88 protein-coding genes, 3 tRNA genes and 3 pseudogenes (1 of these 94 only partly in view) are annotated in these 101414 nt (G+C 68.3%); 44 read left to right on the forward strand and 50 right to left on the reverse strand.

What is annotated here, in order from left to right:
- The 25 genes from H7I57_RS14905 to H7I57_RS15025 all read right to left on the reverse strand — a co-directional run.
- On the reverse strand, window positions 1-687 hold the 5' portion of the coding sequence (locus H7I57_RS14905) for a nitroreductase family protein (protein ID WP_264024330.1). The gene continues 366 nt to the left of window position 1, outside the view; 687 of the gene's 1053 nt are visible here — the first part of the coding sequence; its start codon is at window positions 685-687; the stop codon falls past the left edge of the window.
- Between the two features lie 49 nt (window positions 688-736).
- A complete protein-coding gene (locus H7I57_RS14910) occupies window positions 737-1471 on the reverse strand; it encodes a glycoside hydrolase family 16 protein (RefSeq protein ID WP_264024331.1) in 735 nt (244 codons plus the stop codon).
- A gap of 2 nt (window positions 1472-1473) precedes the next feature.
- The gene (locus H7I57_RS14915) at window positions 1474-2340 is read right to left on the reverse strand and encodes a glycoside hydrolase family 16 protein (RefSeq protein WP_264024332.1); all 867 of its coding nucleotides are present in this window, start codon (window positions 2338-2340) and stop codon (window positions 1474-1476) included.
- Window positions 2334-3113, reverse strand: a complete 780-nt coding sequence (locus H7I57_RS14920; protein WP_264024333.1) for an alpha/beta hydrolase — start codon at window positions 3111-3113, stop codon at window positions 2334-2336. The genes H7I57_RS14915 and H7I57_RS14920 overlap by 7 nt, the downstream gene beginning before the upstream one ends.
- Window positions 3098-4258, reverse strand: a complete 1161-nt coding sequence (locus H7I57_RS14925; protein WP_264024334.1) for a glycosyltransferase family 4 protein — start codon at window positions 4256-4258, stop codon at window positions 3098-3100. Before H7I57_RS14925 ends, H7I57_RS14920 begins: the two co-directional genes overlap by 16 nt.
- Entirely contained in the window at window positions 4258-5484 is a 1227-nt protein-coding gene (locus H7I57_RS14930) for a hypothetical protein (RefSeq protein ID WP_264024335.1), read from the reverse strand. Before H7I57_RS14930 ends, H7I57_RS14925 begins: the two co-directional genes overlap by 1 nt.
- Entirely contained in the window at window positions 5477-6367 is an 891-nt protein-coding gene (locus tag H7I57_RS14935) for a glycosyltransferase family 2 protein (protein ID WP_264024336.1), read from the reverse strand. The genes H7I57_RS14930 and H7I57_RS14935 overlap by 8 nt, the downstream gene beginning before the upstream one ends.
- Window positions 6368-6384: 17 nt before the next feature.
- Window positions 6385-8097: a hypothetical protein gene (locus H7I57_RS14940; protein ID WP_264024337.1), complete on the reverse strand. Its 1713-nt coding sequence runs from the start codon at window positions 8095-8097 to the stop codon at window positions 6385-6387.
- Window positions 8094-8483 carry a hypothetical protein gene (locus tag H7I57_RS14945; RefSeq protein WP_264024338.1) on the reverse strand — a complete coding sequence of 130 codons (390 nt, stop codon included), beginning with the start codon at window positions 8481-8483 and terminating at the stop codon, window positions 8094-8096. Before H7I57_RS14945 ends, H7I57_RS14940 begins: the two co-directional genes overlap by 4 nt.
- Entirely contained in the window at window positions 8480-9763 is a 1284-nt protein-coding gene (locus H7I57_RS14950; RefSeq protein ID WP_264024339.1) for a glycosyltransferase family 2 protein, read from the reverse strand. Before H7I57_RS14950 ends, H7I57_RS14945 begins: the two co-directional genes overlap by 4 nt.
- Window positions 9753-11066, reverse strand: a complete 1314-nt coding sequence (locus tag H7I57_RS14955) for a lipopolysaccharide biosynthesis protein (RefSeq protein WP_264024340.1) — start codon at window positions 11064-11066, stop codon at window positions 9753-9755. The genes H7I57_RS14950 and H7I57_RS14955 overlap by 11 nt, the downstream gene beginning before the upstream one ends.
- A 2-nt stretch (window positions 11067-11068) precedes the next feature.
- A complete protein-coding gene (locus tag H7I57_RS14960; RefSeq protein ID WP_264024341.1) occupies window positions 11069-12103 on the reverse strand; it encodes a glycosyltransferase family 2 protein in 1035 nt (344 codons plus the stop codon).
- On the reverse strand, window positions 12096-13415 hold the full coding sequence (locus H7I57_RS14965; RefSeq protein WP_264024342.1) for a UDP-glucose dehydrogenase family protein: 1320 nt from the start codon (window positions 13413-13415) through the stop codon (window positions 12096-12098). Before H7I57_RS14965 ends, H7I57_RS14960 begins: the two co-directional genes overlap by 8 nt.
- A 19-nt stretch (window positions 13416-13434) precedes the next feature.
- Entirely contained in the window at window positions 13435-14280 is an 846-nt protein-coding gene (locus H7I57_RS14970) for a glycosyltransferase family 2 protein (RefSeq protein ID WP_264024343.1), read from the reverse strand.
- Between the two features lie 1641 nt (window positions 14281-15921).
- Entirely contained in the window at window positions 15922-16629 is a 708-nt protein-coding gene (rplA, locus tag H7I57_RS14975) for a 50S ribosomal protein L1 (protein ID WP_264024345.1), read from the reverse strand.
- Window positions 16630-16692: 63 nt separating this feature from the next.
- Window positions 16693-17121: a 50S ribosomal protein L11 gene (gene rplK / locus H7I57_RS14980; protein WP_159233620.1), complete on the reverse strand. Its 429-nt coding sequence runs from the start codon at window positions 17119-17121 to the stop codon at window positions 16693-16695.
- Between the two features lie 41 nt (window positions 17122-17162).
- The gene (nusG, locus tag H7I57_RS14985) at window positions 17163-17912 is read right to left on the reverse strand and encodes a transcription termination/antitermination protein NusG (RefSeq protein ID WP_264024346.1); all 750 of its coding nucleotides are present in this window, start codon (window positions 17910-17912) and stop codon (window positions 17163-17165) included.
- 50 nt (window positions 17913-17962) lie between these two features.
- Entirely contained in the window at window positions 17963-18412 is a 450-nt protein-coding gene (gene secE / locus H7I57_RS14990) for a preprotein translocase subunit SecE (protein WP_264024348.1), read from the reverse strand.
- Between the two features lie 74 nt (window positions 18413-18486).
- Window positions 18487-18559: transfer RNA gene (locus H7I57_RS14995), tRNA-Trp, on the reverse strand.
- 148 nt (window positions 18560-18707) lie between these two features.
- Window positions 18708-19217: a (3R)-hydroxyacyl-ACP dehydratase subunit HadC gene (gene hadC / locus H7I57_RS15000; RefSeq protein WP_264024349.1), complete on the reverse strand. Its 510-nt coding sequence runs from the start codon at window positions 19215-19217 to the stop codon at window positions 18708-18710.
- A gap of 12 nt (window positions 19218-19229) precedes the next feature.
- Window positions 19230-19658 (reverse strand): (3R)-hydroxyacyl-ACP dehydratase subunit HadB, encoded by a 429-nt coding sequence (gene hadB / locus H7I57_RS15005; RefSeq protein WP_264024424.1) that lies wholly within the window; start codon window positions 19656-19658, stop codon window positions 19230-19232.
- Complete coding sequence (gene hadA, locus H7I57_RS15010; protein ID WP_264024350.1) at window positions 19645-20124, reverse strand: (3R)-hydroxyacyl-ACP dehydratase subunit HadA; 480 nt, start codon at window positions 20122-20124, stop codon at window positions 19645-19647. Before hadA ends, hadB begins: the two co-directional genes overlap by 14 nt.
- A gap of 70 nt (window positions 20125-20194) precedes the next feature.
- On the reverse strand, window positions 20195-20362 hold the full coding sequence (rpmG, locus tag H7I57_RS15015) for a 50S ribosomal protein L33 (protein ID WP_003929651.1): 168 nt from the start codon (window positions 20360-20362) through the stop codon (window positions 20195-20197).
- A 44-nt stretch (window positions 20363-20406) separates the two neighbouring features.
- Window positions 20407-20480: transfer RNA gene (locus H7I57_RS15020), tRNA-Met, on the reverse strand.
- A 64-nt stretch (window positions 20481-20544) separates the two neighbouring features.
- A tRNA-Thr gene (locus H7I57_RS15025) sits at window positions 20545-20617 on the reverse strand.
- 207 nt (window positions 20618-20824) lie between these two features.
- Between H7I57_RS15025 and H7I57_RS15030 the strand changes: the two genes are divergently transcribed.
- From H7I57_RS15030 to H7I57_RS15045, 4 genes are all read left to right on the forward strand, one after another.
- Window positions 20825-21541: an MBL fold metallo-hydrolase gene (locus H7I57_RS15030; protein ID WP_264024351.1), complete on the forward strand. Its 717-nt coding sequence runs from the start codon at window positions 20825-20827 to the stop codon at window positions 21539-21541.
- A 177-nt stretch (window positions 21542-21718) separates the two neighbouring features.
- A complete protein-coding gene (locus tag H7I57_RS15035) occupies window positions 21719-22753 on the forward strand; it encodes a phospholipase effector Tle1 domain-containing protein (protein WP_264024352.1) in 1035 nt (344 codons plus the stop codon).
- 95 nt (window positions 22754-22848) lie between these two features.
- On the forward strand, window positions 22849-23550 hold the full coding sequence (locus tag H7I57_RS15040; protein WP_264024354.1) for a crotonase/enoyl-CoA hydratase family protein: 702 nt from the start codon (window positions 22849-22851) through the stop codon (window positions 23548-23550).
- A gap of 100 nt (window positions 23551-23650) precedes the next feature.
- The gene (locus H7I57_RS15045) at window positions 23651-24655 is read left to right on the forward strand and encodes a magnesium transporter CorA family protein (RefSeq protein WP_264024355.1); all 1005 of its coding nucleotides are present in this window, start codon (window positions 23651-23653) and stop codon (window positions 24653-24655) included.
- Here the strand turns inward: H7I57_RS15045 and H7I57_RS15050 are convergent.
- Window positions 24633-25736, reverse strand: a complete 1104-nt coding sequence (locus H7I57_RS15050; protein WP_264024356.1) for an NAD(P)/FAD-dependent oxidoreductase — start codon at window positions 25734-25736, stop codon at window positions 24633-24635. The genes H7I57_RS15045 and H7I57_RS15050 overlap by 23 nt on opposite strands.
- Window positions 25737-25860: 124 nt before the next feature.
- Between H7I57_RS15050 and H7I57_RS15055 the strand changes: the two genes are divergently transcribed.
- The 13 genes from H7I57_RS15055 to H7I57_RS15110 all read left to right on the forward strand — a co-directional run bounded on the left by H7I57_RS15055 (window position 25861) and on the right by H7I57_RS15110 (window position 43404).
- Entirely contained in the window at window positions 25861-26601 is a 741-nt protein-coding gene (locus H7I57_RS15055; protein ID WP_264024358.1) for a DUF3060 domain-containing protein, read from the forward strand.
- A 10-nt stretch (window positions 26602-26611) separates the two neighbouring features.
- Window positions 26612-27529, forward strand: coding sequence for an NADP-dependent oxidoreductase (locus H7I57_RS15060; protein ID WP_264024360.1), 918 nt, complete (start codon window positions 26612-26614; stop codon window positions 27527-27529).
- A gap of 204 nt (window positions 27530-27733) precedes the next feature.
- Entirely contained in the window at window positions 27734-31090 is a 3357-nt protein-coding gene (gene recC / locus H7I57_RS15065) for an exodeoxyribonuclease V subunit gamma (protein WP_264024361.1), read from the forward strand.
- 8 nt (window positions 31091-31098) lie between these two features.
- On the forward strand, window positions 31099-34395 hold the full coding sequence (gene recB, locus H7I57_RS15070; RefSeq protein ID WP_264024425.1) for an exodeoxyribonuclease V subunit beta: 3297 nt from the start codon (window positions 31099-31101) through the stop codon (window positions 34393-34395).
- Window positions 34392-36125, forward strand: coding sequence for an exodeoxyribonuclease V subunit alpha (gene recD, locus H7I57_RS15075; RefSeq protein ID WP_264024362.1), 1734 nt, complete (start codon window positions 34392-34394; stop codon window positions 36123-36125). Before recB ends, recD begins: the two co-directional genes overlap by 4 nt.
- 306 nt (window positions 36126-36431) lie before the next feature.
- Window positions 36432-36626, forward strand: coding sequence for a hypothetical protein (locus tag H7I57_RS33500; protein ID WP_308204362.1), 195 nt, complete (start codon window positions 36432-36434; stop codon window positions 36624-36626).
- A gap of 152 nt (window positions 36627-36778) precedes the next feature.
- A complete protein-coding gene (locus H7I57_RS15085) occupies window positions 36779-37078 on the forward strand; it encodes a hypothetical protein (RefSeq protein WP_264024363.1) in 300 nt (99 codons plus the stop codon).
- Window positions 37079-37226: 148 nt separating this feature from the next.
- Entirely contained in the window at window positions 37227-39614 is a 2388-nt protein-coding gene (locus H7I57_RS15090) for a lysylphosphatidylglycerol synthase transmembrane domain-containing protein (protein ID WP_264024364.1), read from the forward strand.
- Window positions 39615-39654: 40 nt separating this feature from the next.
- The gene (locus tag H7I57_RS15095) at window positions 39655-40005 is read left to right on the forward strand and encodes a EutQ-related cupin domain-containing protein (protein ID WP_308204363.1); all 351 of its coding nucleotides are present in this window, start codon (window positions 39655-39657) and stop codon (window positions 40003-40005) included.
- Between the two features lie 29 nt (window positions 40006-40034).
- The gene (locus H7I57_RS15100; RefSeq protein WP_275081276.1) at window positions 40035-40463 is read left to right on the forward strand and encodes a hypothetical protein; all 429 of its coding nucleotides are present in this window, start codon (window positions 40035-40037) and stop codon (window positions 40461-40463) included.
- Window positions 40367-40708, forward strand: a complete 342-nt coding sequence (locus H7I57_RS33235; RefSeq protein WP_308204364.1) for a DUF1989 domain-containing protein — start codon at window positions 40367-40369, stop codon at window positions 40706-40708. The genes H7I57_RS15100 and H7I57_RS33235 overlap by 97 nt, the downstream gene beginning before the upstream one ends.
- Window positions 40709-40750: 42 nt before the next feature.
- Entirely contained in the window at window positions 40751-42355 is a 1605-nt protein-coding gene (locus tag H7I57_RS15105) for an SLC13 family permease (protein ID WP_264024365.1), read from the forward strand.
- Window positions 42352-43404: a tartrate dehydrogenase gene (locus H7I57_RS15110; RefSeq protein ID WP_264024368.1), complete on the forward strand. Its 1053-nt coding sequence runs from the start codon at window positions 42352-42354 to the stop codon at window positions 43402-43404. Before H7I57_RS15105 ends, H7I57_RS15110 begins: the two co-directional genes overlap by 4 nt.
- A 29-nt stretch (window positions 43405-43433) precedes the next feature.
- Here the strand turns inward: H7I57_RS15110 and H7I57_RS15115 are convergent, their stop codons facing one another.
- Window positions 43434-43655, reverse strand: coding sequence for a hypothetical protein (locus tag H7I57_RS15115; RefSeq protein WP_264024370.1), 222 nt, complete (start codon window positions 43653-43655; stop codon window positions 43434-43436).
- Window positions 43656-43829: 174 nt separating this feature from the next.
- Here H7I57_RS15115 and H7I57_RS15120 point away from each other — a divergent pair, with 174 nt between their 5' ends.
- The 5 genes from H7I57_RS15120 (at window position 43830) to H7I57_RS15140 (ending at window position 49561) form a co-directional block, all read left to right on the forward strand.
- Window positions 43830-44585, forward strand: coding sequence for a M15 family metallopeptidase (locus H7I57_RS15120; RefSeq protein ID WP_264024371.1), 756 nt, complete (start codon window positions 43830-43832; stop codon window positions 44583-44585).
- A 110-nt stretch (window positions 44586-44695) separates the two neighbouring features.
- Complete coding sequence (locus H7I57_RS15125; RefSeq protein ID WP_264024427.1) at window positions 44696-46954, forward strand: MMPL family transporter; 2259 nt, start codon at window positions 44696-44698, stop codon at window positions 46952-46954.
- A complete protein-coding gene (locus H7I57_RS15130) occupies window positions 46951-48036 on the forward strand; it encodes a type III polyketide synthase (RefSeq protein WP_264024372.1) in 1086 nt (361 codons plus the stop codon). Before H7I57_RS15125 ends, H7I57_RS15130 begins: the two co-directional genes overlap by 4 nt.
- 2 nt (window positions 48037-48038) lie before the next feature.
- Entirely contained in the window at window positions 48039-48542 is a 504-nt protein-coding gene (locus H7I57_RS15135; RefSeq protein ID WP_264024429.1) for an isoprenylcysteine carboxyl methyltransferase family protein, read from the forward strand.
- Window positions 48539-49561: an NAD(P)/FAD-dependent oxidoreductase gene (locus H7I57_RS15140; protein WP_264024373.1), complete on the forward strand. Its 1023-nt coding sequence runs from the start codon at window positions 48539-48541 to the stop codon at window positions 49559-49561. The genes H7I57_RS15135 and H7I57_RS15140 overlap by 4 nt, the downstream gene beginning before the upstream one ends.
- Here the strand turns inward: H7I57_RS15140 and H7I57_RS15145 are convergent.
- Entirely contained in the window at window positions 49490-51391 is a 1902-nt protein-coding gene (locus tag H7I57_RS15145; protein ID WP_264024374.1) for a sensor domain-containing diguanylate cyclase, read from the reverse strand. The two genes, H7I57_RS15140 and H7I57_RS15145, sit on opposite strands and share 72 nt — an antisense overlap.
- A gap of 160 nt (window positions 51392-51551) precedes the next feature.
- Between H7I57_RS15145 and H7I57_RS15150 the strand changes: the two genes are divergently transcribed.
- A complete protein-coding gene (locus H7I57_RS15150; protein WP_372510228.1) occupies window positions 51552-54077 on the forward strand; it encodes a glycogen/starch/alpha-glucan phosphorylase in 2526 nt (841 codons plus the stop codon).
- A gap of 239 nt (window positions 54078-54316) precedes the next feature.
- On the forward strand, window positions 54317-55357 hold the full coding sequence (locus H7I57_RS15155) for an esterase family protein (RefSeq protein ID WP_372510229.1): 1041 nt from the start codon (window positions 54317-54319) through the stop codon (window positions 55355-55357).
- A gap of 3 nt (window positions 55358-55360) precedes the next feature.
- On the opposite strand, the gene H7I57_RS15160 is transcribed toward H7I57_RS15155, so the two are convergent.
- The 4 genes from H7I57_RS15160 to H7I57_RS15175 form a co-directional block, all read right to left on the reverse strand.
- Entirely contained in the window at window positions 55361-56221 is an 861-nt protein-coding gene (locus H7I57_RS15160) for a DUF4344 domain-containing metallopeptidase (protein WP_264024375.1), read from the reverse strand.
- A 52-nt stretch (window positions 56222-56273) separates the two neighbouring features.
- Window positions 56274-56690, reverse strand: coding sequence for a pyridoxamine 5'-phosphate oxidase family protein (locus H7I57_RS15165; RefSeq protein WP_264024376.1), 417 nt, complete (start codon window positions 56688-56690; stop codon window positions 56274-56276).
- Between the two features lie 38 nt (window positions 56691-56728).
- Complete coding sequence (locus H7I57_RS15170) at window positions 56729-57163, reverse strand: nitroreductase/quinone reductase family protein (protein WP_264024377.1); 435 nt, start codon at window positions 57161-57163, stop codon at window positions 56729-56731.
- A gap of 93 nt (window positions 57164-57256) precedes the next feature.
- Window positions 57257-58093, reverse strand: a complete 837-nt coding sequence (locus H7I57_RS15175; RefSeq protein ID WP_264024378.1) for a sulfurtransferase — start codon at window positions 58091-58093, stop codon at window positions 57257-57259.
- A 133-nt stretch (window positions 58094-58226) separates the two neighbouring features.
- Between H7I57_RS15175 and H7I57_RS15180 the strand changes: the two are divergent.
- A pseudogene (locus H7I57_RS15180) lies at window positions 58227-58740 on the forward strand (amidohydrolase); the annotation flags it as partial.
- 71 nt (window positions 58741-58811) lie between these two features.
- Here H7I57_RS15180 and H7I57_RS33760 read toward each other — a convergent pair.
- The 3 genes and pseudogenes from H7I57_RS33760 to H7I57_RS15190 all read right to left on the reverse strand — a co-directional run bounded on the left by H7I57_RS33760 (window position 58812) and on the right by H7I57_RS15190 (window position 63123).
- Window positions 58812-59213 carry a DUF732 domain-containing protein gene (locus H7I57_RS33760; protein WP_372510230.1) on the reverse strand — a complete coding sequence of 134 codons (402 nt, stop codon included), beginning with the start codon at window positions 59211-59213 and terminating at the stop codon, window positions 58812-58814.
- Between the two features lie 166 nt (window positions 59214-59379).
- Window positions 59380-62500 (reverse strand): annotated as a pseudogene (locus tag H7I57_RS15185) (helicase HerA domain-containing protein).
- A complete protein-coding gene (locus H7I57_RS15190) occupies window positions 62500-63123 on the reverse strand; it encodes a hypothetical protein (protein WP_264024379.1) in 624 nt (207 codons plus the stop codon). Before H7I57_RS15190 ends, H7I57_RS15185 begins: the two are co-directional and overlap by 1 nt.
- A gap of 39 nt (window positions 63124-63162) precedes the next feature.
- On the opposite strand from H7I57_RS15190, the gene H7I57_RS15195 reads away from it, so the two are divergent.
- From H7I57_RS15195 to H7I57_RS15210, 4 genes are all read left to right on the forward strand, one after another.
- The gene (locus H7I57_RS15195) at window positions 63163-63852 is read left to right on the forward strand and encodes a TVP38/TMEM64 family protein (RefSeq protein ID WP_264024380.1); all 690 of its coding nucleotides are present in this window, start codon (window positions 63163-63165) and stop codon (window positions 63850-63852) included.
- A 108-nt stretch (window positions 63853-63960) separates the two neighbouring features.
- Complete coding sequence (locus H7I57_RS15200; RefSeq protein WP_264024381.1) at window positions 63961-66336, forward strand: AAA family ATPase; 2376 nt, start codon at window positions 63961-63963, stop codon at window positions 66334-66336.
- A gap of 65 nt (window positions 66337-66401) precedes the next feature.
- Window positions 66402-67436, forward strand: a complete 1035-nt coding sequence (locus H7I57_RS15205) for a threonine aldolase family protein (protein WP_264024382.1) — start codon at window positions 66402-66404, stop codon at window positions 67434-67436.
- Window positions 67437-67584: 148 nt separating this feature from the next.
- The gene (locus H7I57_RS15210; RefSeq protein ID WP_264024383.1) at window positions 67585-68709 is read left to right on the forward strand and encodes a baeRF11 domain-containing protein; all 1125 of its coding nucleotides are present in this window, start codon (window positions 67585-67587) and stop codon (window positions 68707-68709) included.
- Window positions 68710-68725: 16 nt separating this feature from the next.
- Here H7I57_RS15210 and H7I57_RS15215 read toward each other — a convergent pair whose 3' ends face one another.
- On the reverse strand, window positions 68726-69103 hold the full coding sequence (locus H7I57_RS15215; protein ID WP_264024385.1) for a VOC family protein: 378 nt from the start codon (window positions 69101-69103) through the stop codon (window positions 68726-68728).
- A 149-nt stretch (window positions 69104-69252) separates the two neighbouring features.
- Between H7I57_RS15215 and H7I57_RS15220 the strand changes: the two genes are divergently transcribed.
- Both H7I57_RS15220 and H7I57_RS15225 read left to right on the forward strand, forming a co-directional pair.
- Window positions 69253-69918 (forward strand): TetR/AcrR family transcriptional regulator C-terminal domain-containing protein, encoded by a 666-nt coding sequence (locus tag H7I57_RS15220; protein ID WP_264024387.1) that lies wholly within the window; start codon window positions 69253-69255, stop codon window positions 69916-69918.
- 22 nt (window positions 69919-69940) lie between these two features.
- A complete protein-coding gene (locus H7I57_RS15225) occupies window positions 69941-70474 on the forward strand; it encodes a serine hydrolase (RefSeq protein WP_264024388.1) in 534 nt (177 codons plus the stop codon).
- Between the two features lie 100 nt (window positions 70475-70574).
- Here H7I57_RS15225 and H7I57_RS15230 read toward each other — a convergent pair whose 3' ends face one another.
- From H7I57_RS15230 to H7I57_RS15255, 6 genes and pseudogenes are all read right to left on the reverse strand, one after another.
- The gene (locus tag H7I57_RS15230; RefSeq protein WP_264024389.1) at window positions 70575-71021 is read right to left on the reverse strand and encodes an SRPBCC family protein; all 447 of its coding nucleotides are present in this window, start codon (window positions 71019-71021) and stop codon (window positions 70575-70577) included.
- 74 nt (window positions 71022-71095) lie between these two features.
- Window positions 71096-71323 (reverse strand): annotated as a pseudogene (locus tag H7I57_RS15235) (ATP-binding cassette domain-containing protein); the annotation flags it as partial.
- Window positions 71324-71364: 41 nt separating this feature from the next.
- Window positions 71365-71910, reverse strand: a complete 546-nt coding sequence (locus H7I57_RS15240) for a YceI family protein (protein ID WP_264024391.1) — start codon at window positions 71908-71910, stop codon at window positions 71365-71367.
- Window positions 71911-71953: 43 nt separating this feature from the next.
- Window positions 71954-74137, reverse strand: a complete 2184-nt coding sequence (locus tag H7I57_RS15245; protein ID WP_264024392.1) for a molybdopterin-containing oxidoreductase family protein — start codon at window positions 74135-74137, stop codon at window positions 71954-71956.
- 192 nt (window positions 74138-74329) lie between these two features.
- Entirely contained in the window at window positions 74330-74725 is a 396-nt protein-coding gene (locus H7I57_RS15250) for a Zn-ribbon domain-containing OB-fold protein (protein WP_264024393.1), read from the reverse strand.
- Window positions 74726-74744: 19 nt separating this feature from the next.
- Complete coding sequence (locus H7I57_RS15255) at window positions 74745-75911, reverse strand: thiolase family protein (RefSeq protein WP_264024395.1); 1167 nt, start codon at window positions 75909-75911, stop codon at window positions 74745-74747.
- 166 nt (window positions 75912-76077) lie between these two features.
- Between H7I57_RS15255 and H7I57_RS15260 the strand changes: the two genes are divergently transcribed.
- From H7I57_RS15260 to H7I57_RS15290, 7 genes are all read left to right on the forward strand, one after another.
- Window positions 76078-77172 (forward strand): acyl-CoA dehydrogenase family protein, encoded by a 1095-nt coding sequence (locus H7I57_RS15260; RefSeq protein WP_264024396.1) that lies wholly within the window; start codon window positions 76078-76080, stop codon window positions 77170-77172.
- 1 nt (window position 77173) lies between these two features.
- Window positions 77174-78370 (forward strand): acyl-CoA dehydrogenase family protein, encoded by a 1197-nt coding sequence (locus tag H7I57_RS15265; protein WP_264024397.1) that lies wholly within the window; start codon window positions 77174-77176, stop codon window positions 78368-78370.
- Window positions 78370-80781 carry a CaiB/BaiF CoA-transferase family protein gene (locus H7I57_RS15270; protein WP_264024399.1) on the forward strand — a complete coding sequence of 804 codons (2412 nt, stop codon included), beginning with the start codon at window positions 78370-78372 and terminating at the stop codon, window positions 80779-80781. Before H7I57_RS15265 ends, H7I57_RS15270 begins: the two co-directional genes overlap by 1 nt.
- Window positions 80782-80851: 70 nt before the next feature.
- Entirely contained in the window at window positions 80852-81811 is a 960-nt protein-coding gene (locus H7I57_RS15275; RefSeq protein ID WP_264024401.1) for a LysR family transcriptional regulator, read from the forward strand.
- Between the two features lie 124 nt (window positions 81812-81935).
- Window positions 81936-83396, forward strand: coding sequence for a DUF3375 domain-containing protein (locus tag H7I57_RS15280; protein ID WP_264024403.1), 1461 nt, complete (start codon window positions 81936-81938; stop codon window positions 83394-83396).
- Window positions 83393-84082 carry a DUF4194 domain-containing protein gene (locus H7I57_RS15285; RefSeq protein WP_264024404.1) on the forward strand — a complete coding sequence of 230 codons (690 nt, stop codon included), beginning with the start codon at window positions 83393-83395 and terminating at the stop codon, window positions 84080-84082. Before H7I57_RS15280 ends, H7I57_RS15285 begins: the two co-directional genes overlap by 4 nt.
- A complete protein-coding gene (locus H7I57_RS15290; RefSeq protein ID WP_264024405.1) occupies window positions 84075-87527 on the forward strand; it encodes an ATP-binding protein in 3453 nt (1150 codons plus the stop codon). Before H7I57_RS15285 ends, H7I57_RS15290 begins: the two co-directional genes overlap by 8 nt.
- Before the next feature lie 13 nt (window positions 87528-87540).
- On the opposite strand, the gene H7I57_RS15295 is transcribed toward H7I57_RS15290, so the two are convergent.
- From H7I57_RS15295 to H7I57_RS15320, 7 genes are all read right to left on the reverse strand, one after another.
- Window positions 87541-89889: an esterase-like activity of phytase family protein gene (locus H7I57_RS15295; protein WP_264024406.1), complete on the reverse strand. Its 2349-nt coding sequence runs from the start codon at window positions 89887-89889 to the stop codon at window positions 87541-87543.
- Between the two features lie 130 nt (window positions 89890-90019).
- Window positions 90020-90181, reverse strand: a complete 162-nt coding sequence (locus H7I57_RS15300; protein ID WP_264024407.1) for a hypothetical protein — start codon at window positions 90179-90181, stop codon at window positions 90020-90022.
- A 73-nt stretch (window positions 90182-90254) separates the two neighbouring features.
- Complete coding sequence (locus H7I57_RS15305) at window positions 90255-90830, reverse strand: HD domain-containing protein (RefSeq protein WP_308204367.1); 576 nt, start codon at window positions 90828-90830, stop codon at window positions 90255-90257.
- Window positions 90790-90930, reverse strand: coding sequence for a hypothetical protein (locus H7I57_RS33505; RefSeq protein WP_308204365.1), 141 nt, complete (start codon window positions 90928-90930; stop codon window positions 90790-90792). The genes H7I57_RS15305 and H7I57_RS33505 overlap by 41 nt, the downstream gene beginning before the upstream one ends.
- Window positions 90931-91003: 73 nt before the next feature.
- Window positions 91004-91987 carry a GlxA family transcriptional regulator gene (locus H7I57_RS15310; protein ID WP_264024408.1) on the reverse strand — a complete coding sequence of 328 codons (984 nt, stop codon included), beginning with the start codon at window positions 91985-91987 and terminating at the stop codon, window positions 91004-91006.
- 69 nt (window positions 91988-92056) lie between these two features.
- Entirely contained in the window at window positions 92057-93574 is a 1518-nt protein-coding gene (locus H7I57_RS15315; protein ID WP_264024409.1) for a serine/threonine-protein kinase, read from the reverse strand.
- A 99-nt stretch (window positions 93575-93673) separates the two neighbouring features.
- Window positions 93674-95062: a WS/DGAT/MGAT family O-acyltransferase gene (locus H7I57_RS15320; RefSeq protein WP_264024410.1), complete on the reverse strand. Its 1389-nt coding sequence runs from the start codon at window positions 95060-95062 to the stop codon at window positions 93674-93676.
- A 121-nt stretch (window positions 95063-95183) separates the two neighbouring features.
- Here H7I57_RS15320 and H7I57_RS15325 point away from each other — a divergent pair, with 121 nt between their 5' ends.
- The 3 genes from H7I57_RS15325 to H7I57_RS15335 all read left to right on the forward strand — a co-directional run bounded on the left by H7I57_RS15325 (window position 95184) and on the right by H7I57_RS15335 (window position 97366).
- Entirely contained in the window at window positions 95184-95705 is a 522-nt protein-coding gene (locus H7I57_RS15325) for a TetR family transcriptional regulator (RefSeq protein ID WP_264024433.1), read from the forward strand.
- Between the two features lie 142 nt (window positions 95706-95847).
- On the forward strand, window positions 95848-96135 hold the full coding sequence (locus H7I57_RS15330; protein WP_264024411.1) for a hypothetical protein: 288 nt from the start codon (window positions 95848-95850) through the stop codon (window positions 96133-96135).
- 241 nt (window positions 96136-96376) lie between these two features.
- Window positions 96377-97366, forward strand: a complete 990-nt coding sequence (locus H7I57_RS15335) for a hypothetical protein (protein WP_264024412.1) — start codon at window positions 96377-96379, stop codon at window positions 97364-97366.
- Window positions 97367-97433: 67 nt separating this feature from the next.
- Here the strand turns inward: H7I57_RS15335 and H7I57_RS15340 are convergent, their stop codons facing one another.
- A complete protein-coding gene (locus H7I57_RS15340) occupies window positions 97434-99089 on the reverse strand; it encodes a nuclease-related domain-containing DEAD/DEAH box helicase (RefSeq protein WP_264024413.1) in 1656 nt (551 codons plus the stop codon).
- A 306-nt stretch (window positions 99090-99395) separates the two neighbouring features.
- Between H7I57_RS15340 and H7I57_RS15345 the strand changes: the two genes are divergently transcribed.
- From H7I57_RS15345 to H7I57_RS15355, 3 genes are read left to right on the forward strand one after another with little or no spacing between them, the layout of a single operon-like run.
- Window positions 99396-100400 (forward strand): WXG100 family type VII secretion target, encoded by a 1005-nt coding sequence (locus H7I57_RS15345; RefSeq protein WP_264024414.1) that lies wholly within the window; start codon window positions 99396-99398, stop codon window positions 100398-100400.
- A complete protein-coding gene (locus tag H7I57_RS15350; protein ID WP_264024415.1) occupies window positions 100337-100765 on the forward strand; it encodes a hypothetical protein in 429 nt (142 codons plus the stop codon). Before H7I57_RS15345 ends, H7I57_RS15350 begins: the two co-directional genes overlap by 64 nt.
- Window positions 100756-101325: a hypothetical protein gene (locus H7I57_RS15355; protein ID WP_264024417.1), complete on the forward strand. Its 570-nt coding sequence runs from the start codon at window positions 100756-100758 to the stop codon at window positions 101323-101325. The genes H7I57_RS15350 and H7I57_RS15355 overlap by 10 nt, the downstream gene beginning before the upstream one ends.
- The last annotated feature ends 89 nt before the right edge of the window (window positions 101326-101414 follow it).

The following is a 101414-nucleotide window of genomic DNA, read 5'->3' on the forward strand; positions in this document are numbered from 1 at the left end:
GCTGGCGGGGTCGTCGAAGATCTCGAATCGGTACGGCTGGCGGTTGCACGCCGTCGGTGACTCGGCGGCGATCCGCACTGCTCGGTCGACGAGATCGCGGGCCACCGGCTCGGACGTGAACCAGCGCACCGACCGCCGGCCGGTGGCAAGCAACTCCAGATCGTCGATCTTCACCGTGGCCATCGGCACTTCCGCCATGTGCGGCCCGCTCTCGGGTTCTGCGGTGTCGACGAACGTGACCGCTTCACGGAACTTGTTGCGTGCCTGCATGATCAACTGGTGCTCTGACGACGCAGTGACACTGAAGTAGTTCACCAGGACTGAGTACATCCAGCTGAATTCGGGTTGGTGCGGCTGCAGAACTCGCTGAGTCACTCCGCCGTGGAAGGCGTCGATCGTTTCAGCGATGTAGTCGGTCGCGAATTGGCTTCGAGTCGGGCGCATGGTCAGACCCTTCTCGATGCGGTGCACATTGCGTCGCAGGAGATAGAAGTCGGTTCCCGAGGCGACGGAACGCTCGTAGGCACGGATCCCGCGTCGCACATGACGACGTTCGCGCCCCAGTGCGGTGCCCGTCAACTTGTATCGCTGCCGCCGGAGCACGCGGCGTGCCCGCGCGATCAGGTCCCGGAATCCGTTGTCTCTCAGTGTTTCCATGTCGACGTGTCCGACTCCGTAGACTCTCATCGCAGGCACCCTTGCGGTTTCGGCAACCTACAGTCGAAACGGCGCGCTGTCATGTCAGCGGATACCGACGCACCCAGTCCACCGTCTGTCGTCCGCCCGAGGAGGTGTCGCCGCCGAAGTTGTCGAGCTGGATGCACAAGTGCATCGGGCGCGGCGGGAAGGTCATCGGATCGGTGGAGGTCCACCATGGGTTGCCGTCGACGTAGGCGGTGATGTGTTCGGGAGTCCACTCGACCGCCCAGCTGTGCCACGCTGTGGCGTCGATCGGGATCTCGGCGTGCTCCCACCAGTTGTCGGGACCGTAGTGCAGGTTGTACTCGACCACCTGCCGCGCGGGATCCCAGATCTCCATGAAGTCGATCTCGCCGCCCACGGGCCAGTCTTCGGCGTCGGGCCACAGCAGCAGCACGGAGTGATACGCCGTTGCTGCGGGCGCTGATTGGATGCAGACCTCCCACCGTCCGTACAGCTGACCTGGATTCCATGCCATCCCTCCTGAATTTCCCCACGGATCTGCCATGATCGAGAGTTGCCCGTCAGCGACCGACACCGCGGCCGGGGTCCGGCGGCCGTTGCCGGCGTGGCCCTTGCTGTCATAGACGCGCCAGCCGGGCAGCGCCGGGTCGTCGAACTCATCAGCGCGGTCGGGTGGTCCCCACCCGTATCGGGCCGCGGCGGTCGTCGCGCACCGACCGTCGTCGGCCCTTGCGGTGGGCGTGATTGCGATCGACGCGAGCGCCACCGCCACAGCGATCGCGTTTGTGAGAACACTTTTCGTGCGCATCGCTATACCCAGTACCTGACCCAGTCGACTCGCATCGTGGCCGGGAACTGCGTCTTCGGGCCGACGGGCCCTGGCCACTGGCCGCCCACGGCGACATTGAGGACGACGTACATCGGTGCGTCGAACACCCAGTCCGCGCCGGCGGGCGCCGAGCTCCTGCTGTAGGAGCCGACGACGTGACCGTCCAGACCGATCTTGACGGTGCCCGGCTCCCGATACACCTGGAACACATGGTAGTCGTCGGAGAGGTTGACGCCCGCATTCCCGTCGGCCGATTGTTTCCACGCCTTGTCGCTGTCGCTCGACATCGGACCATGAATGGCGTTGTGGTAGTTGACGCTCGAGTTCACGATCTCGATGATGTCGATCTCTCCGCTCTCGGGCCAGCCGACTTTCCACACGTCGACGCCGAGCAACCAGAACGCAGAGTGGATGCCCTGCCCCTCGGGCATCCGGATCCGGGCTTCCAGCAACCCGTATCGGACCTCGACGCGCTTGCGGGAAACCAGTCGCGCCGAGGTGAAGCCGTCACCGTCCCGACGGGCCTGGATCAACAGCCGGCCGGCACCGTCCAGGCGAACGTTGTCGCGGCTCTTTGTGTATGCCTGTTCCTCGTCGTTACCCCAGCCGCCGGCGCCGGTGTCGTAAACCCAGTACCGCGGGTCGGGCGCGGACCCCTCCGGACCATCGAACTCATCGGCGCCCGCCAACGTCATTCCGGTCGAACTGAGTTCGGTGTCGGAGGTGTACCGCATCGCGGGTCGGTCCGCGAGTCCGGCGCCGGCGACCGCGGCGAGGACGAGCAGGACCGTCAGCGACGGAGTCCACGTCCACCACTGGCGTCTGCGCCGATCTGGTCGTCTCACCATCGTCGGTTGAACCACTTCGCGATGTCCTCGGGTTGCATGCACGACGGGTCCAGGTGTCCGCCTGTGCACGACACGACGGAGATGTCGGCGACGCTCTGGAAGCGGTTGCGGAAGGCATCAGCGTTGCGGGCCGTCGACACCAGCGAGTCGCCGTCACTGGCGTAGAACCTCATCCGCTTGCCCGCCAGCGCTTCCGGCGGGAGGTCGACCGGGTTGGACTGCGCCATCGTGTTCTCCGGGTACGCCGCCGCTAGCGCGAACTCGTACTGCTGCGGAGCGCTGGTCAGATCCAGCGCCGGACTGATCGCGACCAGTCCCTGCACCGCGGGGTCATGGTTCTCGGCCAGGATGTTGACCGCCGCCACGGCGCCCATCGACTCGGCCAGCAAGTGCACCGTGTAGACGTTGTACTGAGCTCGTGCCACGCGTGCGAGTTCGAGGTAGTCCCTGCGTGATTCGGGATTTCCGAACGAGTTCCCCCTGGCATTGCTCGCCACCACGGCGTATCCCGAGTTGATCAGCATGTCGGTCAGGGGCCTGTGCTGGTCGTCGAGCAGCACCAGTTCGTTGGCGTCGAGGCCGTGGAAGAACACCACCAGGGCCCGCGGTTTCTCTCCTCGCTTGGCGATGCCCAAGGTGCCCTGCCCGTCGATATACACCCTGGTGTAGTCGTACTGACTGGGGGCCTCGCGCGCGCAACCGGCCAAGGTCGCCACCACCGACGCGATGACCAAGACGAGCGAGACCGTCCGCGCCGTCAGGCCGTTGGACATCCGAGCACCTCCCGGTACGTCTTCGCGAAGTGCTCGGCGCGCACCTGCGCGGTGTACTCGTTCTCGACCCGTTCGCGCGCCGTCGCGACGATTCGCTCACGCAGCGCCGGATCGTTGATCAGCTCCTCGACGGCGCTCGCCGCAGCGTGCGGGTCCCCGGGCCGCACCAACATGCCGGTGCTGTGGTCGGTGATGAAGTCCAGGGGTCCGCCGGAGGCGCTCACCACCACGGGGACCCCGCATGCCTGCGCCTCCAGGATGATCAGACCGAACGGCTCCTCCACCGAGGGGCACGCGAGCACGTCAACGGCCCGCAACACCGCCGCGACGTCCTCGACCGGCGGAAGAATGCGAAAGGCTCCCGGTATCAGTTCGTCTGCCAGAGCGAGCAGCTCCTCGAGATAGCTGCCGTCGTCCTTGCTCGGGGCGCCCACCAGAGCCAGGTGCGCGTCGGTTCCCCGTCTGCGTAGTTCGGCGAGGGCGCCGACGAGTGTGTGCAGTCCCTTTTCGGGATCGATGCGCCCGACCGCGGCCACCAGCACGCCCTGGGGAGCGGCGGTGAGATGGTTGCGCCAGAACGTGGGAGCACCAACGGGACTGAACTTCTCCACGTCGATGCCCTGCGCGATGACGACCGCGCGGCGCCTCGCCCACGTAGGCAGTTGATCGCGCACCGCGGTGCTGGTCGCGACCGCCCGCGACGCGAGCGCGACCGCTATCCCGAGCAGCAACCGGCCGACCCCGGGAGCGACGATGTCGTGCAGCTCGACCAGCGCCTTCCTGCGGGTCAGCCAGCCGGCGAGCGCGCAGTCGAAGTGAGTGAGGATGCTGTTCGAGTGGATCACCTCGGCATCGACACGCTTGGCAGCCGCCGCCACCCGGATCGCGGCGAGGACGGTCAGGAACGGTAGCCGCACCAGCTCGGCCAGGGAGTTGAGTTTGGACCCGTTGCTGGTCCGGACGCCGCCACGTTCCGGCAGTTCGACTCCGACGAAGTCGAAACCCAGGGTGCGCCAGCGCTTCTCGAGCTCCCCGCCGGGGCGGGCGGCGAGCACGACGGTGAAACCTCGCGCGGAGAGCTCCGGCGCCAGGTTGAGCAGGCTGTGCTCGGTACCCATGACGTCGCGGGAGTGTGACACCGCCATCACCCGGACCATGGTGTGACCGCCTGATGCGAGACGTGTCCGTGGACCTGGCGGCCGAACGTGGTGAGTGCCTCCTGGACAGCGTCCGCGGACACCACGTTGTCGTGGAACGACGCGGAGACGACTGATGCGCGCGATGTTTCGGAGACGAGGAAAGTCAAGCCGTGGGGACCGTCGGGTTCGACGCCACCCGCGTAGATCGGCGGCTCGCCGGGAAGGAACGGCAATGCGTCGATCTGGGGAGGCTGACCGACCGAGCTGAAGGTCACGCGAACCGGCCTCGTGGGGTCCGACGACGCCGGCGCCGCCCGGTAGGGCCGCACCGACGCCATCGTCGCGAGGGCCTGGGTGGCGACCGGCCGGGCCGACCGCAGCGTCGCCCTCATCATGGCGGTGATCGCCTCGGGGCGGTGCCGGTGGTCGACGTTGAACGGTACGCCGGTGACGAAGTTGCCGTCCAGCGAATCGTCCGACAGATAGCGCCTGAGGTCCACGACGACCGAGACATCCTGTGCCACGGGCACTCCGGCAGAGTCGAGTGCGCGGAGAAGCAGGCTCATGTGCACCGCGATCCACGAGGCCCCTGGCGCTGCGTGCATGGCGGCGCGTTTGGCGTCAGCGGGCACCACCGCCACCAGCGTGCGACGCGCAGGGGTCCACGCGGCGGGCGTTCCGGGTGGGAGGGTGGGCCGGTGGGGCCGGTCGGCCAGCGTGGCGCGCAGCAGAGCGGGATCGCGGCCGAACGTGCGCGCCACGGCGGATCCGAGCGGGAAGCGCACGGCCGGACCGATCTGCCAGGGATAGGGCTTGTCCGTCAACGCCGTCTGCAACACCGACGCGAACACTTCGTTGAACGTGCGCCCGTCACCGATCGCGTGCGACATCCTCAGGCCGAGATATCTGTCGAACCGGACGAGCGCCAAGGGGGTGCGTAGGGACGTATCGCGATCGATGCGGTCGAGCGTCTCGCCGATGGTGAGCGCAGAGACGAGACCATCACCGTCGACGACGACGGCCTCGCTGGCGCTGTCGCGTTGCGCCGGTGTCCAACGCCGCCGCGCGTCGTCCCACCCCCAGCCGATGCGGCAATGCGGGTAGCGCTCGGTGAGCAACTGGACGGCCCGCAACAGCGCCTCGCGGGAGGGCATGTCGAAGGGACCGCACAGCGCCGCCACCGAGGCGGTGGTCCACGGCAGGTCCCGGCGGGCGATCCGATGGCTACGCATCGACGGGCTCGATCAGACGCGGTGGGGTGAACTCGCTGCGCAAGCGCTTCGCGCGCCAATAGCCCAGCAGGTACACCGAATTGATCATCACGCTGGCAGCGTTCTCCGAGGGTGTGCTCGCCAGCATGCGTTTCACGCGCTCGCTGAGCATCCCGGACAGCGAATCCCACTTGCCGAGAATCGGCGACTCCTCGGCCGCGTACAGCCACTCCAGGTATGCGGCGCTCTCGCCGTAGCGATACCACTGCCCGGCCAGATCGCGAAGCGAGCTCCTCGGCTCCCACTCCATCAACACCCGTTGGTCGGCGGCGAGGCCGCCCAGAGAACTCTCCTGGATTCTCCAGCAGATGTCGGCGTCCGCTCCGCTGCGCATCGCGCGGAAGCCTCCGACCTCCCGGAAGACCGACGCGTTGATACCGAGGTTGGCGGTCGGGTAGTAGTCCATCCGTCCGCGGACGCCGATATAGCTGTCCAGGCTGAACGGCTGCTGCCCCCCCGCGACCCTCGCGGCCAGCGTGGGTCCGGTCCTGGTCCGGGTTGCCGTGCAGGACAGCGCGATGCCCTCATCTGCGTGCATGGCCCGGTGGCTGTCCATCAACCCCGGCAGTGGTCGGCATCGCCCGTCGACAAACAGCAGGATGTCCGCCGTGGACGCTCTCGCGGCGAGTTCCCGAGCGTGATAGGGGCCAGCACTGGACTTCACGGACTGCACACGTGCGCCGAGTGCGCGGGCCGTCTCGGCGGTGCGGTCGGTTGACGCGTCGTCGACGACGGTCACCACGTCGACACCGCTGCACTGGGCGAGCAACGGGGACACGCACAGGTGTAGTTGATCCGCCATGTTGCGGATCGGGATGATGATTTCGATCGACTTGCCTGTCAACAGCTTCTCCTGTGCGCCTATTGTCTTTCGACCTTGTGGAGGAAGATCGTCACGCCGTTGTCGTCGTGGACCATCTCCCAGCGGGGGTCTTGGCGGATGCGGCTCTTGAGGTTCGGCAGCGCGTCGAGGGGCAGGATCCCGAAATACCAGGCGTAGAGCCGCATTTGTTCGGTGAAGACGAGGTAGGTCGATGCGTCGTAGCGGCTGCCCATCGACTCGGTGAACTTCTGATAGTCCTTGTCGCTGTCGAAGTGTGATCCCACCAGATTCGCCGCGAAGATCATCGGGTCGTCGAAGTGGTCGTTGAAGCGGGCGTATTCGACGTACTTCCACGTACTTCGCTGCGGCCATACCGGGGCCGCCACGGTGAGATAGGCGGGGAAATCCGCTTCCGCCAGCACGCTCTGTGAGGCGTCGACCTGTCCTCCCGGCATCACGTTGGCGAACCACGCGCCGAAGTACCCCTGGGCCGAAAGTGTCGTGGCGACGACGAGCAGTGCGGAGGTGAGTGCGGACCTGAGTCGGCTGGACTGCAGCATCCCGGTCAGCACCGGCGCCAGCACGATCGAACATCCGACCAGCGAATACAGAAAGACCCGGAAGATCGCTTCCCCGCCGTAGCTCTGGCCGCCGAGGATCAGCATCGGGCTCAGTGCCAATACGCCGAGCCCGAAGAACGGCTGCCGTTTTCGCAGCCGCGCCAACAGCACCACCGCCGTCGACAACCAGACCGCACCGGAGAGCACCCGCACCCCCGCACTGGTGACCCGTTGGCCGATGGAACCGACCGTCGGCACGTTCGACTTGGCGTTGTCGACGATGTTGCCCGAGAACAACGTGTACTCGTCGACCTGGTCGAAGTTGTAGAGCAGGAAGCTGATCGAGATCGCGGCCAGGATAGGCAGAATCCACCAGGGTCTCATCCGCTTGGACACGACCAGCAGTCCGATCGCCAGCAGTAGCCAGAAGGGCGTCAATTGGTGACTGATGGTGGTGGCGGCATACAGCACCACGATCACCGGGACGCCGACAGGCTTCGTTCGCGACAGCCCGATCAGACACACAATGCCGGCGGTGAGCACCATCACCGTGGATTGAGGCGAATAGTAGTCCTGCGCTACCCAGTTCAGCGCCGCGGCGAGAAAGGACGCGGTCAGCGCCTGGAGCCGATCGAGATCCCACGCTCGAGCGGCTACAAAGACGAGGCTGACGAACACCACGTGGAACAGCGGGGTGAATCCGTGTGCGAGTGTCACGGGCGCCACGCCACTGAGGTCGGAAAGCCACGCCGTGAAGCCGAACAGTCCCGGCCAGCTGTGGTAGACGTCGATGCCGCGCGCCAGAGCGTGCTCGTGCTGGATGTAGTCGACCACTCCGAGATGCTTGTACGTCCAGGAATACATGGGGCTGTCGGTGGCGATCACCGCTGGAAGTCGTTGTACGGCGATCATCAATGCCGTGGCGACGACGGCCGCCCTGAACTCGCGGCGTCGCACCGCGGCGGCGAAAGCCAGGGCGGTCAGCACGATCGATGCGATCAACAGCGGTGACGCGGTGGCCAGCAGCCCGTACTCCGAGATGCGGGAGTTTCGCAAAGTCGTTGCCGCGTATGCGAAAGCCGCTGCCGCAGCGAGCATCAGCACCCAGGGCAGGGTGAAGCGGCGCGATTCGGCGCTGGGTTCCGCGTCGACCGCCTGGCGAGGTTCGGTCTCGATGTTCAGCGCCGTCACAACGTTGGCCGTTCGCGTGCTCTGACCTGCAGCCCACGAATCAGGCCGCCGCCGACGGTGACGGCCGCCATGCCGAGCAGGATGGGCAGCGGCGCATAGACCCCGCACAGCAGCAGGCCGGACACGACGAGTATGCACAGCGCCAGACCGGCCACCGGCACCAGGCCGACCGCGACGGTGGTGGGCAACCCGCTGAACCACGACATCAGCAGGCTGCCCGGTCCGACGAGGACGAATGCACCGATGGCGAGCAGCAGCACGGCACTGGGCAGCACACCGATCGCGCCGACGAAGCCCGCCACTCCCCCACCGACCGCCAGCGTGCTCATCCGCACCGCAGGATCACCCGCCCAGAACCGGCCGACGGTGACCCGATGACGGCTCATGCAGCTCCGCTCGTCGCTGCCAATGGCGCGGTCCGAAGCGGGGTGGCCGCACGTCCGTCGATCCGGGAGCGGAGCAATGCACGCGGCCCCGCGAGTACGCCGCGACGTTCGAGCCTACTGAGCCCCTTCAGGTCGGTGGGCGCAACGGTGGGGTCGTCGACCACCGTGATGCTGCGCAGGTGAACGATCCCAGCGCCGCCACGCCGCACGACCATGCCCAGCGTGCGCGGTCTAAGGAGCAGCTTGGTGATCCAAGCGCCGAGCCCGAGGCCGTAGTTGTAGATCTGGGTCTCGAGTTCTTCCAGACTCTTTCGATGCCGATGCCATATCAGCGCGCCAGGTTCGTAGACCAGAGTGCGCCGCGCCAGCAGCACCCTGACGAACATGTCGATGTCCTCACCCCCGCCGGTCGGCGATCCGACCCCCATGCCTTCGTCGAAGCCGCCGAGCCAACGCACCACCGACCGCCGGAACGCGATGTTGGCCCCGGTTCCGAAGCGCGCCACACGCAGCGGGAACAACGGGTCGTCCGCTGGCGGCGACGCAAGGTCGTAGACCACCGGCTGGCACTGCGACGCCCAACCGACCCGGCGGTCGAAATACGACTGGGCCGGGGTGAGCACCTCCGCGGTCGGCACCATCCCGGTCACACACACGACGTCAGCGGCACGTGAGAACCCACGTGCCAGATTCTTCAACCAGCGCCTGTCCACCAGCACGTCATCGTCGGTGAAGGCGATGAATTCGTTACGGGCGCTCTCGATTCCGACGTTGCGCGCCACTGCTAGCCCTTTGCGGGCAGCCGGAACCATCCGCACGTTCTGATCCGCGAACTCGGCCACCACGGGCGGTGTGAGGCCGCTCTCCGGCCCGTTGTCGACCACCACGATCTCGAATGCCGGATAGTCCAGCCGCACCAAGCTGTGCAACGTGTCTCGGAGCTGGTCGGGCCGGTCCTTGGTGCACAGGAGGACCGAGAACGGCGGGTACGCCACCGGCGGACCGGACGCGACAGGCGGCAGTTGCGCTGCGGCGGCGGCGAGCTCGGCGCCATCCACCAGGCCGTCCCGCACCGCGACCTGTACGAACCCCCTCGGCGCGTCGGCAGTCCAGATGAGAAAACGGGCGGTGCCGAAACGCTCGCCTCCCGACAGACGCAGCGGGCCTGCGGGTATCTCGCGATCGTCGAGTTGTCCCACCCAGACGGCGCCGGTCCAGGACAGGGCGTCATCGTCGACCTGGGTGATCGGTTCGGCCATCGCGGCCTGCTCAGTGGGCATGGAAATGTCCTTTCACTCGCGCGCGGGTGTAGACGAAATGCGCTGTCGCGCCGACGCTGAGGACCGTCTGAGCCAGCAGCAGGGCCAGTGCGGCCCCGAACGCTCCCTGCCTGTCGGTGAGCGTCGGCAGGGTGGCGAGCAGTGTGACCGATGCGCAGAGGTTCAGCAGCAACAGCGCCCGCATGGTGCGGCGGGATCGCTGCAGCGCCGCCCACACCATGTAGACGGTGCGTATGACGGAGCCCACACAGAGCACCGCGATGACACCGGTGGCACCCAGCTCGCCGTACTGCGGGTTGAGCATCCGGAGGACGGTGGGCGCAGCACAGACGATGACCACAGATCCGGCGAGAGCCAACCAGAATGCCTTGACGAGAATTGATTTCGCCATGGCCTCCGCTGAGTCGGGGTCGCTGGACGCGTGCACTACGAGCGACACACCGAGCGCGGTCCCGACGAAGTCGAGCGCCTGCACGATCGACAGAGACAACGCGAACAGCGCGCCCTCACGCGGACCGCCGAACACGGTGACCAGGAACGGGGTGGCCGCCAGCATGCCCAGACTCAACGCAACGGCGAGGAACGTCCGCACGACGAAACGGTCGAATTCCCTTGTGGGTTCGCCTGTGACGACAGCCCCGTCGGCGGGCAGCCCATCGTTGGTCGCGATGATCCGGCTGATTACGGGACGCAGGATCAGCAGCACGAGCGCCGCGGAGAGCACGAAGGCCAGCTCGACACTGTGCCAAGCCACGCTGGTCGCGAACGCGACGAGCATGCCGATCCGCAGAATGCCGACGCCGCTGTTGACGGGGAGCATCCAGCCGGCGCGCCCGATGGCGACCAGTGTGTTGTTCTGCAGCGTGAAACCGGTCAGGAGAATCGTCCCGACTGCTACCAGCACAGCGACCACAAGCGACCCGTGCACGTCGCTGACCAGCGACACGGTCGCGACAGCGGCGACGATGCCCGCCAGTGTCGAGGCGGCCAGGTAGACGCGCTGGCCCCGGCGATACAGCGCCGGCCGCGCCGATCCCGCCGCGGGCATCATCGCCGTGTAGGCGTCACCGATGCCCGCCGCCAGGACGAGCGCGGGCGCGGTGATCGCGGCCAGTACGGCCGTCATGACACCGAGCCGCTCCGGCGGCACCATTCGCGCCGCGACGACCCAGAACAGCATGCCGAAGGTCGCGTTGACGACGTACGACGAGGCCAGCGACGCTGCGTCGCGGTAGAGCCGCGTGACACCGAAGCGCGCACCCGACGGCTGCATGGTGGCCCGCGGCGCGGACCCGGCGGTCACCTTCACGCCGCGCCGTCCGCCGCCGCTCGGGGTGTCCCGGACGCGGCTTCACGCTCGATGGGGAGATGGGTGACGGCGTCCGCCGTCATCGCGGCCGAACGCATCCGCGCCAACCGCGCCCTGTACGAGCACACGGTGTATCCGAGGCCAGCGCACATGAATCCGAGGATCATGACCAATCCCTGCAGCATCGGGCGGGGACGCGCCGACGTCAGCCTCCGGAGGGCGGTCAGCCCGGTGCGAAGTGCGTAGGAACGCTCGGCGGAGAGCACAGCCTTGTCGTCGAAGTTGCTCTGCATCAACGCCTTTCCGGCACCCTCCGTGTAGCATCGGGTGACGAAGAACCTCAGCGATGACCTGGATTGCGGCACCTCATGGTCGATGACCGCGGAGGGGACGTACATCCACCGGTCTCCGCGATCAGCCATCCGCAGGCACAGGTCGGTGTCCTCCGGCTGCGATACCGCGCCGCGCTTGCCGAAGTCGGTGCGAAACCCTCCGACGGTCCGGAACGCCGCGGTACGCACCGCCATGTTCCCCGACCACACATTGCGGACCTGGCTGGTGACGGTCGGCATCCCGGCGTAAGCGCCACCGACCGCCCAGGCGAATTCGGGAGGGAACCAGGGCGGGCGCCCGTGCGACCACACGTCCCGGTAGCGTCCGCCGGTTCCGATGACGCCGGGCTCTGCGAACGGCCGGGTGAGCTCGAACAGCCAATCGCGGTGGGCGATCTCGTCGTCGTCCAGGAAAGCCGTGAGCGGCGTCTTGACGACGTCGACCGCTCGGTTGCGCGTCGTGGACGCGCCGCGCGGACCCTCGTTGAGCACGACGGTCAGGTCCGGAAACTGCGCCGCCAGACGCGCGGCGAGCGACCAGTTGTTGTCGACGCCGACGACGACATCACCGGGCCGTAGCGTTTGGTCACGTAGCGAGTCCAGCGCAGCGCCGATCCTGTCCCACCGCTCCTCGGTGTAGCAGGCGATCACCACGGCGACCTGCAATTCGGGTTCAGAGTTGTCGCCGTTGTCAGTCATCGAAGCGTCCTCTGCCCAGCGCACGGACCGTCCAGCCGGCGCTCACCCAGTAGGACCGGTCCAACGCGTTGCGGGCGTCGAGCAGCCGAGGTGCCCGGACCAGCCGACCCAAGGCGGCCGGATCGAGTTGGCGATACTCGTCCCATTCGGTGGCCAGGACGATCAAATCGGCGTTGTCACACGCTTCCTCGGCCGAATCGCTGTAGGTCAGCGTCGGGAACCGGCGCCTGGCATTGCCGATCGCCTTCGGGTCGTGGACGCGAACCATCGAGCCCTTGAGGTGCATCGCGGCCGCGACGTTCAGCGCGGGCGAGTCCCGGACGTCGTCGCTGTTGGGTTTGAACGCCGCTCCGAGCACGGCGACGTTGGTGCCCAGGAAGTCACCGCCGAGCATGCGGGCAGCCAGCAAGACCACCTTGTCGCGCCTGCGCATGTTGATCTTGTCGATCTCGCGCAGGAAGCTCAGCGCGTCGGCGGCGCCCAGCTCGCCGGCGCGTGCACTGAACGCACGGATGTCCTTGGGCAGGCAGCCGCCTCCGAACCCCAGCCCGGCGTTGAGGAATTTCCGTCCGATCCGCTCGTCGTAGCCCAACGCCCGGCTAAGGGTCACCACGTCGGCGTCGACGACCTCGCATATCTCCGCCATCGCGTTGATGAACGAGATCTTCGTTGCCAAAAACGAGTTCGCGGCCACCTTCACCATCTCAGCGGTCGCGAGATCCGTGGTGATATACGGCGTTCCGCCGTCGATGAGCCGCGCGTAGACCTCCATCAGTGCCTTCTCGGCATGCTCGGAGGTCACGCCGAACACCAGGCGGTCGGGGTCGAGGGTGTCGGCGACAGCCATGCCCTCGCGCAGGAATTCGGGATTCCACCCCACCTCGAGCCGGTGCGGACGGCGGTCACCTATGAGTTCGGCGAGACGTCGCGCGGTCCCGACCGGTACGGTCGACTTGCCGACGATCAGGCTGTCGCGGTCGGCATGTTCTGCCACCGTGGCGACCGCGGCATCGACGTACCGCATGTCGGCGGCCTCTGATCCGGATTGCTGCGGGGTGCCGACACAGATGAAGTGCACCGCTGCCCCCGGGACGGCGGCTTTCGGGTCGGACGTGAAGGTGAGCCGACCTGAGGCGATCGCGCGGGCCAGCAGATCCTCGAAGCCCGGCTCGAAGAACGGTGACCGACCTGCGGTGAGTGCTTCGATTTTGGCTGTGTCCGTGTCGAATCCGACGACGTCATGACCTAGCTCGGCCATGCACGCTGCATGCACGGCACCAAGGTAGCCGGTGCCGACCACGTTGATCTTCATGTCCGCAACCTCGATTCCGTCACGCCGTCTTCGAGATGGCGCCGTCGCCCGGCGTGGCGGCCGCCAACGAGTGGACGCGGAACCAACTGCGCCGATCACCCAGCCGCCCCTGCGCCTCATGTGCGCTGCGGTACTCGCGACGGATGGTGCGCAGGACTCTCATGCCGTCGCGGACGGCATTGAGGTTGCTGACACCGTGAATTCGGCTCTTCTCAAAACTCGACACCTCGGAGATGTTCAGACCGCGGGCGGCGACGCGAACGTTGATCAGCGTTTCGATCTCGAACCCATCACCCCACTGCGGCGTCCGGGTAGCGGTGTCGGGCAGTTGCATGACGTCGAGGCAGTGACGCCAAAAAGCGTTGTAGCCGTAGCACAAATCGGTGTACTTCGTCGAGAACAGGACGTTCACCAGACCGTTGAGCCCCATGTTGCCGAAGCGGCGCAACGTGGTGATGTCCGCGCTGCCTCCGCCCTGGATGAAACGCGAACCTTTGGCGAAGTCCGCCCCCGCGACGAGAACCCCGACATAGCTTGGGATTTCACCGGGGTCTGTGCTGCCGTCGGCGTCGAGCATCACGATGATGTCTCCCGTCGCCGCCTCGAAACCACAGGCCAACGCATTGCCCTTGCCCTTGCGGGTCTGGTTGAGGTGGATGCCGTCCGGCCACAACCGACGCGCTACCTCGGCGGTGTCGTCCACCGAGTTTCCGTCGACGAACACCACCTCGTCGACGTCCGCCGGCATGCGGGCGGCGACGTGAGGCAAGTTCCTCGCCTCGTTCAGGGCCGGTATGACTACCGTGACCTTGGGCCGCGTTGTGTTGTGCGGCAACCCATCCCAGATGCTTATCAATTTCGCCACGACGGCTCATCTCTTGTGATGCGAAAACGATTGGAATCAGCGATACATGCGGTCGGCTCTCAACCTTGAGGGTCGACGATCTGGACGGCATCGGCGCCGCACACTGGCAGAATCCAGCCGACCTCGATCGGCCGATCGAACCTCGCTCGACTGGGCTGCCGCGAAGAGTCTTTCGTGCTGCAATGCGCATTCACGTTTGGGTAAATGCGTGTCGACGTGGCCCAGATTCGCATACGGCCGACAGGCCCGCAAGGCGAGCCGCCCCGACTGTGATCCGGCCAACATATTCGCCAGTCATAATTTACTTAACCGCAACTATATCGCTGAAAAGAGGGCGTGAGCAGTCATTCCACGCCCGGATGCACGTTATCGTCCCGGCGTGAGTCGCCGTCGCTGACTACGACAGAGTTCCCGTAAATAGCAGGTGAGTGGCCTCTCTTGGCGAGTCTTCGCAGTAGCGGGTACGCAGCCTTTCCGCTACGGCGCGTACCCATTCGCACTGCGCACTGTTCGACATGCGCTGGTGACCCAGGTCAGCAAAACAGCCGCAAATTTGCAATTCGCAACTTTCTCACAAACGATTGAATTACTTCGTAGCATTCGAATTCGGCCGTGCAGTAATTGCAATATCGCTGCACAACAATGGCGTCGCCGTGAAGGTTTATGCGCCGTCTCCGCGGCCTTATATGCGTGCGCCGGATACACGCCCGCAGCGTAGTCCAGGGGTCGCCAACAGTGCAGTAGAGCGGCAGAAACCGAGGCACTTGCCTCTCGTCGCACAAGGATCCCGGGAAAGCCGACCCGCCTACTGCATCCATGGTGCGACAGTCGATATTCAGAGCCGCGTAACCTCGGCGTCGACTAAAGCGCTGCTCGTCGTATCCTCGGCTTCCGTTGTGAGCCTTGTATTTTGATATCTCTGATGGGGAAAGACTGTGCCGTCGGTATCGGGCCCACCCTGAGTGACGGCGCTGTATCCGACCTCAGGTCCACAGCGGATTGCCGATCCCTCGCGTCGAGCGCCGCATGCGCACTTGGGCGACTCACCATGCCGAGAGGATGCCTCGTTTCCACGATCTCGATTGGTTTCGTTTGCGTGCTCATCCATCACGCATTGTGCCGCGCCCGCGTCGCGAACCTGCTCGAGAACCACACCGACAATGACTGGCATCGAAGCGCGGAATGGTCGCCAGCGCACTCACGCTGGGCCTGCTCCGAGCCCATTCGACATGCTCATCGGTGGCTCTCATTCGTCGTCACGCACGAACGACGGGCGCCGTCGGCAACATTCCGTACGCGTGTACCAGTTTGCGGACGGATGCCGTCGCGGTTCTCAGCGGCGATGAAGGCCCCGGGGCGCGACAGTCGGGCGCCGGATCGGTCATCGTGAAGCCGTTCCGGCAGCTACTCGCCCACGGGCACCGGGTGGCGGCCGAACAGGCCGGTGCTGGAAGCGAATTCACCCTATCCGAGCAACCGGTCCATTCCGCCGGTCATCGGCATCGACCACATTCTCACCAGGAACGCGACGGCCGGGTCGACGGAGACCATCGAGGTGCCGCAACCGACCACCGAGCACTGCTGTCGACGGTCATGGTGTCGAAGACCTGACTCAATGGTCGGATGCGACCTGCTGGTCGCCTACGCCTCGGTGAAGTTCCGGGTCACCGACGGGTCCACCGGAATGCCGGGGCCGGTCGTCGTCGAGACGACGACCTTCTTCAGGTAGCGACCCTTCGACGACGACGGCTTGGCACGCAGGATCTCGTCGAGCGCCGCGCCGTAGTTCTCGGTCAGCGCCTTCTGGTCGAACGATGCCTTACCGATCACGAAGTGAAGGTTGGCCTGCTTGTCGACGCGGAAGTTGATCTTGCCGCCCTTGATGTCGGACACGGCCTTGGCGACGTCTGGGGTCACGGTGCCGGTCTTCGGGTTCGGCATCAGGCCACGCGGTCCGAGGATGCGGGCGATGCGGCCGACCTTGGCCATCTGGTCCGGCGTCGCGATCGCGGCGTCAAAGTCGAGGAATCCACCCTGGATCTTCTCGATCAGGTCGTCGCTGCCGACGATGTCGGCGCCCGCGGCTTCGGCGGCCTCGGCCTTGTCACCCACGGCGAACACCGCGACGCGCGCGGTCTTGCCGGTGCCGTGCGGCAGGTTCACGGTGCCGCGCACCATCTGGTCTGCCTTGCGGGGGTCGACGCCGAGCCGGATCGCGACCTCAACGGTGGCGTCCTGCTTCTTCGACGACGTCTCCTTGGCCAGCGCTGTCGCCTCGAGGGGCGTGTACAGGCGGTCCTTGTCGATCTTCTCCGCGGCTTCGCGGAATGCCTTGCTGTTCTTGCTCATTGATATCTCCTGATTTCGAAGTTGTGGTTGACGGGCCGTAGCTGGCCCTCCCACGGGGAACAGCTACTCGACTGTGATCCCCATCGACCGGGCGGTCCCGGCGATGATCTTGGCGGCCTGATCGATGTCGTTGGCGTTCAGGTCTTCCTTCTTGGTCTCGGCGATCTCGCGCACCTGATCCCAGGTCACCTTGGCGACCTTGGTCTTGTGCGGCTCACCGGAACCCTTCTGCACGCCGGCCGCCTTGAGCAGCAGCTTCGCCGCAGGCGGCGTCTTCAGCGCGAACGTGAAGCTGCGGTCCTCGTAGACCGTGATCTCCACCGGGATGACGTTGCCGCGCTGCGACTCGGTCGCGGCGTTGTACGCCTTGCAGAATTCCATGATGTTGACGCCGTGCTGACCGAGCGCGGGACCCACCGGCGGGGCGGGGTTGGCCTGCCCGGCCTGGATCTGCAGCTTGATCAGCCCGGTGACCTTCTTCTTCGGGGCCATGCTGTGGTGTTCCTTTTCTCTTTCTAGGGCACGAATGCCGGTTAGATCTTGGCGACCTGGGTGAAGGTCAGTTCGACAGGTGTTTCGCGGCCGAAGATGGACACCAGCACCTTGAGCTTCTGCTGTTCGGCGTTGACCTCGCTGATGGACGCAGGCAGCGTCGCGAACGGGCCGTCCATGACGGTGACGGACTCGCCGACCTCGAAGTCGACGAGGATCTCCGGACGCTCCATCGAGGCCTCGGAGGATGCGGCCGCACCGGCAGTGCTCTTCCCGGGCTTCTTCGCCGAGGCCGGCGGCAGCAGGAACTTCACGACGTCGTCGAGCGACAGCGGCGACGGCCGTGACGTCGCGCCGACGAAGCCGGTCACGCCGGGGGTGTTGCGCACCGCGCCCCACGACTCGTCGTTGAGCTCCATGCGGACCAGGATGTAGCCGGGCAGCACCTTGCGATTGACCTGCTTGCGCTGGCCGTTCTTGATCTCGGTGACCTCTTCGGTGGGCACCTCGACCTGGAAGATGTAGTCGCCGACGTCCAGGTTCTGCACGCGGGTCTCGAGGTTGGCCTTCACCTTGTTCTCGTAGCCGGCGTAGGAGTGGATGACGTACCAGTCGCCCGGCTTGAGGCGAAGCTCTTTCTTCAGCGCTACGGCGGGGTCTTCTTCTTCCTCCGGAGCCGCTTCGGCGGCGACATCGGATTCGGCAGCGTCGGTCACCTCCGCGTTGGCCTCGTCGACATCAATGGTGTCGACGGTGTCACCCGAAGGCTCTTGGCCCTCGAAGCTAGTCACGTGTCAGTCCTCTCTGAATTTCACTGGCAGCGTCCGCCGACCTATCGGGGTCAGCCGAACACCATCATCACGAGCTTGCCCAGACCGAGGTCGGTGAACCCGATCATCGCCACCATGAATATGAGGAACGCCAGCACGACGGTCGTGTAGCTGACCATCTGCTTGCGGTTCGGCCAGATGACCTTGCGCAGCTCCGCAATGACTTCCTGCAGGTAGTTCAGGACGAACGCGAACGGGTTACGCGATGGTCCGTCCTTGGGCTTCCTCGCGGTCTTCTTGGTCCCGCCGCCCTTGTTCCCGTCGTCCCTGCCGCCCGAACTATCGGTCTCGGGTGCGTCGTCGGTGTCCTTGGCGTCGGCCTCGGTCACCGCACCGCGCCGGGACCGCTTGCCTGTGGGCCGCAGCGGGCGTGTCACGACCGCTGTATGGCCACCGGTGTCACCGCTGTCAGTTCCGGCGCCGGTGTCTGCGGAGCCGGCACCTTCGCGCTCGTCGCTCACCGCATACTTCCTTTTCTGATCGTATGTCTCGCGTGGTCACCTTCCAGTGTCCACGCTTGTCGAGTATTCAGTTGCAGGGGCGACAGGACTTGAACCTGCAACCTGCGGTTTTGGAGACCGCTGCTCTGCCAGTTGAGCTACGCCCCTTCATAGCGGGTCAGAGGCCCACACAATTCGCGCGCTCTCCGTTCGGTCGATCAAAGCCGACGGACAGCGCGCTTAACTGGGCAAACCCCGAGGTCCGAGTGTAGCGCGCACCCGGGCGGAGTTACTAATTGCCTGCCCCACGGGCCGGTTATTCGCCGGCGGCCTTGCGGACGACCTGGCCGGTCTCAGGATCCCACTTCACCGAGATCGAGTTGTCGCCTTCGTGGCCCATCAGCGTCGTGTAGGACTCCATCACCACCTCGCCGTCCGGCCGCGCGACGACGTTGCGGGTGGTGACGATGTCGGCGCCGAAGCGTTCGTCGACCGTCTCGATGTACATGGTCCCGGTGAGTTCGTCGCCGGCCTTGATCGGCTGATGGAACAGGAATTTCTGGTCGACCTGCACGATCTGCATCGTTTCCAGGCCGACGTCGACGTTCTGGAAGAAGTGGTTCTGGATCATCACCGCGAAGATCGACATGAAGGTCGGCGACGCGATGATTGCACTGTGCCCGAGCGCGGCGGCCGCGTCCTCGTCGTGGGACGCCGGGTCGGTGGCCTTGACGGCTTTCGCGTACTGCCGGACCTGCTCGCGGCCGACGACGTAGGTGTCGGGGTATTTCCAGACCATTCCCCGGATGTCTGTCTTCAAAGCCATATCAGCACCCGCTCACGCCAGCTTGGCGTTGGCGATCGCGCGACCGAAGATCTTCTTGCCGCCGGCGGTGGCACTGATGGCGATCACGATCGTCTTCGTCTCGGGATCGGCGGATTTCACGCGTCCGTTGAAGACGATCTCGGCGCCGGTGCCGTCGTTGGGCACCGGCACGACGGCCGTGAAACGCACGTTGTACTCGGTCACCGCGCCCGGATCGCCGACCCAGGACGTGACGTAGCCGCCACCGAGACCCATGGTGAGCATGCCGTGCGCGATGGCGGTGTCGAGGCCGACCTGCTTGGCGATCTCGTCGTCCCAGTGGATCGGGTTCAGGTCGCCGGACACCCCGGCGTAGTTCACAAGGTCACCCCTGGTCAGGGGGATGACCTTCTCGGGCAGCTGATCGCCGACCTTGACCGAACTGAACTCACGCAATGCCATTGCTGAAGCCACTCTCTCCGTCTTCTTCGCTACGCCCCGCCAGGGTGGTATAGCTCTCCTGGACGATGTCGCCGTCGCCGTTGGAGATGATGTTCTTGGTGGTGATGATGTCGGTGCCGTGGGCTTTGCGGATCGAATCGATGTACACGTCGCAGTACAGCGTGTCGCCGGCCTTGATCGGCTTCAGGTACTTCAGAATCTGGTCGACCTGCACGATCTGGGCGTCGGTGATGTTGATGTTGGCCGCGGCGAACATGGCCGACTGGGCCTGGTAACCGAACACCGAGATGAACGTCAACGGGGCCAGCAGTGCGTCGTGACCGAGTTCTACGGCGGCCTTCTCGTCGAAGAACGCCGGGTCGTCGTTCTTGACCGCGACGGCGTACTCGCGGATCTTCTCGCGGCCGACCACGTAGTGGTCGGGATAGCGGAAGTGCAACCCGACGAGACCGTCCAAGAAAGACACGAGTGTTGAACCTACCTAGTCCACCTCAGCAACCGGGAACCGACGGCGGCCCCGGCCCGGGTTGTCTCGCTCAGCGCGACTCTTTGTGGGCCTGGTGCTTGCCGCAGTTCGGGCAGAACTTCTTGATCTCGAGTCGGTCGGGATCGTTGCGACGGTTCTTCTTCGTGATGTAGTTGCGGTGCTTGCACACCTCGCACGCCAAAGTGATCTTCGGCCGAACGTCTGTACTGGACGCCACGTCAGGTGCCTCTTTCTCAAAACTCGGTCTTCTCGTACTGCGTGTAGCGGTGGGGGGGCTCGATCCCCCGACCTCACGATTATGAGTCGTGCGCTCTAACCAGCTGAGCTACACCGCCATGACGGCGTCGCCGGTAGCGCGCAAGCTCCTCGAAGTCGCTTCGCCCGCCCCGGTGTCCACCGAGCCCCCTAACGGAATCGAACCGTTGACCTTTTCCTTACCATGGAAACGCTCTACCGACTGAGCTAAGGGGGCGCTGCTGCCTTGCTTGGGTACTGAAGCCCACCGCGCAGCGATGGGCCTTAAAGAGGGTACATTCTCGGAGATTCAGTCGCCAAACCGCTGGTCACTGCGGACGCCGACGGACCCGGTCCGTCGAGAACGCCCGGGAGGGCCGGTTCGGCGGGCGTAGCGCGACCCTGAGCGCGGTGCCGGCGCCGGCCACTGCATACGCTGGCCGTCATGGCTGACTCGAACCGGCTCTACTTCAAGCAACTGCTGTCGGGGCGCGACTTCGCGGCAGGCGACATGATCGCCCAGCAGATGCGCAACTTCGCCTATCTGATCGGAGACCGGGAGACCGGCGACACCGTGGTGGTGGATCCCGCCTACGCGGCCGGCGACCTGGTGGACGCGCTGGAGGCCGACGGCCAGCATCTTTCCGGCGTGCTGGTCACCCACCACCACCCCGACCACGTCGGCGGTTCGATGATGGGGTTCGAGCTCAAGGGCCTGGCCGAGCTGCTGGAGCGGGTCAGCGTGCCGGTCCACGTCAACGCCCAGGAAGCGGACTGGGTTTCACGCATCACCGGGATCGCGCCCAGCGAGCTGACGGCGCACCAGCACGGCGACAAGGTCAGCGTCGGCGACATCGACATCGAGCTGCTGCACACGCCCGGTCACACCCCCGGCAGCCAGTGCTTCCTGCTCGACGGCCGACTCGTCGCCGGCGACACCCTGTTCCTCGACGGTTGCGGCCGAACCGACTTCCCCGGTGGTGACGCCGACGAGATGTTCCGCAGCCTGCAGGCGCTCGCCCAGCTGCCCGGCGATCCGACCGTCTTCCCGGGGCACTGGTATTCCACCGAACCGAGCGCGTCTCTGTCCGACGTCAAACGCACCAACTACGTCTACCGGGCGAGCAATCTGGACCAGTGGCGCATGCTGATGGGCGGCTGACCAGGCGGTCGCCGGCCACCGTGGCCGCCCGCTTCGGATTCCGAGCCGATCGGGTCCTGACGATGGTGAATACGGAGCCCGAGCCCGCAGAATCGTCAGCAAAACGAAGACACCCAGGCGTGATTCTGGCAAACTCATCTGTCAGCGCATTCCGCTCAGATCACGTCGGGGGTCTTCGTGAAGAACATCGCGCTGTGCTTCGACCACGTCGGTAACCGCACCACGTCGACGGGTTCCACGAACGTCGCGGCCCTGGCTGCGCTGCTGCCGACCGGTGACGAGCAGGTCGTCTGGTCGTCGGCCGACCTCACCGTCGAAGGCGTGAACCGCTTCGCCACCCGGCACCGCCGATCGGCGGCGGTCGACGTCGCCCGCGCCTCGGTGTCCCACGCCTACGAATTCCTCGTCGATCGGTGGGAGCCCGGCGACCGGCTGTATCTGTTCGGCGCGGGCCGTGGCGCTTTCTGCGCGCGGGCACTCACCCGCGTGCTCGGCACCGTGGGGGTGCTGCGCGGACCCGACGTCGCGGGGTGGACGGCCGCCGACTTCAGGGAGTACGTGCTGGGCACCTATGCGATGCCGCGCACCCACCGCAGCACGTCGGACTGGCAACGCGTGACCCGGTTGGCCGCACAGCTCTGCGGGCGCGGCGACCTCACCGTCGACGTCGAGTTCCTGGGCCTGTGGGACACCATCGCGGTACCGGGGCTGCCCCGGGCGGATACGCCCGACCCGCTTTCCAACGTCATCGCCGCCAGGCACGCCGTGGCGATCGACGGAGGCGTCGGACCGTACGGCGTGCAGCCCCTGCCGCCGAGCGCCGACGGTATCGAGGAGGTCTGGTTCCGGGGCGCGCACTGTGATGTCGCCGGCGGGCAGCACGCGTGCACGCCGTTGTCGGACATCGCGCTGGACTGGGTGCTCGACGGCGCGGTGAGGGCCGGTGCCGTGGTGGACCGGGATCGCGCCCCCGCCCCTGCCGCCGTCGACGCACTCGCGGGCAGCGCGCATCCGGTGTCGTTCCGCAAACTCCCGACCGACGCGGTCGTGCACGCCAGCGTGCAGAGCTATCTGCGCGCTCACCCGTCGTACTGGCGGCGCCTGCCCGCGCGGGTCGTCTGGGCCGACGCGGAATGGGGGGCCCGCTCCGAACGCCTGCTGTCCGCGCCGTCGGCGCCCGCGGTCGCACCGGCGCTTGCCGTCGCGTCCTGACCCGCCACCTGCCGGCCCGCGCCGATCCCGGCGGGTGGCGCAGGTCGCGGCGCTGTTAGGTTCGACCCGCCTGACCTCGGCCCGACGGGAGAATCATGACCAGCTCTGTTTCCTATGCAATCGCGGACTCCGTGGCCACCATCACGTTGGACGACGGCAAGGTGAACGTGCTGGGGCCCGCGATGCAGAGCGCGATCAACGAGGCGCTGGACCGGGCCGAGGCCGACGCCGCCAAAGCCGTGGTGCTCGCGGGGAACTCGCGGGTCTTCAGCGGCGGATTCGACCTGGCGGTGTTCCAGTCCGGGGATCCCGCCGCGGCGCTCGGGATGCTCGCGGGCGGCTTCGAGTTGTCGGTGCGGGTGTTGACGTTCCCGGTGCCGGTCATCATCGCGGCCACCGGGCCCGCCATCGCGATGGGGTCGTTCCTGTTGCTGTCGGCCGACCATCGGGTGGGGGCCCCCAAGTCACGCTGCCAGGCCATCGAGGTGGCCATCGGCATGACCATCCCGATCTCAGCCATCGAGATCATGCGGATGCGGCTGACCCCGGCGGCGTTTCACCGCGGGACCGCGCTTGCGGCGACGTTCGTCGGCGACGACGCCATCGCCGCGGGCTGGCTCGACGAGATCGTCGAGGCCGACGAGGTGCTCGGTCGCGCGCAGCAGGTCGCCCGGGAAGCGGCGACGACGCTGCACGCCGGTGCGCATCTCGCGACCAAACTCAAAGCACGCCAGTCCGCACTGGACGCCATCCGCGCCGGAATCGACGGCCTGGCAACTGAATTCACTCTCAGCTAGCTCGCGTCACCGCGGAATATCATTCCGGGTCGTGAAATCGGCTGCGACCACAACCGTGGCCTCACTCTGGCGTGACATCTATGGCTGACATGATGGTCGGGTGACGCACGTCCGAGGCCGGATCTGGCGCGATGGCAAACCGCAGGACGACTTCGATTTCTCGCTGATCTCGGACTGCCTGGCCGGCGAGGACACCCTCGTCTGGTGCGACATCTACGACCCCGACCACGCGATCCTCAAGGAGCTCGCCGAGGAACTGCACCTCAACTCGTGGGCGGTCGAGGACGCGCTGGCCGACGCCGAGCGCACCAAGGCCGTCGTCTACAAGACCCATACGTTCTTCACCGTGTATTCGGTGTCGGTCAAGACTCCCCCACCCGAGGACACCACGGAGTCGAGGCTCGACATCCACCGCATCTCCGCGTTCGTGCTGCCGCGCGGGTTGATCACCGTCCGGCTCTCGCCGCACGCCGACTTCGACTTCGACATCGATGAGGTGTCGCGGCGCTTCGACGAGCTCGGCGGTCAGGAGTACGGCGTCGGCTCGCTGGTTCACGGCCTGCTCGACGTCGTCGTCGACGGTCACTTCGACGCGGTGCAATGCCTCGACGACGGGATCGAGAGCCTCGAGGACGACCTGTTCGCCGAACATGTACCGCGTAAAGGTCTGCAGCGTAAGACTTTCCAGTATCGAAAAGATCTGGTCGCATTGCGGCGGGTGGTGCTGCCGATGCGCGAGGTGGTGACGGTGATCCAGCATCGCAGGCTGGACGCCAAGAACGGGACGGAGCTCGACCCCGGGTACGCCGACCTCTACGACCACGTGCTGAGGGTGTCGGAGTGGACGGAATCGCTCCGGGACATGATCACGACGGTGTTCGAGACCAACCTGTCGCTGCAGGACGCCCGGCTCAACATCGTGATGAAGAAGCTCACGGGTTGGGCCGCGATCATCGCCGTGCCGACCGCGATCACCGGCTTCTACGGCCAGAACGTCCTCTATCCGGGGATCGACACGGCGGGCGGCTTCGTCGTAAGCACGGCGATCATCGTGGTGTTGGTGCTCGTTCTGTACGTGATGTTCAAGAAGCGAGACTGGTTGTAGCATCCAGCGTTCCGACGATGCTCCCGGCGGCCTCGTACGTCGCGGAGAATCCGTCACGCCGCTCGGTCAGACTGCAGGAGTCGTACGGAGCACCCCAGCCGCGGTAGCGCAGCGCGAATCTTCCTATGGTGCAGGAGAACCCGGACACCTTGTCCCAGGACGACCGGTAGCCGGCAGCGGTGAGCCCGGCGACGAGGCCTTGCTGAGCGGCATCGCGCCAGTGCTCGGACACGACCGGCCGACCCGCGACGATGTTGCGCGCGAGCGTGATGTCGCCTGCGGCATAGATGTTGCGGATCGATGTGCGCATGTGCTCGTCGACGACGACCCGCCCGTCGCGGATCGTCAGCCCGGCGTCGGCGGCGAGCCTGATGTCGGGTCTGACCCCGGTCGCGGCGACGATGACCTCACCGTCGACCGTCTCGCCACTGGCCAGGACGACGCCAGTGGCCTCGACGGCGGCCGCGGCGCTCCCGCCGATGAAGCGGACTCCGGTATCGGAGAGCATCTTGGCAACGCGCTCGCCGACGTCGACCCCGAACCTGCGTTGCAGTGGCACGGTCTCGGGTGCGACGACGGTGGTCGCGACGCCGAGCCCGGCCAGGCAGGCAGCGGCCTCACACCCGATCAGGCCGGCGCCGATGACGACCGCGGTCCTGGCGTGTCGCGCGGCCATCTTGAGTGCCACCGCGTCGCCGAAGGACCGCAACGGCTGCGCGAGATCCCCGCCGGGCACGCTCAGCGGCACGGCGGCCGAACCGGATGCGATCACCAGATGCCAGAACGGGTAGTGGACGCCGCCCGCGGTGATGACCTCCTGGGCGTCGACGTCGATGCGTTCGACGGTGACTCCACGGATCAGATCGACGTCGTTGCGGTCGAACCAGCCGGCGCTGTGCAGGTCCAGGTTTTCCTGCCGACCGCACAGGTACTCCTTGCTCAGGGGCGGCTTGGCGTAGGGCAGCGCCGGGTCGGCCGACAGGATGCGTACGGGAATGTGGCGGTGTCTGCTGCGGAACGTCTCAGCCGCGCTCACACCCGCCGGACCACTGCCGATGGCGAGAAAACCCGGGCCCACCATGGTGTGTGGATACCACCCTGACGGGTCGTCGAACCTCGCCGCTCGCAACCGTCAGCAATCGGTCAGATCCGGCCCTTGCCTGCAACCGTTGAGCAGGGGCGATCTTGTGTGCAAACATCTGCCCATGGAGCCGAACGGGGACCCAGAAGCCCGCATCCGGGACCTCGAGCGTCCGCTCGCCGAGCAGGCCGCGGCCAACGAGTTGGGCACCCGGGACCACCAGGCCCTACCGTCGGCGGACGTGCCCGTTCCGCCGTATCCCTACGGCGCGCCCCCGCCGACGGCGCCGTACCCGTATCCGCAGTACGGGTCGCCGTACTATTCGCCGCCGCAGCGGGTCGTGCACAAGCGTGCGCAGCCGGCACTGTGGCTGATCCCGCTGGTCGTCATCGGCGTCGTCGTGGCCGGCATCATCGTTTTCGCGTACTTCAACGTCAACAGCACCACGGGGGTGTCGCCACGCCCCTCCCCCGGCATCTCCGGCGGCGGCGGGTCCGTCGACACCCCCAGCGTGGACATCCCAGACATCCCAGACATCCCCGGCATCCCCATCCCCGAGCTCCCGTTCGCCCCTGGCGACGAGGTCGTCACCGTCGGAGCAGGCGACACCCTGAGCTTCGGCGGGATCGAGCAGCGCAAGACCGTCATCTGTGACCAGGGCACCGTGAACATCAGCGGCATGACCAACACCGTCGAGATCCAGGGTGACTGTGCGGCCGTCTCCGTGTCGGGGATGGACAACGTCGTGACGGTGGAGTCGGCGGGAACCATCACCGCGTCCGGCTTCGACAACACGGTGACCTACCGCGCCGGCACACCGGAGATCTCGACGTCGGGCACCGGCAACGTCGTCGAGCAGGGTTGAGGACAGACCCGTGCGAGCCGTGACCGCCTGCGATCGCGCGGCAGGCGTCGACGGGTTGTCACTGGGCGAGATCGCGTACCCGCACGCGGCGGAGAACGACGTCGTCGTGCAAGTCTGCGCGGCCGGTTTCACCTCCGGCGAGCTCGACTGGCCCGGGACGTGGACCGATCGTAACGGTCACGACCGGGCTCTCTCGGTTCCTGGTCACGAAGTCTCCGGCGTGGTCGCCGAATTGGGTTACGGAACGACGGGGCTGACGGTGGGCCAGCGGGTGTTCGGCGTGACCGACTGGGCGCGCGACGGCACGCTCGCCGAATACGTTGCGGTGGAAGCACGCAACCTCGCTCCGCTGCCCGCAGGCATCGCGCACACCACCGCGGCGGCGCTACCGATCTCGGGGTTGACGGCGTGGCAGGCACTGTTCGACCATGGCGCGGTCAAGGCCGGTCAGACCGTACTCATCCACGGTGCGGCGGGCGGCGTCGGATCGATCGCGGTCCAGCTGGCCTGCGAAGCGGGTGCGCGCGTGATCGGGACGGGCCGGGCCCGCGACCGTGAACTCGTGCTCGAGTTGGGCGCCGAGCAGTTCGTCGATCCGCAGGACGGCCTTGAGGACATCGGCGCGGTCGACGTCGTGATCGACGTCCTGGGCGGCGAGAGCCAGCGCCGCTCTCTGGGGCTGCTGCGTCCAGGCGGCACGCTGGTCTCGCTCGCCGAGCCGCCGACCGCGCAACCCGAGCGCGGACGCGCGATCTTCTTCGTGGTCGAACCCGATCGACACCGGCTCGCCGATCTCGCCGAGCGGGTCCGTTCCGGTCGGCTTCGTGTGCTCGTCGGCGACGTGTTCGCCCTCGACGACGCCGTCTCGGCGTTCACCCACCGAGGTCGCGGCAAAGCCGTCGTCCAGGTGGGTGACCCGTCGCGTTGAGCTGGCCGGCAATCCCTGCGCGCCGAGCCCGACCCGGTGTCGGTAGCCGCGGCTATGGTCGGGCTGAGAGGGGGAAAGATGAGCGGACACACAGGGGCACCGAGACTCACGGGCCAGTTCTCGAAGGCGTTGGTCTATGCGGAACTCAAACACCACAACCAGGTGCGCACGACAGGCCCGTCCGGCGTCGTAGTCTGACCGCCGATGGCGCTGCACCTCCATCGTGCCGACCGCACCGACCTGCTCGCCGACGGCCTCGGCGGGCTGCTGGCCGCGCCGCTGCCCGATCCGTTCGCCGAGGAGCTGGTCCTGGTCTCCGCCCGCGGCATGGAGCGTTGGCTCAGCCAGCGGCTCTCCCACGTGCTGGGCCGCGGCACGGCCGACGAGCGCTCGCGCGAGGAGCCATCGACCGACGAGCGCTCGCGCGAGGAGCCATCGACCAGGAACGACGGGGTGTGCGCGGGTGTGACGTTCCGGCATCCGCAGTCGCTGATCGCCGAGCTCACCGGGACGGCGGGCGACGATCCGTGGTCGCCGGACGCGATGGTGTGGCCGCTGCTCGAGGTGATCGACGGCTGCCTCGACGAGCCGTGGTGCACCGCGCTGGCCACCCATCTCGGCCACTTCGAGGCCGGCGAGGAGAAGGAGCTGCGGCAGGGGCGACGCTACGCCGTCGCCCGTCGCCTGGCCGGCTTGTTCGCCTCCTACGCCCGGCAACGCCCGCAGTTGCTCGCCGACTGGCTCGAGGGCCGCACCGACGGCCTCGATCCGGACCTGCTCTGGCAGCCCGAGCTCTACCGCACCCTCGTGGACCGCGTCGACGCCGACCCGCCCCACGTCCGGCACGCCAAAACCGTTGCCCGCCTTGAGGAGTCGCCCACCGACCTGCCGCAGCGGCTGTCGCTGTTCGGCCATACCCGGCTGCCGCTCACCGAGATCGAACTGCTCCGAGCGCTGAGCTCTCACCACGATCTGCACCTGTGGCTGCCGCATCCCAGCGACGATCTGTGGCGCTCCCTTGCCGATGTCCGCGGCACCGTGGCGCGCCGCGACGACACCTCCCACCGCGACGTCGGGCACCCCCTGCTCGCCACGCTCGGTCGCGACCTGCGCGAACTGCAGCGCAGCCTGCCCGCGGACGCGCAGACCGACGAATGTCTGGGATCGGCCGATCGGCCCGAGACCCTCCTCGGCTGGCTGCAGTCCGACATCGCCGCCGATGACCTGCGTCCCGCGGGCCGGCACCCGTCGCCCGACGACCGCTCGATCCAGGTGCACAGCAGCCACGGCCCCGCCCGGCAGATCGACGTGCTGCGGGAGGTGCTGCTGGGCCTGCTGGCCGACGACCCCACCCTCGAACCGCGCGACATCCTCGTCATGTGCCCGGACATCGAGACCTACGCGCCGTTGATCGTCGCGGGCTTCGGGCTCGGCGACGTCGTCCACGGCGCGCACCCGGCGCATCGGCTGCGGGTCAAGCTCGCCGACCGCGCGCTCACCCAGACCAACGCGCTGTTGGGTGTGGCGGCGCAACTGCTGACCCTCGCCGGGGGCCGGGCGACGGCCAGCGAAGTACTCAACCTCGCCGAGGCCGAGCCGATCAGGGCCCGGTTCGGCTTCACCGACGACGACCTCGAGGCGATCGGCGACTGGGTGCGCGAAGCCAACATCCGCTGGGGTTTCGACTCCGCCCATCGCCACCCCTACGGTGTCGACTTCGTGCAGAACACCTGGCGGTTCGGCATCGACCGGGTGCTTGCCGGGGTGGCGATGTCCGACGACTCGCACGCCTGGCTGGGAACCACGCTGCCGCTCGACGATGTCGGCAGCAACCGGGTCGAGCTGGCCGGCCGGCTCGCCGAGTACGTCGAACGACTGCACATCGTCATCGAATCGCTCTCCGGCGCAAGGCCATTGAGTCTCTGGCTGGCCGCGCTCGCCGACGGCATCACGGCGCTGACCGACGTCCCGGACGCCGACGCGTGGCAGTCCGGACAGGTACAGCGCGAGTTCGGCGACGTGCTCGCCAACGCCGGGCCGCGGGCCGGGACCGTGCTGCGGCTGCCCGACGTCCGCGCACTTCTGGACCGCCACCTCGCCGGGCGGCCGACGCGCGCCAACTTCCGCACCGGCACCCTGACGGTCTGCACGATGGTGCCGATGCGCTCGGTGCCGCACCGGGTGGTATGCCTTGTCGGCCTGGACGACGGGGCCTTCCCCCGACTCGGCGCGGTGGACGGGGACGACGCCCTGGCCCGTGAGCCGATGACCGGCGAACGCGACATCCGTTCCGAGGACCGGCAATTGCTGCTCGACGCCGTCATGTCCGCCACCGAGAAGCTGGTGATCACCTACACCGGATCCAACGAATACTCCGGGCAGCGCAAGCCCCCCGCCGTGCCCCTGACCGAGCTTCTGGACACCCTCGACATCACCGCCGAGGGGAAGGTCCGCAGCCAGGTCCTGGTCGAACACCCGTTGCAGCCGTTCGATGTTCGCAACGTGACACCCGGCGCGCTCAACATGCCCGCGGGGCAACCCTTCACGTTCGATCCGACCGTGCTGACCTCCGCGCAGGTCGCCGCCGGACGGCGGGGCGAGCGTCCGGCACTGCTCGGCCGGCCGCTGCCTGCACCGCCGCCGGACGACGTCGCGCTCGACGACCTGATCGCCTTCTTCCGCGACCCGGTCAAAGGTTTCTTCCGCGCGCTGGACTACACGCTGCCGTGGGACGTCGACGCCGTCGAGGACGCGATGCCCGTCGAGATCGACGCACTGCAGGAGTGGAAGGTCGGCGACCGGATGCTCGACGACATGCAGCGGGGCATGCACCCCAGGGACGCGCAGCAGGCCGAGTGGCGACGCGGTTCGCTGCCGCCGGGCCAACTCGGTTGGCGCAAGGCGCAGGAGATCCGCGAGCAGGCCACCGGCCTGGCCGTCGCGGCGCACCGGCACCGAGGTCGACCCCCGCAGGCCTACGACGTCGACATCGACCTGGGTGACGGTCGGCGGGTCACCGGAACCGTGCCGCGCGTCCACGGTGACCGGCTCGTGGCGGTCACCTATTCGAAGCTCGACGGTCGGCATCTGCTGGAGTCGTGGATTCGACTGCTGGCGTTGACCGCCCGCCATCCCGACCGCCAGTGGCACGCGGTGGGCATCGGGCGCCCGAAGCGCAGCGGCCCGCCGAGGGAGCGGGTGCTCGGACCGCCGCGGGTGCCGGCCGTCGGGTTGCTCGCCGACCTGGTCGCGATCTACGACGCGGGCCGTCGCGAACCGATCCCGTTGCCCATCAAGACCTCGTACGTGTGGGCGGAGACCCGGCACACCCGCGGCTGGCCCGAGCGGCAGGCGGGCTACAAATGGGAGTCCGGCAGGTTCCCCGGCGAGAACGAGCAGCCCGCCCACGAGCGGGTGTGGGGCTACCGGTCGAAGCTCGACGTGCTGCTCGAACCGGTGCGCCCCGGTGAGGAATACGACGGTGAGACGACCCGCCTCGGTGCGTACGCCGCGCGCCTGTGGCTGCCGATGCTGCAGGCGGAAGAGGACGCCGACCGATGACCCGACCGATGCGGACCTTCGATCTGCTCGGCCCGCTCCCGACGCCGCAGACCACCACGGTGTTGGAGGCCAGCGCAGGCACCGGCAAGACGTTCGCGCTCGCCGGCCTGGTGACGCGGTACATCGCCGAGGGCGTGGCGACACTCGAGCAGATGCTGCTGATCACCTTCGGGAAGGCCGCGAGCCAGGAACTGCGCGAGCGTGTTCGCGGCCAGATCCTGGCTGCCGTGGTCGCGTTCGGCGACCCGTCGACGGTGGGTGACAACCAGTTGCTGGCCCACCTGCTCGACGGCACCGCCGACGAACTGCGCGACCGCAAGCAGCGGTTGCGCGACGCCCTGGCGGGTTTCGACGCCGCCACCATCGCCACTACGCATCAGTTCTGCCACCTCGTTCTCCGATCGCTCGGTGTAGCCGGTGACACCGATGTCGGTGTGACGCTGGTCGAGAGCCTCGACGACCTGGTGACCGAGATCGTCGACGACCTGTACCTGGCGCACTTCGGCCACGAGCGTGACGACCCGCCACTGTCGCGCGGTGAGGCGCTCGACCTGGCCCGCGAGGTCGTCAGGAACCCGAGCGCCGAACTGCGCCCGATCGCCCCGCCACCGGGCACCGAGGCCGCTGTCCGGGTCGAGTTCGCCGACGCGGTGTGCACGGAGTTGGAGCGGCGCAAACGCAAGCGGGGCATCCTCGGCTATGACGATCTGCTGAGCCGACTGGCCGCCGCGCTGGAGTCCGCCGATTCCCCCGCCCGCGCCCGCATGCACCGGCGCTGGGAGATCGTGATGGTCGACGAGTTCCAGGACACCGACCCGGTGCAGTGGGAGGTGATCGACCGGGCGTTCAACGGGCGGTCCACGCTGATCTTGATCGGCGACCCGAAGCAGGCGATCTATGCGTTCCGTGGCGGCGACATCGCCACCTACCTGCACGCCGCCGCCACCGCGGGGGAACGGCAAACCCTTGGCACCAACTGGCGCAGCGACGCCGTGCTGGTCGACAGCCTGCAGGCCGTGCTCCGCAGCGCCGAACTCGGCAACAGCGAGATCGTCGTGCACCCGGTCGAGGCATCCCACCAGGGGCACCGGCTGGCGGGCGCGCCGCACAACGAGCCGTTCCGGCTGCGGGTGGTGTCGCGCGACACCATCCGGACGAAGCAGGACCGCACCATCTCGATCGACGCACTGCGCAGGCACATTCCGCGCGACCTGGCCGCCGACATCGCCGCCCTGCTCAACAGCGGAGCCAGCTACGACGGGCGGCCGCTGCAGGCCGGTGACATCGCGGTGATCGTCGAGACGCACAAGGACGGGCGGCCGTGCTTCGACGCGCTCACCGCGGCGGGCATCCCCGCCGTGTACACCGGCGATTCGGACGTCTTCCGCTCCGACGCCGCCGACGACTGGCTGTGCCTGCTCGAGGCGTTCGACCAGCCGCACCGCACCGGGCTGGTCCGGGCCGCCGCCACCACGATGTTCTTCGGCCACACCGCCGAAGATCTTGCGGCCCAGGGCGACACGCTGACCGACCGGGTGTCCGCCAAGATCCGTGAGTGGGCCGACCACGCGCGGGAACGCGGCGTCGCGGCGGTCTTCGAAGCCGCGCAGCTGGCCGGGATGGGGCGCCGTGTGCTGTCGTGGACCGACGGCGAGCGCCGGATGACCGACCTGGCGCACATGACGCAGGCCCTGCACGACACCTCGCACCGGGAGCATTTCAGCGTGCCCGCGCTGCGGGACTGGCTGCGGACCCAACGCGAAGAACGCAGTGGCGCACCCGAACGCAATCGCCGTCTCGACAGCGACGCCGCCGCGGTGCAGATCATGACGGTGTATGTCAGCAAGGGCTTGCAGTACCCCGTCGTGTACCTGCCGTTCGCGTTCAACCGCAACATCCGGACGAACGACGCCGTGCTGTTCCACGACGGCGCCCAGCGGTGCCTGCACATCGGCGGTGAGTCCAGCCCGGATTGCGCCGAGGTGACCAAGCTCGGCAGACGGGAGGCCGCCTCCGACGACGTCCGGCTCACCTATGTGGCGCTGACCCGCGCCCAGTCGCAGGTGGTGGCGTGGTGGGCGCCGTCGTGGGATGAACCCAACGGCGGGTTGTCGCGGTTGTTGCGGGGCCGTGTTCCCGGTGATCCGGTGGTGCCCGATCGCTGCGATCCCGCGACGGTGGATGACGCCGAGGCGATGGCCGCGCTGCGCGCGTGGGCCGACCAGGGTGGCCCGGTGCTCGAGGACTCGGTGATCGCCTCGGTTGCCGAGGTCGAGTCGCCCTCGCCGCCATCGGATCTCGCGGCGCGGCACTTCCATCGCGACATCGACGCGTCGTGGCGGCGCACGTCGTACTCGGGGCTGATCCGCGCCGCCGAGACGGCCGGTGGGGTGTCCAGCGAACCGGAGGTCGCCGAGAAGGACGACGAGGTCGGTGACGTCCCGGCGGCGAAACACGCCGAGCCCGAACCGACGGCCGTGCCGTCGCCGATGGGTGACCTGCCGATGGGCGCGAAGTTCGGCACGCTGGTGCACGCGGTGCTCGAGACCGCCGATCCGCTCGCCCCCGATCTGGCCGCAGAACTCGAGGGGCAGATCCGCGAGCACTCGATGTGGTGGCCCGTCGACGTCCCGTCACGCGAACTGGCCGAGGCGCTGGTTCCGATGCACGACACGCCGCTGGGTCCGCTGGCCCCCGGCGTGACCCTTCGGCAGATCGGCTTCCGGGACCGGTTGCGGGAGATGGACTTCGAGCTGCCGCTCGCCGGCGGCGATCGGCGCCATGACGCCCCGCGGATATCGCTGGCCGACGTCGGGCGGCTGTTCCGCGGGCACGTCGCCGCCGACGACCCGCTGGCGTCGTACGCCGAACGGCTGTCGCACGGAGCGCTGGCCGGGCAGTCGTTGCGGGGTTATCTGACGGGCTCACTGGACGTGGTGCTGCGTGTCGGTGAGCGGTACATCGTCGCCGACTACAAGACCAACTGGCTGGGCGAGCCCGAGAAGCCGCTGACGTCTGCCGACTACGGGCACGCCCGGATGGCGGAGGCGATGCTGCACTCCGACTATCCGCTGCAGGCGCTGCTGTACTGCGTTGTGCTGCACCGCTTTCTGCGGTGGCGCCAACCCGGCTACGAACCGGAGCGCCATCTCGGCGGGGTGCTGTACCTGTTCGTCCGCGGAATGTGTGGCGAGGCGACCCCCGTGGTCGACGGGCATCCCGCGGGAGTGTTCAGCTGGCAGCCGCCTGCGTCGTTGATCGTGGCCCTGTCGGATCTGCTCGACGCCGGGGAGGTGGCGGCATGAGCACCCCATCCGTCGCCGCGACCGGGCTGCTCGGTGTCTTCGCCGATGCCGAGATCCTCGAGGCTGCCGACATTCACGTCGCCCGCCGGCTCACCGCGCTGGCCGGGGACACCGACGAGTCCGTCGCGCTGGCCGTCGCGCTGGTGGTGCGGGCCCTGCGCGCCGGATCCGTGTGCGTCGACCTGCGGTCGGTCGCCGACCAGGTCGCCAGGCCCGAGCTGCCCTGGCCGCCGGCCGAGCAGTGGCTGGCCGCGGTGCGGGCCAGCCCGCTCGTCGGCTCGCCGCCGGTACTGCGGCTGTTCGGTCACGGCACGGGCGAGCTACTCTACCTCGACCGGTACTGGCTCGAGGAACAGCAGGTCTGTGCCGATGTGCTGGCGCTGCTCGCGTCCACACCGCCGGACGACACGCTGCCGGACGGCACCGTGCCCAGCCTCCACCGGTTGTTCCCGGAGGGCCGGGAGGAACAGCGCGCCGCCGCCGAAGTCGCACTGACGCAATCGCTCACGGTGCTGACCGGCGGGCCCGGTACCGGCAAGACCAGCACGGTGGCGCGGCTGCTGGCGCTGCTGGCCGAGCAGGCGTCGCTGACCGGGAAGCCGCCGCTGCGGATCGCGCTGGCGGCGCCGACGGGCAAGGCCGCCGCGAGGCTGCTGGAGGCGGTGCAGCTGGAGGTCGGCAAGCTCGACGCGGCCGACCGGGATCGGTTGCCGGAGTTGACGTCCTCGACGCTGCATCGGCTGTTGCGGTCGCGGCCGGACAACTCGTCGCGGTTCCGTCATCACCGCGAGAACCGGCTGCCCCACGACGTCATCGTCGTCGACGAGACGTCGATGGTGTCGCTCACGCTGATGGCGCGGCTCCTCGAGGCGGTACGCCCGGACAGCCGCCTGCTGCTGGTCGGTGACCCCGATCAATTGGCATCGGTGGAAGCCGGTGCGGTGCTGGCCGATCTGGTCGACGGCCTCGGCGGCCGCGACGACGTGCGGATCGCCGCGCTGCAGACGTCGCACCGGTTCGGCGAGTCGATCGGCGCGCTGGCTGCCGCAATCCGCGACGGTGCGGCCGACCGGGTGATCGGCCTGCTGGCGGCGGGCGGCGAGCACATCGAATGGCTCGACACCGACGAGCCCGGTGACCAGCTGCGCAAAGTGCTGCTCCCCCACGCGCTGCGCCTGCGCGAGGCGGCGATCCTCGGGGACGGCGCAGCGGGGCTGGCCACCCTGGGCGAGCACCGGTTGTTGTGCGCACACCGACGCGGACCGTACGGCGTGCGGTACTGGAACCGGCAGATCGAGCGGTGGCTGACCGACTCGACCGGCGAACCGATCTGGGCCGACTGGTACCCCGGGCGGCCGGTGCTGGTGACGGCCAACGACTACGGGCTCGGCCTGTACAACGGCGACACCGGGGTGACGGTGGTCCGCGGCAACGGGCTGTGCGCGGTCATCGGTTCGGGCACGGGACCGGTGGAGTTCGCGACCGGCCGACTCGCCGACGTCGACACCATGCACGCGATGACGATCCACAAGAGCCAGGGCAGCCAGGCCGACGAGATCACCGTGCTGCTGCCGCAGGAGGAATCCCGGCTGCTGACCCGCGAGCTGTTCTACACAGCGGTGACGCGAGCGAAGACGCGGGTGCGGATCGTCGGGTCGGAGGCGGCCATCCGCCAGGCCATCTCGCGGCGCGTCGTGCGCGCCTCGGGCCTGGCCCGGCGGCTCCGCTAGTTCCCGCCGGAATTGCATTCCAGCAGGGCTTCTCTGGGCTTTTGCCTGCTGGAATGCAATTCCGGCGCCCGGGGCGGCCCTTTTTCGTGCTTCGTGTAACGCCTGCGCCCGCATCGACACACCACCGGATCACAGGCATCTCAACGACGAGTCCGAAAGAGCAGGGACACCACATGAAGCACCTCACCATCGCCACCGCCGCAGCAGCCGGGCTGTCGGCCGCCGTTCCTCGGCCTGGCCGCCCCCGCGGTCGCCGCGCCGTCGCGTGACGACAGCGCCCAGCACACCATCACCGAGCTCGAGGCGATGGGGAACCGGGTCATCGTCAATCGGCTCAGCAGCGCGCCGCTTTCGGAGGCCGAGATCATCGCCGTGCGGCCGGGCGCCGAAATCCGGGAATGGGTCACGTCCAACGGCGGCAGTCGGCGCGGCGGAGACCACAGCCGCGAGGATCGCGTCCTGCGCACGGTCGGGCGCATTCTCTACGTCGACGTCCGCTGACCGCGGTCAAGTCTTGCCACCCGCCGTGCAGATGCTGCCAGCGGAAATGAACCCCGCCGGCTGCTGGTTTCAGCAAGCGCAACCGAAGACACAACAACGTCGAAACCGCGCGACACGCTCCACGGCTCCGACCCGAACAGGGAGAGCAATCCATGAAGAAATTCACCATCGCCACCACCGCAGCCGCCGGACTGACCGCCGGCGTCCTCGGACTGGCGGCCCCCGCCAACGCCGCCCCGTCCGGTACCGGTGACGCGCTCGAGACCATCAGCCAACTCGAGGCCGGCGGCAACCGCGTCGTCGTCAGCAGGCTTGGCAGCACCCCCCTCTCGGAGGCCAACGTGATGTCCATCCGCGCCGGTGCCGACATCAAGGAGCGGGTCCGGGGCTCCGGCCGCGACCGCGGTTACCTGGCCGTCGTCGGCAAGGTCTACTACGTCTCTGTGAGCTGATGGAGTCTCTGTGAGCTGACGAAAGCGCAGCAGGAGGGGCGTCCCGACCGGGACGCCCCTTCTCGCGTGTACCGGACGCCGCGGATCACTCGCTAAGTTGTCTGTGAGCCATCACGGTTCACCAGCCAAACCGAGAGATCGTTGCCATATGCGAGTTGACGGGCGGGACATCGCTGTCTCGGGCAGCCTGCTCCAACCGTTGACCCGTCGGACCAACGACATCGTGCGGCTGGCGTCGGCCGGGGTGTTCCTCGTCGTCGTCGTCACCAGCTCGCTGATCACCCGCAACGAGTGGGACGCGCTGGAGAAGTCCATCTCCGGAATCGTCGGGGTGCTCAGCCCGACGCAGTCGAACGCCGTGTATCTGGTCTATGGCATCGCGATCCTGGCGTTGCCGTTCATGATCCTGATCGGGCTCATCGTCGCGCGGCAGTGGAAGCTGCTGGGTGCCTACGCCGCGGCGGGCGTCATCGCGATCCTGTCGCTGTCGATCACCGGCAACGGCATCGCCGCGCCGCGGTGGCACTTCGATCTGACCGAACGCCTCGACACCGTTCTGTCGCAGTTCCTCGACGACCCGCGGTGGATCGCGATGCTCGCCGCGGTGCTGACGGTGTCGGGGCCGTGGCTGCCTGCGCAGTGGCGACGCTGGTGGTGGACGTTGCTGCTGGCGTTCGTGCCGATCCACCTCGTCGTCAGCGCGGTGGTGCCGGCCCGCTCGCTGCTCGGCCTTGCGGTGGGCTGGTTCGTCGGGGCACTGGTCGTGCTCGTCGTCGGCACGCCCGCTCTCGAGGTGCCGCTCGACGGCGCGGTCCGGGCGATGACGCGACGTGGATTCCGGGTGTCGGCGCTGACGGTGGTCCGGCCCGCCGGACGCGGGCCGTTGGTGCTCATCGCCACCGAGGGCCGGCCCGCCGACACCGACCCGGACACCGCGATTGTCGAGCTGTACGGGCCGCATCAACGCGGCGGCGGTGCGCTGCGGCAGTTCTGGAGCAAGTTGCGGCTGCGTGACAGCGAAACCGCACCGCTGCAGACCTCCCTGCGCCGCGCCGTCGAGCACCGCGCGCTGATGGCCATCGCCGTCGGCGACCTGGCACTTGCCAACACCTCGCCGATCGCGATGTCGACGCTGGACCGGGGGTGGACGCTCTACGCGCACAAGCCGTCACGCGGCGCCACGATCGACGACTGCGTGGACGAGACACCGGTGGCGCGGATCTGGGATTCGCTGGGGGTGCTGCACAGCCAGCAGATCTCCCACGGTGACCTGCGCAGCAAGGAGATCACCGTCGTCGACGGGACACCGATGTTCGGCGGGTTCTCGTTCGCCGAGTACGGCGCGTCGGAGGCGCATCTGCACACCGACATCGCCCAGCTCCTGCTGACCACGACAGACCTCTACGGCGCCGAACCGGCCGTGCAGGCGGCGATCACCGTGTTCGGCAGTGAGACGGTGCTGGCCGCGTCCCGTCGCTTGACCAAATCGGCTGTGCCGAAACGAATCCGGGCCTCGCTCGGTGACGCGAAAGCCGCGATGTCGGCCGCCCGCGACGAGGTGAAACGCCAGACCGGGGCCGACCAGATCCAGACGGAGACCATCACCCGGTTCACCCGCAACCAGCTGATCCAGATGGGGCTGCTGGTCGCGCTGGTCTACGTGGCCTATCCGTTCATCGCGTCGGTGCCGGTGTTCTTCTCCGAACTGCGCTCGGCGAACTGGTGGTGGGCGCTGGCCGGGCTCACGGTGTCGGGGCTGAAGTACCTCGGCGCGGGTGCCGCGCTGTGGGCGTGCGCGGACGGCCTGGTGAAGTTCCGGAACCTGGCCATCATGCAGGTGGCGAACACGTTCGCCGCGACGACGACGCCCGCCGGGGTCGGCGGTCTGGCGCTGAGCACCCGCTTCCTGCAGAAGGGCGGGCTTGGCGCGCTGCGGGCCACCACCGCGGTGGCGCTTCAGCAGTCGGTGCAGGTGCTCACCCACATCACGCTGCTGATCATCTTCAGCGCCGCGGCGGGAGCGTCGGCGGACCTCGGACGGTTCGTGCCCGGCTCCACCGTCCTGTACCTGATCGGCGGCGCTGCGCTGGGTGCCGTCGGGGTGTTCCTGTTCGTCCCGAAGCTGCGGCGCTGGCTGGCCACCGCGGTGCGGCCCCGGCTCAAGGAGGTCCTCGACGATCTCGCCGAGCTGGCGCGCGAGCCCCGGCGGCTCGCGGTGATCGTACTCGGTTGTGCGGCAACCACACTCGGGGCGGCGCTGGCCCTGTGGGCCAGCATCGAGGCGTTCGGCGGTGACGCCAGCTTCGTCACCGTCACGATCGTGACGATGGTCGGCGGAACGCTGGCCTCGGCGGCTCCCACCCCCGGCGGTGTCGGGGCGGTGGAAGCGGCGCTGATCGGCGGTCTCGCCGCGTTCGGCGTGCCCACGGCGATCGCGGTGTCGTCGGTGCTGCTGTACCGGATCCTCACCGTCTGGCTTCCGGTGTTCGTCGGCTGGCCGATCATGCGATGGCTCACCCGCAACGACATGATCTAGGGCTTCGGCCCGGTTTTTCGCGAACGTGCATTCCATGTAGTTGCGCGGCGCGATCCGCGACAAGGAATGCACGTTCGCGGGCCAGCGATACGTGGCGGCTGGCACCGAGGGCTTCATCGACGACGTCTACGCCAACCCGAACGGCCTCCCGATGTGCTCGGGCTACTTCGAGCTGCGCCACACCGACGCCGCGCTGGACTACTACTACGACTACGACGAGATGAAGGTCGTCCTCGAAGGCGAGTTCCGATTGGAGAATCCGGACACCGGCCAGGTGCAGATCGCCAGGGCCAAGGACGCGATCTTCTTCCCGAAGGGCTCCCGCATCCTGTTCTCCACCCCGGACCACGCGCTGGCGTTCTACGTCGGCTACCGGTCCTTCGCCCCGTGACCACGCGTGAGAACACGTTGTAAGACAGCATGATCGAACGCTTCGGTGGCGACCGGCTGGAGGTCATCGACCGATTCGGGCGCCAGCCCGCCGAGCTGACGGTGCTCGCGTCGGACCCCCGTGCCGTCACCGGCGCCACGCCCGACGCCCCGGCGTCGGTGTTGCGCCGCCTGGTCGCCGGGCCCGACGAGGACGGCTACGCCGCCGGGCGCATCCTGACCCTGCTCGCCGAGCACCGCGTCGATCAGTCCGGCGCGGTCGCAATCCGGTTGTTCGACGACACCTCGCCCGCGGGCGCGCGGGCGGGCTTCGCCGTGGACGACGACGCCGTCGTGGTCGTCGCCGCACCCGCCCCACCGATGTGCCTGTCGGGCACCGACCCGAACCCACCCTCGGAGGTGGTCGTCGAGGTGCACCGCGCCGCACCGTCGCGGCCCGAAGGGGCTGGCCGGCGCTGAACCTGTTCTACAACACGGCATTCGACGCGCGGCACCAGTTGATCTCCGACGAGCCGTGGTCACGTGCCGGGGACTACGTACTGTTCCGGGCATCCACCGACCTGGTCTGCGCGTCGTCCGCCTGCCCCGACGACATCGACGCCGCCAACGGCTGGATGCCCACCGACATCCACGTGCGCGTCTACGACTCGACCATGGGGGAGGTAAGGGGACGTTTAGGCCGCGCGCTTCCGAGGCATATGTGACGTAGCGCACGTCAAGTTCACCGTCCTCTCCTGGAGCTTGCGATGACCACCGAGAACCCAACGAGCCGCACTGACGTCGACAAAGCGTTGCTCGGCCACGCCACCTACCGCAGTCTCGGTGAGCAGAAGCTCTCGCCAAGGGAGGAACGTTTCGAGAAGGGCCGCAGGACGGTCGGCCTGTTCCTGGCGCCGCTGGTCACGGTGGTGTTCCTGGTCGTACCGCTCGACATCCCACGCAATCAGCAGGTGCTCGCCGCGGTTCTGCTCGGCGTCATCGTGCTGTGGATCAGCGAAGCGGTGCCGATCCCGATCGGCGGCCTGCTCGGGGTTGCGGTGGCGGTGTTCCTCGGCGTCGCGCCGGTCGACGACGTGCTCGGACCGTTCGGATCGTCGACGGTCTTCACGTTCATCGGCGCGTTCATCCTCGCCCAGGCGATGCTCAAACACGGTGTCGCCCGCCGGTTCGCGTTCCGCATCCTCGCACTGCCGCGGGCGGGAGGTTCGACCACCGGCGTCATCCTCGCGTTCGGCGCCATCACCTGCATCCTGTCGGCGTTCGTCTCCAACACCGCGACGGTCGCGATGCTGCTGCCCACCGCGCTCGGCATCCTCGCGGTGATCGCCAAGCTGCTGCAGAAGCGCGACATGGTGGAACCCGATTTCGACCCGTTGCGGCTGCGCGTCGGCGCGGCGCTGATGCTGATGCTCGCCTACGGGGCCAGTGTCGGCGGACTTCTCACCCCGGTGGGCAGCCCGCCCAACCTCATCGGCCGGGGCCTGATCGAGGAGGCCACCGGGGAGCGGATCAGCTTCGGCCAGTGGATGGTGTTGGCCGCCCCGATCTGCCTGGCCATGTTCGCCGCGTTGGCGCTGATCCTGTTGCGGCTCAACAAGCCTGAGATTCAGCGCATCGAGGGGGTGGCCGACTACGTCGCCAAGGAACGCGAGCAGCTGGGGCCGCTGTCCCGGGCCGAGAAGAACACGCTGATCGCCTTCGGCGTCACGGTGACGTTGTGGATCATCCCCGGTGTGCTCGCGCTGTTGTTCGGCAACGAATCCGACATCTACACCGCGGTCAGTGACCGTCTCGACGAGGGCGTCGTCGCGGTGTTCGGCGCCTCTCTGCTGTTCCTGCTTCCTACCGACTGGGAGAACCGCGAATTCACGTTGCGCTGGAGTGATGCCGCCAAGATCGACTGGGGCACAATCATTCTCTTCGGCAGCGGCATCATCTTCGGCTCACTGATCGCCGACACGGGGTTGGCGGAGACGATCGGCACCTCGGTCGACGACGCGCTCGGTCTGACGAGCACCGTCGCGATCACCATCTTCGCGGTGTTGCTGGCCATCATCGTGTCCGAGACGACCAGCAACACCGCATCCGCGGCGGTGGTGGTGCCGATCATCATCCCGGTCGCCGTCGCCGCGGGCATCAACCCGTTCGTGCCCGCACTCGCGGCGACCTTTGCGGCGTCGTTCGGCTTCATGCTTCCGGTGTCGACACCGCAGAACGCGATCGTCTACGGTTCGGGCGTGGTGCGTATTACGACGATGATCCGCTCGGGAGCGACCTTCGACGTCATCGGTGCTTTCCTGATCATCCTGCTGCTGCCCTTGATGGTCAGCGTCCTGGGGCTGGGCACGTGAGCGCGCAGACGATCGCCGTCATCCCCGGTGACGGTATCGGCGCCGAGGTGATCGCCTCTGCCAGGGCAGTCCTCGACGCCGCAGCGGCGAAGTACGGAATCGACCTGCAATACCACGAATTCAACTGGTCGTGCCGGCGATACACCGAGATCGGCTCGATGATGCCCGACGACGGGTTGGATACGCTCGGCGAGTTCGACGCGATCCTGCTGGGCGCGGTGGGCTGGCCGGGGGTCGCCGACCATGTGTCGTTGTGGGGCTTGCTGATTCCGATCCGCAGGGCTTTCCGGCAGTACGTCAACCTGCGGCCGATCCGGCTCTTCCGCGGGGTGTCCGGACCGCTGCGGACGACCGAGGACATCGACTTCGTCGTGGTCCGGGAGAACGTGGAGGGCGAGTACAGCGAGATCGGCGGTCGTCTCCACCGAGGGTTCCCGGACGAGATGGCCATCCAGGAGTCGGTGTTCACGAGGCCGGGAGTGACCCGGATCGCCGACTACGCCTTCGAGCTGGCCCGGACGCGGCGCGGCTACGTCACCTCGGCGACGAAGTCCAACGGAATCGTGCACACGCTGCCGTTCTGGGATGAGGTGGTGGCCGAACGGGCGCAGGCGTACCCCGACGTGCGGTGGGACAGTGAGCACATCGACGCGCTGGCCGCGAAGTTCGTGCTGCAGCCAGAGCGGTTCGACGTCGTGGTGGGCTCGAACCTCTTCGGCGACATCCTGTCCGATCTGGCGGCGGCGGTCGCCGGGTCCATCGGCATCGCGCCGTCGGCCAACCTCGACCCGACGAAGCAGTACCCGTCGATGTTCGAACCGGTGCACGGTTCGGCGCCGGACATCGCGGGCCGCGGGATCGCGAATCCGATAGGGGCGGTGTGGTCGGCGGCGATGATGCTGTCGCACCTCGGGCACGCCGCCGCAGCCGACGACGTGATCGCGGCGATGGAGTCGACGCTGAGCGAGCCGGGGACCCGAACCGGCGATCTGGGGGGCACCGCGACAACCGAGCAGGTCACCGCCGCGCTCGTGGCACAGCTGAGCTGAGCGCCGCGACTACCCGCGCCGCGACGACGTCAGCAGACCAGGCCGGCGAACAACGCGCCGGTGACCAGTGCGATCAGGATCGCGACGGTCGGCATCCCGCTGGTCAGCGCGACGACCACACCCGCGACGGCAGCGATCAGGATGGCGAACATCAGGAACGCCAGTGCCCAATTGACGTGGGCGGATGCCCGCACAGTACGTGGCGGTTCGACATTTTGGGGGACCATTGCGCCCTCTCCCATTCCGGCCATGACCGTCCTTTCTGTGACTGCGCACACAATATAGCGCGCAGTTGGTACACATCACACTTTTGACGGCGCAGTCGTGATCTCGGCCGCGGTTCGAAAGCTCAACTAACAGAAGTCATTAGCGCGACTAAGCGCACTCGGCGTCGGTAGGTCAGGCCTTCGGTACGTTGGTCACCGGTGACAACAACGACCGCTACGAGGCTGGCCGCGCTGACGGTCGTGGCGGCGACGACCCTGGTGCAGTGCGCCCCGGCCCCCGCGCCCGCTCCCCAGACGTCGGGCCCGGCAACGTCCACCTCTCCGGTCGGTCCGACCTCCCCGAGGTCGCCGGAAACGTTCTCCACGGTGACCCGTCCTCCGGCGTCCCCTCAACCGCAGCCCCCGACCGTGCACCCCGTCTCCGCCGCCGACCTCGCCGCGACGTGGCGTCCCGGCTGCCCGCTGCCCCCGGACGCACTGCGCCGCGTCGACCTCGACTACTGGGGGTTCGACGGACGGGTGCACCGCGGCCAGTTGGTGGTGCACCAAGACCTCACCGCCGACGTCATCGCGGTGTTCGATCAGCTGCTGCGGCTGCGCTTCCCCATCGAGCGGATGCGCACCGCCGACCACTACCCCGGGGCGGACGACGAGCTGTCGATGCGCGACAACAACACCTCGGCGTTCAACTGCCGCGACATCCCCGGGACCGGGCAGTGGTCACTGCACGCCTATGGCCGCGCGGTGGACGTCAATCCGCGGCTGAACCCCTACGTCGACCGCCGCGGCGACTACCAGCCCGCCAACGCCGGGGCGTTCGTCGATCGCGCCCGCACCGATCCCGGGATGCTGCACGACGGTGATCCGGCCGTCGAGGCGTTCACCGACCGGGGCTGGCGCTGGGGCGGCCACTGGCGCACCCCCCTGGACTACCAGCATTTCGAGCTCCGATAGCAGCTGCGACGGTTCTGTGACATCGCTGTGACTGCGCTGCACGTGAACCCCCACGGGGACTATCTCGTGTCGTACGGTAAAGCGCCTTCGCTCCCGCACTGGAGGTTCAGCTGCTTCACAGAATCGCCCTCTTGGCTCTCGCCGCGCCGCGCCGCATCCTGGTCGCCGCGGTGCTGTTGGCGGTCACCCTCGGGGTATTCGGCGTTCCCGTCGCCAAGAGCCTCTCCCCCAGCGGCTTTCAGGACCCGGGTTCCGAATCCACCCACGCTGCACAGGTTCTCACCGACAAGTTCGGCCAGGGTGATGTCCAGATGCTCATCGTCGTGTCCGCCCCCGACGGCATCGACAGCCCGCGGGCGCGTGATGTCGCGACCGACATCGTCGACCGGTTGACCCACCATCCCCATGTCGCCGACGTGTCCTCGGCGTGGTCCTCCCCGCCCGCGGCCGCCGCCGACCTCGTCAGCAGGGATCGCACCGCGGGGCTCATCGTCGCAGGCATCACCGGCACCGAAGCCCAGCAGCAGACCTACGCCAAGGACATCTCCGACCAGGCCACCCGCGACCGGGATGGCGTCACCGTGCAGACCGGCGGCACCGCGATGGTCAACGTCCAGATCACCGAGCAGTCCCAGCGCGACCTGCTGGTCATGGAGTCCCTGGCGATCCCGTTGAGCTTCCTGGTGCTGGTCTGGGCGTTCGGCGGGCTGCTGGCCGCGGCGCTGCCCGTCGCGATCGGTGGCATGGCGATCCTGGGCGCACTGTCGGTGCTGCGGCTGGTCACGTTCACCACCGACGTGTCGATCTTCGCGCTGAACCTCGCCACGGCCATGGGTCTGGCCCTGGCCATCGACTACACGCTGCTGATCCTCAGCCGCTACCGCGACGAACTCGCCGCAGGCGCCGACCGTCCCGCGGCGCTGCAACGCACCATGACGACCGCAGGGCGGACCGTCATCTTCTCCGCCACCACGGTGGCGCTGTCGATGGCGGCGATGGTGCTGTTCCCGATGCACTTCCTCAAATCGTTCGCCTACGCCGGCGTGGCCACCGTCGCGTTCGCGGCGGCTGCGGCCGTCGTCGTCACCCCCGCCGCGCTGGTGGTCCTCGGCGACCGCCTCGACGCCTTCGACGTGCGCCGGCTCGTCCGCCGGATCCTGCGCAGGCCGCCGCCGCGACCCGTCCCGGTCGAACAGCGCTTCTGGTATCGCTGCGCGAACGCCGTCATGCGGCGCGCGCTGCCGCTCGGCCTGGCCATCGTCGTCCTGCTGCTCGTCCTCGGCGCCCCGTTCCTGGGTGTGCGATGGGGCTTCCCCGACGACCGGGTGCTTCCGCAGTCGGCGTCATCCCATCAGGTCGGCGACCAACTGCGCCGGCAATTCGCGGACACCGCCGGAAACACCGACACGGCCGTCACGATCGTCGTGCCCGACAGTGACGGCCTGGCACCGGCCGAGCTGTCGGCATACGCCGCCGAACTGTCCCGGGTCCCCGACGTTCCCGCCGTCTCCGCACCCACGGGAACTTTCGTCGACGGAGCGTTGGCCGGGCCGCCGTCGGCCCCGGCCGGCGAGAGTCAGGGCAGTGTCTTCCTCACCGTGGCCAGCACCGCGCCGCTGTTCTCCGACGCGTCCGAAGCTCAGCTCGACCGGTTGCACGCCGTCGCCGGTCCCGGCGGGCGTGCCGTGGAGATGACGGGCACCGCGCAGATCAACCGCGACAGTGTGGACGCCGTCACCTCCACGCTGCCGGTGGTCCTCGGCCTCATCGCCGTCATCATGTTCGCGTTGCTTTTCCTGCTCACCGGCAGCCTGGTGGTACCGCTGAAAGCGTTGGTGCTCAACGTTCTCTCGCTCACCGCGGCGTTCGGCGCACTGGTGTGGATCTTCCAGGACGGCCATCTGTCCGGCCTCGGGACCACACCCACCGGCACGCTCGTCGCGAACATGCCGGTCCTGCTGTTCTGCATCGCCTTCGGGCTGTCGATGGACTACGAGGTGTTCCTCGTCTCCCGGATCCGCGAATTCTGGCTCCAGACAGGACGATCCGATGAGTCGGTCGCGCTCGGCATCGCCTACACCGGCCGTATAATCACCGCCGCCGCGCTCATCATGTCGATCTCGTTCGCGGCGCTGATCGCCGCCAACGTGTCGTTCATGCGGATGTTCGGCCTGGGCCTGACGCTGGCCGTGCTCGTCGACGCGACCCTGGTGCGCATGGTGCTGGTGCCGGCGTTCATGCATCTCATGGGTCGTTGGAACTGGTGGGCCCCCCACTGGCTCACCCGTGTCCACGACCGGCTGGGCTTGCGCGAAGCGCCGTCGGCGACGGCCCCCGAATCCCTAGAGACCGAACGGAATCCATCATGACCGTCACCCACGACGACCTCGTCAGCGTCATCGCCGGCGTCCAGGGGGCGCTGCCGCCCCACCGCCACACCCAGCAGGAGGTCACCGAGGCGTTCCTCGGTGTCCCGGCGTTCGCCGGGCTCGACGCGGTGGTGCGCGGCCTGCACGAGAACGCGAAGGTCGACGCGCGCCACTTCGTGCTGCCCCTCGACAGGTATCCGTCGCTGACCGACTTCGGCGACGCCAACACCCTCTACCTCGAACACGCCCTGGACCTCGCCTGCGAGGCGTTGACGGCGGCGCTGGACGAAGCGGGGCTGCGCGCAAGCGATCTCGACATGATCATGACGACCACCGTCACCGGGGTCGCGGTGCCGTCGCTGGACGCCCGCATCGCAGGCCGGCTGGGGCTTCGGCCCGACGTGCGCCGGGTGCCGCTGTTCGGGCTGGGGTGCGTGGCCGGCGCGGCAGGCATCGCCAGGATGCACGACTACCTGCGCGGTGCACCCGGCCACGCCGCCGCCCTGGTGTCGGTGGAGCTGTGCTCACTGACCTATCCGGCCGCCGAGCCGACGATGGCCAGCCTGGTGGGCAGCGCCCTGTTCGGTGACGGCGCCGCCGCGGTGATCGCCGTCGGCCGCGACCGCGCCGACGAGATCGACGCGACCGGGCCGGTGGTGCTCGACTCCCGCAGCCGCCTGTACCCGGATTCGCTGGACACCATGGGATGGAAGGTCGGCAGCACCGGTTTCCAGCTCATCCTCTCGCCGAACCTGCCCGAGCTCATCGAGCGATACCTCGCCGAGGACGTCAGCGGGTTCCTCGGCGAGCACGACCTCACGGTGGCCGACGTCGAGGCGTGGGTGTCACATCCCGGCGGCCCCAAGGTGATCGAGGCGATCACCGCCACCCTCGGACTCGACGACGACGCCCTCGAGCTGACCTGGCGCTCGCTGGCCGAGGTGGGCAACCTGTCGTCATCGTCGGTGCTGCACGTGCTGCGCGACACCAGAGCCAAGAAGCCCGCGGCCGGGGAGCCGGGACTGCTGATGGCGATGGGCCCGGGCTTCTGCTCAGAGCTCGTCCTGCTGCGGTGGCGCTGACGATGCTCGCCTACACCGTGCTGATCGCCGCGGTCGCGGTGGAGCGGATCGCCGAACTGGTGGTGTCCCAACGCAATCTCGCGTGGAGCCGGGAACGCGGCGGCGTCGAGTTCGGCGCCCGCCACTACCCGATGATGGTGGTGCTGCACACCGCACTGCTGGCGGGTTGCCTGTGGGAGGCCGCGCACCGCCCGTTCATCCCGCTGCTGGGCTGGTCGATGCTCGGCGTCGTCATCGCCGCGCAGGTGTTGCGTTGGTGGTGCATCACCACTTTGGGCCACCAGTGGAACACCCGGGTCGTCATCGTCCCCGACGCCGGGCGGGTCACCGGCGGCCCCTACCGGTTCTTCTCCCACCCCAACTACGTCGCGGTCGTCGTCGAGGGGATCGCGCTGCCGCTGGTGCACACCGCGTGGCTCACGGCGGTGGTGTTCACCGTGCTCAACGCCGCGCTGCTGAGGACCAGGATCTCGGTCGAGAACAAGGCCCTCGCGATGCTGACATGATCGATCTCGTGGTCGCCGGCGGCGGACCCGCGGGGCTGGCGACCGCCATCCACGGCGCCCGCGCGGGCCTCGACGTCGTCGTCATCGAGCAGCGCACCGGTCCTGTCGACAAGGCGTGCGGCGAGGGCCTGATGCCGCACGCGGTGCGTCAGCTCGATTTGCTCGGTGCGCACCCGGCGGGCAGAGCCTTCCACGGGGTGTCCTATTTCGACGACCGTCGTTGTGTCACCGCGCAGTTCGGCTCCGGCGCCGGGCTGGGAGTGCGGCGCAAGACCCTGCACGAGGCCCTGCTGCAGCAGGCGGCCGCGGCGGGGGTGTCGCTGGTACACGCGAAGGTCGACGGGTTTGACCAGGACGGTGAATCGGTGACGGTCAACGGGATTCGCGCCCGCTACCTCGCGGCGGCCGATGGCCTGCACTCGCCGATCCGGGCCGGCCTCGGCCTCGGCCTGCCCGCGGGCGGGACCCGGCGTTGGGGGATCAAGCGGCACATCGCCGTCGCGCCGTGGAGCGATCGTGTCGAGGTGCACTGGTCGGTGGACCCCGAGGCCGGCGAGGCCTACGTGACGCCGGTGGCCGACGACTGCGTGGGCATCGCCATCCTCACCTCCCGGCAGGGCCGTTTCGAGCGCCATCTCGATGCGTTCCCGGCACTGCGCGAACGCATCGACGGCCATGCCCACGAGCCCGACCGGGCCGCCGGCCCGCTGCGGCAGCAGGTGCGCAGCCGGGTGGCCGGACGGGTGCTGCTGGTCGGTGATGCCGCGGGGTACGTCGACGCGCTCACCGGGGAAGGCCTGGGACTGGCGTTCGCCGCGTCGCGCTTGCTGGTCGACTGTGTGGTCGCCGACCGTCCCGATGACTACGAGCGGCGGTGGCGCCGGGCGACGCGCCGCTACCGGTGGATGACGACGGGGGTGTTGTCCGCGAGCACGTCGCCGCTGCGCTCACTCGTCGTGCCCGCCGCCCACCGCCTCCCGCGCGTATTCACCGGGATGGTGAACCTGCTCGCCGAGTAGCACCGCCTCCGCGCGGTCGTCGCGGGACAGTGCGATCGCGTTGCGTCCCTGCGACTTTGCGGCATAGAGCGCCTTGTCCGCGCGGTCCAGCAGTTCGCCCACCGCCGCGTCGGGGTCAGATCTCGAGGCCTGCCACGGCCGCAGCGTGGCGACCCCGATGCTGACGGTCAGGTAGCCCGAATCCGACCCGAGGTGCGGGATCTCGAGGTCTCGGATGGCCGCGGCCAGTCCGCTTGCCAGCCGGCGCGGGTCCTCGCGCCCGGAGAGCACCACCGCGAACTCCTCGCCTCCGTACCGCGCCGCCAGCCAGGACCTCGGGTCGGCGAGTTGCCGCAGCACACCGGCGACGCGCCGCAGGCATTCGTCGCCGGCCTGGTGGCCGTAGACGTCGTTGAACGATTTGAAATGGTCGATGTCGACGAACAGGGCCGACACCGGTTCACCGGTTTCGTGTGCGCGGGTCCAGATGCGGGCGGCCTTGTGCGACAGTCCGCGTCGATTGGCCAGACCGGTGAGCGGGTCGGTGTTGGCCATGTCGGTCAGCGAATCCTGCACCTCACGTTCCAGGGTCACGTCGCGCATGATCGCCGCCGTCAGCCCCTCGGGTGTGCGGCGGCTGTGCACCACGTACCAGCCCCACGTCCCGTCCTGCCGGCGGACGCGGAACGGCTCAGAAGGACCGGGCTGCGTCGACTCGGGGAAGTGCCGCCTGGCGGCGCGGTCGTCCGGATGGACCTGCTCGAGCCACTGCGACTTGGTGATCGGGCTTCCGGGGAGGTCGAGGATCTCGTAACCGTGCGACGCGCGGTGCAGGACGTTGCCCTCCTTGTCGACGACGATCACCACGTCCCCGGTCAGCTCGGCGATCAGTTCGTAGGCCTTGTGGCTGGCGTCCTCGAGCGCCGCCAGTCGCATCCGATCCTCGAGCGCCGCGGCCACCATGACCACCATCGTGAACGCGCCGAGCACGAAGACCTGGGCCGAGATCATGGCCTGCCCGGGTTCCTCCAGCGACGCGGCGAACGGACCATAGCCGGCGAACGTGCTGCCGAGCACCAGCGCCGAGCCGACGGCCATCTCGGCGAAGGCCGCCGCGATGCCCGAGCGGATCAGCACCAGCAGCGCGGGCAACGCGGTCAGGAAGACCAGCACGAAACTCGACTTGGTCGCCGACGCGGCGCACAGGCCGACGGTCAGCGCCGTCATCATCGTGAACCACAGCACTTCCCGCCACGAATGGCGCCGCCGGTAGTGCTGCCACCGCAGCATCAGCGGAACGAGGAACGCGATGCCGACGGCCTCGGTCAGATACCAGGCCATCGCGGCGTACACCAGCGAGCGCGGGTCGGTGGCGATCTCACCGTTCCAGACCAGGCTGGCGATCCCGATGGGACTTGCCAGCAGCGGCGCGACGAACACGCCGTAGAGCAGGAAGCGCTGCCAGCTGCGCAGCGAGTCACTGCGTCCCGTCACCCACTCCCGGTCCCGGTGCAGGACCGTCGCGGCGAACACCACCGCGGTCATCGTCGACACCACACCGACTTCGGGCGACATGTCCAGGAACAGCCGCGCCGGGACGATCTGGATGGCGGCGAACGAGGCGAGGTACACCGGCCACTGGCGACGCGGCGAGGTCAGCAACGCGACGAGCTGAGGCGCGACGGCCGGCCAGACCATGGCGTAGGACCAGCTGTCCAGGTAGACCAGCGAACGGACCAGGAAGCACAGCGCGCCGACCGCGAGGGTCCAGCCGACCAGACGCGGCCACGGCGGCATCGCCCCGGGCACGCGAAGGGACAGCCGCCCCCAGCGGTGCGTGCCGATGTCCATCCGCACAGTCAACCGCGTCAATATTCAACCGGCAACGCTTTCGCACTCCTGGTCCCCGCCGGGACTCCGCACGGAGTTCACATCCCGGACCCTTCCAAGAAACACCGGGACGACAGAATGACCCGTCCGCGCAACTACGGGCCAGAACGCAGGAGACTCAGTGACCGACGTCGTGAACCCCACCTCCCCCGAATCCACGGAGGTCAACGGCTCACAGCTGGGCCCGACGGGGCAGACCCGCAGCGGCATGTCCGCCGATGCGCTGCGCCACGCAGTGTCCGATCACCTGCTGTATTCGATCGCGCGGCCACCGGCGGTGCTGACCCCCGAGCACTACTACCGGGCGCTGTCGCTCGCGGTCCGCGATCGCATGCAGAAGCGCTGGATGGCCACCACCCAGGACTGGCTGGACCTGTCGGCGAAGGTGACGTGCTACCTGTCGGCGGAGTTCCTGATGGGCCCGCAACTGGGCAACAACCTGCTCAACCTCGGCATCGAGGAAGAGGCCCGCGCCGCGATGGCCGACCTCGGCCAGGACCTCGACGTGATCCTGGACTGCGAGGGCGAGCCCGGCCTGGGCAACGGGGGCCTCGGGCGGCTGGCCGCCTGCTACCTGGACTCGCTGGCCACGCTTGAGCGGCCGTCGATCGGCTACGGCATCCGCTACGAGTTCGGCATCTTCAAGCAGGAGATCGCCGACGGCTGGCAGGTCGAGAAGACCGACAACTGGCTGGCGCACGGCAACTCCTGGGAGATCGACAAGCCCGACGCCACCTACCCGGTGAACTGGGGCGGCCACACCGAGACCTACGAGGACGTGACGGGCAGGTTCCGGGTGCGGTGGGTGCCGCAGCGGGTGCTCAAGGGCGTCTCCTACGACACCCCGGTGCAGGGTTACGGCGTCAACACCTGCAACACGCTGACGCTGTGGAGCGCGCGGGCCGTGGAGTCGTTCGCGCTGGACGCCTTCAACACGGGCGACTTCTACAAGGCCGTCGACGAAGAGGTGGTCTCCGAGACGGTCTCCAAGGTGCTCTACCCCAACGACGAACCCGAGGCGGGCAAGAGGCTGCGGCTGTTGCAGCAGTACTTCTTCGTGACGTGCTCGCTGCAGGACATCCTCGACATCCACCTCAAGCGGGCGCACCTGCCGCTGACCGTGCTGCCCGACAAGTGGGCGATCCAGCTCAACGACACCCACCCCTCGATCGCGGTCGCCGAGTTGATGCGGCTGCTGATCGACGAGTATCAGTTCCCGTGGGACCATGCGTGGGACCTGACGGTCCGCACGTTCGGCTACACCAACCACACCCTGCTGCCCGAGGCGCTGGAAACCTGGCCGCTGGCCATGTTCGGGGAGGCGCTGCCGCGTCACCTCGAGCTGATCTACGAGATCAACGACCGCTTCCTCGAGGAGGTGCGCGCGCAGTTCCCCGGCGACGAGGACCGGGTGGCGCGCATGTCGCTGATCGGTGAGGACGGCGGCAAGTGCGTGCGGATGGCGCACCTGGCGACCGTGGGCAGCCACGCCGTCAACGGGGTCGCGGCGCTGCACTCCGAGCTGCTGAAGGCCAGCGTGCTCAAGGACTTCCACGAGATGTGGCCGCAGCGGTTCGGCAACGTCACCAACGGCGTGACACCGCGACGGTTCCTGGCGCTGTCCAACCCGGGTCTGCGCGGCCTGCTCGACGACACGATCGGGCCCGGGTGGCTCAAGGATCTGGGTCGACTCAAGGGGCTGGAGTCCTTCGTCGACGATCCGGCGTTCCGGCATCGGTGGCGAGAGGTCAAGCGTGCCAACAAGTCCCGGCTCGCCGAATACGTCCACTCGGCGACGGGCATCGAGCTGGATCCGACGTGGATGTTCGACGTCCAGGTCAAGCGGATCCACGAGTACAAGCGCCAGCACCTGATGGTGCTGCACATCATCACGCTGTATCACCGACTCAAGGCCAACCCCGGGTTGTCGATCCCGCCGCGGGTGTTCATCTTCGGGGGCAAGGCCGCGCCCGGATACTTCATGGCCAAGCGCATCATCAAGATGATCACCGCCGTCGGTGACACGGTCAACGGCGATCCCGACGTCAACCGCTGCCTCAAAGTGGTGTTCCTGCCGAACTTCAACGTCAAGACCGCGCATCTGGTGTACCCGGCGGCCAATCTGTCCGAGCAGATCTCGACCGCGGGCAAGGAGGCGTCGGGCACCGGGAACATGAAGTTCATGATCAACGGCGCGCTGACGATCGGGACCCTCGACGGCGCCAACATCGAGATCCGCCAGGAGGCGGGTGCGGAGAACTTCTTTCTGTTCGGGCTGAACGAGAGCGAGGTGGCGTCGGTCCAGGCGAACGGCTACCGCCCGCTGAGCCACGTCGAGAGCGACCAGGAGCTGGCGGCGGTGCTGGAGCTGATCGCGCGTGGGGTGTTCACCCACGGCGACACCGAGGTGCTGCGGCCCATCGTCGACAACCTGATCCACCACGATGCGTTCCTGGCGCTGGCCGACTACCGGTCCTACGTCGACTGCCAGGACGAGGTCTCGCGGGCCTGGCTCAACGGCGACACCTGGTCACGGATGTCGATCCGCAACACCGCCCGCAGCGGCATCTTCTCCTCGGACCGTGCGATCAAGGAGTACTGCGACGAGATCTGGGGAGTCGGACCGATGTCGGTCGACCTGGACTAACCTCCGCCGGAATTGCATTCCAGCAGACAAAGTGCGAGTAGAGACCTGCGTGGCTGCAATCTGGGCGCGAAAACCGTGCAGGCCCTTTCGGTGAGCAGGCCCCGGTGCTGCTTGCGAATCCGGCGCGCTGACGCACCATCATCGTCGGTTTTCGCACCCGATTCGCCAAGGTCACAACCCGATCACTGCCCCGCGCGGCCCCCGCGGGTACGCCGCCACCCGCTGTTAGGTTCGCGCCCGTGGCGATCTTCGGGCACCGGGTCCGCCGCGTCGGCGCACGGCTGGCCGTCGCGGTACTGCTGGCTGCCGGCCTGACGACGGTCACGGCCCCGCAGGCCGACGCGTTCTCCCGCGAGGGCCTGCCCATCGAGCAGCTGGACGTCCCGTCCCCGGCGATGGGGCGCACCATCCGCGTCGAGTTCCAGCACGGCGGGCCGCATTCGGTGCTGTTGCTCGACGGCCTGCGCGCCCAGGACGACTTCAACGGCTGGGACATCAACACCGCCGCGTTCGAATGGTTCCACCAGTCCGGGATCTCGGTGATCATGCCCGTCGGCGGCCAGTCGAGCTTCTACGCCGACTGGTACCGGCCCGCCAAGAACAACGCAGGCACGGTGACCTACAAGTGGGAGACGTTCCTGACGCGCGAGCTGCCGACGTGGCTGGCCGCCAACAAGGGCCAGGACCCGTTCGGCAACGCCGTTGTCGGGCTGTCGATGTCGGGCAGCGCGGCGCTGACGATGGCCGCCTACTACCCGCGTCAGTGGAAGTTCGCGGCCTCGCTGTCGGGATACTTGGCGCCGTCGCAGAAACTGTGGCCTCCGCTCATCGACATCGCGATGCAGGACGCCGGCGGCTACGACTCCTTCGACATGTGGGGCAAGACCGGCTCGCCGGCCTGGCTGCGCGCCGACCCGATGCTCAACATCAACCGGCTCGTCGCCAATCGCACAGCACTGTGGGTGTATTGCGGTAACGGCATCGCCTCCGACCTCGACACCGGTACGGACCTCGGCATCAACATCAGCGCCGGTTCTCTGGAGACGATCACGCTGAGCACCAACAAGGAGTTCCGCGACAAGTACCTTGCCGCAGGCGGGCGCAACGCGGTGTTCAACTTCCCGCCCAACGGCACTCACAGCTGGGGTTACTGGGGCGCGCAGTTGCAGGCGATGAAGCCCGACATCGTGCGCCTGCTGACGACGCCTCCGCCGCCACCCCCTCCGCCACCGCCGGTTCCCGGCGCCCCGACACCGCCGCCGGCGCCCGCTCCGGGGTAGCGGCTACTTGAAGTGGGGTTCGAGCAGCGTCGACCAGGCCTTGTCCAGCTGGAGCCACTCGTCCTCGCACCCTGACGCGCGGTCTTCGGGCAGTTCACCGCCTGCGACCAGGTCGCCGTTGGTCTCGGGATCCGCGCCGTAGATCCAGCACTGCAGGTTGAACATCCGCGTCTCGTCCAGCGAGTGCACGTCGGCGAAGTCCTCGCTGCCGAGTTCGCTGCGTTGCTCACCGGACGTACCGAATGTCCGCGCGAAGTCCTTGACCGCCTGCACCGACTCGGGGTCGATCTGGCCGTCCCCGTCGGGCTGCAACAGCACGTAGGCGGCGAGTTGGTCGGCGACATCCTCTTCGCGCCCGGTGACCGGCAGGTCGTACACGCTGATCGCCATGTGCCCGACCTCGTGGTAGAAGGTCGCGTACTCGGAGTTGAGCGCGGACGCAACGGGATCGGGGTCGCCCGCCTCGGTGAAGATCTGCTCGGCCAGCGCGGCGTCCTCGTAGCACAGGGTGATCGACTGGGCGCCGAAGTCCCAGAAGGCGTTGGCCTCGTCGCACTGCGAGCCGAGCAGCGCGACGTCGTTCGGCAGTGCCAGCGACTGGTTGATGTCGTCGGCGAGGTCCTCGAGCACCTGGTTGTCCTGCAGCAGCGCCCGACCGGCGATGGCCTCGGGGGTCTCGGCGTCCTCGTAGGTGACGATCATCGTCCCCGCGCCGTCGGCGCCGTCGTCCTCCGGACCCGGGGCCGGGCTCTGTGCCGCGGCCGTCCCGGACGACGACTGCGGTGGCTCGGACTGCTGCTGCGCGCCGCCACAGCCCACCACCAACAGCCCGGCTGCCAACACCGGCACAACCTGTGTGCGCATGTACCCCGCCCTTCGCTGCCCCGACGGTCGAACACTATCGCGGCGGGCGGGGTTACTTGGAGTAATCGGTGCTCAACCAGCGCTTTGGACGCATGCGGATGACGATGGAGGTCGGGGTGAGGTTCTCGTCGGTGAACTGGCCGCCGGCCTCCTGCCCGAGGTAGCGGACCGCGATCTCGCGGACGGTGGCGTCGTCGGCGGGTCCGATGCCGGTGACGTCACCTTCGGCGGTGACGTACTTGTACGGCGGCTGTTCGTCCTGCGCCGTGATCGCGAACCGGCCCGCATCACGAATCACCTTGTGCTTCAACGACTCTGTTTCCGTCCACAGCAACACCTCGCCACCGGGCCGGTAGCCGTACCAGATGGGCACCGCCAGCGGCGCCCTGCCGGGTCGCTCGACGGCGATCACGCCGACGTGGACGTCGGCCAGATAATGCTCACGCTCGTCACTCGTCATCTTCGCCATGACACGTGCCAACGAGTGCGAGCGCCGTCACATTCCCGTCAGCCGGCGGGCACCAACTCGAAGACGGGGATGACGCGGTCGGTGCGCGTCTCGTACTCGGCGAAGCCGGGGGCGCGCTCGGCGATGACGGCGTAGACGCGGTCGCGTTCGTCCCGGGGCAGTTCGCGCGCGGTGACGGCCCTCGGCGGGTCGGCTCCGATCTCCACGCTGGCCTGCCGGTGGGCGCGAATGTTGAACGCCCACGCGGGATCCCGGTCACGGCCCGCGGACGAGCCGACGACGTAGATCTTGCCGTCGACGTCGAAGTAGGCCACCGGGTTGATACGCTCGGCGCCGCTCTTCGCGCCGGTCGAGGTCAGCAGCAGCAAGGGGAAGCCCTCGAACTGGCCGCCGACCTTGCCGCCGTTGGCGCGGAACTCGTCGATGTTGCGCTCATTGAAATCGCGCTCCTCGTTCATCACTTCCTCGGGCATGAGCCCATGGTGTCACGGTGGCGATGCGCCGAACGTGCGTTCCTTGTAGCTCCTAGCGCCCCGCAACGACCGTGGGTGCACGCTCGCGGGCTCCTAGTCCGGGCCGACGGCTACCGGGCGCGTGGAATCGGAGCTCCATTCCGACCACGAGCCGGGGAACAGCGCGGCGTCGATGCCGACTGCTGCCAGCGCCGCGACGCCCACCGCGGCGGTGACTCCCGACCCGCAGTACACGGCCACGTCGGCGCCCACGCCGCGGTCGTCGAACAGCCGGGTGAGCTCGGCGTCGGGCAGCCAGGCGCCGTCACCGGTGAGCAGACGGGTGCTCGGAAGGTTGACCGCGCCGGGGATATGGCCGGCGACCGGGTCGACGGGCTCGACCTCGCCGCGATACCGCTCGGGCGCGCGAGCGTCCAGCAGCACCGCGACGTCGGGCGCTTCATCGGCGGTCACGGTCTTACATGCCGCCGCATAGAGATCGTCGTGGGCGACGGTCACGTCGCCTGGTTCGGGAGTCACGGCGCCGGTCTGCAGTCGGCCCGTCCACGCCGGCAGCCCGCCGTCGAGGATCCTGACGTCGGCGATGCCGGCGGCCGTCAGCACCCACCACGCGCGCGCCGACCCCGCACGGTTCCAGTCGTCGTAGACCACCACCGGCACACCCGTCCGGACCCCCCAGCGGCGCGCCGCCTCCTGAAGCCGGCGCCCGGACGGCAGCGGATGACGACCACGTCCCGTCACGCGGTGATCGGTGAGGTCGTCCTCGAGGGAGACGTACACCGCGCCCGGCAGATGCCCGGCTTCGTAGGCCGCGGTGCCGTCCGGTTCGGGCAGCGACCATCGGACATCCAGCAGCGTGATCGGCTCACCCGCGTCCAGGCGGCTCGCCAGTTCCTCGGCGGTGATCAGCACATCGTCGCGGGTCCCCATCGCGAAATAGTATTCCTGGTCGCGGATCCAGCGGTGGTCACAGCCGTGGCTTCACGCTGGAGGCGAGCGGCGGCGCCGGCCAGCGAGCAGAATGAGGCGCGATGACCATCGAGGGCGCGACGTTGTTCACCGCGTGGAACCCGCCGACGTCGACACGTACGTCGAGGCGGCCCGCCGGGGCGCGCTGCGGATGCGGTTCAACCTCGCGTTGTACGCCGACCCGCCGGCACTTCGACGCCCAGGTGACGCGGTTCGCCGAGCAGCGGCGCCGGGTCGACGGCATCGCGAACCCCCTGCTGACCGCGCAGTCGGTGAAGTTCTTCGCCGACGGCGTGGTGGAGAACGAGACCGGGGCGCTACTCGCCCCGTACTGCTCGGGGCTGCACAGTCATTCCGGCGGGGCAGGGCGAAGCGACTCGGGGGAGAACCTGGGCATGCGCAACTGGGAGGGTGACTCGCTGGCCCTGGCCGCCCGCCGCGTCGACGAGGACGACCTGCAGAGGTTCGCCGCGCTCGGCGTCATCCCGAACATGCAGCCGCTGTGGGCCCAGCTGGACCGGCTGATGACCGTCCTGACGATCCCCCGGCTGGGCGCCGCTCGGGCCGGCAGGCAGTACCCGATCCGCACGCTGGACACCACGGGCGCACTGGAGCTGCCGTCGGTGGCCGTGCGTGCCACGTACCTCCGCGGCGAGACGGTCTACCGGTGCCGGGGCGCTCAGCAATCCAGGTGGATGACCGCCATACTGGCGATGTCGAACGCCAGCGCGACGCCGAACCCCATTTCCCGGTCGAGGCGGTCGGTCACCTCAGAGGCCGGGATACCGCGGTCCATCATCGAGCAGGCCCGGTACCCGGCATCCAGCAGTTCCTGCGCTGTCCAGGCCGCGTGGCGGACTTCGAGCTCGTACAAGTAGTCGGCCGCGTCCGCCGCAGCAGGCGCGGCAAGGGCGAGCAGCGCCGCGAAGGGAACCGCGGTGGCTCCGACCGCCCGCGTCACGAGACGCCGGCGGCCGGCGGACGGTTTCGCGTGACGGCCGCGCTGGTACGAACTCACGTCGGGATCCTTCTGGTCTGGCGCTGCGCGCCGCGGTGGCCGCTCGGAAAGCGCCCACGCCACTATATGTGAACTGCGCTAATTACGCTTCAGCACCCATATAGTCTACAGATAAAGGGTTTACCGTGACTATGTTATCCGTGATTCTTACGCGGGCTCTGTGCCCTGTCTCACAATCTCGCACCCACTGGGCATGTCGTCACGGCGCCGCCGCGTGACGCGGTCCGACCTAAACCGCACTCGCCATCGCCAGAACCTCTTCGGCCGATGGCGGACTCGACGGATGATATGACAGGCACCACGGCGCGACGACGCGGTGGAACGCCTCCCCCTCCGTCGCGACATAGAAGTTGCCGGCCTGCAGCCGGCTGATGTCGGGCACCAGGCCGCCCTTGGCCCGCGCCATCTCCCGAGCGGCCTCGATATGGGCCGGCGAGTTCAGCAGGCCGTAGAACTGGGTGGCGGCATTACCCGGGATGTGGTTGTGCAGACCCTTCGGCGCCTGGGTGGCGAACACCAGCCCGAGCCCGTACTTGCGGGCCTGCGACGACAGCGCCAGCGTGCTTCGCAGGGAGGTGGTGAAACCCTTTGACGGAGCGAAGTTCTGAGCTTCATCCATGATCAGCAACCCGGACAGCGGCCGCTCCCCGGCCGGGTGCCGTTTGATCCACGCGAACAGCGCCATCTGCAGCTGGTTGACGAAGCTCTGGCGCTGCTCGTCCGAAGACAGGCCGATCATGCTGATCACCGACACCCTTGCCCGGCGACCCGGAGACGGCGTGAGCAGCACCCCGGGGTCGACGGGCGTGCCGTCGCCGCCGAACATCGGGTCGTTGATCATGGCGGCGCGCAGATCCTGGGCGAGGTTGTTCGCGATCTTGCGGGCGTCGGCGATGTTGCTGACGTCATCGGGCAGGTCGGCGAGCAGGTCGACGAAGCCGTCGAGGGTCGGTGCCGGAGTTCTGCCGTATCGCTGCAACGCTTCTCGCAGCACGGCGCGAGCCCGGTTGGCCTTCTGGGTCTGCCCGGAGATCAGCGCCCGCGGTTCGAGCGCGGCGCACGCGGACTCCACGGCGTCGTTGAACTCGTCGTAGTCGTCGACCACGGAGCTGAAATCGGGCAGCGGCTGGAATGCCAGCGGACGCCCGGTCGACCGTCGCGGCGTCCAGATCTTCACCTCGGTGTTGCCGAAATATTCTGCGGCCCTTGCATCGTCGGAACGACGCCAGCCGAGTGGCGGCGCGGGCCACGAGGTGCCCAACCGGGACAGGTCGTTGTTGGTGTCCAGCACGATCGACGAGACACCGCGCAGCGCGCATTCCTCGACGAGCCTGCGGATCAGCACCGTCTTGCCCGAGCCCGAGCCCGCGAAGATCGCGACGTGTTTGCGCAGCGCGGACAGTTCGATCGACACGGGCTCACCCGTTTGCAGGTCGAAGCCCAGCGGCATCTCGGCGTCGGACACGTCGACGGCGACCTCCACCGGAGGTTCCGGCTCGGGTTCCGGTTCGACCGGCGCGGCCACCGTGACACCGCGGGTGTCGTCGCCCAGCACGTCGCGCAACAACGCCAGCCCGTGCGCGGGCCTGCGCGCCTGCAGCCATCCCGGCAGGTCGACGTCGTCGTCGTTGATCAGGTCGCGCAGCGCGATCATGGTCCGCACATCGTCGTCGGACACCGGGACGGTGCGCGCACCGGCGGCGTGGATCTCCTCGATCAGCGCCGCGGTCTTGGGGCCGGTGGGCCACGCCGTGTTGCGCAGCAACAACAGGTGTCGGCGGTCCGATCCGGCACTGAGACCCGTTGCCGCATAGGCTTTTCTGATGCGGGTCTGGGCGGCCAGCGCGTTGGTGGCCGCAATGGCGCGGAATGCCCAGTGGCGTTCGTCGTCGGTGGCGCTGTCAAGGCTCTGCCGCAGCCGCGCGTGCAGCACGACGTGCGATCCCGGCGGCGGGTCGACCGTGTACACCTGGTCACCGTCGCGTTCGGCGATCCACGCCGTCAGTGCGGCGCCGAGAAGCTCGGGCATCGTGATGTCTTCGCCCTCGTGGTCGAACGCGGCGGCGGGCACCGCGCGCCTGCGGTAGTCGGCGAACCGACGGTCGAGTCCCGACGAACCGACGGCGGCACTTCCGTTGGGCGACTGCGACTCCCAAGTCGGCTGCGCGTCTGTGCTCAGGGCTTCGAGCTCGACGACGGTGCCGTGCTTGAGGCACTCGCGCACGTGGCTGTCGGCTCGGATCAACAACTTTCGCGGCGTGTAGTCCCGGGCGTCCTCGAACGCCGCGGGCATGATCGGCCAACTCGGATAGGGCGGCGCGAAGCCCGTCGCCGCGTAGCTCAGGATGAAACGGCGTTCCAGGATCGCGCGGCCGATGTCCGAGGTCGGCAACCCGTGCAACACCGCCGTCACCCGGAACCGGTCGGCCACGCTTGCCGTCGCCTGGTCGCGGATGCTCTCCCAGACCGCAGGCAGGCACGCCACCACCGACACCGTCCGGCGCATCGTCTGGCGCAGCGACATCAGCCCGTGGGCGACCTGCTCCAGCACACCGTCGCCGCCACCGCCGGACTCGGTGCGCGCAAGCGAGGCGGCGAGCAGCGTGTCGATCTGATCCAGGGCCAGCACCGCCGGACCGGCCAGGGCGACGAGCCGGGAGATGTCGCGCACGCAGTCCTGTGCGGACTCCGGGGAGGCACGCAGCCGCCAGCGGTCGCGGTCGTCGCCGAAGACGCCGCCCAACTCCTCGCTGGCCTGCAGGTAGGCCTCGCCGACGTCATGGGCGACCAGGTCGTTCGCCGCGAGCAGCACCAGCGCGCGCAGCGTGATGACATTGCCGCACAGGGTCTTTGCGTACCGCGGCCAGTGCATTGACGAAGCGGTCCAGGGTCTCGGGGTCGAGGTCGTCGTCCCCGATGATGGCGCGTCGGTCGGCACGCGACACGCGCGCGATCGACGACAGCTCCCACAGCAGGTCCTTGAGCTGCGTCTCGCGCTGCGCACCGGGGCGGCCCAGGCTCTCCAGGATCCCGTTGCGCACCGAATGCCAGAAGCTGGCGGCGTCGAGCAGTTCGACGACGAAGAAGTACCCGCCGCCGGCCTGCACCCGTTCGCGGATCTGGCCGAGAAGGTGGGTCTTGCCCGATCCGGCGGGCCCGCGTACCACGACGCCGAGCGGGGTCGATGTGGCGTCGTGCAGCGCGTCGCCGAAGGCGTCCATCACGTCGTCGACGGCGTACTCGTTGAGCCCGCCGACGTGGGTGGCCGCCTGGGGACGCCACAGGTCGTCGACGGTGGGCGCCCACGTCAGTCGAAGCGAGGCAAGAGCTTCCCGTTGCACCGCGTCCATCACGCGTCGATCGCGATCAGGTGCTTGGCCCCGTCACCGATCACCACGGCCGCGGCGCGGTCGTCGGCGGTCAGGACCTTCTGGTTCTCCTCGGGGATCAGGCTGACACCGGGGGTGCGGTACAGGGCGCGCAGGGCGGTGTCGACGTCGTCGCGGGGGTCGTCGAGTTCGGCGCGCAGCCGGGTCAGCGAGACCCAGCCGCCGGACCGCGTGACCAGGCGGGCGTAGGCGGCGCGAACGCGCTCCTCGACGGTCTGTGCCGGGCCGTCGGTGGCCGGCCAGAACATGTCGGCCAGGCTGAGCTCGGATCGCCGCAGGTGGCGGCCGAGCGCGCCGAGCACGGTGTAGAGCGTCTTGGCCGGCCCGGTGGAGCGTGGCGGCGGTCCCGCGGCGATGATCTCGCCGCAGAGCCGCCAGCCGCGGTCGGTGAGCTCGTGGACGAACCTGTTGCCCACGCGTTCGGATTCGATCAGCCCGAGGCGGTTGAGCTTGTCGCGGCCGGGCTTGTCGAGCGCCGGGCCGAGGGCGGTCAGCTCGGGGTTGGGCACGGGGCGCGATTCGGCCATCAGCACCAGCAGCACCGCTCGTTCGGTGCCCGTCAGGTCCGCCGCCGTCACAGTCACGCAGCCAACTTAACCGGGTGCGGCAGGATTGCGTTCGGCATGGTTGACAGCGAAGGTACCCCTCAGACGTCCCGGCGACGCCATGTCGCGCGGTTGGCCCTGTTCGTGGGGTTGCTGGCGGCGCTGTTCTATCTGGTCGCCGTGCAGCAGGTGATCGACGTGGAGTACGTCCGCGGCCTGGTGGCGTCGACGGGCGCGCTGGCGCCGCTGACGTACGTGGTGGTCTCGTCGGCGCTGGGCGCGGTGCTGGTGCCGGGGCCGCTGCTCGCGGCGGGCAGTGGGTTCCTGTTCGGCCCGCTGGTGGGCACGTTCGTGACGCTGGGTGCGACGGTCGGCACCGCGATCGTCACGAGCCTGGCAGGGCGGCGCGCGGGCAAGGAGAGTGCCCGCGCCCTGCTGGGGCCGCAGCGCTCGGAGCGGATCGACGGGCTGATCGCGCGGGGTGGGCTGTGGGCGGTCGTCGGGCAGCGGTTCGTCCCGGGGATCTCGGATGCGCTCGCCTCCTATGCGTTCGGGGCCTTCGGAGTTCCGTTGTGGCAGATGGCGGCCGGGGCGTTCATCGGGTCGGTGCCGCGGGCGTTCGTGTACACGGCGCTCGGGGCGTCGATCGGGGAGTTCTCGGCGCCGCTGGCTTACACGGCGATCGCCGTGTGGTGTGTGACCGCCGTGGTCGGGGCATTCGCGGCGCACCGGGGCTGGCGCTCCTGGCGCTCAGGACGCTCGAGCTGAGCACCCGCGCGGCTTTTCCGCCGAGCGTGCGCTCACGGTCGTGAAAAGGTCCCCACCGCGACCGTGCATGCACTCTCGGCGGAGGTCGCGCCGGTAACGTGGAATTCCGTGCAGGGGCCCGACGGCATCGTTGTCACCGAGGAGTTCGAGCGGGCGCTGACGCTGCTGGGCGAGGGCCGCAACGTCTTCCTAACCGGAAAGGCGGGCACCGGCAAGTCGACGCTCATTCGCCGGTTCATGGCCGACACCGACCGCAACGTGGTGGTGGTCGCGCCGACCGGGATCGCCGCACTCAACGTCGACGGCTACACGATCCACCGGCTGTTCGGGTTCCGCACGACGACGGGCCTGCACGAGGTGCTCTCCGGGGACTACCGGCCTGGCCGTTTCGCCAAGACGCTGGCGTCGCTGGACACACTGATCATCGACGAGGCGTCGATGGTGCGTGCCGACCTCTTCGACATGCTCGCCGCCGCCCTGCAGAAGTTCGGCCCGCGACCCGGGCAGCCGTTCGGCGGCGTGCAGGTCGTCCTCGTCGGTGACCTCTACCAGCTGCCCCCGGTGGTCACCGAGAACGAACGCGAGTACTTCTCGACCGCCTACGAGACCCCGTACTTCTTCTCGGCCCGCAGCTTCCGCCGCGAGGACTTCCCCGCCGTCGCGTTGACGACGGTCTTCCGTCAACTCGGCGACGCCCGAATGGCGGCCATTCTCAACGAGATCCGCGAGGGAGTGCTGCTCGGCCACGCCCGCGAGCAGCTCAACGCACGCACCGACCCGGAGTTCGTCCCACCCGACGACGAGTTCTGGCTGACGCTGGCCGCCACCAACCGGCTGGTCACGGCGCGCAACCGCCAGCATCTGGACCGGTTGCCCGGCGACGAGATGGTGCACCACGCCCACACTTCGGGTGATCTGTCGTTGTTCGACCCGCCGGTCGAGAATTCCGTCCGCTTCAAGGTCGGCGCGCAGGTGATGATGCTCAACAACGACCAGAACAACCGCTGGGTCAACGGCACGATCGCCCGTGTGGTCGGCGTCGACCACGACCGCTACGGAGCCGTGGTCATCGTGGAGTTCCCGGACGGCACCACCGCGGACGTCACACCGTTCACCTGGGAGGCGACCCGCCCGGTCGTCGACGGCGGCACGCTGCGGCGCGAAGTGGTCGGCACCTACACCCAGATGCCGTTCAAGCTGGCGTGGGCGATCACGATCCACAAGAGCCAGGGGCAGACGTTGCACCGACTGGTCGTGGATCTGACCGGCGGCATGTTCTCGTTCGGTCAGCTCTACGTCGCCTTGAGCCGCTGCACCTCGCTGAGCGGTCTGGTCCTCAAACGCCCGGTGCTGCCCAGGGACATGAAGACCGATCGCCGGGTCGCGCGGTTCCTTCGCGCGTCGGTGCAAGACGACCGGGTTCGCCGGTATTGCGCGATCGCGATCCTCACCGTGGGTGACGAGGGGCGGATGTCGCGGCCCCGACCGGTGGAACTGGCGGTCGCCTTCGACGACGGCACGGCGGTGACGACGCTGGTGAACCCGCAGCGCGATCTCGCCGATGCGCGAATCGCCTACGGCATCACCGTCTCTGACGTGCTGCTGGCGCCGACGCTGCGGGAGGCGTGGGCGGTGATCGCCCCGATGCTGGCCGGGTACACGCCCGTGGGCGTGGGCATCGACGAGACGATGGGGTTGATCGACTTCGAGCTCAAACGGTTGGGGTATGTGACCCCGATGCCGATGGGCGTCGACGTGCCGTGCAGTGCGGTCGCGGCGGCACGATCCGCGGCGGAGATCGCGGAAGCGACGATGCGGGCCTTCACCGACTCGGGGATGGGCGACACCGGTTCCAGCGTGTTCGACGAGCCCGACGCGGCCGAAACGGCTTCGGGTCTGCTGGTCAGCCGCGACCACCGGGCGGCGACGCCGACGGCCGACCATCTGCCCGCGCTCTCGGCGCTGCTGCGGGTGAGTCGCGACGTCGGTGAGCTCCTGCTCGGCGGGGCGCGCGCCGACGACGTCCGCGCCCGCGGCGCCCCCGAGACGGGCTGGGAGGAAGGGGCGCGGCAGTCGGTGGCCGACCAGCTCAGGGCGGCGGCGTCGAGGGTGACGCTGACCGACGACGTCCTCGCGAGGGTGCGCGAGGTGGAGAGGCTGCTGGGTGCCGAAATCGTCTCCGAGGCCATGCTTCTCGAGCGGCATGACATCGGTGCGATCCTGGTGCCCGGCACCCGCATCTGCTTCACCGGCACCGCCCAGGACGCGGCGGGCCGGATCGTGGAGCGCGACGAGATCGAACGGCTCGCCCGGTCCGCGGGCCTGACCCCGGTGAGGACGGTGAGCAAGACCCGCTGCGACGTGTTGGTGACCGCCGAGGCGGGGACGCAGTCGGGCAAGGCCCGCAGGGCGGCGGAGTACGGCAAGCCGGTGTTGTGCGCCGACGAGTTCTTCGCCTGGCTCGCCGCCGGCCCCGCGGAATAGCAGTCCGGGTCGTGATCGCGGCCCCCGCAACGCCCATGGCTTCACACTCAGCGTGAGGTGCGATCATGGCGGACGTGTCATCTGCCTCCCCCGTCTTCGCGTCCGACAACGCCGCGCCGGCACATCCGAACGTGCTCGAAGCGCTGCACCTCGCCAACGAGGGGCACGCCGCGTCCTACGGTGCCGACCCGGTCACCGCGCGCGCAGCCGACGCCCTCAGAGACACCTTCGACTCCCCCGATGCCGAGGTGTTGTTCGCGTTCACCGGCACGGCCGCCAACATCATCTCGCTCGCCTCGGCGGTTCAGCCGTGGCACGAGATCCTTTGCAGCGACGTCGCTCACGTGTTGCTCGACGAGGCCGGCGGGCCGGTGCGGCTCTCGGGCGCCCAGCTCACCCGGCTGCCCAGCGATGACGGCCTGATCGCCGCCGGCGAGCTGGACCGCCGGGCCGTCCGCCGCGGCGCGGTCCATCACTCGCAACCACACATCGTCACGATCACGCAGTCCACTGAGAACGGGCGCGTATGGACGGCTCCGACGATCGCCGAGTTCGTCGACCACGCCCACGACCTCGACCTGCTGGTCCACGTCGACGGCTCACGAATCGCGAACGCCGTTGCCGCGCTGGATGTCTCACCAGCGGAGGCGATCGGTGACGCGGACATCGTCACCGTGGGCGGGACCAAGAACGGCATACTGTTCGGTGACGCGGTTCTGGTCCGCCGCCCCGAGCACTTCGGTGGCATCCATTTCGTACAGAAGCAGATCGGCCACCTGGCGAGCAAGCACCGCTTCGTCGCCGCCCAGTTCCTCGCCTTGCTCGACGACGGTCTCTGGCTGCGCACGGCCGCCCACGCCAACGCGATGGCCCGCCGACTCAGCGACGGCATGGCGGCGCTCGGGCTGCACCTGGCCTCGCCGACGGATGCCAACGAGGTGTTCGTCGACCTCGACCCGGATGTCCACCGCGGGCTCTCCCAGTCCTACGTCGTGCACCAGCCCGACCCGCCGCACCCGGCCGTGCGCCTGGTCTGCTCCTGGTCGACCACCGACAGCGACGTCGACGGCGTGCTCTCCGCGTTGCAGGGGTTGCTGTAGCCGACGGAGGCGCACCGGCGCCCGGACGGAAATCGTCGCCAATGTTGCTGGGATCCTTGAATTCTCGCTGTCCCGGGAATCGGCGCACTGCGGCACTCCTCAGGACGTGCCTATGGTGGAGGGAGGCCCCGACACGAAGGAGTGAACGGTGACGCGATACCAGCTGCCCGACACGGCCGACCTGACCAGGCTCGGCGAACCACACGAACACGCCATCACGGTGTACGCGGAGACCTCGCCGGCTCCCGATCAGCGCGAGAACAGCCTGCTGACGGCCAAGAGCGCCGTCGACCGCGCGTTGCGCAGCATCCGCGAGCGCGGCGCCAGGCACGCCGTCGAGCAGAAGCTGCGCGACCGGTGGACCGAGATCGCCGAGTCCGAGCTCTGGCTGCGGTTGTCGCGGTCGCTGGCGATCTTCATCGCCGACGACGTCCACGAGGTCTATGTGCTGCCCAACGCGCTGCACAGCCAGTCCCAGGCCGGCGCGTACTTCGACATCGGCCAGTTGGTCCGCGCGGTGACCACGCCGCAGGAGGCGTACGCGTTGACGCTGTCGGCCAACGGGTGGAACCTGTGGCGGGCCACCGCGAGCAGCAGGGCCGAGGAGCTTCCCCTGGTCGGTGAGTACGCCGCCGATGCGGCCGAGGCGACCAACCGCGCGACGATCCGCGACCGCGACCACGTGGGCAGGCTGGTCGGCGACGAGGGCAAGAAGGTGTTGCTGGAGGCCTACGCCAAACGGGTCGCCGATGCGGTGGAATCCGAACTGGGACACGTTGATCCGTCAGCACGACGGCCGCTGTTCCTGTTCGCGACGGACCCTCTGCTGGAGATGTACCGCGGCCTGGACCACAAGCGCGAGATCGTGGTGGTGCCCGGCGGACCCGACACGCTGCGTCCCGATCAGATCGACGCCGCCATCCGCGAGTCGCTCTCTGCGCTGAATGCCAAGCGCACCAACAGGCTTCTCGAGAGCATCGGTGACGGCGTGGCCCGCGGGCTGGTGGCCACCGACGTCGCCGACATCGGGAAGGCCGCCGTCGCCGGAGCGGTGTCGACGCTGGTGTACGACTTCACCGTCGACATTCTCGGACGGCTCAACGACACCAACGGAACGGTCACGTTCGACGACGACGGCTACGACCTGTTGTCCCGAATCGCCGTCACCGTCCTCGACCGGGGCGGAGAGGTGATCGCGGTGCGGCCCGAGGAGATCACCGCCGACATCTGGAAGGGCACGGCGGTGGCGGGGCTGCGGTTCCCGTTGTCGTGACGCGGCGCTTGGGGGGTCACACCCATGCGACGAACTGCACGATGATGCCGTTCGGATCTTCGAACTGGCAGTAGCGCTCGCCCCAGGGCTCGGTCTCCGGAGTCGTGACCACGGTGGCGCCCGCGGCGCGGACCGTCTCGAACGCGGCATCGACATCGTCGACGACGAACGCCAGCAACAGTCCCTCGCCGGCGCTGCCCGCACGATGGGCAGGCTTGAACGACGGCAGACCCGTGCGCAGGTAGACCACGTTCGGTCCGCCGTCGGGATGGGCGAGCGACACGAACCCGTCGGCCTGCATCGCGGTGGTGTACCCGACGTGGCGTGACAGGAAATCGGCGGAGGCCTGCGGGTCGGGGACGTTGAGTGAGACCGCGGTGGCCGTGATGTTCATGCGAAAGCCTTCCTCGTATTCCGTACGACAATGACATTTCTCGTACTGCGTACGGCAACTATTATCCGTAATATGTACGAGAATGCAAACGTGAGGAGCCGACACTGGACACTGTCGACCTGCTGTGGCGCAACCACGCGCCCCGGCCCGTGCGCCGGGGCCGCCGGCCGAAGCTGACGACCGACCACGTCGTCGCCGCGGCCATCGCCGTCGCCGACCGGCGCGGGCTGGCCTTCACGCTGCGTGACGTCGCCGAGGAGTCGGGCACGCCGGTGATGTCTCTGTACTCCTATGTGGACGGACGCGAGCAACTGCTCGAGCTGATGGTCGACCAGTGCCGCCTCGACATGGCCCACACCGAGCTGTCCGGCGGCTGGGCCGAGCGGCTCACCACGGTCGCGTCCGACAACATGCAGCTGTTCGCCGATCACCCGTGGCTTGCCGAGGTCGAGTCCGAACGCGCCATCCTGGGACCGGGAACGCTGACCAAATACGAGCGTGAACTCGTTGCGGTGCAACCACTTCCGATTCCCGACGCGGAGCGCGATGCCGCGCTGACACTGGTGCTCGATTTCGTCCGGTCCAGCGCCCGCGCCATGGCGCACGCACGGCGGGAGCGAGAGCGGGAGACCCCCGAGCAGTGGTGGGGACGCGAGGGCGCCAAACTCGAACAGCTCGGGGTCGCTGACCGCTTCCCGTTGGCGGCCCGGATCGGCACCGCGGCCGGCCGGGCCCAGAACGCGGCCAACGACGCCGACGCTGCGTATGCGTTCGGGTTGACCGTCATCTTCGACGGGCTGGCATCACGCCGGTGAGGCGCCCGGCGCCATCGCAGCGGTGACGTCACCGGGGCGGGAACCGGTCGTCTACGTCGGCGGCGACGACGGGTTCGGCACGCCCTTGCGGCGAGACACGATCATGCGGATCGCGTCCATCTCCAAGCCGATCGTCACGGCGGCGGCGCTGAGCATGGTGGACACGGCGTTTCACGTTCCGCCCGACAAACTGCATCGGTTCGTGCCTCAGCTCGCTCCGGGAGAGGACGGTCTCGCGTTGTTCGACCCGGTGGACGGAATGTGGGCGTCCGCGCCGCAATTTCCCTTGAGCTCAGCGGGTTTGGTGTCGACGATCGATGACCTCATCGCCTTCACCGACAGGCTCCGCGACGGCAGGCTGATCTCGACGACGTCGCTGAGCGCCATGACCACCGACCATCTGACACCGCAGCAGCGTGACGATGCCGGGCTGTTCCTCGACGGCGCAGGCTGGGGCTACGGACTGTGCGTCGAACCCGACGGCCGCTACGGCTGGGACGGCGGACTGGGGACCGGGTGGCGGGTGGCGGGCCGATCCGCGCACCGGCGTCGGTGATCTGGCTGCTGACGCAGGTGTTGTGGGAGGGGCCCGATGGCTCCAACGTGCTCGATGGGTTCCGCTCAGCGGTTCTCGCTTCTGCCCCCTGAGCACCGCCTCACGGTGTTTCGAGCAGTGACTTGAGCTTCGCGAGGTCTGCGTTGTTGGCCCGTTTCATCGCCACCGCCAGCAGTGGCGACGCGATGCGGAAGAAGCCGGCGGGCTCGCCGCGGTTGCGCAGGGTCATCAGCGTCGCTCCGTCGGGACCGTCTTGCCACGTGTAGGTCGTCTCCATCGGAAACGGGCCCTGCGCGGTGCGCATCACGAACCGCTGGCCGGCGACCAACTCGGTCACCTCGTAGGTGTATGTCAGTTCCCTGCCGAGAAACTGCGCGGTGAACGTGAACCGGGAGCCGAGCGACACGGGTGCCGGGGTCTCCCACCGTACGGCCGATATGTTGGCGTACCAGGCTGTGGCGTTGTCCGGGTTGGCGGCGTACGCGGCGACCTCGTGGCGGGGTCGCCTGATCAGGGTCTGCACCTCGACATGCACCATCGCCCTCATGTCCTCCGATGTTCCGTGCCTCGATGGCACGGTAGGACGCGGTCGGCGATCTGTCACCGACACTGTCACGAGCCCGGGGACACGCCGTTGATGAGCACCGTGCCGTCGGTTAATTCCTCCAGTCCGGCCAGGATCCGCAGCACCGTCGACTTTCCGCAGCCAGAGGGGCCGAGCAGCGACAGGAAAGTGCCCTCGGTGGTGGCCAGGTCGACGGTGCCGAGTGCCTCGACGGTTTGTCGGCCCACTTTGAACGTCTTGGTCAGCCCCGAGATGTTGATGCCGGTCGCCGTCAGGTTGGTCACGGTAGGAGCCGTGGATTGCGTCGACGTTACAGCGGCGCTACCTAGCCGCGTTGGTACTCGGCGGTGAACGACACCGTCACCTCGTCGGCGACCTTCATGGCGCCCATCATCATCGAGTAGGGCTTCACACCGAACTCGGTCTGGCGCACCTCGGCGTCGCACGAGATGCGCCACGTGTCCCCGAGGTCGTCGACGCGCAGGTCGACCACCCGCTCGCGGGTGGTTCCGTGGATCTCCAGTGTGCCGGTGAGGCGATAGCCGTCGTCGGCCTTCGCGATGTCGTCGGTCCGAAACTGGATGTGCGGGAATCGGTCGGCGCCCAGGGTCTTCAGCGCGTTCGACTGTGCCAGCGTCTTCTCCGGACCCGACAGTCCCTTCACACCGCCCTCGCCGCCCAGCACCTCGAGGGAACCGACGTCGACCGTCAGGTCGGCCGAGACGGGTTCGTCGTGCACCCACCGCACCGTGACGGTCCATGTCGTCATCGCGATGGTCAGCCGATGCCCCATCTTCGCCGCCGGTCCCCCGACGCCGGTTTTCACCAGCAGCTGACCGTCCGAGGAACCCAACTCCCACACAGTGGCCATCAACCGAATGTATAGGCCACCGCAGGCCGCAGGGGCATCGATCTCAACTAGCGGCGGCCTGGTCCATCACCTTCTCCACTTCGACGAGGTTGTCGCCGTAGACGCCGGCGTTGCCGAGCGAGCAGTGCCGGTCGGCGGTGATGGCGTTCACGGTGGTGCCCGAGGTCTTTCCCTGCCAGTGACCGACGTTGGCCATCACCAGCCCGGGCATCAGACCGCTCTCGTAGGCCGCGGGGCCCTGGAAGGAGCCGCGGTCGTTGAACACCCGCACCAGGTCGCCTTCCTCGATGCGGCGGTCGGCCGCGTCGGCGGGATGGATGAACACCCGTTGCCCACCCTGCACCTGCTGCTTGTCGGCGGCGTTCCCGTACTGGCTGTTGAGGAACGCGTGCGGTTTGGGTGAGATGATGCTCAGCGGGAAGCGTTTGGCCAGTCCGGGATTGGACTGCGGGGATTCGAACGGCGGTATGTAGTCGGGCACCGGGTCGACGTACTGGCCGGGCTGCATTCCTTCGTACATCGACCGCCAGACCGGGACGACGAAGTTGCCGCCCTCGGCGAGGCTGGACTTGAACTCACACTTGCCCGAGGGTGTCGGGAAGTTGCCCTCGGCGTGGGGCGCCCGGGTGTCGGGGGCACCCACGTTCAGGCGCATCCAGCCGACCTCCTCGAGCTTCTCGTAGGTGATGCCCTGCAGCGCGGGGGCGTCCCAGTCGTGGAAGTCGATGAGCATCTCGCGGTCGGTGCGCTCCCAGTAGGCCAGGGACTCCTCGTCGAACTCCATCGTCGCGGCCAGCCTCCGGAACAGCTCGACGTTCGGAACGCACTCCCCGGGCGGTTCGATCGCGGGCCGGTTCAGTGAGATGTAGAGGTGGCCCCAGGTCACCATGATGTCGAGCTGTTCGGCCTGCATGGTGGCCGGCAGGATGATGTCGGCGAATTTCGCTGTGTCGGTGATGAAGTGCTCGCTCACGACGGTGAACAGGTCGTCGCGCATCAGTCCCCGCATCGTCTTCTCCTGCGCGGGCCCCTGCGACACCGGGTTGGAGTTGTAGACGAACAGCGATTTGATCGGCGGATCGAGTTCGAGCTCACCCGTCAGCGCCATCCCGAGGTCGAGTTCGTTGACCACCCGGGTGCCCTCGGGAATCCACTCCGGCATGCAGATCGCGTCGAACTTGGTGGGGAACTCCCAGATGGGCATCTCCATCGTGCCGCCGCCGACGTGGCGCCACGCGCCGACGAGCGCGGGCAGGCAGGTGATCGCGCGGATCGCCTGGCCGCCGCCGCGGCTGCGTTCCAGCGCGACGCCTTGGCGGATCGCCGCCGGCGGCGTGGTCGCGTACTCGCGGGCGAGTGTTCGGACGTCGTCGGCTGGGACCCCGGTGATCTCCTCGACGCGTTCGGGCGGGAAGTCCGCTGCGCGCGCGGCGAGTTCGTCGTAGCCCACGGTGTACTTCTCGACATAGTCGGTGTCGACGAAACCCTGGGCGATGATCTCGTGGATCATCCCGAGAGCGAGCGCCCCGTCGGTGCCGGGCCGGATCGGGATGTGCCAGTCCGCCTGGCGCGCCGTGCGGTTGAGCACCGGGTCGATGACGACGATCTTGGCGCCGTTGTTCTTCCGCGCTTCGAGCAGGAACGGCCAGCCGTGCAGGTTCGTGCTGGTCATGTTCATGCCCCACACGATGATGTACTTCGAGTGCGCCATCGACTCGACGTCCAGACCGCCCGTGCCGCCCACCGTCATGTGCCACGCGGTCGACGAACCGGACTCGCAATAGGTCTTCTCCGCGACGGTGGAGCCGAGCCGGTTGAAGAACGCGTCGCCGGACGTCAGCCCGTTGAGCACACCCTGATGTCCCAGATAGGCGTGCGGCATGATCGCCTGGCTGCCGTATTCGTCGATGATCGACGTCCACCGCGCCTTGATCTCGGCGAGCGCCTCGTCCCAGGTGATGCGCTCGAACTCGCCGGCACCCTTGGCGCCCACCCGGCGCATCGGGTACAGCAGCCGGTCGGCCTGGTAGTGGTGCTCGTGGAAGTTCTTCACCTTCACACACAGCCCACCGCGGGTCATCGGATGGTCCGGATCGCCTTTGACGTCAACGAGTTTGCCGTCATCGACGTGATAGAGCATCGCGCAGGTGTCGGGGCAGTCGTGTGGGCAGGCGCCGCGCACGATCGTCAGTTGCTTCGCAGGGTTCGGGGCAGCGTCCAGCGTCATGGCTGATTCCTTCTGACGGAGCTGTGGGCTACACCCAGTGAAGGACATCGTTGTGGCAGCCGAATGTCGCCGATATTAAGGTGATGTGACCTGCGCGAGCTCGGCGTTGCGCAACGTTCAGACTGCGCTGGCGGCGAACGCCACTCGCACTTCTTCGCCCTGGGCGCTGTCTCAACGCCCCGGGCTCCGCGGTCAGACGGGACGGAAGTACGGCAGCGCCTCGGCGGCGTCTCCGTCGCCGAGCTCCTGGAACGCCACCTTCACCCGCCCCCCGAACAGGTCGGCGTCGGGGTCGGCGTCCGGGAACGACGTCCACCACCACGGTCCCTCGTCGAGCTCGACGATGCCGACGGGCAGCCGGTAGGTGGATCCGTCGCCGAGCCGGTGGTGGATCACCGCCCAGCTGACGACGCTCCCGGTGCCCGCCGCTGGCACCCACTGGTAGCGCTGCGGGTCGGCGGTGACGTCGAACTGCGGCGGCAGCAGCTCACCGGAGACGTTGTCCCGGACCAGCAGGAACTCGCCGCGCTTGGTGCCGTCGAGAAACACCGCGGTCGCGGCGTCGCGCTGAATCGCGAACGCGGGCATCAGGATTCACTCTCTCTTGTCAGTTGTCGGTGCCGAGGACCAGCGTGGAGTGGTAGTCGAGGATGCCGCCGTTGCCGGAGACCAGCACCCGGTCGTGCTTGTCGGCCTGGCGTGCGCCGCCGTGGCAGCGTGTCTGCACCACCGCCTCGTGCAAGGGTGTCATGCCCCACATGTAGAACGCGCTGAGCTGGCCCCCGCCGGTGTTGACCTTGAGCCGGCCGCTGGGGCCGAGCGTGCCGGGTTCGGCGACACCGGGCCCGCCCTCGCCCTTGGGGAAGAAGCCGTAGTCCTCGAGGGTCAGCAGGGCGGTGAAGGTGTAGCAGTCGTAGATCTGCGCGACGTCGATCTCGGCGAGCGTCGTGTCCGCCATCGCCAGGGCGCGTGGGCCCGACGTGGCCGCCCCGCTGACGAGGCCGAAGTCGTCGTTGCGCACCCCCGACTTTCCCGGATGCGCCTGCGCCCAGCCGAGCACCCGTACCGGCGGCTGCCGCAGGGCACGGGCCCGGTCGAGGGTGGTGACGATGACCGCGACGCCGCCGTTGCTGACCAGGCAGCAGTCGTAGAGGTGGAACGGTTCGGCGATGTAGCGGCTGGCGTGGTAGTCCTCCAGCGTCAGCGGAGTGTCGTGGAACTGCGCGAGTGGATTGAGTTGCGCCCATTGCCGTTGCGCCACCGCGATGTGGCCCAGCTGCTCGCTGGTGGTCCCGTACTTCTTCATGTGCCTGCGTGCCGCCAGCGCGTACATCACGTTGGGTGAGGCGATGCCGTTGGAGGCGTGCAGGCCGCCGAAACCCTTGGGGAGTCGGCGGGCGCCGCCGTAGGCCGATGCCGCGCCGGACTTCTCCTTCAGCGGCGCGTCCGCCCACACCAGCGCGATGGTCGTCGCCATGCCGGACTGCACGGCCATCGACGCGTACTGCACCATCTGCCCCGCGGTCGAGCCGTAGCCCTGCATCTCGGTCAGCAGCGTCAGGTCGGTCAGCCCCAGCGTGCTCTGCAGTTCCACCCCGACGCCGGAGCGCAGACCGCCCGACACGATCAGCCCGTCGATGTCCCCCAGCTCCAGCCCGGCGTCGGCGGCGGCCGACCGGACGGCCTGCGCGGCGAACTGCCTGGGGGTGCGGCCGTACACCTTTCCCTGCTCGGTGATCCCGAGCCCGGCGATGGCCGGCGTGTCGTGGCTCATGGCAGACAACCTGCCGTCGCGGGTCCCGGTTTGTAAACGACCGACCGGCACACCGGCACATGCCCGTTTGGCACATGTGCCCGCGTGCGACGTGTCGCGATCGGAAACGCGACGATGTCGACATCCGTGATTTACAGCGCGGCGGCGGTGACGAAGCATGAGGGCCATGATGATCAGCAGTGCGGAACGCACCCAGCTCAGGACGGCGGTGCGCGAACTGCTCGACGACGCGTGCACCGAGGAACACGTGCGCCGGGTGATGACGACCGACGACGGCTTCGACCGGCGCCTGTGGCAGCAGCTGGCCGAGCAGGGCGTGGCGGGCATGCTGGTCGACGGCGAGTACGGCGGGGTCGGCCTGGGCGCCCAGGAGCTCGAGGCGGTGGCCGAGGAGACCGGCGCCGCGCTGCTCCCGTCGCCGTTCCTGTCCAGCGCGGTGCTGACCGTGGGGCTGCTGCAGGCTGCGGGCACCGACGACGACAAGCAGCGGCTGCTGCCGGGGCTGGCCGACGGCAGCGCGCTGGGTACCGTCGCGGTGACCGGCAGCGCCGGCACGTGGACCGAGGACGGGGTCGACGTCCGCGCCGACGCCGACGGCCGCTTGACCGGAAGCGCGCACTACGTGACGTTCGGGCAGGTCGCCGACATAGTGCTGGTGGTGGCCCGGACCGCCGACGGAGTGGGCGTCTTCGAGGTCGCCGCCGATGCCCCCGGGTTCACCCGCACGGCGGCAACGGTTTTCGACCCGACGGTGCGGCTGTCGACGTTCGCGTTCGACGGCGCCCCGGCGCGACGGATCGGCACGCGCGGCTGGGACGCGGTGGCCGAGGCGCTCGATCTCGCGGTGATCGCGCTGGCCGGTGAGCAGGTGGGCGGATCGCGGCGGATGTTCGAAACCACCGTCGAGTACCTCAAGACCCGCGTGCAGTTCGGCCGCGCCATCGGCAGCTTCCAGGCGCTCAAGCACATGGCGGCCGATCTGCTCATCGAGCTCGAGTCGGCCACCTCGGCCGCCCAGCACGCCGCCGCCGAGCACGCAGAGGATGGCGAGAACGCCTCCGGCGCAATCGCTCTCGCCGGGTTCGCGTGCGCGGAGGCGTACCAGACCATCACCATGGCGGCCATCCAGATGCACGGCGGCATCGGCTTCACCTGGGAGCACCCCGCGCACCTGTACGCGCGGCGGGCCCGCACCGGCGTCCAGTTGTTCGGCGCCCCGCGCCTGTTCCGCGAGCGCTACCTTACCTCGAAGGGGGCCTGACATGGCGACCACGAACCTGCCCAGCGCCGACGACCTGCGCACCGAGGTCCGCGACTGGCTCGCCGCCAACTGGTCGGGCCTCGAGCCCTCCAGCGACCCGTGGCGAAGCTCCCCGGAGCGCATCGCGTGGCTGGAGAAGGTGCTCGACGCCGGCTACGCGGTGCCGACGTATCCCACCGAGTGGTTCGGCCGCGGCTACCCCGCCGAGCTCGCCGCCGTCATCGGTCGCGAGTTCCGCGCCGTCAAAGCCCCTGGCGCGCTTCAGGACCGGTACAGCATCCCGGCCAACACCGTGCTGCGGTTCGGCACCGAGACCATCAAGCACGACCTGCTGCGCGGTTTCCTCACCGAGCAGTCGCGCACCTGCCTGCTCTACAGCGAGCCCGGCGCGGGCTCGGACCTGGCCGCCGTGCGCACCTCCGCGGTCAAGGACGGCGACCGCTGGATCGTCAACGGCCAGAAGGTGTGGACCTCGGGTGCCCAGCACGCCGAGTACGCGCTGCTGATCGCGCGCACCGACTGGGATGTGCCCAAGCACAAGGGGTTGAGCTTCTTCATCATCCCGATGCGCCAGCCCGGCATTGAGATCCGGCCGCTGGTGCAGATCACCGGCGAGTCGCACTTCAACGAGGTGTTCATCAGCGACGCGTCGGTGCCCGACGAGTACCTGGTGGGCGGACTGGGCAACGGCTGGAAGGTGCTGCAGACCGCGCTGGCCTACGAACGCTCGATCATGGGCGACAGCGGCCGCGCATCCCGCAACCGCAGCAAGGCCGACAGCCTGGTCGAGCTGGCCCGCGAGCACGGCCGCCTCGACGACGCGGCGGTGCGCCACGAGCTGGCGACGGCTCTGTCGCTGCGAGAACTCAACCGGCTCAACAATTCCCGGGCCAAGGCGTCCGCCGAGCCGGGCACGTCGAGCTCGATCATGTCGATCGGCAAGCTGGCGATGTCGCGCATCCTGCACTCCGAGGCGCGGCTGAAGACCGAGCTGATCGGCGCCGAGTCGCTGCTGGCGGGCAGCGACAACCCGGTGGCCGACGACGTGAACTTCCTGACGTTCAACGCGTTCTTCACCTCGATCGGCGGCGGCACCGACCAGATCCAGCGCAACATCATCGGCGAGCGGGTCCTCGGCCTGCCCCGGGAGGCCGACGTCGACCGCGAGATCCCGTTCCGGCAAGCCCGCAAGAGCTGATGGCCGACTACGACCCGCCCCTGTCGGGGGTGCGGATCCTCGACCTGTCCTCGGGCCCCATGACGGCGGTCGGGCGGCTGCTCGCCGACCTGGGAGCCGACATCACCGCGGTCACCCTCGTCGGCGTCACCGGGGACGAAACCGTCGGCCCGATCGTCGATTCGGTGGCACTCGGCACGGCGATCAACCGGCACGGCATCGCCTCCGAGACCGTGGACCCCGCCACCGCGGATGGCGCCCGGCGGTGGGCGCAGCTGCTCGCCGGCGCCGACATCCTCATCGAGACCACCCGGCCCGACTCGGACGCCGAGACGACGCTCGACATCCACGCGGTGCGCGCCGCGCATCCCGGCCTGGTGATCCTGTCGATCAGCGATTTCGGGCGGGACACCGACTTTCTGGACTGGCAGGCCACCACACCGGTGCTGCACGCGCTGACCAGTGAACTGTCCCGCTCCGGCATCCCCGGCCGGGTACCGCTGGTGCCGCCGGGCGAGCTGCCCTACCACGTCGCCGCCGCGCAGGCCGCGTTCGTCGCGCTCAGTGTCTTCGTCGACCGATTGCGCACGGGCGAAGGCGATCTCATCGACTTCTCGATCCTCGAAGGCGCCATGCAGGCGCTGGATCCACCGTTCGGCACGGCGGGCTCCGCGTCCGCCGGGGTGCCGATCAGCGAGCAGCAGCGCGACTGGAACGCCGAACGCCAGCGCTACCCCATCGTGGCGTGCAAGGACGGGTATGTACGGATCTGCATCCTGGCACAACGCCAGTGGCGCGGCATGTTCGAGTGGATGGGCAGCCCCGAGCAGTTCGCCGACCCGCGCTACGACCGGCTGGGGGAACGCTTCCGCTGCCCCGACCTGCTGCCCGCGATCGAACGCTTCACCGCCGACAAGACGCGCGCCGATCTCGAGCGTGACGGTCAGCGCCACGGCGTGCCCACCGCCGCGGTGCTGTCGCTCGAGGAGGCGATCATCGCCGACCAGGTCATCGCGCGGGGGTTCCTACGGGACGTGGATCTGGCGCCCGGGCTCACGGCACCGGTCCCGGTCGGTGTCGCCGAGGTCGACGGCCACCGGGCCAGCGTGCTCACCGCGTCGGCGACGGCCGGGCCACGGCTGACGGGCGCCCCGGTCCTGGCCGGGCGCGCCCGCCGAGACGATGGCCTGCCGCTGGAGGGCATCAGGGTGCTCGATCTCGGCGTCATCGTCGTCGGCGCCGACACCGCAAGGCTTTTCGGCGATCTCGGTGCCGACGTCGTCAAGATCGAGAACTCGGCGTATCCCGACGGGTTGCGGATCAGCCTGAGGAAGATGACGCAGGCGTATGCGGCCGGGCACCGCAACAAGCGCTCGATCGGCGTCGACCTGCGGTCCGAGGAGGGCCGCGCGCTGGCGCACCGGCTGGTCGAGCAGGCCGACGTGGTGCTGTCGAACTTCAAACCCGGTGTGGCGCAGGCGCTCGGCATGGACTTCGCGTCGCTGCGGGCCGTCAACCCCGGCATCGTCGTGGTGGAGAGCTCCGCCTTCGGGCCGACCGGGCCGTGGGCCAAGAGCCTGGGCTACGGGCCGCTGGTGCGGGCGAAGGCGGGATTCACCGACCAGTGGGTGTACCCCGACGAGCCGGGCAGCTTCTGCGACACCATCACCGTCTACCCCGACCATGTCAGTGCCCGCATCGGCGCGGTGGCCGCGCTGGCGCTGCTGCTGCGCCGGGAGCGGACGAACGCGGGCGGCTCGGCGAGCGTGGCCCAGTCGGAGGTGATGCTCAGCCATCTGGCGGCCGAGATCGCCGCCGACGCGCTGGCGCGGCGCATCCACCCGGACGCGCTGGCGCGGCGCATCCAACCAGACGCGCTGGCGCGGCGCGGCCATGCCGGGCCCGCCCATGACGCCCCGTGGGCGGTCCTGCCCGCGGCGGGCGCCGACGAGTGGATTGCGGTGACGGTGCGCGACGACGCGGACTGGCATGCGCTGTGTGACGTGATGCAGCGCCCGGACCTGGCCGCCGAGCTGGTCACCCGCAGCGACCGCGACCGCGCCAGGGACCGCGTCGACAAGGCCGTGAGCGAATGGCTGTCGTCGCGGCCGCGGGCCGAGGCGATGGCGACGCTGCAGGCCGCGGGAGTGCCCGCCGGCGCGGTGCTGCACGCCGCGGAGGTGCCGCAGTGGGAGTACTACGCGCAGCGCCGCGACTTCCGCGACGAGCTGCACCCGTACGGGGCCGCGCCGTTCACGCTCGAGAACGTCCTGTTCCACTCCGAGCATGTGCCCGACCCGCCGCTGGGGCAGGCGCCGCTGCTGGGCGAGCAGACCGCCGAGATCGCCGCTGAGCTGCTCGGACTGGATGCGTCGGAGGTCGCCGAACTGATGGCGCGCGGCGTGCTGGAGACGGTGACGCCGCCGTCCTGACCGGTTCGTGCCCGCGGCTCTCGTACGATGCGGGAATCGGTTCAGCTCTCTACCCGTCGGACGTGGCCCCATGGAGATCGACTTCACCAGGTTGAAGTACTTCGTCGCCGTCGCCGACGAACTGCACTTCAAGCGGGCTGCCGACAAGCTGATGATCACCCCGCCGCCGCTGAGCAAGCAGATCAAGCTGCTGGAGAAGGAGCTGGGCGGGGCGCTGTTCGAGCGGGGTTACCACGAGGTGCGGCTGACCGAGCTGGGCAGCGAGCTGCTCGGGCCCGCGCGCGACATCATGCGTCAGGTCGAGGAGTTCAAGGCCACCGCCGCGCGAATCACCAAGGAGGTCACGCCCATTCGGCTGGGCGCCACCGCCTACGCGCCGTCGGATTTGCTGGCCCGGCTCGAGGACGCGGTGTCGCGGCTGCCCACGCCGGTCGACTTCAGCGTGCCCGGCTCGGCGGCCGAGGTCACCGCGAAGCTGGTGGCGGGAAAGATCGACCTCGGTCTGATCCACCTGCCCGCCTCCGACAAGCGGCTGCGCCACCGGGTGATCGCCAGATATCAGGGGGCGATCGCCGTGCGGTCCGACGATCCGCTGGCGCGCAAGGACCTGGTGTCGATCGAGGAGTTGCGGGGCCGCGAGGTGGTCATCGACTTCGCCCGGCCCAACCCGATGGTGCTCGCGGGGCTGACCCGTCAGCTCAACGTGCGGGGCGTCACGCAGATCGTGCGCACCACCAACCAGCGCGGCGGCGAGCTCGAGATGGTCACGCAGGTGTTCAACCGGCACCTGGTGGCCGTGGTGACCTATGCGCCCGCGTCGTTCATCGGGCGGATGTTCTCCCCGCCGGAGTTCAAGCTGGTTCCCATCGACGAGAGCACCTGGCCGCTGATCGAGATCGCACTGGCGTGGGTGCCGGAGCGGGTGAAGCGCCTCGCCGAGGTGGAGCGCCTGGTCGAGGAGATCGCCGTCGAGCTGGGCCCGCCACTTTCCCGCGTTGATACTGCGCCCACGGCGGAAAAGATCGAGTAGCCGTCGCCGCCACTGCAGTCTCAACGCAACGGCCGGAGCGCGGGCCCCAACCCCGCGCCGGGGATGTCGTCGCCGTGCCCTATCTTGGGGCGTCCGACCAACCGCGACCAGAGCGAGGAGCCAGGTGGACGACGACCCGCAGCTGTCGGCCGCCGACCTGCTCGAACTCAACCGCGACGTGCAGAGTTCGCGCGCGCTGCGGCTGCTCGCCACCACCAACCTGAGCCTGTACGCGACGTTGATGGAGCGCCACCTGTCCGGCGGCGTCACCCCCGAGACCGAGCTCGTGGTGCGGCTGGAACGTGACCTCGACGACCTCGGCCATCCCGACGGGCAGTCCGGCCTGGCGTTGATCAAGTCGTGGGCCAGCCAGGGCTGGCTGCACCGTGCCGTAGACAGCCGAGCCGAACGCCGCGATCAAAATATCTGCTATCTCACTCAGGACGCCCGCCGCGCGCTGGACTTCGTCCGCGGGATGCGCCGCAACGACACCATCGCCACCGGCGGCTCCATCACCGGCATCGCGTCGCGGCTCAAGCACGTCGCCCTCAAGGTCGGCGGCGACCCGGCGCGCATCCGCAAGAACCTCGAGGCCGAGATCGCGCTGCTGCACGCCGAACTCGACGAACTCGACGCCGGCGAGCGACGGGCCTTGTCGGAATCGGACACTACGGACTGCTACGACGAGGCCCGCGCCATCGCCCTGCAGATGGAACGCCTCATCACCGACATCGGCCAGTACGGCACGCTGATCGAGCAGGCCACCGCCGCGCTCGACGAGCCGATCGACAGCAACGTCGAATACCGCGACCGGCAGCGCCAGATGTACGCCGACTACCAGACTGCTTGGGACTCCCAGGGTCGCGACAGCCACCGCGCGTTCCTGCGGATGATCAACGACCCCGACCAGCGCGCCGAGTTCGAGGCCGACGTGGCCGCCGTCGCCGACGCGCTACCCGCGCTGGACCCGGCGCTGCGCAAGGTGATGGCCGGGTTCTTCGAACTGGTCGGCCACCAGATCGACGAGGTCGAGCGGATCCAGCAGCGCTGCGCCCAACGGGTCAAGCGGTTCACCGCGTTCGGCACGCTGGAGCAGAGCCGCGGCGTCGCCCGTCAGCTCAACGAGGCGATCGGCGCCGCCCGCGCCCTGCTGAAGACCTCACTCATCGACTCCCGCCTCGACATCGACATCCCGCTCGCCCGGCACGCCATCAGCTCGGTGGGCGCACTGAGCTTCAAGATCGGCGATCTGTCCAATCCCAGGCCCGCCCAGCCCGGCGGCAGCGACATCGACCTGACCAGCTTCGCCGCGCTGACCACCCAGGTCGACGCACCCGCGATGTCGGAGATGATCAATACCACGCTGCCCCTGTCGCTTCCGCAGGCCGTCGCCAAGCTCGACAACGCCTACCTCGGCCACGTCATCGTGCTGTGGTCCTGGGCGCTCAAACAGCCTGACGCAGAGGGGGTCACCGCGTCGAGCACCGTGCGGTTCCGTTCGCTCGACGGCCACGACCGCGAGATCGAGGTACCCCACCTGATGTTCACCGAGCCGATCACCACCCTCGTGAGAGCCACCGCATGACAGAGTCCTCGACCGAACCCGACATCGACTTCTCGCAGCTGCCGCAGGTCGACCAGACCGCCCGTCCCCCGCACCAGCGCCGGCCGCGCTTCGACGGCGACGTCTCCGAGCTTCCCGACCGCGCCTGCTGGGCGCTGCAGCACCTGCTGACCCGGCGCTACATCAGCGCCGAGGCCGACTCCGACGTCTACGCGTGGGTGCTGGAGTACCGCAACGAGCTGTCGGTCCGGCTGTCCGAACTGGACCTGCTGCTGCGCATCGTCGAGGCTACGGACGTGGCGTTCGTCGAGCAGGCGCGCTACGAATCCGCAAGGGGCATCAAGCTTCTGCGCCGCGAACCGCTGGGCACCTACGACTCCATCCTGGCGCTGCACCTGGCGCAGATGATGCGCGCCTCGGGCGGGCAGAGCGTGCTGATCAGCCGCGAGGAGATGCACGGGCTGTTCTCCGGGGTGCTCAACGACACCGACCGGGACGCGGTCACCTTCACCGCGCGTGTCGACGGCGCCATCGCCCGGCTGGCCGGGCTGGAGATCCTGCGCCGCAGCCGCGACGACGAGGACAGCTACACGATCAGCCCGGTGATCACCGCGATAATGACCGCCTCGGTGATCACCGAACTCCAGCAGCAGTTCGAGCTGCTGCTCAACGGAGGCGTGCCGCAGGAGGACCCCCGAGATGGCTGAGCAATTCCACCTGTCCCGCCTGCAGGTCATCAACTGGGGCGTGTTCGACGGGTATCACTCGATCCCGTTCAGCTCCGGCGGAGCACTGATCGCGGGCGCCTCCGGCAGCGGCAAATCCTCTCTGCTGGACGCGATCTCGCTGGGCTTCCTGCCGTTCAACCGCCGCAACTTTAACGCCTCCGGCGACCACACCGCAGCGGGATCGAGCGCGGGCCGGCGCACCGTCGACAAGTACGTGCGCGGCGCGTGGGGACAGCGCAGCGACGGCGGCACCAGCCGGGTGATGTACCTGCGCGGCGACGGCACCGCATGGTCGGCCGTGGCGGTCACCTACGCCGGCGACTCCGGCCGCACTGTCACCGGCCTGGTGCTCAAGTGGCTGACGGGCGAGTCCCGGTCGGATTCGTCGAGCCGGTTCGTCCTCGGCGACGGCGACCTCGACATCGAGGACGTGTGCAACCGGTGGGCGGCGGGCCGATTCGACACCGGCGTCTTCAAGGACATCCGGGGCGTGGGGGCACCTCCCGCGCGAAGCGCAGGGGGACGGAGCGACGGGAAATGTCACGGCTGGCGGTTCACCACGAAGGTGGAGTCGCAGTACCTGGCCCAGCTGTACGCGACCATCGGTATCCGCGCCTCCGACGCCGCCCAGCAGCTGCTCGGCAAGGCGAAGTCGCTGAAAAGCGTTGGCGGGCTGGAGCAGTTCGTCCGCGAGTTCATGCTCGACGAGCCGGAAAGCCTGGCCAGGCTGCCGGAGGCGCTCAGGCAGATCGATCCGCTGGTCGAGGCCCGCGAGCTGCTGGCCGTCGCGCAGCGCAAACGCAAGATCCTCGGCGACATCGAGAAGATCCAGCTGCGCTACGCCTCGGAGTCCTCGGATCTGGGCATCATCGACCTGGTGGACGCGCCGATGGTGCGGACGTTCACCGATCATGTCCGGCTGGCGCACTGCCCCACGCAGATCGCGACGCTTGACTCGACGATCGACCAGCTCGACAACGAGCACGAGGACGTCACCCGGTCGCTGAATCTGGCCAAGGCCGAGGCGGATTCGCTCAACGCCCAGATCAGCGGCACCAGTTCGAGCATCGGTCCGCTGCAGTCGCAGGTGACCGCCGCCGAGACCGAATCCGAGCAGGTGTCGCGTCGCCGCAACGCCTACGAGGACCTGGTGACCGCCCAGGGTCTGGACGTGCCGGAGACGGCCGACGAGTTCTGGAACCTGCGGGAGGAACTGCTCGGCCAGGCCACGGAGTTGCTGGCCAACGTCGAACGCAACCGGGAGGCCTCCACCGACGCCGAGTACGCGCAGAAGGCGGCCCGCATCGCCCGCGACGACGCGGCCAAAGAACTCAAGCGGGTCGAGCACGTCGGGTCCGCGCTGCCGGAGTTCGCGCTGACGATGCGTGAACAGATCTGCGCCGCAGTCGGTGTCGACGCAACCGAGCTGCCCTACATCGCCGAGCTGATGGATCTGAAGGCCGACCAGACCCGCTGGCGGGTCGCGGTGGAGAAGGTGCTGCGCGGCGTGGGGTTGCGGTTGATGGTGCCCGACCAGCACTGGACGAAGGTGCTGCGGTTCGTCAACGAGACCAACATGCGGGGCCGGCTGCAGCTGCACCACGTGCGGACGAAGTTCCTGGGCGCCGAACCCGTCGATCCGGAGCCGAACACGTTGGCGGGCACGCTGTTCGCCGTCGATCCCACGCATCCGTGCGCGGCCGAGGCCGTCGACGTCGTCAGCAGCGCCGGCGACCACATCTGCGTCGACACTCCCGACGTGTTCGCGCGGTTCCGCCGCGCGGTCACCGACACCGGGCTGTACAAGGACTCCGATCGGCTGGCGGTCAAGGACGACCGGCGCCCGCTCAAGCAGTCGGAGTACCTGTACCAGGGTGACGTGTCGGCCAAGATCAACGCGCTCACCGTCGACCTCGCCGCGGCCGAGGAGACGTTCCAGAAGGCCCGGCGGGTCGCCGACGACATCGCCGCGCAGCGTCAGCAGTGGCGTGACCGGGCGGCGGCGTGCAAGGCGATCTGCGAGCAGTTCCCGCAGTGGAGCCAGATCGACATCGAGACCGCCGACGGGCACGCCGAACGGCTGCGCGAGCAGTACGAGCTGCTGCTCGCCGACCATCCCGACATCGAGGCACTGAACGCCCGCGCCGACGAATGCTGGTCGCAGATCCAGAAATTGATGACCCGCCGCGGCGCGATCCAGACCCGCCGTGACGAGCTCGACGACCGACGGACCCGGCTCCTCGAACTACAGGAGCGGCTGCAGCCGGCGGCCGATGAGCGCTCGCGCGAAGAGCGTAGATTCGTTTCCGAACCGCTGACGGAGCTGCTGCACCGCTACGCCGGGCAACTCCCGGTGAGCCTCGAGCTGCTGGACCCCGAACCGCACCGCGATGCGCTGTTCAGCGCGATCAAGAAGGAGCGCGAACAGCTGCGGGAGAGCCGCCGTCGCTCCTACGACGAGCTGGCCCGCATCCTCAACACCTTCGACACCGCGTTCCCGGACGCGATCCCAAATGACTCGGACAATTTTGATGAGCGCGTGCACGACTACGTCGCACTGTGCCGCCACATCGACGAGCGGGAGCTGCCCGAGGCCTACGAGCGGATGATGCGGCTGGTCACCGAGCAGGCGCCGGACGCGATCCTGACGCTGCACCGGGTGGCCGAGCAGGAGGCGCGGCGGATCAGCGACCAGATCGACCGCGTCAACACCGGTTTGGGATCGGTGGAGTTCAACCGCGGCACCCGGTTGACACTGCGGGCCACGCCGCGCAGCCTGACGGCGGTCGCGGAGCTGACCGAGATCGTGCGATCGATCTCGCGGCGCATCGCGGAGGTCGGGCTGGGCGACAAGCAGGCGATCCTGGATCAGTACGCCGACATCCTACGGCTGCGCAACCGGTTGGCCTCGACGGCGCCGGAGGACAAGGCGTGGACGCGCGACGCCCTCGATGTGCGCAACCGGTTCACGTTCGACTGCGCGGAATGGGATGTCAGCAGCGAGGAGTTGATCCGCACGCACAGCAACGCCGGCGACAACTCCGGCGGTGAGCAGGAGAAGCTGATGGCGTTCTGCCTGGCGGGTGCGCTGAGCTTCAACCTGGCCAGCCCCGACAGTTCGGACAACAAGCCGGTTTTCGCGCAGTTGATGCTCGACGAGGCGTTCTCCAAGTCCGACCCGCAGTTCGCCCAGCAGGCGCTGCAGGCGTTCCGCAAGTTCGGGTTCCAGTTGGTGATCGTCGCGACGGTGCAGAACGTGACGACGATCCAGCCCTACATCGACAGCGTGGTGATGGTGAGCAAGACCGAGGCGACCGGCCGCAACGCCCGCCCGGTGGCCTCGGTCGCGACGCGGACGATCTCGGAGTTCACCACGCTGCGCCAGGAGATGAGCGCGAGCGCCAAGGTCCCCGCCCCCGTCTGACGCCGAAAGCCAATCAGGCGAGCGCCTCCCCGGCAGGACCGAGGTCGAGGAACTGCGTCTCACCGTTGGCGTCGTCGAGGCCGTCGTTGTCGGTGACGACGTAGAGGTTGCCGTTGCCGGCGATCGCGAAGCCTTCGACCTTCTCCTGCACGAAGCCGTTGGTCGCAGCCAGATCGGGCAACAGGTCGCGCGCCAGCGTCTTCGGCAGCACCTCGGGCTTCTCGGCGGCGGAGGTGACGCCCCCGTTGGCGGGCATCGCCACGCGATAGATCGCCTTCACGCGGGCGTCGGGCCCGTTGAGCTTGTCGCGTTCGAGCACCAGCAGTGTCCCGTCGTGCATCTGGATCTCAGACAACCCGATCCAGTCACCGTCGACGTCGGTGGACTCCAGCTGGTAGCCGAACCATTCCCAGCGATCGCCGTCGGGGGTATAGCGGCCGATACGCACCACACCTTCCGGATCGCCTTTCACCTCCCGCTGCACGGCCACCCAGACGCTGTCGCCGTCGACGGCGACACCCTCGAGTCCCTGTCCGCCGAGTCCCGCGGCGACGTCGGCGGGCAACGGCACCCGCTTCTCGATCGCGCCGTCGGCGCCGACGTACACCAACTGGTTGCCGGGCCCCTCCTCGCCTTCGACGGCGAGCACGAATCCGCCTCCGGGCCTCGCCGATACGCCTTCGGTGTCGAGCGTGACGGGCTGTCCGTCCTCGGTGATGGTGAGCTCGGCGTCGATCAACGCGGGCTTCTGCGAGGCATCGACGCCGAGGATGCGCGCCGGGCCGTAGGCGTTGTCGGTGGCGGTGTAGAGGCGTTTCCCGTCGGCGGGGTCGGCGCTGAGCGCCCCGAGGGCGCCCCAGCCGATCGGCACACCGTCGATGTCGCCGGAGACGATGGACGGGAACGCGGGCTTGCCACCGCTCTGGGCGAACGACTCGCCGTAGCCGTAGACGCCGACCGACGCGCGGACCCGTTCTTCTGCGTCGTCGGCCTCCGAGGAGATCACCAGCAGGTCCCGCGACGGGATCGGCAGCAGACCCTCGGGTCCCGAGGTGGTCGGAAGGATCTGGCGGAATGCCGGTGCGGTCACGTCGCTGACGTCGTAGACCGCGACGAAGTTGCTGCGCTCGGAGGCGACCAATGCGACTGGGCGGCCGTCGATCTCGGTGATGGCCAGACCTTCGGGCTCGGGTCCCTTGGATTCGGCGCGGCCTTCGATGTGCAGGCCGGTACGCACCGCGAGTTGCTCGAAGGCATTGCCGGCGTCCCAGACGACCTCACCGGAGCCGGCGGCGAAGATGGTCCAGCCGCGGGTGCCGCCCTTCCAGTCGCCCTCGTTGGCGGTGGCGACGTGGTCGTCGCCGATCCAGCCGATGGCGTCGGGTTCGCGTGGCGTGTCGGGGATCGAACCGGTCTGGTCGAGCGTGCCGTCCTCGGCGGTGTCGATACCGGTGACGGATCGACCGCCGGCGCTGAACATCGTGGACACCGCACCGGTGCGGCCGTCGATGACGGCGACGCCGTTGTTCTCCTGCAGTGTCACGGCGACCTGGCCGCGGGAGTTGATGCTGACGTATTCGGGTTCGAGGTCCTCGGGGGTGTCCAGGCCGGCGGCGCGCGCCTGTGCGACGTCGAAGTCGACCCGGCGGGGCCGCCACGAGGTGGGCGCACCCTCGAGGTCGATGAACTGCATGAATCCCGTGGGCGTCTGCGGCAGGTCGCCTTCCTCGCCGCCTTGCGGGGTGAATTCCTCGTCGCGCTGGTTCTCCATCGCGATCGCGGCGAAGGACCCGTCGGGACTGATGGCGATGGAGTCGGGTTGGCCGCCGAGGTCGATGCTGTGCACGCGGGTGCGGTCGCTGACGCGGACGACGTCGACGCGACCCGACGGGTTGGGGAAGTCGCCGCCGGTGGTGTCGACGACGACGAGGACGAACTCGCCGACGGCGGCCACCGAGGTGGGCTGGTCGTCGGCGTCGCCGAGCTCGGTGAGCGAAAGCGTGCCGAGGCCAACGATGTTCGCCGGGTCGCGAACGTCGAGGAAGCCGATGCGTTTGCCTGCGGCGTCGGTGTAGATGACGGTGTTGCCGTCGGGGGTGACGGTGGAGATCTCGGCGACGGTCTCGGCGGCTGAATCTTCTGGGCGAGCTTCGGCACTTGGCTTGTTGAGATACACCGGGTAGGTGGCGGTGCGGTGGTAGCGCTGCGCGTCGGACAGGTTCCAGTCGATGGCCGAGGTGGCTCTCGGGGTGTCCGGGCGGGGCTGCTCGGGTGCGTCGTCGCTCTGGTTGGTGGAGCACGCCGCCAGCGTCAGTGCGGCGACCGTCGCGGCTGCCGTCGCTCGGCTCAGGTTCGAGGTCATCACGCGTCACTCTCTTCAGTTGTCCGACTGGGCCGAGTGAGCCTGGCCCGATCAGGTGAGCCGATGGGGCTTCTGGGGTGAACCCCGGGAAACGGGAGCGTGACGGGCGTCTGACATCACCCTCCTGCGTTCAGGCTGCGCTCGCGGCGACGACGACCGAGAAACGTCCGCCGCCAGCGCAGTCTGAACGGGAGGTTGGCCCGTCAGCGGCGGCGTCGTCGTCGACGGTCTCGGGGGTGAACCAGGCGCGACCGCCCGCGCTGAGCACGGCGTCGCCGGAGATCAGCGACATCGCGCTCCCCTTCGACGTTCGGTGTCGGCCGGACACCGTTCATCGTAGGGGCGACGGGTCTAGGCGCCGGCGTTCATCGGGGAACCGTGTTCGTGACGGGCCGGTCGCCCCAGCCCACCAGGTCGAGGAACGCGACCCCGGGGACGCCGTTGACGATCTCGTGAATGTGCGCGGGGAACGATAGCGGCGGCGCCTTCAGCGGGTTGGCCTTCGTTCCTTCGCCGATGAGGTCGGCGATGGCGTAACCCAGGTCGTGCCGCGGCCACGCGGCGTTGATCCGTTCGACGAGACTGCCTGGTAGCCGGTCCTTCTCGAGACCGTTGATGTCGAGGCTGATCCCGGAGAACGCGACGGAGTGTTCGGCGCCGAACCGGTCCGCCAGGCCGACGCTGGTGTGCAGCGCGATCGCCTGCCACACCGTGGTGGTCCGATCCTCGGCCACGCCGTTGTCGCGGAGAAACCGCACCGCGGCGTCGGCCCCGTCGACCTCGAAGCGCTGGTCGCCGCTGCCGTAGTCGGTGACGCCGAGGTCGTGCAGCAGGCAGGTGAGGAAGACGAGTTCGTCGTCGTAGTCGGTGCCGCTGCGAAGTCCGTTGGCGGCCGCGAGTTCACGCGCGAAGACGTAACTGCGGGCACAGTGGTTGGCGATGAATTCCGGGGATCACATCGAAGGCCAACTGCCATGCCGCCGAACAGATGTCGGTGTCCGGGAGGTCCCATGCGGCCAGCTCAGGGAGTTCGTTGTTCATGCGCCAAGCCTGCCGAAGCCGAGGCGCGCCCGACAGTGGCCAGATGGCCAACATGCGTCGGGATCTGGACACGTCACGACGCAGACGAGTACACCTCGTCGAGCGAGCGCTCTCGGAATGTGTTGCGGTAGCCCTGCGGCGAAACCCCGCTGAACCGGCGGAACTGTTCGCGGAAGTTCGCCGCGGACGTAAACCCGACCTCACGGCCGATGCGTTCGACACCGTCTGACGTGCGTTCGAGGAGTTCCTGCGCGTGGCGGACACGCACTCCGGCCACCCACTGCATCGGCGTCTGACCGGTTTCGGCCTGAAAGCGACGGTTGAGCGTGCGGATGCTCATCGCCGCCTGTTCGGCGATGTCGGCCAACGTCACGTCGCGATGGGCGTTCTGCTCGATCCAGGCCAGCACCGAATCCAGTTCGTTCTTCGCACCAATGCTGTTGGCGGGCCGCTGGTTACGGACGATGAACTGTGCCTGGCCGCCGCTGCGGTGCAGCGGCGCGACGGCGAGTTTGGCCGCGGTGGCGGCCGCTGCGGAGCCATGGTCCCGCTGCACCATGTACAGGCACAGGTCGAGACCGGCGGAGGCGCCGGCCGAGGTGAGTATCTGGCCTTCGTCGACGTAGAGCACATCGGGATCCAGTTGCACGGCAGGGAATTTCGCGCGGAAGAGGTCGGCGACGGCCCAGTGCGTGGTGGCCCGCCGGCCGTTGAGCAGGCCCGCGTCGGCCAGCAGGAAGGCGCCCGTGCAGATCGAGGCGATCCGCGTTCCGGCGGCATGAGCCGAGCGCAGCGCGGCGATCACGTCGGCGGGAGCGTCGGTGGCGAGGTCGTTGCGCCCGGGGACGATGATCGTGTCCGCGTCGGCGAGCGCCTCCAGACCGTGGTCGGTGCCGATACGGAACAGTCCCGCGTCGACCACCGGTTCGGTGCCGCACACCTGCACGCGATACCCGTGGCCGGCATGGGCAAGCGATGCTCTTCCGAACACCTCGACGGCGATGCTGAGGTCGAACGGGATCACATCGGGGAGGGCGAGAACGGCCACGCGGTGCACGCGACGAACCTACCAAAGCGTTTGGCCAGATCGTGACATGTCGCCGGGATATTGCCAAAAGGGGAACTTCTACCCCGTCCCGTACTCCAACGCGGGCTCCGCCGAATCCACACTCCCGTTGCTCGAGATCGTCAGCTGATCGGGCCGGACGTCGTAGCGTGCACCGTCGTCCGGGTTGACGGCCACGAATCCATCGCCGGAGCGAGTCGCGCCCTGCAGCTCGATGTTCGCGCCGTCGCGCAGACGCTCCCCGCGGTAGTAGTACTCCCCGCCCGATGTCTCGCACACCACCGCCAGCGACAGCGAGGTCCGGATCACCGCCGCCGGCGTGGAGCCCGAGTCGCAGCGCGCCGTGTGCCCGACGAAGCCTTGTGAATCCGTTCCCGACACCCCCGAGATCGGCTGCCCGCTCGGCGTCGTTGTGGTCGTGGTGCCCGGCTGCGTCGTCGACGACTCGGGCGGGGCGGCGAGCCTCGACTGCGGCGTCGACCCGGTGTCCCCACCGCTGAACACCAGCACCGCCGCCAGCACCAGCGCGGCGGTGAACATCACGATCGTCGCGACCACCAATGCCACCTGCCCCGGTCCGAGCTTCCTGGCCCCACGCTTGGGCGGTGGCGGCGCTGACGGCGGCGCGTAGGGCGCATAACCCGTCCCTGCCGGGTTCTGATACGCCGCCGAGAACTGCCGCGTCGACGGGGGCGCCACCGGAGCGACCGACGCGACTGGGGCCGGTGGCGCGTCGGGCGCCTGCTCGACCGCCGAGTCCGCCGCCCTCGCCAGGTCCCCGGCCGAGCGGTACCTGTCGCCCGGTGTCTTCGCCATCCCGCGCGCGATCACGTCGTCGAACGCCCGGGGAATCCCGCGCCGCATGATGCTCGGCCGCGGCGGCGGGGAGAACATGTGCGCACTCATCACCTGCCGCAGATCCGCCGCCTCGAACGGGGCCTTCCCCGTCAGCGACTCGTACAGCAGGCAGGCCAGCGAGTACACATCCGACGGCGGGCCGCCCCGCTCACCGCTGAACCGCTCGGGGGCCATGTAGGCACTCGACCCCACGACCAGGCCCGTCGACGTGACCGATGCCTCACCGCCGCCGTGCGCGATCCCGAAGTCGACCAGATACGCGAAGTCATCCGAGGTCAGCAGCACGTTCTCCGGCTTGATGTCCCGGTGCACCAGCCCGTTGGCGTGCGCGGCGTCCAGCGCCGACGCCACCTGCCGGATGATCGACACCGCCCGCGCCGGCCGCAGCGGGCCGTCCGCGCGCAGCACCTCCTTCAGGCTGGCGCCCTTCACCAGCCGCATGTCGATGTAGAGCACGCCGTCGATCTCGCCGAAGTTGTGGACCGGGATGACGTGGGGCTCCTGCAACCGGGCCGCCACCCGCGACTCCCGCCGGAAGCGCTCCTGGAAGCTGGGGTCGACCGCCACGTGCGGGCGCAGCAGCTTGATCGCCACCATTCGCTCCCGCTGGGTGTCGTAGGCGCTGTACACCTCGCCCATTCCCCCGACCCCGATCAGAGACCGCAGCTCGTAGGGCCCGAACCGGGTGCCCAGCCGAGCGTCGCTCTTCGGGGAACTCACATGCAATCCTTTCGTCCTCGAGCGCGTCGTAGCGCCGGCGCCGGGTAGGTTTCCCGCATCGCGCGGCGACCTAACCAACACTTGTTCACGTCAAGGATCTCAGCAACGGCGCAGCAGTTCACCCAGCTCGGCCTCGAACCGGTCGGCCAGGTCCCAGAGGTCGTCGACCAGCTGCGGACACGAGATGAGGCCGACGTTCAGCGTGTCACCCAGCGACATCACGGTGATGTTCAGGCCCGAGCCGTGAAAGATCGGGCCGAGCGGATACAGGGCCTTGATCTCCGCGCCGCAGGCGTACAGCGTGGTCGCCGGGCCCGCGACGTTGGAGATGACCACGTTGTGGATCGCCGTGTGGCTCAGCGGAGTGTGCGACGCCAGGCTCAGCATCCACCCGAACATGCCACGGGAGATCGCCTGGGCCAGGTCCACCACCAGGTTCGGGCCGAGGTCGGAACTGTGTTCCTTGGCGCGTGAGTCCGATTCGGCGATGGCGCGAAGCCGTTCCAGCGGATCGTCGATATCGGTGTGCAGATTGCAGAACATCCCGGAGAGCTGGTTGCGGCCTGGGCGGTCGGACTTGCCGTGCACCGAGGACGGCACCACGGCGATCAGCGGGTGTTCCGGCAGCTGGGCGCGGTCATGCAGGAAGTCGCGCAGTGCGCCCGCGCACAGTGCCATCACCACGTCGTTGACCTTGACGCCGCACTCGTCCTTGACCCGCTTGACGTCGTCCAAGGCCAGCTGCGCCAGCGCGATGCTGCGCTCCGAGGTCAGCTCCGCGTTGAAGGGCGTTGTCGGCGCGGTGAACGGAGCGGCCATGGCGGTGCCGGCGACCGCGCGGCTCACAGTCTTGATTACCGTCGACGCCGTCTCGGGAATCACCTTGGTCAGCTGCCACGGAAGGGTCAGGAACCGCAGGAGGCCGTCCGCCGCGATCCCCCACGGCGTCGCGTCTCCGGCGCCCTCGACGGGATCGCGGGGCGGGGCGTCGGGCTCCGGGTCGCACAGCTGGTCGAGCAGGTTGGCGGCCGACACCCCGTCGACCGCGGCGTGGTGCACCTTGATCATCAACGCGAGTCGATCACTGTCGGGTGCGTCGGCATCGGGCTCGAGGCCCTCGATCACCCACATCTCCCACAGCGGTTTGCTGCGGTCCAGCGGGGTCGACACGATGTGCGCACAGATGTCGGCGAGTTCGACACGCCCTCCCGGTGACGGGAGACCGATCCGATGCAGGTGCCGGGTCAGGTCGAAATTCTTGTCCTCCACCCACACCGGGTGGGCGAGGTTCAGCCGGCTGTCGGCGAGCTTCGCGCGCAACTCCGGCAGCGCACTCATGCGCGACCCCAGATCGCTGCTGAACTGCTCGAACGTGTAGCCACCCGGAACAGTCGAGGTGTCCAACTCGGCGATCGAGCACACATTCAGCGGCACCGCGGACGATTCGCTGTACAAGAGGCCGGCGTCGAGCCCGCTCAACCGCTCCATCCGTCCTCAATACCCCTGCCGACGGAATCGCGAAACCCCGCAGCGTCCCGTAGGTAACACTGAAGGGGTGCCACCTGCTGAGCCCGAGGGTCTGCGAGAACGCAAGAAGCTGAGGACGCGGATGGACATTCGCCGGGCAGCCTTCCGGCTGTTCAACGAGCAGGGATACAGCAACACCACGGTGGATCAGATCGCGAAGGCCGCCGACGTCTCCCCCCGCACGTTCTACCGCTACTTCGGGGTGAAGGAGGCGGTGCTGCTGTCGGACGATCAGATCGGGCCGATCGTGGAGGCGTTCATCGACGCTCCGCGGGATCTCCCGCCGGTGGCCGCCTACCGGCATGCCGTCGCGGCGGTGTTCGGCGCGTTCACCGAAGAGGAACGCGAGGACGCCATCGTGGGTCAGCGGATGATGTACGCGATCCCGGAGGCGCGGGGCCTGATCTACGCCGAGTACGTCCGGTTGATCGATCTCATCGCCGACGCGCTGCAGCGCCGGTCCGAGGAACCTGTCGACGCCGTCGAGCGACGTGTGATCGCCGGCGCGATCGTCGGGGTTCTGATCGCCGAGTCGCACAACACGCCGCTGCCCGAGGATGTGCTGCTGCGAGGACTCGACGTCCTGGCCGCCAAGCTCAAGTGAGCCTTTGCGTTGAGGCTCCCCCTTGCGTTGAGGCTGGGTTGACGGCGACGAAGTGCGAGACACGCTTGCCGCCAGCGCAGTATGAATGGCCGTCGAGCGGCGCTCGGCGAGCGCCGGCGCTCCGAGTGACCGAGAATGAGCCATGGGAAGCCCCGAGTTGAACGACGTGGCTTGGGATTTGGTCGACCACTGCCGCGCAGTTCTCACCATCGCCGAGCTCAACACCGCGTTCGTGCGGCTGGGTGTCGGCGATCACACAGAAGCCATGGTGATCGCTCTCAAATCCATGCTCCGCACCGGCGGGCCGCCCCTGCCCGCCCCCCTGGTCGACGCGCTGACACAGCTGAGCGAGGTTCACTTCTTCGACCAGGCGTTCCAGAACCTCGTCGCGGCGGTGACGCGGGCAGACGCCCATCGGCCGAGACAGTAGGCTTCCAACCCAATGCCGTCAGCCCGGCGACATACGCACGATGCGGAACACCGGGTAGTCGGCGGCGATCGCAGCGAAATCGGTGAGCGCAGCATGTCGGTCGACGGGAAAGTGCGGCCGTGCGCCGGGCGCGACGGCGCACCGTTCAGAATGCGCTCCCGGCGACGAATTGCGAGGAGCAATCGCCGCCTATGCAGTCTGAACGTCATGACTTGTCAGTGGCCCTTCGTATCGTCATCACATGGGCGGGGGACGATCGACATCAGACGGCGGTGCATTCGCCGTCATTTTCGTCATGCTGTTGGTGGTCGGCGTGGTCATCACGTACTTCTGGTGGATCGTCGGTGCGGGTGCATTGGTGGGTCTGTACTTCGTCGGCCGCGCCGTCGCGCGAGAGGTGCAGAAGCGCCGCGAGCTGGCCGAGCAGAAGGAATACGAACTCAAACGGCGCGCCGATCGCCAGCACCGGTGGCTGCTGACCGGCGACAGCCGCGGCATCTACGGCCAGCAGGGTGCGGCGGCGATGCGCGACGTGGCTCCGCAACCGTCGCTGCCCGACGGGGAAGACGCGCCGACGCAGAACCCCGCGCCGATCGCGAGACTGGCGGCGACCTCTGATGAGGTGGCGGCGCTGGTGAATGACAAGCCGGACGCGTGGGGGTGGGCGCTGTTCACGTCGATCCTGGTTCAGCGGACAACACCGCTGCTGCCTCGCCTGCGCGACAGCGAACTCGGCTTCAGCCCCGCGGCCACCACCCGGTTGTACACCGCTGCCGAGTTGGCAACCGCGGTCGTCGGACTCATCGACGACATGCTCTCGACCGCTCACCAACTGGACAGCTTCATGACCGCGCCGGCCTTCATGGCGTCCTTCTACGGCCCGGCCGATGGTGCACCCCCCGACGCCGAGGCGATCAAGCACATCGCACACCGGACGATGGACTACCACGACCGGTTTCTGGAGTTGTCGGAACGCTGCCGCAGCCTGTCGGCGCCGTCGGAGTACACCGACATCCTCGCCGATTGTGCACGGCTCCTTGACTTTCCGCTGCAGAGCTATCGCGAGTTCATCGGCGAATTGGTCGACGTGATCGAGTCGCTTCCGCAGGTGCTCCAGCATGCCACGGATGACGTGGACATGGGTGCCATCGTCCTCGACATCGACCTCGACGGCGACGGGCTGAGGTCGCGCATCTTCAAGCGACTGGATGCGATCAACCCGTCGCGTTGAGACGGCATCCACGGCGTCCTTTTCGCCAGAATCCCCGCCGCCACAGCAGCGCCAACGCGTGGCAGCGTCAGACCGGGATGTTCAGGCGCCGTGCAAGATCCGGTCCACCGACGGTGCGGATGAACTCGGGGTCGCCGCAGACGACGAGTTGATCGCGGGCGCGCGACAGCCCGACGTAGAGCCGTTCGCGGGAGCGTTCGAAGGCCGCGTCCTCGTTGACGACGAGCACCACGGCCCGACGCTCGAGCCCCTTGAACCCGAGCACGTGGCCGTAGAACACCTGCTCGGCGTCCCAGAAGCTGTCCCAGTACGCCGCACTGCCGGCGGCCTGACGTTCCTTCTGCTCGGGATGCCTTGTGCCGGTGGTGAGCAGCGCGACGTCTTCGGGGCGCCACCCCTGCTCGAGAAGCAGCTCGACCTCGTCGTCGCCGACCCCCATCGCCTCCTCGCGCGAGCAGGCCACGTACTTGACGGCAGGGCCCTCGCCGCCGAGGAACCGCATCGGGTGATCGACCAGCGGCTGAAACGCGTTGGCGATCTGGCGCGTGTTGCGCAGGTTGTGGTCGAGGATCAGCGGGACCAACGGCACCGGCGGCGACCCGTACCGACTGAACACCCGCTGACCTTCGTCGGTGAACAGATAGATGCCGCTGGTTTCCTCGTCCTTGAGCGCGGCCAGCAGCGGATCCCACCACGCGTCGGCGAAATCCTGGGCCTCGTCGACGACGATCGCGTCGAACCGGTGCCCGGGCTCGAGTTCGGCTGCCAGCTCGGCCATCTGGAGCGGCAGGTCGTGCTCCCAGAACTTGACCGTCTCCTCGTTGCGCAGGGATTCGTCGGGGCCTTCGGGCGCACCCCAGGTCTTGCCGAGGTCGTGGAACTCACCGACGTAGGCGGGTTGGTGGCGCCGGTTCCAGGTCGCGGTGATGCGCTCGAGGTAGGACGCCAGTCCGTGGGAGTAGCAGACCAGCGCGACGCGCTGACCGTCTCGGGCCAGCCGGCGGGCCTGCTCCATGGCCAGGAAGGTCTTGCCGCTGCCGGCACCGCCGCGGATCTCGACGCGGTGAATCAGCTTGATCGCGTCCAGGATGACGGACTGGTGTTCGGTGAGAACATCTGCGGCGTCTTCGTTTTCGAGTGCGCGGGCGACGACGCTGCGCTGCGGCAGGCCGCGTCCGCTCAGCGCCTCGTTCAGCTGGGCGATGCCGTCTCGGGTGAGCATCGGCCGCTCGAGCTTCTGAGCCAGCAGGACGTCGCGCAGTTTGGCGACCATGGTGGGCAGGTCGGTGCGGTCGATGACCTTCCAGCGCGGACACTCGGGCAGGGCGAAGCCCTCGGGAAGGTCGGTGTTCGGCAGGACGACGACGTGGTCCCAGCGCAGCCGGCCCTGACTCCACCGGGGATCCTTCTCGATGAAGTCTCGCAGCGCGTAGCACGCTTCGCGGGCCTGCCGGACGGGGTCGGCCCTGTGCTCGTGGCCTCGGCGCTTGACCCACCAGGTCTCGCCGTCGTGCCAGACCTCGCCGCCCTTGACCTCGAGGCAGACGATCCCGGCGCCCTCGATCGCGACGAAAAAGTCGACCTCGTGGTCCTTGAGGTGGTCGGTGACCCGCTTGCCCGGAATGACGAGGTCGCCGGGCTCGAGCTGGTCGATCAACAGCTGATAGACCCGGCGCTCGGCGCCGTTGGCCAGCCGCGGTGTCTCGGCGACGGTGATGGTCATGCGCCACTCCCCCTGTGTCGCGGTTGATGGTAGCGAGCAGGACCGACGTTCCGGGGCGCACTCGGACGTCGAGACTGCAGCCACGGCGGGGAAATCGTCGAAAACTCCACCGTCAGCGCAGCCTCGACGGGGCACCGGCTCGCCGGTCACCGCCAGATTGGTGTCATGACCGCCTTCCGCGGTCGCTTATGTTGGTAGCTGGTCTGGACACGCGAGGGAGGCAGTGGTGCTGGTCGATCCTGAGATGTTGAGGGCTTTCGCCGGTCAGGTGGCCACGGCCGGCAGTTTCGGCCGCATCGTCTGACCGTGTTGCCGTCCCGTTCCCGGCTCACGAGCTGGAACCCCGACGCGCTGGCCGTCACCGGTCCCGCAGTCACGTCTGCCGGCGAGAGCGTCGAACAGGCAGTGGACGTGATCAACACCAATCTCGAGATCATGCCCGAAACCCGGTCGTGGGAGGGCCCGGCCCACGACGCGGCGTCAAAGATGTTCGACCGCGCGCACACCCACGCGTCCGAGTTCGGCGACTACACCGCCGCGATCGGGAATGCGTTACGTGACAGCGCGACGTCTCTGGGCGCGGCGCGAACCGCGCTGTTGAACAAGGCCGACGAGATCGACTCCGCTGAGCTGCAGGTGACGGAGCAGTGGGTGGTGCTGATCAAACCGGCGCCGATGTCTGCCGAGAAGGTTGCGTCGCTGATGGAAAAGGTGGCGTCCGAGCAGGCCATCGTCAACGAGTTGTTGCTGGCCGTCGGAGACGCCGACGACGCCACCGCCGACAGGTTGATCGCCGCCGCAAAACCGTTCGGGTTTGTCGCACCCAATCCGGACGGACTGTGCGGCATGATGCTTCCCGGAGTGCAGAGACCCGAGGACGAGGTGCCCAATCCGCGCGACCCGCTGGGCCTGTTCCAGCAGTCGGTGATGCGCGGTGAAGACATGGCCGTCACCGTGCGCGACACCAAGGAGGAGATCGTCAACGGCGACGAGTTCCGCAAGACACTCATCATGCAGGACGGCAGCAGGCACGTCATCTGGGAGTACGGTCCGCCGGAGTACCCCACCGTCAGCCACATGCACTACGACACCAAAGGAGACGTCATATCCAGCACGATGTCCTGGACCACGATCGAGGGGATCCACAACACCGAGATCGAATGGGCCGACGGCACGATCTTCAAGGCCACGGAAACCCCGGACGGTGTCCGCACGGCCGGCTTCACGTTGCCCGACGGTCGCCACGGGTGCTTCCGGCGGACAATCCGTTCTTCACCGGCCCGGTACCGGCGACGGTCAGTAGCGCGCTGACGGGGTTGGACGCCCACGTCGGCCGCGGCGGCAGGTTGCCGATGGTGTCGATGGACGCGACGGAGACCATCGGCAAGGGCGCCAAGTTCGGCGGCCCCGCGGTCAGCATCATGAGTTCGATCTACTCGGTGGCCGCGGCCGAGACGCCGTATGACCGCTGCGTGACGGGGTTCGCGGGCAGCTTCGGAGTGGTGGGCGAGGTCGCCGGGGCAGCCGGTGGCGGCTTCGTCGCAGGATCAGTAGTGGCTCCTATCCCGGGTGCGCAGGTGGTCATGGTTCCTGCCGGCGCTGTCGGCGGCTCCATGCTCGTCGGCGGATGGATGGAGTCACTCGGCGCGAAGGTCGGGGAGCGATTTTGTCAGTAGAGAAACTGCCTGCTCCTTCGAACTGGAAGCGACGAGTTTGGCTCACAACCTTTGGCCTTCTGATATTCATCGGCGGCGCCATTCAAGGCCTCGTTCTGATAGCAATTGCCATCAGCCGCAACGACTTCCTCGCCGCCGTCGTTGCCGGCGGTTGGGCAATGTTCTTTCTTGGCATGCTCGCCGGCATCGCCGTCGGCTGGCTCCGATCGGAGCAACGCGTTGGCGCCATCGAGCAGTCCGGTGTCACGTTCCGCCCGGATCCGCTCGCGCCCTGGCTCATCGGGTGCAGCTTCCTTGCATCCGGTTTCACCCTATTGTTCCGTAACCGCGAGGGTGACGAGCTTCCCTTTTCTTCGGTGGATCGTGCTCGCGAACCGATTCTCCTATTAGCACTGTTCATCTTTGCCGTAATGGGCCTGGCTGTGATTATCGCCCGCGGACGTGGCTACTTTCGATTGACTCCTACCGGGATCGAGAACACCGAGCTTTTCCGCATCGACACAGCGACCTGGGACGACGTCACAGCGATCACCGACACTGCTCCGCAAAAGCCTAGATGAGTGATTCCAAGGGTGTGGCTGGTGTGGCGCGTGTGATTTGAGGCAGAGGGTGCCCAGACTCGATGTTGCTAACCCAACTCGAGCCGGGA

It is taken from the genome of Mycolicibacterium pyrenivorans, assembly GCF_025821625.1.
Taxonomy (GTDB): Bacteria; Actinomycetota; Actinomycetes; order Mycobacteriales; family Mycobacteriaceae; genus Mycobacterium; species Mycobacterium pyrenivorans.

What these genes read in the sequence shown, in the direction of transcription:
- H7I57_RS14910 (WP_264024331.1), bottom strand. Translation starts at nt 1,471, where the DNA reads ATGCGCACGAAAAGTGTTCTCACAAACGCGATCGCTGTGGCGGTGGCG.
- H7I57_RS14915 (WP_264024332.1), bottom strand. Translation starts at nt 2,340, where the DNA reads ATGGTGAGACGACCAGATCGGCGCAGACGCCAGTGGTGGACGTGGACT.
- H7I57_RS14920 (WP_264024333.1), bottom strand. Translation starts at nt 3,113, where the DNA reads ATGTCCAACGGCCTGACGGCGCGGACGGTCTCGCTCGTCTTGGTCATC.
- H7I57_RS14925 (WP_264024334.1), bottom strand. Translation starts at nt 4,258, where the DNA reads ATGGCGGTGTCACACTCCCGCGACGTCATGGGTACCGAGCACAGCCTG.
- H7I57_RS14930 (WP_264024335.1), bottom strand. Translation starts at nt 5,484, where the DNA reads ATGCGTAGCCATCGGATCGCCCGCCGGGACCTGCCGTGGACCACCGCC.
- H7I57_RS14945 (WP_264024338.1), bottom strand. Translation starts at nt 8,483, where the DNA reads ATGAGCCGTCATCGGGTCACCGTCGGCCGGTTCTGGGCGGGTGATCCT.
- H7I57_RS14950 (WP_264024339.1), bottom strand. Translation starts at nt 9,763, where the DNA reads ATGCCCACTGAGCAGGCCGCGATGGCCGAACCGATCACCCAGGTCGAC.
- H7I57_RS14960 (WP_264024341.1), bottom strand. Translation starts at nt 12,103, where the DNA reads ATGACTGACAACGGCGACAACTCTGAACCCGAATTGCAGGTCGCCGTG.
- H7I57_RS14965 (WP_264024342.1), bottom strand. Translation starts at nt 13,415, where the DNA reads ATGAAGATCAACGTGGTCGGCACCGGCTACCTTGGTGCCGTGCATGCA.
- rplA (WP_264024345.1), bottom strand. Translation starts at nt 16,629, where the DNA reads ATGAGCAAGAACAGCAAGGCATTCCGCGAAGCCGCGGAGAAGATCGAC.
- rplK (WP_159233620.1), bottom strand. Translation starts at nt 17,121, where the DNA reads ATGGCCCCGAAGAAGAAGGTCACCGGGCTGATCAAGCTGCAGATCCAG.
- hadC (WP_264024349.1), bottom strand. Translation starts at nt 19,217, where the DNA reads ATGGCTTTGAAGACAGACATCCGGGGAATGGTCTGGAAATACCCCGAC.
- hadB (WP_264024424.1), bottom strand. Translation starts at nt 19,658, where the DNA reads ATGGCATTGCGTGAGTTCAGTTCGGTCAAGGTCGGCGATCAGCTGCCC.
- H7I57_RS15030 (WP_264024351.1), top strand. Translation starts at nt 20,825, where the DNA reads ATGGCTGACTCGAACCGGCTCTACTTCAAGCAACTGCTGTCGGGGCGC.
- H7I57_RS15040 (WP_264024354.1), top strand. Translation starts at nt 22,849, where the DNA reads ATGACCAGCTCTGTTTCCTATGCAATCGCGGACTCCGTGGCCACCATC.
- H7I57_RS15050 (WP_264024356.1), bottom strand. Translation starts at nt 25,736, where the DNA reads ATGGTGGGCCCGGGTTTTCTCGCCATCGGCAGTGGTCCGGCGGGTGTG.
- H7I57_RS15055 (WP_264024358.1), top strand. Translation starts at nt 25,861, where the DNA reads ATGGAGCCGAACGGGGACCCAGAAGCCCGCATCCGGGACCTCGAGCGT.
- recC (WP_264024361.1), top strand. Translation starts at nt 27,734, where the DNA reads ATGGCGCTGCACCTCCATCGTGCCGACCGCACCGACCTGCTCGCCGAC.
- recB (WP_264024425.1), top strand. Translation starts at nt 31,099, where the DNA reads ATGCGGACCTTCGATCTGCTCGGCCCGCTCCCGACGCCGCAGACCACC.
- recD (WP_264024362.1), top strand. Translation starts at nt 34,392, where the DNA reads ATGAGCACCCCATCCGTCGCCGCGACCGGGCTGCTCGGTGTCTTCGCC.
- H7I57_RS33500 (WP_308204362.1), top strand. Translation starts at nt 36,432, where the DNA reads ATGGGGAACCGGGTCATCGTCAATCGGCTCAGCAGCGCGCCGCTTTCG.
- H7I57_RS15085 (WP_264024363.1), top strand. Translation starts at nt 36,779, where the DNA reads ATGAAGAAATTCACCATCGCCACCACCGCAGCCGCCGGACTGACCGCC.
- H7I57_RS15090 (WP_264024364.1), top strand. Translation starts at nt 37,227, where the DNA reads ATGCGAGTTGACGGGCGGGACATCGCTGTCTCGGGCAGCCTGCTCCAA.
- H7I57_RS15100 (WP_275081276.1), top strand. Translation starts at nt 40,035, where the DNA reads ATGATCGAACGCTTCGGTGGCGACCGGCTGGAGGTCATCGACCGATTC.
- H7I57_RS15105 (WP_264024365.1), top strand. Translation starts at nt 40,751, where the DNA reads ATGACCACCGAGAACCCAACGAGCCGCACTGACGTCGACAAAGCGTTG.
- H7I57_RS15115 (WP_264024370.1), bottom strand. Translation starts at nt 43,655, where the DNA reads ATGGCCGGAATGGGAGAGGGCGCAATGGTCCCCCAAAATGTCGAACCG.
- H7I57_RS15130 (WP_264024372.1), top strand. Translation starts at nt 46,951, where the DNA reads ATGACCGTCACCCACGACGACCTCGTCAGCGTCATCGCCGGCGTCCAG.
- H7I57_RS15135 (WP_264024429.1), top strand. Translation starts at nt 48,039, where the DNA reads ATGCTCGCCTACACCGTGCTGATCGCCGCGGTCGCGGTGGAGCGGATC.
- H7I57_RS15140 (WP_264024373.1), top strand. Translation starts at nt 48,539, where the DNA reads ATGATCGATCTCGTGGTCGCCGGCGGCGGACCCGCGGGGCTGGCGACC.
- H7I57_RS15145 (WP_264024374.1), bottom strand. Translation starts at nt 51,391, where the DNA reads ATGGACATCGGCACGCACCGCTGGGGGCGGCTGTCCCTTCGCGTGCCC.
- H7I57_RS15160 (WP_264024375.1), bottom strand. Translation starts at nt 56,221, where the DNA reads ATGCGCACACAGGTTGTGCCGGTGTTGGCAGCCGGGCTGTTGGTGGTG.
- H7I57_RS15165 (WP_264024376.1), bottom strand. Translation starts at nt 56,690, where the DNA reads ATGGCGAAGATGACGAGTGACGAGCGTGAGCATTATCTGGCCGACGTC.
- H7I57_RS15170 (WP_264024377.1), bottom strand. Translation starts at nt 57,163, where the DNA reads ATGCCCGAGGAAGTGATGAACGAGGAGCGCGATTTCAATGAGCGCAAC.
- H7I57_RS15175 (WP_264024378.1), bottom strand. Translation starts at nt 58,093, where the DNA reads ATGGGGACCCGCGACGATGTGCTGATCACCGCCGAGGAACTGGCGAGC.
- H7I57_RS15195 (WP_264024380.1), top strand. Translation starts at nt 63,163, where the DNA reads ATGGTTGACAGCGAAGGTACCCCTCAGACGTCCCGGCGACGCCATGTC.
- H7I57_RS15205 (WP_264024382.1), top strand. Translation starts at nt 66,402, where the DNA reads ATGGCGGACGTGTCATCTGCCTCCCCCGTCTTCGCGTCCGACAACGCC.
- H7I57_RS15215 (WP_264024385.1), bottom strand. Translation starts at nt 69,103, where the DNA reads ATGAACATCACGGCCACCGCGGTCTCACTCAACGTCCCCGACCCGCAG.
- H7I57_RS15230 (WP_264024389.1), bottom strand. Translation starts at nt 71,021, where the DNA reads ATGAGGGCGATGGTGCATGTCGAGGTGCAGACCCTGATCAGGCGACCC.
- H7I57_RS15240 (WP_264024391.1), bottom strand. Translation starts at nt 71,910, where the DNA reads ATGGCCACTGTGTGGGAGTTGGGTTCCTCGGACGGTCAGCTGCTGGTG.
- H7I57_RS15245 (WP_264024392.1), bottom strand. Translation starts at nt 74,137, where the DNA reads ATGACGCTGGACGCTGCCCCGAACCCTGCGAAGCAACTGACGATCGTG.
- H7I57_RS15250 (WP_264024393.1), bottom strand. Translation starts at nt 74,725, where the DNA reads ATGCCCGCGTTCGCGATTCAGCGCGACGCCGCGACCGCGGTGTTTCTC.
- H7I57_RS15255 (WP_264024395.1), bottom strand. Translation starts at nt 75,911, where the DNA reads ATGAGCCACGACACGCCGGCCATCGCCGGGCTCGGGATCACCGAGCAG.
- H7I57_RS15260 (WP_264024396.1), top strand. Translation starts at nt 76,078, where the DNA reads ATGATGATCAGCAGTGCGGAACGCACCCAGCTCAGGACGGCGGTGCGC.
- H7I57_RS15265 (WP_264024397.1), top strand. Translation starts at nt 77,174, where the DNA reads ATGGCGACCACGAACCTGCCCAGCGCCGACGACCTGCGCACCGAGGTC.
- H7I57_RS15270 (WP_264024399.1), top strand. Translation starts at nt 78,370, where the DNA reads ATGGCCGACTACGACCCGCCCCTGTCGGGGGTGCGGATCCTCGACCTG.
- H7I57_RS15275 (WP_264024401.1), top strand. Translation starts at nt 80,852, where the DNA reads ATGGAGATCGACTTCACCAGGTTGAAGTACTTCGTCGCCGTCGCCGAC.
- H7I57_RS15285 (WP_264024404.1), top strand. Translation starts at nt 83,393, where the DNA reads ATGACAGAGTCCTCGACCGAACCCGACATCGACTTCTCGCAGCTGCCG.
- H7I57_RS15290 (WP_264024405.1), top strand. Translation starts at nt 84,075, where the DNA reads ATGGCTGAGCAATTCCACCTGTCCCGCCTGCAGGTCATCAACTGGGGC.
- H7I57_RS15295 (WP_264024406.1), bottom strand. Translation starts at nt 89,889, where the DNA reads ATGACCTCGAACCTGAGCCGAGCGACGGCAGCCGCGACGGTCGCCGCA.
- H7I57_RS15300 (WP_264024407.1), bottom strand. Translation starts at nt 90,181, where the DNA reads ATGTCGCTGATCTCCGGCGACGCCGTGCTCAGCGCGGGCGGTCGCGCC.
- H7I57_RS33505 (WP_308204365.1), bottom strand. Translation starts at nt 90,930, where the DNA reads ATGAACAACGAACTCCCTGAGCTGGCCGCATGGGACCTCCCGGACACC.
- H7I57_RS15320 (WP_264024410.1), bottom strand. Translation starts at nt 95,062, where the DNA reads ATGGAGCGGTTGAGCGGGCTCGACGCCGGCCTCTTGTACAGCGAATCG.
- H7I57_RS15325 (WP_264024433.1), top strand. Translation starts at nt 95,184, where the DNA reads ATGGACATTCGCCGGGCAGCCTTCCGGCTGTTCAACGAGCAGGGATAC.
- H7I57_RS15330 (WP_264024411.1), top strand. Translation starts at nt 95,848, where the DNA reads ATGGGAAGCCCCGAGTTGAACGACGTGGCTTGGGATTTGGTCGACCAC.
- H7I57_RS15335 (WP_264024412.1), top strand. Translation starts at nt 96,377, where the DNA reads ATGGGCGGGGGACGATCGACATCAGACGGCGGTGCATTCGCCGTCATT.
- H7I57_RS15340 (WP_264024413.1), bottom strand. Translation starts at nt 99,089, where the DNA reads ATGACCATCACCGTCGCCGAGACACCGCGGCTGGCCAACGGCGCCGAG.